We start from the raw sequence: 114,252 nt of genomic DNA, 5'->3' as shown, positions 1-114,252 counted from the left end.
ACCGATGTTGATGCCCATGTAGAAGATGGAGAACCCGGCGTCGCGGCGCTCGTCATCGGCGGCGTACAACGTGCCGACCAGGGAGGAGGCGTTGGCCTTCACACCACCCGAACCGAGCGCGACGAGCACGAGGCCGACCCCGACACCGGCGATGCCTGGGATCAGTGCCAGGCCGACGTGACCGGCGACGACCAGGCAGGCAGAGGCGAAGAGCGTACGCTCCGAGCCGAGCAGGCGGTCGGCGACCCACGCCCCGACGATCGTCGAGAGGTAGACCGCACCGCCGTAGGCGCCGACGATGCCGAGTGCGACCGACTCGCTGATCCCCAGGCCGCCCTGGGACGCGGAGTAGTAGAGGTAGATCGCCAGGATGCCCTGCATGCCATAGAAGCTGAACCGCTCCCACAGCTCGACCCCGAACAGATTGGCCAGTACGCGTGGCTGGCCCAGGAAAGTCCGCTCGCCGGGGTCTCCGGCGGCGCCCTCACTTTTCAGTTGACTCATTGCAACAGGCTCACAAGCGCACGCTCGTTTGCCCAAATCGCGGACAGTGGAGCGCCGCCTGCGGCCGTGATCGCAGCCGCCTTCCCCAACACCAGGGAAGTGCGGCATCACGACAGCGGTCGTGCCCCGATCGGCGATGTGCTGAGCGCGTGACCTTCTTGGAGGAGCCCGTGCCGAGCGTCGGGCAGGAGAGGCTGTACGCCGCGGACGTGGCCGACGACGGCTACGTCTGGGACCTCACCCGGCTGTGGGCACATCTGCCGGAGGCCAAGGAACAGCTGGTGGGGCTGTTCGCGTCCTCCGCCGAGGCAGCAGGCCTGACATCTCGCGACCGAGCCGTGATCGTCATCGCGCAAGCAGCGGCGATCGGCGACTCCTACTGTGCCGTCGCGTGGGGCAGACGCCTGACCGACTGGACCGACCCGCAGACGGCGATCGCAGCACTCACCGGCGACGAGGAGCCGTTCAGCGAACGCGAACGAGCGCTGGCCGACTGGGCCCGCACCGTCGCCCGCTCCCCCGGCAGCACGACACCGGGCGACGTGCAGCGGCTGCGTGATGTCGGGATCAGCGACGCCCAGATCATGGCTCTCACCGTCTTCGCCGGGCTGCGCACGGCCTTCTCCAGCATCAACGACGCCCTCGGAGCCCGGCCGGACCCGGCTCTCACCGACACCCTGGATCCGGCTGTGCGCTCGGCGATCCGGTGGGGGCGTACGCCCGGATGACGTCGGCCCAGGGTCCTCGAACAGGTGGCAGGATTCGATCTCATAATGTCATTCCTGCCACTCCTCCGAAGCGGTGAGCGGCGCGATGCTTGTCCTATGTACTTCGACGACTTCACCGCACAGCAGACCCTGAAGACCAAGGACCCGTGGTCCCTGCACCCCATCAACGCCCCGCGGCCCGCCGCGCACCCGTTCCACGCACTGTGGGGCGGCGTCGGCCGGCTCGTCCGAGGACGCCGGGTGGATCGCGGATCACCGTCATCGCCCGATCAGTGACGCCGCGCGGCCACGGCTCCTTGGAGGATGCGGTCGAGGTCGTCGAGCACGTCGGGCCAGGTCGTCTCGCTCGAGGGGTCGCTGTGGGCGAAGCTGCCGGCGATCTCGAGGGTGATGTAGCCGTGGACGAGGCTGGACATCAGCCGGACGGCGTACGTCTCGCCGGCCTCGGGCACGCCGTAGCTGCGGACCACCCTCAGGGCGATGTCGGCGTTGCGGCGCCCGGCGGTGATCGCTTCGGCCACCGAGCCCGGTGCCACCTCAGGCGCGACGGGGATGCGCTGGCGGGTGGTGGCGTCGTAGCGGCCGGGCGAGCGGCGGGCGAAGTCGCGGATGGCGTCGGCGAACGCGACGAGGAGGTCGCGGCCCTCCCCCGCGGCCGTGGCAGCGCTCGTGGCGTCGGCGAGCTCGTGGAGCACGTGAGCGGTGACGGCGGTGCGGAGATCGGTGGCGCCCGAGACATGGGAGTAGAGGGTCGGCGATCTGACGCCGAGGTGCCGGGCGAGCACGGAGATGGTCACCGCGTCGAAGCCGAGGTCGTCGGCCAGGTCGGCGGCCGCCGCGATCACGGCGGCGCGGTTCAGGCCTGGACGCCCCATCGAACCTCCCGATAACGAATTGCCTAACGGTTGTAGGAAACCTAGCATCGATGGCATGAAGCCGCTGACCGAGACCGACGTACGCTCCAGCTTCGTCAACCTCACCAAGGGTGCGACCAAGCGCCTCAATCTCCCCGCTGACCTGGCCGAACGCCCCTGGGAAGACCTCGACTACCTCGGCTGGCGGGACCCGAAAGCCCCGCAGAACAGCTATCTCGTCACCGAGCACGACGGCAGGCTCTGCGGCGTCGCGCTACGGGCATCGCGCCAGGCGCGCGGAGCACGGAAGACGATGTGCGCGCTGTGTGCGACCGTCGGTGACGTCTCGCTGCTGGTCGCCTCGCGTGCCGGTCGCTCCGGGCAGGACGGCAACTCGGTCGGCACCTACATCTGCACCGACCTCGACTGCTCCCTCAAGGCGCGCGGCAAGCGCAAGGTCGCCGACACCCTGATCCTCCAGGAGACGCTCAGCGTCGAGCAGAAGGTCGACCGCCTGCTCGGCAACCTCGACTCGTTTGTCGCGCGGGTGCTGCGACCTGCCTAGGAACCCGTCGGAGACTCAGCGCGGACCGAAGGGCGCCGACTCACCGAACACCGCATCGGCGAAGCGGGCGGCCATCAGCTCGTGGGTCGCAGCGTCAGGGTGGAGGTTGTCGGGAAGCGGATGGGCGTCGTGGTCGCCGGGACCGTAGAGCTCGAGACCGTCGAGATAGTGCAGGTTGGGGTCTCCGGCCATCCGGCCGCTGACGATCTCGGCGAGCCGGCGGCGGATCACCGCCAGGCTGAGCCGGCCGCCCGCCACCTCGGCGGGGTCGCCGGTCGCGATGAACCGCACCTCCCCCGCCTGCAGCGCCTCCGGGTCGAAGGCTCCCGGGCCAGGGGTGTCTTCGTGGATCGGGCAGTGCACCGGACCGATCACGACCAACGGCTTGTCGGGGTGGCCGTCACGGATGGTGTCGAGGAAGCCGTGCACCGCCGGCCCGAAGGCGCGCTGCCGCATGAGGTCGGCGTTGACCAGGTTGATGCCGATCTTGACGCTGAGGAGGTCGGCGGCGGTGTTGCGCATCGCGCGAGCCGTGTAGGGGTCGAGCATCGCGCTGCCCGCGAACCCGAGGCTGACCAGGTCGAGATCGCCGCTCGCCGCGGCCAGCGCGGTCCAGGTGGTGCTGGGGCTGGCGGCGTTGGAGCCCTGGCTGATCGAGCTGCCGTGGTGCAGCCACACCCGCCGTTCCCCTGACGGCAGCGGCGAGATCGGTGCATCGGTGCGCAGCGCGACCAGCTCGATGCGCTCGTAGTGCGGCAGCCAGATCTCGATGCTCTTCTGGTGCGCGGGCAGATCCTCGAAACGTACGGTGCCGACCGGTCCTGGCTCGAACGACGACGACCCGGTCGCGAGATCGGCGCGCATCACGCCGCCGCCCGTGGTGCTCACGCTCCGCGTGAGCCTGCCGTCGACGCGCAGGTCGACCTTCCCGTCGGGGCGGTCGGGCACCCCGACGATGACGGCGCGGGTGCGCAGCAGGTCGAGCTCGACCGTCGTGGCGCTCGTGCGGAACGCGAGACGTACGCCGGCCGGCTGGGCCTCGGCCGAGAGCAGCTGCGGATCGTCGCACTGCGCGCGGGCGGCGGGCGGCAGCCGGTGCGGAAGCCATCCACGCTCGGTCAGCGTCAGCTCGGCGGCACCGCGGACGATCCCGCCGTCGAGAGCATGCTCACGCATCTGGTCGCCTCCACCGGTCATCGTCGGCCCGCCTCTCGCAGTGAGGCCATGCAATCACGCGGCCGGGAAGGGTCGGGACCCCGGCGTGGTTGCACCTGAGGTGAGGCTCTCGATGCTCGACCGTTCGCGCACCCGGGTGGGCTGTCCCGAGGGTGCCGCGCTGACCCATACGATCGAACGGGCGGTGGCGGCCGAGCGGCTCGGCTATCACCGGTTCTGGGTGGCCGAGCACCATGCGGTGCCCGGCATCGCCTCGGGCGCGCCGCCGGTGCTGATCGGTGCGCTCGGCGCGCACACGTCGACGATCAGGCTCGGGTCGGGTGGGGTGATGCTGCCGCACCACCAGCCGCTGGTCGTGGCCGAGCAGTTCCTGATGCTCGACGCGCTCTACCCCGGCCGGATCGATCTCGGCCTGGGCCGCAGCCTGGGCTTCACCGCTCCGGTACGCCGCGCGCTGCGGCACGAGCGCGACGAGCCCGACACCTTCGCCGACGACATCGGCGAGCTCCGCGACTACCTCGACGGCACCGGGGCCGTCACCGCCCGGCCGGCGACCGAGCGACAGATCCCGATCTTCGTGCTCGCCACCGGCCGAGGGCTCGCGCTCGCGGCGCAGCTGGGCCTGCCGGTCGTCGTGGGCGGTCCGATGCTCGACAGCCCCTCGCTGGGTGAGCTGCTCGAGGCGTATCGCAACGACTTCCGGCCCTCCGCGCGTGCGCCCGAGCCGTCGGTGACGGTCTCCGTCGACGTGCTCGTCGCCGACACCGACGCCGAGGCGCGCGACCTCGCGCTGCCCGAGGCGTGGGCGATGGCGCGGTCGCGGCAGACCGGCGAGTTCGGTGCGCTCGAGCCGGTGGGCACGATCCGGGATCAGGCCTGGCCGAACCAGGTGCGCGAGCGGGTCGAGGCGCATCTCGCGCGCACCACGGCCGGCTCGCCCGCGAGCGTACGCAGCCGTCTCGACCGGCTGGCCGAGAGGACCGGTGCCGAGGAGCTCCTCACCTTCACCTCCACCTTCGACCGCGACGCCCAGCTCGCCTCCGATGCCGCGCTCGCCGGGATCATGACGACGCCGATGACGACGCAGGTCATGACGAGCCGGACGCCGGCCCCGACCCGGAGCTGAGCGTGTGCGCCGCCTCCAGCAGGAGGCGGCCGAGCTCGGCCTGACGCGGTGGCGCGAGGCGAGCCTCGATGCCCGTGATGCTCAACGCTGCGTAGGGCTGCCCGTGGGCGTCGAAGACCGCCGCCCCCAGGCCCCAGCTGCCGACCACGATGAGACCTGGGTTGACCGCGAAACCGAGCTCTCGGGTGGCACTGACACGCTCGCGCAGGGCTGCCGCCGAGTGCTCCTCGCCGTAGCCGGCGGTGAGGTCGACGCGGGCCAGATAGGCCTCGCGCCGAGCCTCCGGCAGGAACGCCAGGATCGCCAGCCCGGCCGAGGCGACGCCCAGCGGGAACCGGATCCCTTCGTGGAGCACGTGCGACCGGATCGGGAAGCTGCCGTCCTCACGCAGCACGCACACCGTCTCGTCACCGCGCCGGATCGAGAAGAACGCACTCTCCCCCGTCTCCTGGGCGATGCGCAGCACCACCGCGCGGGCGGCCGGGGTGATGTCGTGACGCGTCGTCGCGGCCGCGCCGAGCAGGAAGCACTCCGGACCCAGGTGCCACGCACCCGTGCCGTTGTCGCGCTCCACCAGGCCCTCCTCCTGAAGAGCGCTCAGCAGCCGATGGGCCGTCGGGCGCGGGATGGCTGCGGCCGTCGCGAGCCGCGTGGTCATCGCTCCCTCCGGCTCGCGCGCGGCGAGCAGCCTCAGGAGGGTCGCACTGCGGCGGACCACGCTGGGTTGGTTCGCGCCGAGCTGAGTCGCGCCGGGACCGGGTGCCATGCAACGTACGATATGCGACGTCCACTGAGTGGACGCAGTTGCGCCGAAGAGGTCAGTGATCGAAAGATCAAGCGTGAAACCGCGATCATCTATTGACCGATCGGCCGCGTCATTCTTGACTGAACAGCATGGACAAGGTCATCTCCTCAGCCGCCGAGGCGGTCGCGGACATCCCGGACGGAGCGACCCTCACGGTCGGCGGGTTCGGGCTGTGCGGCATCCCCTCGGTGCTCATCAACGCCATCCTCGAGGCCGGCACGACCGACCTCGAGGTGGTCTCCAACAACGCCGGTGTCGACGACTGGGGCCTGGGTCTCCTGCTCGGCGCCGGGCGCCTGCGCCGGGTCGTCGCCTCCTACGTCGGTGAGAACAAGGAGTTCGCGCGCCAGTATCTGGGCGGCGATCTCGAGGTCGAGCTCAACCCGCAGGGCACCCTCGCCGAGCGGATGCGCGCCGGCGGCTCCGGCATCGCCGCCTTCTACACCCGCGCCGGCGTCGGCACGCAGGTCGCGCAGGGCGGGCTGCCGTGGAAGTACGACGACGCGGGCAACGTCATCAAGACCTCCCCGGTGAAGCCGCTGATGACCTTCGAGACGCGTGACGGCGAGCAGGAGTTCGTGCTCGAGGAGGCGATCCTCGCCGACTTCGGCGTGATCCGCGCGTGGAAGGGCGACCGCCACGGCAACCTGGTCTTCAAGGACTCCGCCCGCAACTTCAACCCCCTCGCCGCGATGGCCGGTCAGGTCACGATCGTGGAGGTCGAGGAGCTCGTCGAGCCCGGCGAGCTCGAACCCAACGAGGTGCACCTGCCCGGTGTCTACGTCCACCGCGTGGTGCCGTTGACGCCCGAGCAGGCCGCCGAGAAGCGCATCGAGAAGAGGACGGTCCGCTGATGTCCTGGACACGTGAAGAGATGGCGGCGCGGGCCGCCACCGAGCTCGCCGACGGCGACTACGTCAACCTCGGCATCGGACTGCCGACGCTGGTGCCCAACTACGTCCCCGACGACGTCGAGCTGGTGCTGCAGAGCGAGAACGGCATCCTCGGCACCGGGGCCTACCCGACCGAGGACGCCGTCGACCCCGACCTGATCAACGCCGGCAAGGAGACCGTGACCGTACGCAACGGCGCGAGCTTCTTCGACTCCGCGATGAGCTTCGGGATGATCCGCGGGGGCAAGATCGACTGCGCGATCCTCGGCGCCATGCAGGTGGCCGTCAACGGCGACCTGGCCAACTGGATGATCCCCGGCAAGATGGTCAAGGGCATGGGCGGCGCGATGGACCTCGTCCACGGCGCGAAGAAGGTCGTCATCCTGATGGAGCACGTCGCCCGCGACGGCTCCTACAAGATCGTCGAGGAGTGCTCGCTGCCCTACACCGGCCTCGGCGTCGTGCAGCGGATCATCACCGACCTGTGCGTCCTCGACATCACCCCCGACGGGCTGCGGCTGGTCGAGCTCGCCCCGGGCGTCACCCTCGACGAGGTGAGGGAGAAGACCGAGCCGCCGGTGCTCGACTGACCCCAAGGGCCGAGAAGTCACTCCTGCAGGCCGAGAGGTCACCGGGGTGACCTCTCGGCCTGCAGGAGTGACTTCTCGGCATCTCTGTCAGAATGTCCGGCGTGGAGCTGAGGGTGGTGAGGCCGACGCGCGGGAGCGTGTGGCTCGCGCTGCTCGCGGCGATCGAGATCACCACCGGGTCGAGCCTGGCCCACCTGGCCGGCGGCGGACAGCTGCCGGATGCGTTGTGGCTGGTCGCGACAGGTTTCGCGGTCTTCAGCGTCGGAGTCGTCGTGCTGCAGCGGCGCCTCGGGGTCATCCCGGGCGCCCTCCTCGCCGGAGCGGCGCAGCTCGCGATGCACGAGTCGTTCGAGGCGTACGCGGCCCCGGCCGCCCACGGGCATGCCGGAGGCAGCGGCTCACCGATGCTGGTCGCGCACGCGGCGGCCGCGGTGCTCACCGTGGTCGTGTGGCTGCTGCACCGCCGCGCCTGGCGGGTCGTCGCCCAACGGTTCTCGCTGCCACGACCTGTCATCGCCGCCCGGGCCCTCCCGCACGCGCAGCCGGTCGTGCCGCGCACCGCTCTGTGGACGTACGTCGCTGCTGGACGTGGGCCGCCGGCGCTCGCCTGAGCACCGACCGACCCACACAGCAAGCGCCCCGTCACGATCGGGGCCTCACAGAAAGCACAACCCCATGTCTCGACGCACCCTCGCGCGCCTCGGCGCGCCCGCTGCCGCTGCCGCGGCGATCACCCTGCTCGCCGTCGCTCCGGCCTCCGCCCACGTCACGGTCACCCCGTCGGAGACGGCGGCCGGTGCCTACACCGTGCTGACCTTCAGCGCCGGCCACGGCTGCGAAGGCTCACCCAGCAAGCAGTTCACCATCAAGGTCCCCGAGGGGATCAACGACGTGACGCCCACGCGGCAGCCGTTCTACGACGTCAAGGTGACCACCGAGAAGCTCGACAAGCCGATCGAGGACGCCCACGGCAACAAGCTCACCGAGCGCGACGCCACCGTCGTCTACACCGCGAAGACGCCGCTGCCCGACGGCCAGCGCGACGCCTTCGAGGTCTCCCTGCAGCTGCCCGACGAGGAAGGCACCACTCTCGCCTTCCCGGTCGTCCAGACCTGCGAGAAGGGCGAGACCGCCTGGGTCGAGGAGGCCCCCGAGGGCTCCACGGAGGAGCCCGAGAGCCCTGCACCCGCCTTCGAGATCACCGAGGCCGTCGCCGAGGACGCCCACGGTGCCTCGGCAGCCTCCCACGACGATGCGGAGTCCGCGCCGGCCGCGGAGAAGAAGAGTGACGGCAACCTGTGGGGCGGTGTCGGAGCCGGCGCCGGGATCCTCGGGCTGATCGCGGGCTCGACCGCCCTCGCGCTGGGGCGTCGTAAGGCGTGACTGCTTCCCTGACGCGCCGGCTCGGACCTCCCCTCGTTCGGGTGCCGGGCCGGCGCGCCCTGGGGCGGCTGCTGGTGGTGCTCGCTGCCGCGGCGTACGCCGTCCTGCTCAGCATCTCCCCCGCCCAGGCGCACGCGAGCCTGATCGGCACGAACCCCGAGGAGGGCGCGGTGCTCGAGGCCGCGCCCGACGAGGTCGTCTTCACCTTCGACGAGGGCGTCACGCTGCCGCCCAAGGGCGTCACCGTCTACGACGCCAAGGGCGAGGAGGTGGCTTCCGAGGCGAGCGCCGGCGGCACCGAGATGAAGGTCGCCCTCCCGGAGGCGAGCAGCCTCGGAGACGGCAGCTACGTCGTCGCCTGGCGGGTCGTCTCCAACGACGGCCACCCCATCTCGGGGTCGCTGACCTTCGCCGTAGGCGCGCCGAGCCTCAGCGTCGCGCCGCCCCCGTCGACCGCTCCCTCGACCGCGACCGCGGTGCTCCACGGGGTGCTCCAGTTCGTCCAGTACGCCGCGCTGCTGCTGGTCGCCGGACTGATCTGGTTCCGCGCGCTGATGATCGGTGACCACCGGGTGCCCGACCGCGCCACGGCGCGGGTGCAACGCGTGCAGATCGTCGCCGGCATGGTCGCGGTGGCTGCGCTGGTGCTCCTCGCGCCGGCCAGCGGCGCGCTGCAGAGCGAGAGCGGCCCGGGGGCGATCTTCACCTTCGACGCCTGGTCGCCGGCCACCGTCGGCAAGGAGTGGCTCAGCGCGCTCGTGGGGGTGCTCGGCATCGCGGCCGCGCTCGCGCTGCGTGACCGGCCACGACCGGCCGCGGTCGCCGTGCTGGTCGCGATCTGCTCACCGGCCTTGGTCGGCCACTCCCGTGCCGTCGTGCCGACCTGGCTGGTCACCTCCACCGACATCGTCCACCTGATCGCCGGCGCGCTGTGGCTGGGCGGCCTGGTGGGCCTCGCCCTGACGCTCCCGCTGATCACCAGGCGCGGCGCGGTCTCGGCCGAGATCGTCACCCGGTTCTCCACCCTGGCTGCCGGCTCCCTGGCCGCCCTCGCGGCCTCGGGCGTGCTGATGGGCTGGCGCATCCTCGGCTCGTGGGACAACCTCCTCAACAGCACCTACGGCACCCTGCTGATGACGAAGGTCGCCCTGGTCGTGGCCGTCGCGGTGATGGCGGCCGGCAACCGGCTGCTGGTGCTCCCCCGGGTGCGCGACGCGGCCGGTCACGACGACACCGTCGCCGCCGGCTCCGTGCTGCGCAGGGCCGTCATGATGGAGGCCGGGGTGCTGGTCGTGGTGCTCGCGGTGACCGGCTTCCTGGTCGACAAGCCGCCCCAGGCGGGCGAGGGGTCCACCGGTGCCGGCTCGACCGCGGTCGCGCAGAGCACCACCCGGGCTGCCGAGCTCGGCGACGACCATCGCGTCTATGCCACCCTGACCCCCGGCGGACCGGGGCCCAACGTGCTGCGCCTGCAGATCCAGGACGCCGCCGGCGAACCCGTCGAGGCCAGCGCCATCCCGACCGCCAAGCTGAGGTCGGGCGACGTCGACCTCGGCGACCAGCCCCTCACCTCGGTCGATGCCGGCACCTGGGAGGCGAAGGTCGTGCTGCCGAAGCCGGGCACATGGGAGGCGACGATCGGGCTGCGGCTCGACGAGTTCGAGAGCCCGCTGGGGCTGGTGAAGTTCTCGGTCCGGTAGCGGGAGCCCGAGCGGTCAGCGCCTCAGACGGTGACGGGCAACCGGAGCGTGTGGACCATCCCGTCGACGCGCGCCTGCACGAAGAACACGTAGTCACCCGCCTTCGGCGGCTTCACATGGATGCCGAGGCGGGTGCCGTTCTTCCCGTTCTCCGGACCGCCGAGCGGGTGCAGGTGGATCACCTCACCCGTCTCGCGGCTGAACGCGGTCACGTGCGCGTAGACACCGAGATAGGTGCCGAGGTTGACCGGCTTGCCCGCCGGGTCGCTCAGCAGCACCCCGATCTCCTGGTCGATCCCGGGCTTCGGGGTCTTCTCGAGCGCGGCGATCAAGGTGCCGTCCTCGGAGCCGGGCACCTCCACGTCGGTCTTTCCGGCAACCTTCGCCGTCGCGCCGAGCATCGCCTGCTCGCCCTTGCCGTCGGGCGTCTTGGCCGCGAACTCGGCGACCACCCGGTAGGTGCCACCGGCCGGGAGCATCAGGTCACCGGACCAGGCGCCGTCGTCGCCCTGCGTCGGGTGCACGTGCCGGAAGACCTCCAGGTCGTCGCGTACGACGTAGAGGTGGAGGTCCTTGGTCTGCTCCTCGATGTAGTCGGTGACGCCCTTGCCGTCCTTGGTGATCCGGAAGCTCATCGTGCCGGGCTCGCCGGCCTTCGCGGGCAGGCTGACGTCACTGATGGCGTAGCCGCCGACCGAGGCCGCGGTGCCGTCGGCACCCTTGATCGCGGTCACCACGGTCGCCACCTCCGCCGGCGCGGCGGGCTTGTCGGCCTCCGGCTCGCCACCGCAGGAGATCAAGGTGATGGCCAGACCGAGGCTCACGACCACAGCAGCTATTCCGACGCGCACGGGGCAAGGGTGCCATACGGGTGGGCCCCGGCCATCTGGACCGCCATGCGGCATCTCGACCATCGAACCGATACGCTTCTCCTCGAGGGGAGTACCTCATCAAGCTCTCTCCGGTCAGTACGTCGGTGCCACCACCGACCCGGAGGACGCCTCGGGTTCAGCCAGAGGTGAGGGAGACCTCAGACGTTCGACACGCCTGAGGATCCTGCATGCTCGACACCATCGCCACGCCCACCCTGTGGGCGGTCACCATCGCTGCCGTCACGGCACTGATCGCCCTCGACTTCGTCCTGACCCGGCGCCCTCACGAGGTCTCCATGAAGGAGGCCCTGGGCTGGTCGGCCTTCTACATCGCCCTGCCCCTCGCCTTCGGCGTCTGGGTCTGGACCACCCACGGCAGCCAGACCGGCTTCGAGTACTACACCGGCTACATCGTCGAGAAGTCGCTCAGCGTCGACAACCTGTTCGTCTTCATGCTGCTGCTCGCCGCGTTCGCGGTGCCACGGCAGCTCCAGCAGAAGGTGCTGCTCTTCGGCATCGTCGGTGCGCTGGTGCTGCGCGGCATCTTCATCGCGCTCGGCGCCGCCGCACTGTCGAGGTGGGACTTCGTCTTCCTCCTCTTCGGCGTGATCCTCGTCGCCACCGCCGTGAAGCTCTTCATCGAGGCCGTCCAGGGGCACGAGCAGTCGGTGGACCCCGACGAGATGCTGGCCGTACGCCTGGGCCGCAAGATCGGCCTGAAGCCGATGGCGATCGTGGTGCTGGCCATCTTCGCCGCCGACATCGTCTTCGCCGTCGACTCGGTGCCGGCCGTCTACGGCATCACCGGTGACCCCTACCTCGTCTTCGCCACCAACGCCTTCGCCCTGCTCGGGCTGCGGGCGCTCTACTTCGTGCTGGAGAGCGCCCTGGCCAAGCTGGCCCATCTCTCCTACGGCCTGGCCGGGATCCTCGCCTTCATCGGCGTCAAGCTCGGCCTGCACTGGGCCCACGGCCACTGGGACGGCGTGCCGGTCGTGCCGACCTGGCTCTCGCTGGTGGTCATCGTCGCCATCCTCGCCGTCACCGTCACCACCAGCCTGATCGCCTCCGCGCGCAGGGAGAGCGAGAACGAGGTCCTGGAGAGCTCGGACGCATAGCCGGATGTGTTGGTCTCGACACGCCTCCGCCACCCTCGCTTCGCTCAGGGGCTCCCTCGCTCGGCACAACCGGACGAGCACGCTCGCCGGTCGGCCTCGCTCGGTCGCCTAGCGGCTCCGGCGGCTCGACCGACGGGCACACCCGTCGGTCGAGCCGGACTCGTGAGGAACGAGCGAGTCCGTGTCGAGACCAACACATCGTCCATTCCGTGTCAGTCCAGCGCGAGCCCCTCGGCTGGGCTGACCTTGGTGGCTCGCCTGGAGGGCACGACGCAGGAGACGAGCCCCGCGAGGCCGGCCACCACGACCACACCGATCAGTTGCAGCACCGGCGGGTCGAACTGAGCACCCGTGCTGAGGACCTCGCTGAGCAGCACCTCGCTGCCTCCCCACGCGATGAACACGCCCAGCACGGTGCCGACCACGGCAGCGACCGCGGAGAGCAGCACCGCCTCGGCCGCCAGGGTGCGCCGCAGCTGGCGGCGGGTCAGCCCCAGCGCACGCAGCAGCGCGTGCTCACGGCCACGCTCGAGCACCGAGAGGCCGAGGGTGTTGGCGATGCCGGCCAGCGCGATCAGCACCGAGATCGCCAGCAGGCCCACGACCGACCAGGTCATCACGTCGAGCTGGAGCTCCACCCATGCCCGGTCGGCCTTGCCGTTGGCGAGGTCGGCGTCAGGCAGGGTCGCGCTCAGCGCGCCGCCCAGCTCCTCGGGATCGGCGTTGTCGGTGGCACGCACCCAGATGGCGTACGTCTTGGGGTCCTGGGTCAGCTCGGCGAGTGTCGCCGCGGAGATCCGAGCCGCCCCGTCGACATCCGCGAAAGCCACCTTGACCGTGGTCGAACGACCCTCGAGGGTGAGTCGCACCTTGTCGCCGTCGACGAGCTCGTCGGCGGCCTCGTAGCCGAGGACGATGGTGCCGGGCTCGACGCTCACCTTCTGCAGAGGTACGTCGCTGGCCGGCGGCGCCACCACCGGCAGCGGCATCGGCGCGCTCTCCCCCTTGCCGACGGGCTCGATGCTCGGCATGGCGCCAGGAACGGCGACCGCGTCGGCGACTCCGTCGACCTTCTTGACGTCTCGCAGCGCGTCGGCGGCGATCGGCTCGGCCCCGGACTGCAGCACGGCGTCGATCGGGTGCTGACGCTCCATGTCGTCGGAGACGGCGCCGCGGATGGTGTTCATCCCGGTGAGCACGCCGGTGGTCAGGGTGACCCCGACCAGCAGTGAGGCTGCGGTGGCCGCGGTGCGCTTCGGGTTGCGCCCGGCGTTGGCCGAGGCGAGCTTGGCGGGGGTGCCGACGAGCCTGGCGAGGCCGTGACCGACCAGGCGGACCAGCCCCGGCACCAGCGCGGGGCCGAGCAGCATCACTCCGACGAACGCGATCGAGCCACCGGCCATCACGGCCAGCAGGCCGGCGAAGCCCTCGGCCAGCACCATCGCGAGGAGGATCATCGCGACGCCGACCAGCAGCACCGCTACGCCCAGACCGAGCCTGATCCTGCCGGCTCCGCGCGCCTCGAAACCCTCCTGGGGTCGCAGCGCCGCCAGCGGGCTCAGCCGCATCAGCCGGCGGGTGGGCAGCCAGGAGGCGACCAGCGTCGTCAGGATGCCGATCGCGGCCGCACCGACCAGCCACGGCCACTCGTAGGAGACCTCGCCCAGCGGCGCGTTCTCGGCGAACCGGCTGACGACCGCGACGATCCCCCAGCCCAGGAGCGTGCCGACGACCAGCCCCGCGAGCGAGGCCATCACACCGAGGGCGAGCGCCTCGCGGCGTACGGAGCGGAGCACCTGTCGCTTGGTGGCGCCCATCGCCCGCAGCAGCGCGAAGTCACGCATCCGCTGGGCGAAGAGGATCGTGAAGGTGTTGGTGATGACCAGCACCGAGACGAACAGCGCGATCGCGGCGAAGATCAGCACCATGTAGGCGATCACGTCGATCTCGTTGTTGAGCTGCTTCTGGAGCTCGTCGACCAGCGCGCCCGAGGCCTTCCACCCGTCGTCGGCCGAGCCGGTCGACGCGGTGAGCAGCATGGGGACGTACGCGCCGTTCCACTCCTGCATCTGGGGCCAGGTGACGTAGAGGTTGGAGGACCACATCGACGGTGCGTCGACGAGGCCGACCACGGTGAGCTCGAGCGCCTTCGTGCCCGACCCGACACGGATCGTGTCGCCCACGGAGACCTTCTGGGCCTCGGCGGCGGCCGCATCGGCCACAGCCTCGCCGGGGCCGGTCGGGAAGCGGCCGGACTCCAGGCTCTGCCACTGCCAGCGCTTCTCGGTGGAGACCGTGCCGACCGAGACCTGGTCGCCGACCTGCTTCGTCTCGGTGCGCACCGGCTGGAAGGACGTGGCCATCGGCCAGCCACCCTGCTCGACATAGCTCTCGACGGTCTCGTCGCTGGGGCGCTGGATGCCGCCGGCAGCGTTCTCGAACGGGTCGTCGAGGCCGGCCTGGAGGCCGGACTTGGTGGCTGTGGTGAGCGCGTTGGTCACCACGATCAGGGCGACCGCGGCCACCACCGCGACCACCGCCGCCGCGTAGCGACGGGCGTAGGTCCGCAACGATGCGAACAGCACCGTCCGCATCAGTGCGTCACTCCCTGGATGGTCCCGTCGACCACGGTGACGACCTCGTCGGCGTAGGCAGCAGCAGAGGCCTCGTGGGTCACCATGACCACCGTCTGGCCGAGCTCACGGACACTGCGACGCAGGTGGTCGAGCACCTCGGCCGAGGTCTCGGAGTCGAGGTTGCCGGTCGGCTCGTCGGCGAAGAGGATCGCGGGCTGCGTCACCAGCGCGCGGGCGATCGCGACCCGCTGCTGCTGGCCACCGGAGAGCTCGGACGGCTTGTGGCCCAGCCGCTTCCCGATGCCGAGGGTGTCGGCGATCATCTGCGCCCGCGCACGGGTCTCGTCGGTGACCCGCTTGCCGGCCAGCTCCAGCGGCAGCTGGATGTTCTGCCCCGCGGTGAGCATCGGGAGCAGGTTGAACGCCTGGAAGACGAACCCGACGTTCTCGCGCCGGAAGACGGTCAGCTGGTCATCATCGAGATTCTCGAGCGGCTGCCCGGCGACCATCACCGTGCCACCGGTGGGGCGGTCGAGCCCGGCCAGGCAGTGCATCAGCGTCGACTTGCCCGAACCGCTCGGGCCCATGATCGCGGTGAACGCACCGCGTCGGATCTCCAGATCGACGCCGCGCAGCGCGTGCACCTCGGTGGCACCCTTGCCGTAGGTCTTGGTCAGGCCCACCGCTCTGGCGGCGGCCGTCATCGTGGGAACAGAGGTCTGTGTCATGCTCCGAAGCCTCTCGTCGCAAGGCCTCATCACACATCGGGCTGGGGGCTGATCCCGGCGTACGACCTGGGGTTGATCGGCAAGGGTCGGCTCCGGGTCTTCCCCTAGCTCAGGCGGACCGCGTGGCTGTTCCCGACCTCCGTCAGGTCACCGTGCGGATCATCTTCTTGTTGACGAACTCCTCCATTCCGAAGCGGCCGAGCTCGCGCCCGAAACCTGATCGCTTGATCCCTCCGAAGGGCAGTTCGGCCGCGTCCAGACCTACCCCGTTGACGAAGACCATGCCGGCCTCGATCCGGTCCGCGACCCGCTGGGCCTGGGCCGGGTCAGCAGAGAAGACATAGGAGCCGAGGCCGTACGGGGTGTCGTTCGCGATCCTGACGGCGTCGTCCTCGTCGCTGGCACGGAACACCATCGCGACCGGCCCGAACAGCTCTTGACCGTACGCGGGGTTGTCGGTCGTGATGCCTGACAGCACTCCGCTCGGGTAGAAGGCGCCATCGCGCTCTCCCGCGCTGACCAGGGTCGCCCCGCCCGCAACCGCCTGCTCGACCTGGTCGGTGAGCACGTCGGCCGCCCGGCTCGAGGAGAGGGGCGATCCCGCCGAGGCGGCCAGGAGCTTGTCGGTGAACCGTTGGACGAAGTCGTCGTAGAGGTCATCGACGACGATGAACCGCTTACCGCCGTTGCAGACCTGACCGGCGTTGTCCATGCGTGCGAAGACGGCTGCGTCCACGGTGGCATCGAGGTCGCCGCTGGACAGCACGACGAACGGGTCGGACCCGCCGAGCTCGAGCACAACCTTCTTCAGGTTGCGGCCCGCGATCTCGGCGACCGCCGCACCGGCACGCTCCGAGCCGGTCAGCGAGACGCCCTGAACCCGGGGGTCCGCAATGATGTCGGCAACCTGCTCGTTGGTGGCATAGACGTTGACGTAGGCACCTTCGGGGAAGCCGGCGTCGCGGAAGATCTGCTCCAGGAGCGCCGCTGAGCGCGGGCACTGAGGGGCGTGCTTGAGGACGATGGTGTTCCCGATCGCGAGGTTCGGACCGACGAAGCGGGCGATCTGGTAGGCAGGGAAGTTCCACGGCATGATCCCCAGCAGCACGCCGACCGGCCTCCGCTGGATCACCGCGGTCCCTTCGCCCTCACCGAGGGCGATCTCCTCCTCCGCGAGAAATCGTTCGGCGTTGGCGGCGTAGAACTCGTAGATGGCGGCGGAGAAATCGACCTCCGCCTCGGCGTCCGCGAGCGGCTTGCCCATCTCCTCGACCATCGCCGCGGCCAGCTCGGCTCGGCGCTCCAGGTGCAGATCGGCGGCACGGCGGACGAGACCGGCCCGCGTGGCGGCCGAGGTCGTGCTCCCCCACGAGGCGTACGCGGCAGCGGCTGCGTCGACCCCGGCGGCGATCTCTGCGTCGGTGGCGGTGGGGAACGTCTCGACGAGCTCTCCGGTCGCGGGGTTGCGTACGGCGTAGGTCGTGCTCGTCTCTGTCATGGGGTTGCTCCTTGCTGGGGTAGAGATGGAGGTGTTCAGCGGACGCCCTCGACGTCTGCGGACAGACGTTGAGCGAGCCACACCGGCACGACGGAGAAGGCGATGAGCACCACCGCCACGACGTTGACGACCGGGGCCTGATTGGGCCGGAACATGTTGTTGAGGATCCAGATCGGCAGGGTGTTCGTGCCCCCGCCGGCGGTGAACGTGGTCACGATGATCTCGTCGAAGCTGAGCGCGAACGCGAGCATGCCACCGGCCAGCAGGGCTGACCGGAGCTGCGGCAGCGTGACCAGCCGGAACGTGGTGAACAGGCCGGCTCCGAGATCTGCGGACGCCTCCTCGAAGGTCGTGCCCAGGCGACGCAGCCTGGCCTGGACGTTGTTGAACACCGTGACGATGCAGAACGTCGCGTGCGCGACCACGATCGTCCAGATGGACAGGTCGACCCCGAGGATCCCCCTGAACCCGTTGTTCAACGCGATTCCGGTGACCACGCCCGGCAGGGCGATGGGCAAGATCACCAGCAGGTTGACGGCGTTCTTCCCGAAGAACGAGTAGCGCTGAAGAGCCAGCGCCAGCAAGGTCCCCAGGACGAGGGCGAGCACGGTCGCGATCACGGCGACCTGCAGGCTGGTGACCAGCGCCTCGCGTGCCCCCACACTGTGCCAGGCTCGTTCCCACCACTCGACGGTCACGCCGGCAGGTGGCCAGGTCATCGACTGGCTCGGGTTGAGCGAGTTTGCGACGACGATCAGCAGAGGCAGATAGATCAGCGCCAGTACGCCGAAGGTGATCCCGGCCAAGGCGATACGGGATGAGCGATTCAGGGTCATCGGAAGGCCTCCATCAGAGGTTGTCCAAGGCGCCGGTGCGACGGATGGCGGTCAGCAGCACCACCATGACGATGATCGGGATCATCGCGATCGCTGCGGCGAGCGGCAGGTTGTTCGCTGCGCCGGCGTTGATGTAGATCAGGTTGCCGAGCATCTGGCTGGCACCGCCGACGATGTTGACGGTGATGTAGTCACCCATCGTCAACGAGAAGCTGAAGATCGCCCCCGCCACGATGCCGGGGACCAACAGCGGCAGTACGATGGTGCGTACGACCATCCGGCTCGGTGCCCCCAGGTCGCCGGCTGCCTCGAGCAGCGAGTCCGGGACGCGTTCCAGTGCCGCGAAGACCGGCAGGATCACGTACGGCAACCAGATGTAGGACTGCGCGATGATCACCGCGGCGATGCCGTAACCGGGCGAGCCGATGCCGGTCCAGTCGGCGAGTCCGCCTTCGGAGAGCACCACTCGCCAGGAGAACACCTTCACCAGGTAGCTGGCCCACAGCGGAGTCAGCACGGCCACGACCAGCATCCTGCGCACTCGGGGCGTGGCCACCTTTGCCATGTAGAAGGCGATCGGCAACGCGATCACGACGTCGATGACGGTCACGGCCAGAGCCACGCCGACCGTGCGGACCGCGACGGTGCGGTAGATCTCGTTCTCGACCAAGGTGCGGAAGTTGTCGAGTGTCCACGTGCGGTCGATCTCGCTGGTGAGGCTGTCGACCGACCACAGCGAGGTGATCAGGAGTGCGGCCAGCGCGACGACGTAGACCAGAACCAGCCAGGTGAGCGGCGCGGAGAGCAGGAGAGCCAGCCGGAGCCGGGCCCGCCGGTGCAGCAGCCGGGAGGCCGGCCGGGCCACCGGCCCCCGTGAGGGGTCGGTGGCCCGGCCTCGCCGGGCGTCAGGAACGCTGGACGTGGTGGTCATCTCAGCCCTTGATGCCCGTCCACGCCTCGGTCCACGCGGCGTAGTCGGTGCACTCGACGTCGGTGCGGCCGTCGAGGCACTCCTTGACCGGCGTCCGCCAGAACCACAGCTGCTTGGCGTACTCCTCGTCCCCGGCGTGGAAGGTCTCGCAGTGCTTGGGGTCGGTCGTCTTGGCACAGGCCTCGGGGCTGTTGGGTGCCTCACCGAAGTACTCCGTCGCCTGGGCGTTGGCCTCCGGGCTGAGGATGTGGTCCATCCACAGGTAGGCGCAGTTCGGGTTCTTGGTGTGCGACGACATCATCCAGGTGTCGTTCCACGCGGTGGCGCCCTCGGAGGGCAGGGTCACGTCGACGTCGCCGTTCTTGACGTTGTTCTTGATCACCTGCCAGGTTGTGCCGACCACGGAGTCGCCCGACTCGAAGGCCTGGACCTCCTTGAGGTAGTCAGACCAGTACTCACCGACGTACTGGCGCTGCTCCTTGAGCAGTGCGACGGCGGCGTCGAGCTGCTTCTGGTCAAGCGCGTACGGGTTCTTGATACCCAGGTCGGGCTGGGTCTTCATGAGGTAGAGCGCTGCGTCGGCGATGTAGATCGGTGAGTCGTAGGCGGTGACCTTGCCCTTGTTCTTCTCGAGCGTCTGCTTGTCGAAGACCGCACCCCACGAGGTCGGCTTCTTGGCGAAGTTCTTCTTGTTGTACATGAGCAGGTTGGCGCCGTAGCCGTGCGGGACGCCATAGTTCTTGCCGTCCACCGTGTTCCACTCGGTGTCCTTGAGGAAGTCGTAGACGTTGGCGTAGTTGGGGACGAGATCGGTGTTGATCGCCTGTGCCTCGTCGGAGGCGATCAACCGCAGCGACAGGTCTCCCGATGCGGCGACGACGTCGTACTCGCCGGACTTGGCGAGGTTGAACGCCTCGTCGGAGGTGCCGTACGTCTTGCTGGTGACCTGGCAGCCCGTCTTCTTCTCGAAGTCCGAGACCCAGTCCACCTTGGGATCGTTGGTGCCGTCCTCGACGTAGCCGGGCCAGGCCAGGATCGAGACCTGACCCTCCGCCTTACCGACCTCCTCGGCCGCAGCGGTCTTCTTCTCCTCGCTGCCGCACGCACTGAGCGCGGAGACCGAGAGCAGTGTCAGGCAGGCTGCGACGACGCGGCCTTTCCGGATGGTGTTCTTCATCAACTTCTCCGATTTCTGTTGAGGTTCACTTCGATGGCTGGAGCTGCTCGGCCGCGGGAAGGCCGGTTTCGGCTCGACCCCCATGGCCCAGGCGGACGGCGTCGGTGCGGGCGAACCGGACCGTGACGTGGTCACCTCGGTGTTCAGTGGTCTGGATGGCGCCCGTGGACTGCTCGAACGCGATCAGCTCGACGCCATCGGTGGTGCGTAGATGCACCCGGTTCCCGGCACCGAGGTAGATCGTCTCGGTCACGGTCGCCTCGAGCCTGACCTCATCGTCAGATCCCGATCCGGCGTCGGTCGCGGCGGAGAGCCGCAGTCGCTCCGGTCGCAACGCATGATCGGAGCTCACTCCGAGCAGGCGCTCGGAGGTGGCCGAGTCGAGGAGGTTCGTCGTGCCGACGAATCCAGCGACGTACGCCGAAGCGGGGTGCTCGTAGATCTCGCGAGGCGTCCCGAGCTGTTGGATGCGGCCCGCGTCGAACACGGCGATCCGGTCGCTCAGCGTGAGGGCCTCTTCCTGATCATGGGTGACGAAGACGAAGGTGATGCCGAGGTCACGCTGGAGCTGCTTGAGCTCGACCTGCATCTGCTCGCGCAGCTTGAGGTCAAGTGCGCCGAGCGGCTCGTCCAGCAGCAGGACCTTCGGCTCGAGCACGATCGCCCGGGCCAGCGCGACCCGCTGTCGCTGCCCGCCGGAGAGCTGCCGCGGCCGACGAGTGCCGAGATGCCCCAGTCGGACCCGGTCGAGAGCTGCCTGCGCGCGGTCGCGCCGCTGCTGCTTGCCCATCCCCCGCACGCGAAGCCCGTAGGCGACGTTGTCGAGAACGTTCATGTGCGGGAAGAGGGCGTAGTCCTGGAAGACCGTGTGCACGTCACGCTCGAACGGCGCAGCCCTCGTCACCTCGGTCCCGCCGAGGTGGACCGTTCCGGCCGTCGCCATCTCGAATCCGGCGATGAGACGCAGCATGGTCGTCTTTCCCGACCCCGATGGGCCGAGCATCGAGAAGAACTCTCCGTCGGCGATGTCCAGGTCGACATGGTCGACCGCGACCACCTCGTCGTAGGTCTTGCGCAAGCCTCGGATCGAGATCGACGGGGCGCTGTCAAGGCCGACCTCCGCGGTATCGCCGGTCGAGAGAGCCATGGAATGTGCCTTTCGTCACTAACAGGTAAGCGATAAGATATGATTTCATAGTTCAATGCACAAGGGTCCCCTGCAACAATGTGGACGAGGCCGATGGGCGGCCTCGTCCATCGGGAGGGACAGATGACGTTGTCGTTCTACGGCCGCGCAGCGGCGGCCGTTTTCTCACCTCTCGAATCGATGAGCAGATCCGAGCTCGTCGTGCGACGCCTCACCGATGCGATCGCGCTCGGACTGCTCCCGGACGGCGAGCAGCTGCCAGGCGAGCTCGATCTCGCGAGCATTTTCGGCGTCTCGACCGTGACAGTCCGCGAAGCGTTGTCCGTGCTGCGTTCTGAGGGGCTGATCAAGACCCGCCGTGGTCGCCGCGGTGGCAGCTTCGTGCGTACGCCCGAGGACGGGATCAACGAGCTCGCTCGACGTCGGCTCATCGGTTTCAGCCTCGGCGAGCTGCGCGATCTGGGTGACGTCTACTCCGCCATCTCCGGAACCAGCGCTGCGCTCGCCGCCCGCCGGTCGACCCCTGAGGACATCGATCGGCTGGAACGTGTGTCCAACCTTCTCGACCGTGCGGAGACCCCGGACGCCCGGCGACGGGCAGACGCGCACTTCCACATCGAGATGGCCTCGGCCGCGCAGTCTCCGCGCCTCTACCGCGAGGAGGTCAGACTTCAAGCGGAGTTCGGGACCCTCATGTGGCTCGCGTTCGGAGACGACAGCAGTCACGCCCAGATGGCGCGCAGCTGCCAGCAGATCGTCGCGGCGATCGCGCACGGCGATCCAGCCGCAGCGCGTGCGGCGGCCGAGCAGCGGGTGGCCGACTCCACCGCGCGTCTCATCGACTACCAGCTCAATCTCATCGACTATCAGCTCAGCGAGGTGCACCGATGACATCAGGACCGCTGTCCAGCGACGAAACAGCGCCCGTCCGTGACGTCGTCACGAACCTGGTCAGCCAAGCGTTCGAACGCGTCGACAGGATCGCCACGACCGTCACCGGTACGCTCACCGAGCACACTGCACCTCGGCGGGCGGACCTGTTCGAGGTCGAGCCTGTCGTTCTCCCCATGCTTGGTGAACGCCCGGTGCTGATCCAGGGGGCCGGCTTCGTGGCGGCGCCACGGGTCATCCAGGACGCCGAATGGTGGCTGGAGTGGTTCACGAGCGACGCCGACGGTCGCCCACAACGGCTTCTCACACACTCTGACCCACAGGCGATCGGGTTCTACGACTACGAGCACCTCCCCTGGTTCACCATCCCGCGTGAGACCGGCCGTCGACACGTGACCGGACCGTACGTCGACTACATGTGCACGGAGGAGTACACCCTGACGTTCACCGCGCCTGTGATCGTCCGGGGAACCTTCCTCGGCGTCGCCGGTGCCGACGTGTCGGTCAAGACTGCGGAGCAAGCCATGGTCCCCGCCCTCCGCAAGGCCAGCCGGCGGATGGCGGTGGTCAACAACTTCGGCCGAATCCTCTCCAGCAACAGCGGCAGCCATCTCTGCGGCGACCTGCTTCGGCCGAGCGACCTCGACCGCCGAGCACCGACCCTCCCGATCCCCGATACTCCGTTCGCGGTCGTTCCTGCGGACTAGCGTCAGCCGGGATCTCGTCCCCGCCGAGCCATCGGTTCAGCGCGACGGGAGAAAGGTGACCCCCTCGGCGAGGCGATAGGGGTTGGTCGCGACCAACGCCCCGATGGAGCGGCGCAGCCGGGAGACCTCGGCGCGGACGGTGACGATGTGCTCGGCGTCGCCGAAGACGGCCTCGCTGAGCTGGCGGGCGGTGAGCCCGGCAGGGCCGGCGCGGTGGACGAGGTTGAGGATCTCCACGTGTCGCCTGGTCAGCGTGGTGCGCCAGCGCCCGGACTCCGAGGCGACCTCGAGGGTGCCGGCCTGGTCGAGCCGGGCCTCGAGCGTGCCCGGTTCGGACGAGCTCGGGCGCACCAGCCAACCCCGCTCGCCGACACGCTCGGGAAGGCAGAGCCCCAGCCCTGGGACGGTCAGCATCTTGTCCTGCCGGGGCGCCGCGATCCGGTCGCGTGCGGCCATCCCGGCATGGTGGGCCACCCAGCCGTCGTCGTCGACGACCAGCAGCGGACCGTCGACCCCGGAGACCACGTGGTCGGTCTCGCGACGCAGCCGTTCGAGCCAGTCCTGGTGGCGGCGCCACAGCGACATCTCGGCCACCCGCACCGCGCTCTCGACCAGCGCGCCGATCGCCGGGTGCAGGGTCAGGGCCGGGCCGCTGACGTCGACGACACCGAGCAGATCGCCGGTGCGGGGGTCGTGGATCGGAGCAGCCGTGCAGTACCAGGGATGCTGCGCCTGCTCGAAGTGCTCGGCGGAGAACAGCTCGACCGGCGCCGCCTCGGCCAGCGCGGTGCCGATCGCGTTGGTGCCGACGGCGCGCTCGGTCCACAACGCTCCCTCCACGAAGCCGAGCCGGTCGGCGATCCTGAGCACCCGCGCCGAGCCCTCGCGCCACAGCACCACCCCCTCGGCGTCGGTGACCACCATGAGGTACGTCGCCGCGTCCGCGGCCGAGGTCAGCACCGCTCGCAGGTCGCTGATCACCCTCGCCAACGGCGAGCGGGCCCTCCGGGCCGCGCACTCGGCGGCCGAGGGCGTACGCCTGCCGTTGCTGCTGCCGGGCTCCAGGCCCATGCTCATCACGCGGCGCCAGGAGCGCTCGACCAGGATCCGGGGTGTGCTCGGTGGGCGGCTGCCGGAGAGGACCGCGTCGTGGACGCGGACGAGGTCACGGGCGAGGCGCGGCAGGTCGGCTCCCGCCGGGACTGCTCCGGTCACTGTCATCTGGCGTGCACCTCCGTCTCCGAGGGTAGGTGCTTTCCTGTGACCCGCGCCACATGCAATCCGTTGCAACCCTGTCGCCCGCGCCCGCGCGGCGGTGTGCTGGAGGCATGACGCAGACACTCGACTCCCCTCCCCCGGGCGTGCAGAACGGCCCGGCACAGACCTGGCTCGCCGACTTCGAGGCCGCGCTGAAGGCCCGCGACATCCCCCGGGCGGCCGGCCTGTTCGCCACCAAGAGCTTCTGGCGCGACCTGGTCGCGTTCTCCTGGAACATCACCACCGTCGAGGACCCGACCGGGGTCGCCGACCTGCTCGAGAGCACCCTCGACCGCGTCGACCCCTCCGGCTTCACGCTCGAGGAGCCCGAGGCGACCGACGCCGGTGTGACCACGGCGTGGTTCACGTTCGAGACCGCGATCGGGCGCGGGCGTGGCCTGCTCCGGCTGAAGGTTGAGGACGGCCCAGACGGTGGGCAGAGCCCGAAGGCCTGGACCTTCCTGACCACGCTCTACGAGCTCAAGGGCCACGAGGAGCCCCGCGGCGTACGTCGCCCGAAGGGTGCCGAGCACGGCGTCAACCGCGACCGGGTGACCTGGGCCGAGAAGCGGCAGGCGGAGGCGGAGACGCTGGGCCTGACCGAGCAGCCGTACGTGATGGTCATCGGCGGTGGGCAGGGCGGCATCGCGCTCGGTGCGCGGCTGCGCCAGCTCGGGGTGCCCTCGCTCGTCATCGACCGCTACGAGCGCCCCGGTGACCAGTGGCGCGGCCGCTACAAGTCGCTGTGCCTCCACGACCCGGTCTGGTACGACCACCTGCCCTACCTCAAGTTCCCCGACAACTGGCCGGTCTTCGCGCCCAAGGACAAGATCGGCGACTGGCTGGAGTCCTACGTCAAGGTGATGGAGGTGCCCTACTGGTCCTCGACCACCGCCACGGGTGCCTCCTACGACGAGGCCGCCGGGGAGTGGACGGTCAACGTCACGCGTGGCCGGGAGGAGATCACCCTCCACCCGAAGCAGCTCATCATGGCCACCGGGATGTCCGGCAAGCCGAACATCCCCGAGCTGCCGGGCATGGACATCTTCCAGGGCGAACAGCATCACTCCTCCAAGCACCCGGGGCCGGATGCGTACGAGGGCAAACGGGTCGTGGTGATCGGGTCGAACAACTCGGCCTTCGACATCTGCGGCGCGCTCTTCGAGCACGGCGCCGACGTGACCATGGTGCAGCGCTCCTCGACCCACATCGTGAAGAGCGACACCCTGATGGACATCGGCCTCGGCGACCTCTACTCCGAGCGCGCGCTCGCCTCCGGGATGACCACCGAGAAGGCCGACCTGGTCTTCGCCTCGCTCCCCTACCGGATCATGCACGAGTTCCAGATCCCGCTGTACGAGCAGATGGCCGAGCGCGACGCGGACTTCTACGCGCGGCTGGAGAAGGCCGGGTTCCGGCACGACTGGGGCGACGACGGCTCGGGGCTGTTCCTGAAGTACCTGCGCCGCGGCTCGGGCTACTACATCGACGTGGGCTCGGCCGAGCTGGTCGCCGACGGGGACGTGAAGCTCGCCCACGGACAGGTCTCCCACCTCACCGAGACGTCCGTCGTCCTCGAGGACGGCACCGCGCTCCCCGCCGACCTGGTCGTGTACGCCACCGGCTACGGCTCCATGAACGGCTGGGCAGCCGACCTGATCAGCCAGGAGGTCGCCGATCGCGTCGGCAAGTGCTGGGGGCTCGGCTCGGAGACCACCAAGGACCCCGGCCCGTGGGAGGGCGAGCAGCGCAACATGTGGAAGCCGACCCAGCAGGAGGCGCTCTGGTTCCACGGCGGCAACCTGCACCAGTCGCGCCACTACTCGCTCTATCTGGCGCTGCAGCTCAAGGCCCGTTTCGAGGGGATCGAGACGCCGATCTACAACCTGGCGCCGGTGCATCACCTCTCGTAGCAGGCGAGCATCATCCGATCGGCTATCCGATCGTGGCCCGTTGCCAGATGGCTGCGGGCCGCGATCGGGCGATCGTTGAGGCATGACGAACTCCACGATCTCCACCCAGCCCGTCCGCCTCGCCGCCACGTCCCTGGCCGCCCTCGCCACCGCGGCCGTCCTCGCCGCCTGTGGCACGACCGCCGACGGTGCCACCTCCGGCTCCGAGCAGGCCAGTACGTCCCAGCAGGCCACCGAGTCGGCGCAGACCGCCACCCCGTCCGACGTGCTCGCCTCGACCGCCTGGGAGACCACCGGTGCGGTGGACCAGGACGGCAAGGACGTGCCTCTCGAGGACGAGGGCGTCTCGACCTTCGTCGGCTGGGCCTACTTCGACGCCGACGGCACGTTCACGATGTACAACCTCGACGACACCCCGAAGATGCAGGGCGACTGGACCGTCACCGAGGACGGCAGGACCCGCCACATCGTCGCCAAGGACGAGGCCGGCGAGGTCATGTTCGAGCGCGACTCGGACATCGTCACCCTGACCGAGGACGAGTTCACCTACCGGGTCTTCCCCGCCGAGAACGACAGGTCCGTCTACTTCGACATCGTCCACACGCCGACCGACCACGCCGAGCCCGCCAACTGACCTCGTCGGTCAGGGCGTCAGCGGCCGACCAGGCCGGTCTCGTAGGCCAGCACCACCAGCTGGACGCGGTCACGAGAACCGGTCTTGGCCAGCAGCCGGCCGACATGGGTCTTCACGGTGGCCTCGGCGACCACGAAGGCGTCGGCGATCTCGGTGTTGGACAGGCCGCCGCCCACCAACGTGAGGACTTCGCGCTCACGCTCGGTCAGGTCGGCCAGGCGTTGCCCGGTGGCTGCCGGGGTGGACGCCGGGGCCGCGGCGGCGAAGTGTTCGAGCAGGCGGCGGGTGGTGCTCGGCGCGACGACGGAGTCGCCGGCGTGCACCGTACGGATCGCCGTGAGCAGATCCTCGGGGCGGGCGTCCTTGAGCAGGAAGGCCGCAGCGCCCGCTCTGATGGCGGCGAAGGCGTACTCGTCGAGGTCGAAGGTGGTCAGCACGATCACCCGGGGCGCGGCCTCACGACCGGCGATCAGACCGGTCGCCTCGACACCGTCCATGTGCGGCATGCGTACGTCCATCAGGACGACGTCGGCGTCGGTCCTGTCCAACGCGGCGAGGGCCTCTCGACCGTCGCCGGCCTCGCCGACGACGCTCAGGTCGGCCTGGGAGTCGATCAGCATCCGGAAGCCGGCTCGCACCAGCTCCTGGTCGTCGACGAGAAAGACACGGATCGTCACTGCGCCAGTCCTACCAGAGGGAGCGTGGCGTAGACGCGGAAACCGCCGCCGGAGGCCGGACCCGCCTCGAGTGTCCCGTCGTGGGCGGCGATGCGCTCCCGCATGCCGACCAGCCCGAGCCCGCCGGAGTCTTCGGTGGGGTCGGCGGCGGCGCCCCGGCCGTCGTCGACGACCTCGACCGCGAGGGTGTCGCCGTCGGCCGTCACGGTCACGGTGGCCGCGGCGCCGGGCCCGGCATGCTTGCGTACGTTGCTCAGCGACTCCTGCACGACCCGGAACGCGGTCAGTGCGACTCCCTCCGGCACCACCGCCTCCAGGCCCGGCAGCGTCGCGGTCACCGCGGCGCCACCTGCCTGCGCCTCCTCGACCAGGGTCGCGATGTCGCCCAACCGCGGCTGCGGGCGGGTCAGCGCATCGCCGTCGCGCAGCAGGCCGAGCAGCTGTCGCATCTCCGCCAGCGCCTCCCGTGCCGTCTGCGCGACCGTCTCCAGCGCGGCGGGAGCCAGGGACGGGTCCTGCACGGCCGCGTAGCGCGCACCGTCGGCCTGCACCACGATCACGCTCAGCCCGTGGGCCACCACGTCGTGCATCTCGCGGGCGATCCGGGCGCGCTCCTGAGTCGCGCCCAGCGCGGCACGCTGCTCGGCCTCGCGGTGCAGCTGCTCGTTGCGCTCGATCAGCGAGTCGACGTAGGCCGCCCTGGTGCGCGCCAGCGCACCCAACGCCCACCCCGCGACCGGGAAGCTCGCCACCGCGAGCCCCATGGAGAGGTAGGCGCCGAAGTCAGGAGGATCGACCGACGCCGCGACCTCCGGGGAGTAGTTGAAGGTGACCACCCAGTCGTAGACCGCCAGCCCCGCCCCGAACAGCCCGACGGCGAGGGCGGCGAGGCCCCAGCGTGCGCTGGCGTAGCGGGCCACCGCGTAGACGGCGACCGGGAAGCCGATCTGCGAGCCCAACGGGTTGTCGATGAGGATCACCTGCGCGGCGTGGGCGAGCGACACGATCGTGAAGCCGATCAGCGGGTGGCGCCGGCGCCACAGCAGCGGCACGAGCTGTGCGGCGACGACCAGCACCACGAGCGCGGCGGTCAGCCGGCTCTTGGTGCCGATGACCGACCACTCGCCGCTCACGGCACCGCTGAGATAGAACGCGATGATCACGAAGGCGGTCCCGGCGACGGTGAGGTCGACGAGCACACGCCCGACCCGCCCGAGCCGCCAGGGACGGCGTACCAGCTCCTCCACTCCCCCACCGTAGAGGAGCCGACGGCTGCGCGGCGTCCACCCGGGGACGGATGTGAGCGTGCGTCCCTGGGCGGACCAGTGGCGTGTCGCCGAAGTTCCTGAACGGTTGGCGTCGTCAGGGTGCGTGCATCGCAAGGCGGCGTCCCGTAGTCATACCGGGCGTCTTTCAAGGGGCGCCAACGCGGCGAGGTGCGTGCCATGGCGGAGCGAAGCGCTTAGGAACTTCGGCGACACGCCACTAGGATGCAAAGGCTGGCGATGGATGCCAGATGGCTATCGGTTGGAGGACTCGTGGAGGCAGTGCGATACGTCGCGATCGGTGACTCGTTCACGGAAGGCGTCGGCGACGAGATGCCTGACGGCCACGTGCGCGGCTGGGCCGACCTGGTCGCCCAGGGCTGGGCCGCGTCCGGCACGCGGGTGGAGTATGCCAACCTCGCCATCCGTGGTCGGCTGATCCGCCCGATCATCGAGGAGCAGCTGCCCGCGGCGCTGGCGCTGAAGCCCACCCATCTCTCCTTCAACGGCGGCGGCAACGACATGCTGCGCCCGAAGGCCGACGCCAACGTGATCGCCGCGCAGCTCGACCCGGTGCTCGAGGCGTGCGACGCCCACGGGATCACGCTGATCCTGCTCTCCGGCGCCAACCCGTCGGCCCGGCTCCCGCTCGGCAAGCTCTTCCAGAGGCGCGGCGACGCGCTGTGCGACCTGGTCGAGAAGCGCGTCGCCGATCGTGACGACGTCGTACGTGCCTACAACTGGCCCGACACCACGCTCACCGACGGCCGGTTCTGGTCGGAGGATCGACTCCACATGAACGCCCGCGGCCACCACCGCGTCGCCGCCCGCGTGCTCGACTCGCTCGGCGTCGAGGTGCCCGAAGGCTGGTGGGACCTCGACTTCGCGGGTGCCGAGGGCAAGACGGGGCTCGCCTACTACCGCGAGTTCGTCGGCCCGTGGATCCACCGCCGCCTCACGGGTCGCTCCTCCGGCGACGGCCGCGCCGCGAAGTTCCCCACCTGGACCCCGATCAACAGCTGAGCCCCGGCCGGGTCGACACCGGGCGGGGCCTCAGCGATCGACCCGAGCGATCGACCCCTGGGCCGCAGCGACCAGCGCCTCGGAGCCGTCGGTGCCGACCGTGAAGATCTCGCAGCGGGTCAGCGCGTTGCGGCTGGTGTGGTTGACCACTTCTGCGTACGCACGCAGGTGGTCGCCGTTCGAGGGCCGCAGGAAGTCGACGGAGAAGCCGCGGGTGAGCACGTTGGGCCCCAGGACCGTGCCGGCGGCGAAGGCGAGCGAGTTGTCGGCGGCGTAGGAGAGCACGCCTCCGTGGACGGTGCCGAACTGCTGCAGCAGCTCCTCACGTAGCGGGATCCGTAATGTCGCGTGGCCGTAGCCGACCTCGCCGACCTCGACGCCGATCAGCCTGCTGAAGGGCTGGCTCGCCAGGATCGCCTCGGCCTCGGAGGCCGTCACCGCAGGTGTCTCCGCCATGCCTGCAACCTACCGGGCAACCTGATGGCACGCCCTCAGGCGGCGGTGGCGAACGCCGCCTCCGACTCCGGGTTGCGGGCCACCGAACGACGCGCGAAGGAGAACGCGGCCGCGCCGAGGGTCGAGGTGACCACCATGGTGATCGCCAGCGGCACGGCGGTGTGGTCGCCCGCGACCGCACCGAGCGGTGAGGCGAGCCCGCCGCCGAGGAACATGATCCCGCCCATCAGCGCCGATCCGGCACCGACCGAGGGGCGAGCCTGCTCGATCGCGAGCGCTCCGGTGTTGCCCATGATGAACCCGACGCAGGTCGTGGCCACCACGATCGGCAGCAGGATCAGCACCTTCGGCACGGGCGCGAGCGCGACGACGAGGGCGACCAGCGCCGCCCCGGCGAGCACCGGCTGCGCGGCGCGGATGATCCGGGCCGGGTGCACCTGACGCTTGGCCAGCCGCGCCGAGACGAGCCCGGCGACGGTCAGGAAGCCGGCGTTGATCGCGAACCCGATGCCGTAGACGGCCGCCGACGTGCCGATCACCGACTGGTAGAGGAACGAGGAGGACGAGACGTACGTCATCAGGGTGGCGAAGGTGAGCGACTGCGTCAGGGTGTAGCCGAGGAACGCGGGCTTGGCGAGGAGGCGGCCGAGGTCTGCGTACTCGACCTTGCTGGTGCGTCGTTCGGCCGGGAGCGACTCGCGGATCACCAGGACGACGCAGACGACCTGCGCCACCGCGATCGCGGCCACGATGCCGAGCACTCCGCGCCACGGCACGACCCCGGCGATGGCACCGCCGACCACCGGCGCCAGGATCGGCGCGATCCCGCTGATCGACATCATGATCGACATCGCCCGCGCGGCCGCGAACCCGTGAAGCACGTCGGCCACGATCGCCCGCGCCATCACGATCCCCGCGGCGGCGGCGAGCGCGTGGACGAAACGTGCCGCGATCAGCAGCTCGACGCTGGGCGCCAGCGCCGCCAGCACCCCGGCCAGCGCGGCGACGACCGATCCGATCATCAGCGGCTTGAGCCGCCCGAACCGGTCGGAGACCGGACCCCAGGCGATCTGCCCGAGCGCCAGCCCGATCAGGAAGGCGGTCAGCGTCAGCTGTACGTTGCTCGCCGCCGCCTCGAGATCGGACCCGATCTGCGGGAAGGAGGGTAGGTAGAAGTCAATCGCGAGCGGCGCGGAAGCCGAGAGCAGAGCGAGTGCGAGCAAGAGCCGCGGCGGGACTGACGTCACCGAGGAGACCTCCGGAGGTTGGTTGAAGACGACAACCAACCCAACGGGCCGACCCCGCCGGGCATTCCCTCACCAGAGGGTGATCGACCTCTCGAAGATCCCGGTCAGGTCTTCGGCCGACGGCTCCTTCGGCGCGGTCGCGAGCAGGCGCTGCTGCTTGAGCGCGCCGTCGACCAGGTCGGGGATGTCGGCGGTGGTGTAGCCGACCTCGCCGATGCCGGCGGGGATGCCGATATCGCGCATCAGGTCGGCGAGCACGCGAGGCAGCAGATCGCGCTCCTCACCCGTCTCCTCGACGCCGGGAGCGAGCAGCCGAGCGGCGCGCAGGTGGCGCTCCGGGGCGGCGTCGAAGGTGTAGCGGAACGCCTCCGGCGCCGTCAGCGAGACCGCCATCCCGTGCGGCACCATCGCCTCGTCGGCGGGGTATCCCTGCGGGTGGAAGCCTCGTACCCGGCCGGCGATCGGGTAGGCGTTGGCGTGCGGGATGTGCACCCCGGCGTTGCCGAACCCGAGGCCGGCGAAGGTCGCCGCGAACGCCATGTCCCCGCGCGCGAGGGTGTCCTCACCGTGCGCGACGGCCTGCCGGAACGACCCGGCGAGCAGCGAGAGCGCCTTCTCCGACCACATGTCGGAGATCGGGTTGGCGCCGCAGTAGGGCACCCGCTGCGACGGCTCCTTGCGGGCGTAGGAGGTGTAGGGGCGCGCCGTGTAGCTCTCCAGGGCGTGGCACAGGATGTCCATCCCCGCCGCCGCGGTGACGCCGGCCGGCTGGGTCATCATCAGGTCGGGGTCGACGACGGCCAGGGTGGGCCGCAGGCGCGCGTGCGAGATCCCGGTCTTCACCTTGAGCGAGAGCACGTCGAGCACGCACACGGTCGTCGACTCCGCGCCGGTGCCGGTCGTGGTCGGCACCGCGACCAGCGGCAGCAGCGGGTTGCTCGGCGCCCGGCCGGCACCCACCGGGGCGTTGAGGTAGTCCATCAGGTCACCGTCGTTGGTGGTCAGCAGGTTGACCGCCTTCGCGGTGTCGATGCTCGAGCCGCCACCGACGGCGACGATCGCGTCGAACGGCCCGTTCGCGCGGGCGAACTCGACGGCGGCCCGCATGCTCTCGTCGGTCGGCTCGACATGCACGCCGTCGAAGACGACGGCAGTGACGTCGTACGCCTTCATCTGCTCGCCCACCCGCTGCGGGAGCCCCGTCGCGGAGATGCCGGGGTCGGTGACGACGAGCGCACGCCGAGCGCCCAGCCCGGCGAGGTCGTAGCCGATCTCCGCCGACGCGCCGGTGCCGAACTTGAGCTGCGGGGAACCGTAGGTGAAGACGGTCTCAGGTGTGGCGTGGGTCATGGCTCGCACGATATCGGCCGCCCGGTGTCTGAACGAGGGATGAGACGACCCGACATTAAGTCTTGTATTTCACTAAACTTAAGTCAGATCATGCGAACCGGAACCGCAGAGGAGACCGAGAATGACCATCACCGAAGCCAGTCCCGCCACCGAGCTCACCGTGCACAAGGTCGGCGGCCGGATCGGAGCCCGCATCGACGGCGTGACGCTCTCCGGAGATCTCTCCGCCGAGACGATCGCCGAGATCCGTGCGGCGATCCTGGAGAACAAGGTCGTCTTCTTCCGCAACCAGGGGCACCTCGACGACCGGGCGCAGATCGCCTTCGGCGAGCGTCTCGGCGCCCTCACCACACCCCACCCGACCGTCAACACCGGCAGCGCCAGGGTGCTGACCCTCAAGGCCAACCGCGGCATGGCCGCCAACTCGTGGCACACCGACGTCACCTTCGTCGACCGCCCGCCGGCATTCTCGATCCTTCGCGGCGTGGAGATCCCCGACTACGGCGGCAACACCGTGTGGGCCAACACCGCCACGGCGTACGAGAGGCTCCACCCGCAGCTCAAGGCGCTGGTCGACGACCTGTGGGCGGTGCACTCCAACGACTACGACTACGTACGTCCCGACCAGGCCGACTCCACCGACGACGTGGCCGCGCGCAAGCGCGAGGAGTTCATCGCGACGATCTACCAGACCGAGCACCCTGTGGTCCGGATCCACCCGGAGACCGGTGAGCGCACGCTGGTGCTGGGGCACTTCGTCAAGCACTTCAGCGGCCTGAACCAGAAGGAGAGCGCCACGCTCTTCAACCTGCTCCAGGATCGGGTCACGGCGCTCGAGAACACGGTGCGCTGGCACTGGCAGCAGGGCGACGTCGCGATCTGGGACAACCGCGCCACCCAGCACTACGCCGTCGCCGACTTCGACCAGCAGCCGCGCGAGGTGCGACGCATCACCGTGCAGGGTGATGTGCCCGTGTCGATCGGCGGCGAGCACAGCCGGGTCATCGAAGGCTCCGCCGAGGTCTACAACCGTCTCGACGACCTGATCTCCTGAACAGACTGGTCGCCTGAACAGACTGGTCTCCTGAACAGACTCTCGGCCGCCCCGAACCCGCGCGGGGCGGCCGAGTCAGGCGAGCGTGAAGGTGACCTTCCGGGCCACGACGTCGGCCGACTCGAGCCGCACCTGAACCTCCTCGCCCAGCGGGAGCGGCGACGAGCCGGACACCTTCGCCTCCACGGCAGGTGCCTCGACGGTGATCGAGCCCTGCGTCTCGTCCTTCTCCTCGACCTCGACGACCACCGCGGTGAAGGTGTCGCCGACCCGCTTGGCGAGCACGCCGGCCTCGACGAGGTCGACGGCACCGCGCTCGTAGGCGCCGCTCAGCCGGCCCGAGGCCTGCATCGTCTCCGGCAGCGTGATGAACGCGGAGACCACCCAGTCGGGCACCGGCTCGTCGGCACACAGGGCCAGGCAGACCTCGCCGGCATAGCGGTCGATGAGCCGGCGCAGGGGCGCGGTCACGTGCATGTATTCGCTGGCCAGCGCCGAATGCTCGGTCAGCTCGGGCAGCTCGCCGTTGAACGAGGCATACCCGCTCCCCCTCAGCAGCCGGGTGCAGGCGATCGCCATCGCGGCATGCGTGCCGTTCTTGCCGTCGAGGGTGCGGATGAAGTCGGGATAGAGCATCTCCGCCGGCCACTCCAGCCCGAGCGCCCGCGCCGTACGGTGCAGCCGCTGCACGTCACGAGGGTCGGGCTCGGGGAGGGTGCGCAGCAGACCCACCCGGGCGTAGACCATCAGGTCGGCCGCCGCGAAGCCGGTGAGCAGCGAGAGCTGGGCGTTCCAGTCCTCGACGGGCAGCATGTCGCGGAACTCGAGAGACCACTGGTCGCCCTCCACCGAGATCTCCTGGTCACGCAGCGGCAGGTTCACCCCGCCGCGCTCGGCCTCGAGAGCGATCCGCTTCTCGCCGATCTCCTGGAGCAGGCCGAGCGACTCGGCGTAGTCGCCGTCACCGAAGCCTTCGCCGTCGAACATCGCCTGCACACCGTCGTAGGAGAGCTTCGCCCGCGACCTCACCAGCGCACGCTCGACGATGGTCTCGATGCCCTCGCCGGTGGCGTCGAGCTTGTGGGTCCACAGCAGCGCGGGGCGCACCTGGTCGGGGAGCAGCGAGGCTGCGTCCTCGGAGAGCACCTTGGGGTGCAGCGGGATCTTCGCATCGGCCGCGTAGAGGCTCTCGCCCCGCCTGTTGGCCTCCAGGTCGACCGGGTCACCGGGCGAGACGAACGCGGCGACGTCGGCGATCGCGTAGTGCACCACATAGCCGTCGCCCTCGCGGGCAAGGTGGAGCGCCTGGTCGAGATCCATCGAGGTCTCGGGATCGATGGTGACGAACGGCAGGTCGGTGCGGTCGAGATCCGGCAGCCGCGGTTGCGCCGCGGCGGCCGCGGCCGCTTCCTCCACCTCGGGCGGGAACTCGGCGCTCACCCCCAGCTCCGCCTGGAGCGCGGCGATCCCTTCGCGAAGTGTGGTGGCGGCGACGCCGTCGTCGGCGCTGGCCACCCGGATGATGCGGGCAGATGACATACCAGGCACGATATCGACGTGCTGATCCTGTTGCCGCCGTCCGAAGGTAAAACCGCACCGAGTCGTGGCAGCTCGCTCTCGGTCGACTCGCTCTCGCTCCCCGTGCTCAACCCCGCGCGTACGAAGGTGCTCGACGCGTTGGTCGAGCTCTGCCAGACCCGGCCCGAGGAGGCCGTCGACATCCTCGGCATCCCGAAGACCCAGCCCGAGCTGGTCGCGCTCAACGCCCGGCTGCATGAGGCGCCGACCGCGCGCGCCGACCGGATCTACACCGGCGTCCTCTACGACGCTCTTTCCCCCGCGACCCTCTCGCCCGCGGCCAAGCGGCGCGCGACCAGCCGGGTCATGGTCACCAGCTCGGTCTTCGGGCTCGTCGGCCTGGCCGACCGCATCCCGGCGTACCGGCTCTCGGGTGACACCACCCTGCCCGGCATCGGCGGCATCCAGGCCCACTGGCGCAACCATCTCGAGCCGGGGATGACCGAGGCTCTCGGCGACGGGATGCTGGTGGACCTCCGGTCCGGCACGTACGCCGCATTCTGGCGTCCCGACACGAGCGCCGCCCGCACGGCCACCGTGCGCGTGCTCCACGAGCACAACGGCACCCGCAAGGTCGTCAGCCACTTCAACAAGGCCACCAAGGGCCGCCTCGTCCGCGCCCTCCTCGAGTCCGGCGCCAACCCTCGAAACCCCACCAAGCTCGCCGACGCCTTCCGCGACCTCGGCTGGACCGTCGAGCAAGGCGCCCCGACGAAGAAGGGCACCCAGCTCGACGTGATCGTCACCGAGATCTGATCTGCCCCATCCCCGCCGAGTCGGCTCGTCCTGACCAATTTCCTCGTCGAGTCGGCGCGTCCTGACCGAAATCCTCGCCGAGTCGGCGCGTTAGAACGAGCCGACTCGGCGTGGGGTCAGAAGGTGCCGGCGGCGAAGGGGTCGCGGGCGGCGGGGAGGGCGTTGAACAGGCGCATGGAGGCGCGGTGGTCGGCGAAGTAGGAGACGACGGTGACCGAGGCGGGGGCGAGCTCCATGCTGAACGCGCCGTCGGGCGGGGCGCCGAGGGCGGCGGCGACGAGGAGCTTGATCGGCGAGACGTGGGTCGTCACGACGACCGTCTCTCCGGCGTGCGCGGCAAGCACTCGCGTGAGCGCATCCTGGACGCGTTCATGACAGTCGGCGAGCGACTCGCCACCGGGAGGGGCGACCGCGGAGGAGCCCATCCAGGCCTTCATCTCGTCGGGGAAGCGGGAGACGACCTCCGCGAAGGTCAGCCCGTCCCACTCGCCGAACTCCAGCTCGGCGAAGCCAGGCTCCTCGACGAGCTCGGCGTCGAGGGCGCCGGCGACGATATCACCGGTCTCCACGGTGCGTCGCACCGGCGAGGTGATGACGGTGGAGACCGACGAGGCCAGCGGACGCAGCCACTCGGCACTCAGCCGCACCTGCTCGCGACCCTCCTGGGTCAGCGGCGGGTTGTCGCCGCCGAGCCCGCCCGAGAAGGCCATCGAGGAGGTGTGCTTGGTGACGCCGTGGCGTACGAGAACCAGCGTGGTCGCGGCCGCACCGGCGCTCCAGCCGCGCGAGGTCTTCGCGCTCACAGCCCCGACTCGGCGGTGCGGACCAGGATGCGCGAGCACTCCTCGCAGCGTACGACCTCGTCGGCGGCGAGGCCTCGGATGCGCGCGATCTCGGCAGGGTCGAGCTGGATGTTGCAGCCACCGCAGCGACGCGCGCGCAGCTCGGCGGCGCCGGTGCCGAGCTTCTCGGCGAGCCGGGTGTAGACGGCGAGAAGGTTGTCGGGGATGCCCTCGAGGGCGGGCACCCGCTCCTCGGCGAGACCGGCGAGCTCGGTGTCGATCTTGGCGGTCTCGGCATCGCGCGACTCGAGCGCGACGGTGAGCTTGTCCTCGATCTCGGCGATCTCGGTCTCGAGCCGGGTCACCGTGGCCTGCGCGCCCTCGAGCTGCTCCATCACCTCGAGCTCCTCGTCTTCGAGCACCGAGATGCGACGGTCGAGGGTGGCCAGCTCGTGCTGCATACGCTCGAGGTCCTTGGCGCCGACAGAGCCGGAGTCCATCCGCTCCTGGTCACGCCGGCGACGGGTCTTGACGGACTCGACGTCGGCGTCGGCCTTCTTCTGCACCCGCTCGAGGTCGTCGCGAGAGATCCGCGCATCGCGTAGGGCATCGTCGGTGGTCTTCTTCGAAGCCTGCAGCTCCTCCACGACGGCGGTCTGCGGCAGGTGTGCTCGGCGGTGGCGCAGCTGGAGCGCGCGCGAGTCGAGCTCACAGACGTCGAGCAGCTTCACCTGGGCGAACGGGTCGGCTTTCAGCGGATTCTCCTCAGTTGTTCATGGGCGCGGCAGTCACAGGCGCAAGGTCCACGGATCGGTGACGATCTGCGAGACCCGGGTCTCCACCGTATCGCCCCAGGCCTCGTTCAGCCGCCTCGCCAGGACAGGCAGCCAGGTCCACTCCGCCGCCCAGTGCGGCACGTCGATCAGCGCGCCGCCCTTCTCGAGAAATTCCGAGGCCGGATGGTGACGCAGATCGCTGGTCACATAGACGTCGTACGCCGCCACCTGATCGAGCAGGAAGTCGCCCGCTCCACCGCACAGCGCCACCGAGGAGACCGGTCGGTCGAGGTCGCCGGCGACCCGGATGCCGGCCGCGGTGGCGGGCAGCGCGGCGGCCACCGACTCGGCGAAGGCACCCAGGGTCGTGGGCGCGACCGTGCCGGCCCGCCCGGTGCCGACCTCTGGTGACTCCCCCGGCACCAGGGGCGCCAGCGAGCTCAGGCCGAGCGCCAACGCCATCGACTCCGAGACGCCACCGAGCGCCTGGTCGGCGTTGGTGTGGGCGGTGAGCAGCGCGCAGCCGGCCGAGACCAGCGTCGAGAGCGTCCGCCCCTTCGGTGTGGTCGGGGCGAACCCGTGCACACCCTTGAGGAACAGCGGGTGATGCACGACGACCAGGTCGGCTCCCCACTCGGCCGCCTCCTCGGCGACCGGCTGGGTCGGGTCGACGGCGAGGAGCACCTTCGAGACCTCCTGGGCGGGCTCGCCCCAGACCAGTCCGACGGCGTCCCAGTCGTCGGCGGTGGGGGGCGGATACCACTCGTCCAGGAGCGTCGTGACATCGGTGAGCGTCGGCATGGGAGCAGCCTAGATCCCAGCGCAGCTCGGTCGCGGCGTACGCCCCGATCGCTGCACGCCTCGACGGGGTAGCGGTGGATGCTCACCGAGCTACCTCGGTGAGCATCCACCGGCCGCGAGCCGAAGGCGCGGCTAGTTGACCTTGCGGTCGCGGTCGCCCCAGTAGGGCTCACGGAGCTTGAACTTCTGCAGCTTGCCGGTCGCCGTGCGCGCGAGCGAGTCACGGAACTCGACGACCGTCGGCGCCTTGTATCCCGCCGCGCGCTCCTTGCTCCAGGCGATCAGCTCCTCCTCGGTCGCCGATGCGCCCTCGGCGAGCACGACGAGCGCGAGGATGGTCTCGCCCCACTTCTCGCTGGGGATGCCGATGACGGCGACCTCGGCGACGGAGGGGTGCAGGAAGAGCACGTCCTCCACCTCGGCGGACGCGACGTTCTCACCGCCGGTGATGATGACGTCCTTGATCCGGTCGGAGATGGTCAGGTAGCCGTCGTCGCCGATGCTGCCGCCGTCACCGGTGTGGAACCAGCCGTCGGCGAGCGCCTTCGCGGACTCCTCGGGCTTCTCCCAGTAGCCCTCGAGCACCACGTTGGAGCGAGCCAGCACCTCGTTGCCGTCGGTGACGTCCAGGCTCACGCCGATCGCGGGAGCGCCGGCGCGGGTCAGCTTCGCGGCCTGCTCCATCGGGTCCAGGTCGTCCCACTCTGCGCGCGTGCGGTTGATGGTCAGCAGCGGCGAGGTCTCGGTGAGACCGTAGATCTGGATGAACTCCCACCCGAGCTCCTCCTGCACCCGCACGACCGTCTTCGTCGGCGGCGGGGCGCCCGCCATGATGATGCGCACCTTGTCGCGCCCGGGGATCTCGCCCTCGGTGCGCGTCCATTCCGGGATCGCGTCGAGCACCGCGGCGGCCACCGCCGGGGCGGCGCACATGTAGGTGACCCCGTGGTCGCGTACGCGACGCAGGATCTCCATCCCGTCGACCTTGCGCAGCACCACGTGCTTGATGCCGAGGCCGGTGGCCGCGAACGGCATCCCCCAGCCGTTGGCGTGGAACATCGGCAGCGTGTGCAGGTAGACGTCGCGGTCGCTGCAGCCGGCGTGGAGCGCGAAGGTCATCGCGTTGGTCCAGATGTTGCGGTGGGTGATCTGCACCCCCTTCGGCCGCGCGGTGGTGCCGGAGGTGTAGTTGATCGCCGCCGTCGCGTTCTCGTCGGGCTCCCACGGCGTCGGCTCGGCGCCCTCGGCGGCGTAGAGGTTGGCGTCGTCGCCGAGCACGAAGCGGTGCTTCGCGGTCACCTCCGCGAGCGCCTCGTCGACCTCGGGGTCGACCCACAGCACCGAGGCGCCGGACTGCTCCACGATGTAGGAGACCTCGTCGGGCCGGAGCCGGAAGTTGATGGGCACCAGGATGCGGCCGTAGCCGCTGACGCCGTAGAACGCGGTCAGCAGCCGCGCCGAGTTGTGGGAGACGATCGCGACCCGCTCACCCGCGCCGACGCCGAGCTCGTCGAGCTTTGCGGCCATGCGCTTGGCGAGCGACTTCATCTCGGCGTACGTCACCTCCCCGAGGGATTCCGCCGGCTGGTCGGGCTCGTCGACGACCCCCACCCGCTGGCCGTAGACCGACGCGGCGCGATCGATGAAGTCGTTGACGCTGAACGGGACGAACACTGGCTACCTCCACACATCGAAGTGACCCGAGTCACTGTAATCAAGTTGACCCAGCCCGTCGCCCACCGCTCGACAGGCGGCACCGCTCGAGCGACGAGCGGTCCACGACCCGGCTGAACGGCCCGCCTGAACGGCCGACCTGAGCAGCCCCGCTGATGAGAGCTCTCTCATCGAGCCCCGCTCCGGGCGCATCGTCAGGCACTATCTGAGAGTCATGTCGCGCACCCTCAGATATCTCCTGCTCCCCCTGGCCGTCCTGCTGGCCGTGGCCGTCTACCTGGTGGTCTCCCTCGCCGGAGCCTCTGAGGACGAGCCACCCTCGCGTGAGCCCGTCGTGCTGCCCTCGAGCACCACCTCGCCGTCCGGGTCGACGAGCCCGGGAACCTCGCCGAGCACGGACCCTTCCGGCGTCCCGGTCGTCACCCCCGACCCCATCGACGATGATGATGACGACGATGACGACCGTCACGACGACGACCGCAACGACGACCGGCATGACGACGACTGAACCCGAGCCACCGCAGACCACCCAGCCCACGCAGCCCCCGCGTCGCCGGGGGCTTTCCGTGCGCGCCCGGATCACCGCCTCGGTCGCGCTCCTGGTCACGCTCGCGCTCGCCGGGGCCGGGCTGATCGTCTACGCCGTCGAGCTCGGCAGGGTCGACGCCGCGACGACCCGGGAGATGGAGCAGGAGCTCGACGAGTTCGCCCGGCTGCGCCAGGAGGGCATCAACCCCGAGACCCGGGCGCCCTACGACGTGGAGAGCCTGCTGCTCACGTTCCTGCGCCGCAACGTGCCCGACGACGACGAGCTGCTCGTCGCCTGGGTCGACGGCCGCCCGCGCGCGCACTTCCCCGAGGACCCGCTGGTCAGCACGCCACGCTTCCGCAGCGCCGTCGCCGGGCTGGTCCGCGACGGCGGCACCACCTACCTCGACACGGCCGACGGCGAGGTGCGCATCACCGGCCAGCCGGTGCGTCAGGACAGCGCCACCGGCACGACCGAGGGCGCTCTTCTGGTCGTCTCCTACCTCGAGGAGGACCGTGCCGAGCTGGGCAGCACGATGCGGACGTACGCCATCGTCGCCGGCCTCTCCGCACTGCTCGTCACGCTGGTCGCGGCCTGGCAGTCGGGTCGGCTGCTGGCGCCGCTGACCCGGCTGCGTCAGGCGACCGGGGCGGTCAGCGCGACCGATCTCTCGGCCCGGCTGCCCGAGTCGGGCAACGACGACATCTCTGCGCTGACCAGCAACTTCAACGACATGCTGGCTCGTCTCGAGCAGGCCTTCAGCGACCAGCGCCAGTTCCTCGACGACGCCGGCCACGAGCTGCGTACGCCGCTGACGATCATCGGTGGCCACCTCGAGCTGCTCGACGAGTCGGACCCCGCCGACGTCGAGCAGACCCGACGGCTCGCCCTCGACGAGGTCGACCGGATGAGCCGTCTGGTCGGCGACCTGATCCTGCTGGCCAAGCACGACCGGCCCGACTTCCTCACCCTCGAGGAGGTCGACGTCGACACGCTCACCGAGGACATCCTCGCCAAGGCCAGCGCGCTCGCCGACCGCGACTGGCACCTCGACGAGGCAACCGCCCGCACCTGGCGGCTGGACCCGCAACGCATCACCCAGGCGATGCTGCAGCTGTGCGACAACGCAGCCGGGCACACCGAGCCGGGCGACCGTATCGCCGTCGGCTCGGCCACCGTCGACGGCGCGCTCAGGCTCTGGGTGCGCGACACCGGTCCGGGCGTGCCCGCCGAGGACCGGGAGCGGATCTTCGAGCGGTTCGCGCGAGGTGTCGACCCCGGCTCCGGTGACCGGCCGGGTCTCGGCCTCGGTCTGGCCATCGTCGCCGCCATCGCCGGCGCTCACGGCGGCACCGTCGGCGTCGACGACCCCGGCGCCTCCGGTCTCGAAGACCCCGGCGGCGCCCGCTTCACGATCACGCTGCCCGCACGCGAGGAAGGACCGACATGGCCCGCATCCTGATCGTCGAGGACGAGGACCGCATCGCGGCCTTCCTCGCCAAGGGCCTCAGCGCCGACGGACACCAGGTCAGCACCGTCGCCGACGGCCTGGAGGGGCTCGAGGAGGCTCTCAGCGGCGCCTTCGACCTGATGGTGCTCGACATCGGGCTGCCCACCATCGACGGCTTCGAGGTGCTCGACCAGCTGCGAGCCCAGGGCTCTCGGATGCCGGTGGTGGTGCTGACCGCCCGCGACTCCGTGCAGGACACCGTCTCCGCGCTCGAAGGCGGAGCCGACGACTACCTGGCCAAACCGTTCCGCTTCGCCGAGCTGCGAGCCAGGATCCACGTACGCCTGCGGCAGCAGGACCGCACCGACGCCGAGACGGGCGAGCTCCGCTCCGGCTCGGTGGCCCTCGACCTGCGTACGCGCCGGCTGCAGGTCGACGGGCGCGAGAGCGACCTCTCCGCGCGCGAGTTCGCGCTGGCGGAGGTGCTGCTGCGCCATCCGGGGCAGGTGCTCTCCCGCGCGCAGCTGCTCGACATGGCCTGGGGCATGGACTTCGACCCGGGCTCCAACGTCGTCGACGTCTATGTCGGCTATCTGCGCAAGAAGCTCGGCGCCGCCCGGGTCGAGACCGTGCGCGGGATGGGCTACCGCTTCCGCTCCTGATCCCGGCTCCACCTGAAACGGCTGAGGGCCCGACGATCGTCGGGCCCTCAGCCGCGGGGGATGGAGAAGGGTCAGTGGATCCGCAGGCCTCCGAGGGAGGCGCGCGGGAGCCGCTCCAGCGCGGGAGCGACCATCTCGGAGACCTCGGCGGGCTCCGGCCGGTCGCCGGGGTCCGGCGCCAGGCACGCCTCGATGACCTTGACGACCTCCGGCGGCGTACGTGGCGGCAGGGGGTAGGGCCGCTCGACGAGCTGCGGGTAGCGCTCGGATCGATCGGCGGAGGACGGGTCGCCGCGGTCGAAGGGGCGCTCGCCGCTGACCGCGTGGAAGAGCGTCGCCCCCAGACCCCATACGTCGCTGGCGGGGCCGACCTCGCCGCGCTCCCCGGGCAGGCACTGCTCGGGAGCCATGTAGGCGTCGGTGCCGATCTCGTGGCGGAGTGCGGCGGCCGCTTCGGTGGGCCTGGCGACCGAGAGGTCGATCAGCCGGGCCGGCGAGCCCATGATCAGGTTGCTCGGCTTGATGTCGAGGTGCACCCAGCCGGCGCGGCCCAGGTAGTGCAGCACCGAGGCGAGGTCGAGGGCCAGCGGCAGATACTGCTGCTCCGGAAGCCGACCGTGCCGGCGGATCAGCGTCGAGAGCCGAGGGCCCTCGACGTGCTCCATCACGACGTACGGCCGCTCGCCGTCGAGATCCTCGCGCAGCGCACGCACGAGCACCGGGTGTCTCAACGAGGTCAGCGCCTCCGTCTCGCGGCGCATCGCGACACGGCTCGACTCGCTCGCGACCCGGTCCGGACGCAGCACCTTCGCCACGACCGGACCGTAGGTGATCTCGTCGAAAGCCAGGAACGCCTCGTACGACGAACCGCCCCCGAGCAGCCGCATCGCGGTCAGCTCGGGGGTGATCGCGTCACCCTGGCGCAGGCCCCAGGTGTCGGTCACTGTCGACTCAGTCCTTCGTCCGGTCGCCGGTGTCGTCGCCGCGGGTGTTGTCGCGGGTGTCGCGGGTGTTGTCGCGGGTGTCGCGGGTGTTGTCGCGGGTGTCGCGGGTGTTGTCCTTCGTGTTGTCCTTCGTGTTGTCCTTGGTCGCACGCGTCACGCCGGTGCCGTCGGTCGCGGTGTCGTTCCCGTCGTCGTCGCGCGTGACGTCGTCGTTGTCGTCGGCGTCGTCGTCATCGACCGTGGTCACCTGGGTGCTGGACTTCTCCTCACGCTTGGCGAATCCGTCGTCATCGACCGCGGCTGCGCTCTGGTAGGTGATCACACCGGCGGCGACCGCGCCGACCAGAGCCGTCACCGCGAACATCAGGATCTTCTTCATAGCTCGTCCTCTCGAGGTTGTGCCCCGGGTGTTCCCGGCGCCATGCAAGAACCATCTCGACCAGCCGTGAGGTGACCGTGAGACGACCATGAGAGCTCTCTCATCCGCGGGCAGGTTCGAATCCCGCCCTCGGTGGTGGTAGGAACGTGCCCGTGCAGAGCAGCGAGTGGCGTGAGATCGCGGTCAAGGTCGGAGTGCTGCTCGTGGTCGGGGTGCTGATCTCGGTGGCCGGCTACGGATACTCGAAGTCGCGCGTGCGTGAGCACACCTCCGCGCAGGCCGAGGCCGCCGCCGGTGATTTCGCGAAGGCGACGAGCTGGACCGAGATCGACGCGACCCCACAGCTCGTCGAGCAGTGGGAGCGGTCGTGCCCGGCGGTCCAGGTCAAGCCCGATCACGAAACCGCCGATGCGCGCGGCCACCTGGAGAAGGTGCGTGTCACCTCGACCGAACCCACCGAGTCCGGCGCTGTGGTGACGATGACCCCCGACGGCGGCCGCTCGGTGTTCACCCTCGAGGTCACCCGCTCCGGGTCGGGCAAGAAGGAGGAGTGGCGCGTCACCGAGGTCAGCTGCGGCTGAGCCGCTGCGGGCCCGTCTGCGGGATCATCTGCGCCAGGCGGTGATCCGGTCCGGTGCGGTGTCGGGAGACTCGGTGGCCGCCCAGACCTTGCGCCATTCGGCGACCTGCTCACCGGCCGGGTCGGGCGTGCTGCCGTCGGCGGCGCGCCGCATCGAGGCGTACCAGTCGGTGGAGTCCTCGTCGAGCAGCCGGGCGACCGCCGCCCTGATCCTGGGCCCGAGCTCGCGCACCGTCTCGCCCTCGCGCGGGTGGAGCGGCTCGCCGAAGCGTACGGTCAGCTGGCGTCGGCCGTTGTCGCGGTCCTTGCCAGGCCAGCTCACACCGCGCGGCATCGCGGCGTAGGTGCCGCGGTGGGCGATCGGCACGACGGGCACGCCGTACTCGGTGGCCAGATAGGCGGCGCCCGAGCGGAACCGGCCCACGGTGCCGTCCTTGGAGCGGGTGCCCTCCGGGAAGACCACCAGCGACCAGCCCTCGGCGAGCACCTCGCCCGGCTGGGTCGAGAGCGCTCCCCCGCGCCGGTCGATCGGCAGCGTGTTGAAGACCAGCGACGACCCCACCGCCCGCCACCAGGTGTCGAAGAAGTAGTCGGCCGCAGCCGCCACCGCCGTACGCCGCCGCCACTCGTCGGGCAACGACAGCAGGATCAGCGGGGTGTCGAGGTGCGAGGCGTGGTTGGCCACGAAGATCACCGGCCCGTCGAGACGCTCGAGCACGTCGAGCCCCTCGACCTGGGTCTTCACCTGCGACCGGAAGACCGCCTCCAGACCCGCCTGAGCGACCTCCCTGACCGCCCGCGCGGCCGGCTTGCGCGACCACTCGTTGTCGAAGACCGTCGACGCCGCCGGCGGCACGAACGGCTCCGCCGACCGCGGCACCTGCGCCCGGTGGCCCCACCGCCAGCCCCGCTTCATGAGGCGTACGTCGCGAGCCGTGTCCTTCCAGAAGCTCATCGCGCCGCCTCCTCGCGGTGTAACACGTCGTTCGTAGGACTACTCGCCCTATCGCAACGACCGGATAGTCCTACGAACAGCGTGTTACAGCTGTCCCGCGACGCGCTGACCCGCCTCATCGGACGTCCGCCAAGAGGTGCGGCGGATTCCTCAGGTACGTGATCGACGGGCTCGGACCGACCGTCGAGCTGGCCATCTCGAGCGCGTCCCGCAGGGACGATGCCGACCGGAAGCCCATCCGGGCCGCCGCCTTGGGGTTCCCGCCGACCCAGATCACGTCGCCGAGGTGGTCGAGGGCATGCGCGATCCAGTACCACATGTAGAAGGGGTGGACGCCGTGGTAGGCGTTCGAGGTGCGGTAGAGGTGGACGTACCAGGGATCGGTGGCGAACTGCTCCTCGAACTTCGGCCCGATCAGGGCGGGATCGGTCGTGTCGGCCAGCACCTCCTCGTAGAAGTCGACGTAGGAGGGGTGGGTGAGGGTGTTGAACCCCTCGTCGAGCGGGTGGTAGAGGATCGCGACGCCGCCCTCGCGCACGACCGGCTGCCGCAGATAGGAGTTGAAGTAGTAGCCCAGGCCCATGCAGGCGGCCAGGATCGGGTTCATGGTCGAGTTGACGTTGTAGGGGCCCAGGTAGGGCACGCCCATCACCATCACGTCCGACTGGCCCTCGACCTTGACCCGCTGCTGCTGGTGGACGCGCTGCACGGTCAGCTCGTGGACCGGCTCGACGGCGCCCGCGGTGACGCCGGTCAGACCGTAGTTGGAGCGCAGGTCGTGGAACATCTTGTGGCGCATCTTCTGCGGCGCGACCGCCAGCCCGCGGCGCAGGCCGAGGACGGTGGCCTGGTCGCGCAGCGACCACTCCCACTCGCGCTTGAGCAGCGTGTCGTACGGCTTCCCGAACACCTCGTTGTCGAGCGTCGTCTCGATCTGGAAGACCTTGACGTGCTCGCCGATCAACCGGCCCATCCGCCACGCCGAGGAGTGCATCTCGGAGTGCTTGTGGTCCATGAACGAGCGCGAGTGGACCATCGTCTTGGCGTTGTGGTGGTGCTTGATCGACTTGTAGGAGGCCAGCCCGATGCCGACCGACTTGTGGCCGCCGTCCATCGCGACGAGGTTGACGTTGACGTAGACGAGCAGGTCGGAGGTGGCCGCCCGCTTGTTGATCTCGACGTCCTCGCCCTTGTCGGTCATCCCCATGTGCTCGAGGTTGGAACGGTCCTCGGCGTCGTGGTTGTAGAGCAGCCCCTGCGGCGCGAAGGAGCGGAAGACCCGCTCCCCCACGATGTGCTTCATCTCGGCGTCGGTCATCCGCCGGTGGAGGGCGAGCGCGGCGATGATCTCGACGTCGTCGACACCCTTCTCGGCGGCGATGGTGAGCACCTGCTCGATGATCCGGCCGCGGATGTCGGGCGCCTTCATGGTCGGCAGCGGCAGCGAGAGGTCGTCGAACGCGATCGTCAGCCGCATCCCCGGGAACATCAGCTCGCGCAGCGGCTCGGAGTCGACCGGGTTGTCCAGCGCCTCCCGGATCGCCTCGTCGACATCGGGCACCGTCGGCAGCGACTCCGGCGGGTAGACCACCCGGGTGCCCTGCGGGAACTCCTCCAGACGGAACCCGAGCCCCTCGTGGACGAGCAGAGGCGGCGTACGGTCGTCGACCTCGAGCACAAAGCCTGGCCGTGTCATCGTGTCACTCCTTCTGGAAGGGCTTCAGTTCGTCCGGCGGGGGTCGAAGGCCACCTTGACGGTGCCGAGCCGGCCGGCTGATTGGGCATGGTCGAGGGCCTCGCGCCAGCGGTGGAGCGGGTAGGGCGCGACGGTCTTGGCGAGGCGGCACATCCCGTCGTGGCCGACGAGGTCGAGCGCGGTGGCGAAGTCGCCCGACCCCCGGGAGGAGGCGTACGTCCCCACTACCTCGAGCTCGCGGAACCAGGCCGCGGAGAGATCGGCGGTGGCTGGCATTCCGGAGAGCACCACGCGACCACCGGCGCGGGTCGCGTGCAGGCAGGTCTGCAGCGACTCCTTCGAGCCGACCGCGTCGAGCGCGACGTCCACGCCACCCAGGAGATAGGGCGAAGCCATCATCTCGGGCTCGAGCATGAACGCACTGGTCGCACGGCGGATCCGGCGCAGCGTCTCGCTCGGCGCCACGACCTCGGTGGCGCCGAACTCGAGCGCCAGCTCGCGCTGGTGGGCGTGCTTGGCGACGACCACGATCTCGCCGGCGTCGGTCAGCTCGCGCAGGGCGAGCGTGGCGAGCAGCCCGACGGCTCCGGCTCCGGAGACGAGCACGCGATCGCCGGGCTCGACCGCGGCCCGGCGCGCGGTGTGGACGGCGCAGGCGACCGGCTCGACGAGCAGCGCCTGCTCGTCGGAGTAGCCGTCGGGCACGGCATGGAGCTGGGAGCGGTGCACCGAGAGCTGCTGCGACCAGCCGCCGCCGGTGTCGTGGCAGAAGCCGGTCTGCAGCCCCGCGGAGATGTCGCCCACGGTGATCCGCGAGCACCGGTTGGTCTCACCGCGGGCACACGCCTCGCACGCCTCCAGCCCGCGCGCGGCGCAGGTCAGCACCGGGTCGACGACCACCCGGGTGCCGGCGTCCAGGTCGCCGCACGGGTCGAGCAGCTCGCCCACGATCTCGTGGCCGGGCACGAACGGCAGGCTCACCAGCGGCTGGAAGTAGAGGGAGGTCTTCCCCGACAGCATCCCCAGGTCGGACCCGCAGATCCCGGACAGCGACACCTTCAGCCGCGCCCACCCGTCGTGCTCCACCTTCGGCGGATCCAGCGTCACCATCCGCAGCGGCGCCGCCGCCCCGGTCAGCAGCAGCGGCATCCGCCCACCGGCCACCTTGCCGAGCGCCGTCTTGGCCACACTGCGATACATCTCCAGCGCGAGCATCAGCAGCCCTCCCCATGCCGAGTCGGCTCGTCCTGACAGGATTTCACGCCGAGTCGGCTCGTTATGACGAGCCGACTCGGCGGCGAATTGCGTGAGAACGAGCCGACTCGGCGTTCGGGGGTCATCGGGAGGTCCTTCCGGCTGGGTCGAGGGTGCGGCTCGAGTGTCCGGGAGAGTCCCAGTCGACGATCGTCCAGTGCGACTTCTTGGCATGCCGGAAGAGAGGTACGTCGGGGCGCACCGCTACCGGGTGGCCGACCGCGGCGAGGAGTGGGAGGTCGGAGTGGGAGTCGGCGTAGGCGAAGCAGTCGGACGGCGAGATGCCCTCGCGGCGCGACCACTCCCGCACGAAGGAGCCGCGCGACTCCCCCACCAGCGGCGAGGAGGCCAGGTGGCCCGTGCAGATCCCGCGGGAGTCGACGGCGAGGTCGGCCGCCTCGATGTGGTCGAAGAGCGGCAGCAGCGGTCTGGTCAGCGGCCGGATCGCGCCGGTGACCAGCACCGTCACGTGCCCCGCGGCCCGGTGCTCACGGATCCGCCGCACCGCGTCGGGCGCCAACCGACCGAGGATGTGCGTGGTCAGCCGCTCGTCGACGATCTCGTCGAGCTCGGACAAGCGCGCACCGGCGTACTCCTTGTAGACCGTACGCAGCAGCGAGCTGCGCTCGCTGCGATCCGCCCACACGTAGCCGGGCACCTTGCCCGCCATCCGCGCGATCTCTCCCGCCTTCTTGGTTCCCGAGAGCTCACCGAGCCGCAGCCACAGATAGGTCTCGATGACGTTGGACGACATCAGGGTGCCGTCGAGGTCGAAGAAGGCCGCGACCCGCTCCTCCTTGACCCGCGGCAGGCGCCCTGGCGCCGGCTTCTTGCGCAGCTTGCGCAGCTCGTCGAGCTCGCGCACCGGCTTGGTGACCGACGGCACGTGGATGTCGTGCAGATACTCGTGCCAGTCGATCACCGCGGTGTCGAAGGCGAACGTCTCCCGGTCGGCCGGCGACAGCGATCGGTAGAGCGCGAGGGTGTTGGCGTCGACGAAACGAAGGTCGGCCTGGGCGTACTCCTTGTAGAGGTCCAGGTAGCGGCGCAGGAACCGCAGCCGCCGCCCCTGCCGGTCGAGATCGCGTGCCCATCCACGGGTGCGGTCGCCGCGCGGAGCGAGACCGAGCAGGGTGTCGGCGACCTTGTGCACCTTCTCGCCCGTCGACAGCATCCGCTCGACCGACGCGCCACCGGGGAAGGTCCATTCGGGCAGCCGGACGGCCCCCCGGTCACCCGCCGCGAACGGCTCCTCCGAGAAGTACTCACGCACGCTCTCGTAGAGCATCTCGAACGTCACCGGGTTGCGGTCGCCGGAGGCGAGGTGGAAGTAGGCCGGGTCGCCGTGCACCGGCGGGTGCGCCAGACAGGCGACGATCGAGGCGACCACGTGGTCGACCGGCACGATGTCGATCGCGGTGTCAGCAGCGGCCGGGAAGAGCGGCAGCTCGCCGCGGCCGTAGGCGAGGATCAGCGGCTCGGCCATCTTGAAGCCCTCGATCCAGCCCGGGTGCGGACGGGAGAGCGCCGACTCGATGATCGCCGGGCGGAAGATCGTCGCCCGGTTGCCCTGGGCGGCGTGAGCCTCGACGACCCGCTCCCCCAGCGCCTTGGTGAACGTGTAGGCGTCGGTCCAGCCCAGCGAGCGAGCGCGCTCGCTGCCGAGGCGCACGAGCTCGTCCTTCACCCACTTCTTCCGCGCCTCCTCGGCGGCAGCGGCGGCCGTCATCAGACCCGCCCGACCATGCTCGCGCTCGGCCTGCTTGCGCAGCCTGGAGATCACCTCGACGCCGCGTGAGCGCTCCTCGACCGCGGCCCGTTGAGCAAGGCCCCAGGCGAGCTCGGCCTCCGGGTCGACGGAGTGGTCGACCGGCCCCTCGGGAATGTGACCGCGGCGGCGACCCGAGACATAGGCGGTCGAGACATGGAGGTAGTGGACGTCTCGACCCGTCTCGCAGATGCGTCGCAGCAGCCCGCGCACACCGACGACGTTGGTGGTGAAGCCCTCGTCGACCGGCGGGTCGAAGGAGACGTCACCCGCCGAGTGCACGACCGCGTCGAGGTCGTCCGGCAGCGGCGGCGGGTCGGAGAGGTCGCCCTCGACCACGTCGACCGTGGCGTCGGAGACCGCCTCGAAGATGGGTTTGGCCAGCAGCTTCGCGATCCGGTCGGCACCCGAGATCGAGCCCTTGGGCCGCACGAGAACACTGAGGCGTACGTCGGGCACCTCGGTCAGCAACAGATGCAGCAGCGCCTCCCCGACGAACCCCGTCACCCCGGTGAGCAGGACGTGCTGCCCCGCGAGCCGCTCCCGGATGGAGGCCCGAGGATCGTCGTCATGGTCGTTTCCCTGCGCCAGGTCAGAGGTCACGGATGCGATTGTGCCCGGTCCGGGCAACCCCCGTGGCTCCTTTTCCGTGCTCGACCTGAGAAACTGCAGGCAGGCCCACGAACCCCGAGGAGACGTACGTGTCGAGGAAGCTGCTCAGCGTCGTAGCCGTCCTCTCCGCGACCGCTCTCGCAGGTTGTCTCACAGGCTGCGGTGCCGGGGAGCCCAGCGGCAGCAGCCCTGGGCCCAGCCCCTCGACACCCACCTCCACGCCCGTCGCGGCCTCCGGTCCGTGCCTCTTCGAGCCCGGCCAGGTCGCCAGCGCCATCCCCGGCAGCTGGACGCACACCGCCGACGACGACGTGTGCACCTACACCAGCGACCGGGGCGCGATCTTCGTGACGACCCTCGTCGACACCTCCGTTGACGCCGGGCTCGCCGCGAGCCGGGACGACTGCATCGCATCTCCCGAACCCGTCGAGATCGCCGACCGCGCCTTCGTCTGCGTCGAGAAACACGACGACGGCGACCTCGTGGTCGGCAACGTGGCCGTCGGCAGCCGTTTGTGGAGCCTGATCATCGTCCCCGACGGCGGGATCCATGACGCCGAGCTCGGCGCGATGGGCAAGCTGGTCGACATGGTCGCCGACTGAGAGACCGCGTCGACGGTCAGGTCAGTCAGCGAACGGAACGGCCTTCGCGGCGTCGGTGTGCCAGTTGGTGCCGATGGGCTGGTCGACCTCTGCGGTGCTCGGCAGCTTCAGCGACACGGGGCTCATGTCGCCCTTGTGCGCCCCGACGATGATCTCCTCGAACTGCACCCCGCCGTCCTGCGCTCCGCTGTGCGGGTTCACCCCTGCGTACGCCTTGGTGGACCCGGACATCGTGATCGACTCGCCCTCGGCCTGCTCGCTCGGTGCCACATCGCCGGACGGGTCCGAACCGAAGCCGGCCGAGATCGTCTGGCCGACGAGGATGCAGGTCGCTCCCGGCTTGGCGGTCGCCGTGATCAGGTAGTAGCCACCCGCCTGGGACTCCTCCGAGACGGTGAAGGAAAGGTCCTCTGCGGCGCACACCTCGATAACTGGGTAAGGGTCCTCGGTCGACGCGGCGGACTCGGCCGAGTCCGCCGAGGGGCTGGGGTCGGCCTTCTCACCTGCACCCTCGGCGGTCCCGGAACCGCACGCCGACGCGGCGAGCGCGATGACGGTTGCGGCGAGCAAGATCGGCGCGACACGGCGCTGGATGCTGATGGTCATCGGCTCACTTGTCATGGTCGGACGAACGGCTCCACGAGAAGGTCCGTGGCACTGGCATTCATACCGCGACAAGTAAAATGAGCATCCCCCACCCAGTATCCCGTCTGGTCGCCGAACGGGCGGTCACGGCAGGTCGAGGAAGGCGTACTGGGCGACCTTGTGCGGGAGCTCGACGACCGGACCGCGCTGGAAGCCGTAGGCATCCAGGCGGGCGAGGGAGGCCTCGTTGGCGGCGTCGGGCTCGACGACGACCCGCGTGACTCCAGCGGCGGCGATCACCGACTCGACGAAGAACCCGATGACGGCCTCGGTCCTTCCCTCCCGTGCTGGCGAGTCGGCCAGGAACAGGTGCATCCCGAGGTCGCCGGGTCGGCGGTCGTAGAAGGTGCCGAGCTCGTCGACCTCGGGATCCCAGGTCTGGAACAGGGCGACCGGGTCGCCGTCGAGCTCGACGATGTACGCCGCAAGATGAGGTTGCTCCTGCAGCCAGGTGTAGATCTCCTCGATCTCCTCACGCGGCTTCTCGGCCATCCCCCAGAACCGGGCTCGGTCGGTCTGCAGCCAGCCGCACAGCAGGTCGAGGTCGGCCGACGGGTCCAGGTCGCGGATCGTCAGGGCGGGGTCAGTCAGGGCTGGGTCGGTCAGGGGCATGTCTTCTCCTCGGTGAGCAGCGACCAGTCGGTGACGACGGCCACGGCGCCGCCGTCGGCCCAGGCGTCGTGCTGGTCGGTGTGGTGGGGGCTGTCGGGGTCGCCGCTGGCGCCCAGCGGTACGACCCAGCGGCTGTTGTCGCGGTGGGCGAGGTCCCAGGCGTAGCGGGCCACCGAGCCTCGCACCGTCACGGTGGTGCCCGGGATCCAGGCGTTGCAGCGGACCGTGTCGGTGTCGCCCGGCAGCGGGGTGGCGGGGGCGGTGCGGGTGTGGGGCAGCTCGAACTGCTCCAGCGCGTGCAGCGGCCAGAAGCGGTGGTCCTCCGGCCAGGGTGCCGGATCGCCGGCCTCGTGAACCGCCCTCGCTGCCTCGGCCACCAGCGCTCGCGGGTCCAGCCCGAAGGGCTTCTGGGCGGCCAGGATGATGTGCAGCGCGCCGGCCACCCGGGCGGGCAGGCTGAACCACGGCGCGTAGAGCGGTCCGTGCGGAGACGGCTCCCGCAGCGGCGCGAGCGAGGGCGCCGCACAGATCCGGTCGACCACCTCGGCGCGCAGCGCGGCATACCAGGCTGCGCCCGGTGAACCGTCCATCGCGCCGTGCCACTCGGCCGGCGCCGCGGGAAGCAGCTCGGCCGGCACCAGAGCCAGCAGCGGCTCGCCCGCGGTCTGGGCGGTGTCGGCGAGCACCGCCACCGCATGCTCGGCGTCGAGAGGACCCGCCTCGTCGAGCAGATGGGTGATCCGCTTCGCGCGAAACGGCGGCGCGAAGGCGGAGGCGAGCGCCCCGAACTCCGGCATGCAGCGGTCGTTGGCGGTCACCACGGCCCCGCCCGCCGAGGCCGTACGCCGCGGCAGCGGATCGACCCAGCCGACCCACTCCCCGGCGTCGTCGCGCCGCGGCACCCGGCCGCCGACCGTGTGCACGACGTCGCCGGTCACGTCGGCGATCACCCAGTTGTTGACCGGCTCGACCCAGTGCGCCACGGCAGACTCCACGTCGGCGGCCGAACGTGACCGCAGCAGCGGGAGGAGCGCACCGAAGCCGAGGTCGTCGAGATCGTGGCCGGGCGTACGCAGCGCCTGGCCCCAGCCCTCCTCCGGATCGTCGAGCACCACCGGCCCGCGCTCGGTCTCGAGCACCTCGACCTCCACCGGCTCCTGGTCACGCACGAGCACCGTCTCCACGCTGCGCCGCACCACGTCACCGCCCGGGCGCAGGTCGACCCGGTAGAGATCCTGGTAGTCGCCCATCGCGTTGGTGATCCCCCAGGCAACCCGGCCGGCGTGGGCAAAGTGCTGCACGCCCGGCACCCCGGGAAAGGTCATCCCGACCACGTCGAAGGTGTCGTCGGGGTCGGTGCACGCCAGCCGCACCTGGAGGTAGACGTTGGGCGCTTCGAAGAGCCGGTGCGGGTCGCCGGCCACGATCGGCGCACCGGAGGCGGTGCGGCCGCCGCCGACACCGTAGGCGTTGGAGCCGCCGGAGAGACCCTCGGTGCGGAACAGCGCGGCCTCGGCTCCCAGCACCATCGCGGCCCGGGCACCGAAGAGCTTCGAGGGGAACGAGCCGAAGAGGATCTGCTGGACCCAGAAGACCGCCAGCGGCGTCCAGGGCTGCCAGGCGCCCGGCGCCGCCCCGAGGCCCTCGAGCTCAGGACAGGAAGCACCCTCCAGGCCGGAGCGGACCCCCTCGACGTACGCCGTCAGGAACTCCTGCGTCTCCTCGTCGAGCCCGGCGTAGGCAGCGCGCGCCACCGCCGCGACCCGGGCGCGGCGGGCGAAGGTGTCCCACTCCAGCCCGGCCGGACCGAGCAGCTCGGCGGTGCGGCCCTCGCCGCGCAGCCGCTCGATCTCGAGCTGCCAGGCACGGTCACGAGCGGTGACCCAGCCCTGCATCCGGGCCACCTCGGCCGGCGAGGCACCCCGCACGTGCGGGATGCCCCACTCGTCTCGAAACAAACTCATGCGACCGGGTTTGCCAACGTACCCGCGAACATCAGCGACTCGGCCTGGTCGGTGATGTCGACCATCTGCAGCGTGTTGCGCAGCTGGAGCCGGTTGAGGCACGAGTGCCGGAAGCGCGGTCGCAGGAAGTCGTAGCGCGCGGCCGCGTCGGCCAGCTCGGGGTGGTCGGCGGCATGGTCGACGATGCACGCCCGGGCCTGGGCCCAGAACTCGGTCTCCGGCAGCACCCCGTCATCATCGAGGATCGCGGCGACGTAGCGCAGCACCCCGTCGAAGATGTCGGTGTGCACGGCCAGCGCCTTGACGTCGTCGGGGAACTCGCCGCGGATCCGGGCGACCTCCTCGGGCAGCGGCAGGTCACCCATCACCGCCACCTCCTCGCCGATGTCCTTCATGAACATCCGCACCGGCACGTGATCCTGCAGCACCATCACCAGGTTCTCCCCGTGCGGCATGAACGCCAGGTCGTAGGCCATCAGGCAGTGCACCAGCGGTCGTAGATAGGCGTCCAGATAGGCGCGCACCCACTCCCGGGCGGGCAGCCCGGAGGCACGGACCAGCTCGGCGGCGTAGGAGGCCCCCGAGGCGTCGCGGTGGAGCAGCGCCGCCATCGTCGCGCACCGCTCACCCTCGGCCAGCCGTGGCACCGGCGACTCCCGCCACAGCGCGGCGATCATCTTCCGGTAGGGCGAGGGGTCCGGCAGGGCGTGGAAGACATCGCCGGTCCAGCCGACCGAGGCCAGCTCGCGGAGCACGCCGAAGCCGCGCTCCTTCAGCTCCGCATCTCCCTCGACCAGGTCGGCGACCCAGTCGTTGATGACCGGGGTCGCGGCCATGTAGGCCGGCGAGAGGCCGCGCATGAAGCCCATGTTCTGGATCGACAGCGCGGTCTTGACGTAGTGCCGCTCGGGCCGCGAGGTGTTGAAGTAGGTGCGGATCGACTGCTGCGGGCGGTGGGCGTCCTCGCCCTCGCCGACCAGCACGATCCGGCGCGCGGCGACGTCGGTCGCGAAGGTGACCGCCAGCTTGTGGCGCCACTGCCACGGGTGCACGGGCACGTAGCGGAATCCGTCCGGGTCGAGCTCGAGGCTGCGCAGCTTCGCCGCGAACCGGGCCAGCGTCGCCTCGCCGAGCTCGGCCGCATAGAGCCGCTGCTCGTCCTCGCCACGGCCCAGCGCGAGGTGCGACTGCTCCCGGGCGACCGCGACCCACAGCAGGCTCAGGTCGTTGCTCGTCTCCGGCGCCCAGCGGGCGTGGTCGTCGATGTCGAAGCCGATCCGGCCGTTGTTGGCGACGAAGGCCGGGTGGCCCTCGCTCATCGCGCCCTCGACGCTCTGGTGGTCGGCCTCGACCAGGTCGGCCGCAGTCAGCGCCTGGTGCTCCAGCTTCCAGCACGACGAGGCGATCGTCGCCGCCAGCTCCTCCAGATACGTCGGGAGCAGCGTCGCCGGGATGCCCAGCGCCGGCGCGAACTCGGCCACGAACGCCTGCGCGTCGACCTCGGCCTCCTCACCCTCCTCGCCGCGCCGCACGATCGAGGCCGGGTCGACCACCCAGTGATCGAGCATGAAGCGGCGAGCGGTGAAGACGTACGTCGTCGACGGCCCCTGCAGCTCCCAGGCGTCGTCGGCGCCACCGTCGACGGCGACCGGCGCGATCATCCGCTCGTGGCTGAACTCCGCGATCGCCTTCGCGACCAGGTGCCGGTGGGCGATCCGCAGGTTCTCGGGGCGTAGGTGGGCGGCGGCGAACATCTCCCGCGTGCAGACCGAGAGCATCGCCGTCTTCTCGCCGAGGTCGACCTCGCGCAGCTCGACGAAGCCGGCGTCGGTGTTCTTGCGGCGGATCGGCAGGTTGCGTACGTCGGGCTCGACCACCACACGGCGCACACCGGGATCCGCGAAGCAGTGCCGCATCACCGCGCGGAAGATACGCGTCGTGAACCCGGTCGTGGGCTCGCCGGCGGCCGGTGCGACCAGCACGTGCATGCCCAGGTCGCCGGGTGCCAGCTCGGGCAGACCGACGATCCCACCGAGCTCACTGCGGGCGGGGTCGTAGGTCTCGACCAGGAACGCGGGCTCGCCGTCGACCCGGCCCAGCCAGGCGTCGTGGTGTGGATGACGGGCGATCCGGGCGTGCTCCTCGGCCACGTCGTCGACCGAGGCGTCCAGCATCATCCAGTAGGCCGAGCGCGGGTGGGTCACCCAGGCGTGCACCGTGTCGAGGTGCGCCTCGATCTCGAGGGGTTCGATCGTGATCTTCATCGGCTCTCCTCCGTCGGCTCGGTCTGGCTGTGATCGGACATGACTCTGAAGCGGTCGGGCACCCCGAACTCCTGGAAGGCGACCCGCTTCTCGATCGGATAGGGCTCCCGGCCGAGCACGGCGGCGAGGATCACCGAGCTGCGATAGGCGCCCATGCCCAGGTCGGGGGCGACGAAGCCGTGGGTGTGCTCCTCGCCGTTCTGCACCCAGATCTCGCGGTCGCCGTGGTCGACGGAGAAGGTCGGGCCGGCGGCGTACCGGCCCTGCTCGTCGAAGCGGATCCGGTCGCGGACGGGCTCGAGGAAGGCCGGGACGCCGGCGCGGTAGCCGGTGGCGAGCACGAGCCCCTCGGTCGACATCTCGTAGTCCTCCTCCTGCTCCACGTGGTGCAGCGCGAGGTGGTAGCCGGTCTCGGTGCGGGTCACTCCGCGCAGCTCGGTGTTGGTGAGCATCGTGGTCTCGGCGGCTCCGCTGACCGAGCGGGTGTAGAGCGCCTCGTGGATCGCGTCGATGGTGTCGCCCGAGATGCCCTTGTAGAGGCTCTGCTGCGACCTCAGCAGGTCACTGCGCTTCTCGGCCGGCAGCGACTGGAAGTAGGCGGAGTACTCCGGCGAGGTCAGCTCGAGGGTGAGCTTGGTGTATTCCATCGAGAAGAACCGCGGGCTGCGGGTCAGCCACGCCAGCTGGTAGTCGTGGTCGGGCTGGGCGGTCAGCAGATCGAGGTAGATCTCGGCGGCCGACTGCCCGCTGCCGACCACGGTGATGCTGCTGCGGCCGACGAGCTCGTCCTTGCGAGCCAGATAGTCGGCGCTGTGGATCGCCGGCCCCTCGGCCGCCACCGCCTCGCGGGCAGGCTCGGGCACGTGCGGCGCCGTGCCGGTGCCGAGCACCAGCCGCCTGGCCCGATGGGTCTGTGCTTGATCGCCCTGGTCGGAGGCGGTCGTGATGACGTACGCCTCGCCGTCGTGCTCCACGGAGACGACCTGCTGCCCGAACCTGACGGAGTCGAGCTGTTCGGCGACCCACTGGCAGTAGTGGTTGTACTCGCGCCGGTGGGGCAGGAAGTTCTCCCGGATGTAGAACGGGTAGATCCGGCCGGTCTGCTTGAGGAAGTTGAGGAAGCTGTAGCGCGACGTCGGGTCGGCCATCGTCACCAGGTCGGCGAGGAACGGCACCTGCAGGGTGGCGTCGTCGAGCAGCATCCCCGGGTGCCAGTCGAACCGGTCACGGGCCTCGAGGAAGAGGCAGTCGAGCTCGCTGATCGGGTCGGCGAGAGCCGCCAGGCCGAGGTTGAACGGGCCGAGCCCGATGCCCACGAGGTCGTGGACAGGGGGTGCGGTCTCCACGCCGGAATCGGTGTCTGAATCGGCGTCGGTGAACACGGTGCGGGGCTTGGTCATCGGGCGACCTCCGGGACGGCACGGCCCAAGGTGAGCCCCAGCGTACGGACCTGCTCGATGATGTCGAGGATGTCCTGGAGCGAGGCCTTGGGGTTGAGCAGGGTGAGCTTGAGGAACTGACGGCCGTCGACCTTGGTCGCGGCGACGACGCTACGGCCACCGCTCCACATCTCCGCGCGGATACGACGGTTGAGCTCGCAGACGGCGGCGTCGTCGAGCCCGGTGGAGCCCAGGTGCGGGTCGGCGTAACGGAAGACGACCGTGGAGAGCTGCGAGGGCGTGACGAGCTCGATGTCGGGCTGCAGGCTGAGCACGTCGTAGACCTCCCGCGCCAGGTCGATCACCGACTCGAGGTAGGCACCGATCTGGTCGGCCCCCATCGTGCGCAGCGTCAGCCACAGCTTGAGCGCGTCGAAGCGGCGGGTGGTCTGCAGCGACTTGTCGACCTGGTTGGGGTTCTCCGACTCGCGGGGGTTGAGGTAGTCGGCGTACCAGGAGGCGTGCTGCAGGCTCGCCCGGTCCCTGACCAGGAGCGCGCTGGAGGAGACCGGTTGGAACCAGGTCTTGTGGTAGTCGACGGTGACGGAGTCGGAGCGCTCGATACCGTCGAGCAGGTGGCGATATCTCGGCGAGACCAGGAGCCCGCCACCGTACGCCGCGTCGACGTGGAACCAGACGTTGAAGTCCTGGCACGCCTCGGCGATCGCGTGCAGCGGGTCGATCACCCCGAAGTCGGTGGTGCCGGCGGTGGCCACGACCGCGGCCGGCACGAGGCCGTCGACGACGCAGTCGTCGAGCGCCTTGCGCAGGGCCGCGACGTCCATCCGGTGGTCGGCGTCGGTCGGCACCGAGATCGCGGCGTCCTCCCCCATGCCGAGCAGGCGCGCCGACTTGGCGATGGAGAAGTGGCTGTCGGCGGAGGTGAGGAAGCGCAGCCGGTCGACGGGCACGCCGCGCCGCTCGGCCTCGCCACGGGCCAGCAGCAGCGCCTGCAGGTTGGACTGGCTGCCGCCGCTGGTGAAGATGCCGTCGCGCGTGGGCTCGGGGTAGCCCGCACGGGCGGCGGTCCAGTCGACGAGACGGCGCTCCATGAAGGTGGCGCCGACCGACTGGTCGAAGGTGTCCATCGAGGTGTTGACCGCCGACATCAGCAGCTCGCCCACGAGGGCGGGGATGACGACGGGGCAGTTCAGGTGCGCGGCGTAGGACGGGTCGTGGAACCAGACCGCGTCGTCGAGCCACAGCCGGCTGACCTCGGCGAGCGCGGCGGCGCCGTCGGTGAGCGGGGTGTCCAGGTCGACCTCGTCGACCGGCTTCGCGGCCACCTCGGGAGAGAGGCCGGTGGTGGGTCCGTCGAGTGTGTCGAGCTTGTCGACGAGCAGATCGAGTGCCTCCGAGATTCCGCGGGTGTAGTCACGAGCATTGTCTGGGTGGAACAGATGCCCCAGGTGCGGTGCGCTCACTGGTCTCCTTCGACGCGAGAGGGGGGATTAGGTTAGGCAAGCCTAAGTGAGCGTACCCTAATCATGCGGCCGTCAGAGAGGCGGCCGGAGAGAGGACGATCACACCCGTGCCCCACTCCCCCACGCAGGCCCGCCGCGTGCTCGTCGGCTTCGCCTTCGCCTCCCTCGGCAACGGCCTCACCCTGCCTTTCCTCTACGTCTACATGGCCCAGGTGCGCGACCTCGGATCCTCGACGGCGGGCTGGATGTTCGCCTGGATGGGCCTGGTCGGACTGGCTGCCGCTCCCGGGGTCGGAGCACTCCTCGACCGCGTCGGGCCGCGGCCCGTGCTGATGGGCGCGCTCGCGCTCGAGGCCGTCTCGATCGGGTCGCTCGGCTTCGTCGACGGGCTCGTGCCGGTGATGATCGTGCTCGCCGGCGTCGTCGTCGGCGCCTCGCCGCTGTGGCCCGGCACGACGACCCTGCTCGCCGGGATGGTGCCCGCACACGGCCGCGAGCGGGCCTACGGGTTCGCCTTCCTGGGCCTGAACGCGGGCATCGGCGTAGGTGGCCTCGTCAGCGCGTTCCTGGTCGACGTCGGGCGTCCGGAGTCCTTCCAGGTGCTCTACCTGTGCGATGCGCTCGCCTATCTGGCCTACGCCGTCGTGCTGGCGATCCTCGTCCGCTCCCCCGGGCCGAGCAGCTCGGACGAGACCGCGACCGCGGCGGCCGGCAGCTGGGGCGAGGTGCTGCGCGACCGCCGCGCGGTGGCCCTGTTCGGCTGTGGCGTGCTCGCGGTGACCTTCGGCTACGGGCAGCTCGAGGCCGGTGCGACGGCCTACGCCGTCGACGTCGCCGAGGTGCCGGCGACCGCCCTCGGCTGGGCCTTCGCCGCCAACGCCGCGGTGATCGTCTGCGGGCAGGTGGCGCTGCTGCGGCTCACCTCCCGGTGGCGGCGTACGACGGCGCTGGCCTGTGCGGTGCTGACCTGGTCGCTGGCCTGGACCGTGCTGGCGACCGCCGACCTGATGCCCACCGCCGGCGCCGTGGCCGCGATCGTGGTCGGTCTCGCGGTCTTCGGCCTCGGCGAGACGCTGTGGGCTCCGGTGGTGACCGGCCTGGCCAACACCATCGCCCCCGACCGCCTGCGCGGCCGCTACAACGCCTGCCTCGGACTCACCCTGACCCTCGGTCAGATCCTCGGCCCGGCGATCGCCGGCTCGCTCATCGGCAGCGGCCTCGGTCACCTGTGGGCGTTCGTCGTGATCGGCGGAACGCTCGCCACCGGCCTGGTGCTGACCCGGCTTCGCGCGCTGCTCAGCGTGGAAGAGGACTCCGCGGCGACTCCGGAGCCGGTCGCCGATAGCCAAGCCGCCCCCGTGTAGCCACGATGGTGACCAGCGCGCCGAGCGTGGCCGCGACCAGCAGCGCGGCCTGGAAGTGGTCGTGGCCGACCCCGGGGAAGAGCTCGCCCGAGGCCACCGAGGCGTAGTTGTTGACGCTGGTGTGCAACAGCATCGCCAGCAGCAGACTCTGGCCGGTGCGGTTGAAGACCCAGGTCATGATCACACCGAAGGTGAGGCAGAACCCGGCGAAGACGAGCGGGCGATACCAGGGCGCGTCCGGCCAGCCGCCCCACTCGGTCAGGAAGAGCGGCATGTGCCACAGCGCCCAGATCGGCCCGAGCACGAACGCCGACCCGAGCGGACCGACCTTGCGCTGCAGGCGAGGGAGGGCGAAGTCGCGCCAGCCCGGCTCCTCGGCGAGACCGGTGGTGATCATCTGCAGGATCAGGCCCGGCACGTACGCCGCCAGCACGAGCAGCCACGTCTGCGACGGCTGCGACATCTGGCCGCCGGTGAGCTGGGTCGCGAGGATCATCGCGGCCGGTGCGCCGATCAGGATCCCGGCGTACCAGCGCCAGCTCGCCCGCCAGCGAACCAGCCGCCTGCCCCAGTCGCGCAGGCCCGCGCGTCCACTGGCGAGAGCGGTGACGAGCACGGCGCTGCCGATCGGGCCGAGGTAGGCGCCGGGCAGCATCCCGAGCACCTGACCACCGATGACGCCGCCGGGGAAGGTGAACCCCCAGACGCCCAGCCCGTTCCCGGAGAGCACGTAGGGGGTCCAGGCCAGCCAGCTGGCGGCGAGGGCGAGCACGAAAAACGTCGAGAGCTCGTGGCGGCGTACGAAGGCCCGCAGGCCCGCCTCCGGCTCGACGACCGAGAGTGTGGTCGGAGGGGTCGTGGTCATGATCTGTTCCTTTCGGCCCGGCGCTTCCGGGCTGGCCCCAACCTAGGAAGCGGCGATCGCCCGCCGCGCCGGGCAAAAGGGCGAACCCTCGCACTTGCATCGAAAGATGCTGGCAACCGGCCACGGTTGCGGAAAGGATGATGGCGTGATGCGCGACGTGACGATCCGGATGCCGCTGCGGCTGCTCCCACCTGTGGTCCCACCCCTGGTGGCCTGGGCGGTGGCGGTGGCGATGCTGGTCGTCTCCCCCGGCCTCGATGCCGCCGACTCCGAGGTCGCCGGGATCCCCAGGCTCGGTGCCGCCGGCTGGTGGTTCGCGCTGCTCGTGCTGACCGCCCAGGCCGTCGTGCTCCTGGGCCGACGCGCTCGGCCGCTGACCGTGCTGCTGGCCGTGGCCGCCGGCTCGGTCGTGATGGCGCTCGGCGGTGCCGGCGACGCGACGAGCCTGACCTCGGCCGCGGTGCTGGTGGCCGTGTGGTCGGCGGCGACCGGCGCCGACCTCCCACGCAGGCGGTGGCAGCTGCTCGGCGCGCTCCTCGGCGCCGGCCTGCTCGTCGCTCTCGGCGGGCTCCTGAGCCAGGTCGACATCGGCCTGCCGACCGGCAGCGCGGTCCTCGCCGGTCTCGTCCAGGGCGTGGGTGTGATCCTCGCGCCCGCGCTGCTGGCCGTCGTGGTGCGGGCGCGGCGCGAGGCTCGGGAGGCGCGCTCCGACCTCGCCGTGGCCGTCGACCGCGAGCAGTCCGCGCAGGTCGCCGCCGCGATCGCCGAGGAGCGCACGGCGATGGCCCGCGAGCTCCACGACATCGCCGCCCACCACCTGACCGGCATCGCCGTGATGACCGGGGCGGTCGAGCGACAGATCGACACCGACCCGGCCGGCGCGAAGGAGGCCGTGCGCCAGGTGCGCACCCAGAGCACGGCGATGCTGCGCGAGCTGCGGGGTCTGGTCACGCTCCTACGCGCCCCCGATGACCCCGCGGAAGCCGGAGAGCAGGAGCGCCTCTCCCATCTTCCCGACCTCGTCGCCGGCGCCCGGCGCACCGGCCTCGACGTCGACCTGGAGATCCTCGGCTCCGAGGCGGCCGCCCGCACGGGCGTCGGACCGCTCGCCCAGCTCTCCGCCTACCGCACCGTGCAGGAGTCTCTCGCCAACGCCGCCCGGCACGCGCCGGGTGCCCGCTGCCAGGTGGTTCTCGACGCCAGCGACCCTGCCTCGATCGTGCTGACGGTGCGCAACGGACCCGCCACCGGACCCGCCTCCGGGGCCGCGCCGTCCCCGGCGCGGCGTGGGCTGGGCCTGGTGGGCATGCGGGAGCGAGCCGACCTGACCGACTCCACCCTCGAGGCCGGCCCGACCGCCGACGGCGGCTGGCAGACCCGGTTGCGGATGCCGGCGACCGTGACCGCGGCCGAGGAGGTGGCCGGATGATCCGGGTCGTGGTCGCCGACGACCAGCCGCTGGTGCGTGCCGGGCTGCGTACGCTGCTGCAGACCGAGCCCGACATCGAGGTCGTCGCTGTCGCCGAGGACGGGGCCGCCGCGGTCGAGCAGGCCCTCGCCCTGCGACCGGACCTGGTCTGCATGGACATCCGGATGCCCGGCCGTGACGGCATCAGCGCCACCCGCGAGCTGTGCGGCCCCGAGGTGACCGACCCGATCCCGGTGCTCGTCCTGACCACCTTCGACATCGACGACTACGTCTTCGGCGCCCTCGAGGCCGGCGCCTCCGGCTTCCTCCTCAAGGACGCCGAGCCCGACGCGATCGTCGCCGCGGTGCGCTCGGTCGCCGCCGGCCACGGCACCCTCGACACCTCCCTGACCCGACGGGTGCTGCGCGAGGTCGTCACCCGGCGGCGTACGCAGCCGGTCACCGCGGCGCGCGCCAGCGAGCTCCTCACCACCCGTGAGCTCGACATCCTGCTCCACCTCGCCGAGGGCATGTCCAACGAGGAGATCGCCCGCGCGCTCGTGCTGGAGGTCTCCACCGTCAAGTCCCACCTGGCCCGGATGATGCCCAAGCTGGGCGTCAAGTCGCGTCTGCAGGCCGCCGTGTGGGCCTACCAGTCAGGCGTGATCGAGCGCTGATCTCCCGGAGCGCCTCAGATCAGGCCGGTCTCCTGGGCGACATGGATGGCGCGGGAGCGGCTGTCGACGTCGAGCTTGGTGAAGATGTGGGCGAGGTGGCTCTTCACGGTGGCCTCGGTGACGAAGAGGGCGCGGGCGATCTCCTTGTTGGTCGAGCCGCGCGCGAGCAGCCGCAGCACCTCGACCTCCCGCTCGGTGAGTCGCGGGAGCGGGCTGCGCATGCCCTTGAGCACCCTGGCGGCCAGATCCGGAGCGAGCACCATGTCGCCGGCGGCCGCACGACGGATGCCGTCGACGATCACCGCAGGGTCGACGTCCTTGAGGAGGTAGCCGGCGGCGCCCGCCTCGATCGCGCCGAGGATCTCGGCGTCACGGTCGAAGGTGGTCAGGATGAGCACCGCCGGGGCCGGGTCGAGCCCGCGCAGCGCCCGGGTGGTGCGGATGCCGTCGATCCCGTGGCCGAGGCGCAGGTCGCAGAGCACTACGTCGGGACGGAGATGACAGGCCAGGGTGATCGCCTCCTCGCCGGTGGCGGCCTCCCCGACGACCTGCACGGCGTCAGCGTCGTCGTCGAGCACAGAACCGTTACCGTCGAGCACAGCACGCAGGCCGCTGCGTACGACCGGGTGGTCGTCGACCAGGAGCACGGTCGTCATGGTGTCTCCTCCTTCGCAGGCGTCTGTGGCCGGCTCGAGTCGGTGTGGATCGGCAGGTGTGCGGAGACCGCGGTGCCTTCGCCGGGCGTGCTCTCGATGTCGAGGCCGCCGCCGAGCTCGCGCAGGCGCGCACGCATGAACCGCAGACCGTAGCTGGAGGATCCGGCCCCGGCCTCCTGCTCCCAGGCCGCGATGTCGAACCCGGCGCCGTCGTCGCTGATGTCCATCCGCACCGAGTCCTGGTCGTCGATCAGCGAGATGACGACCCGGGACGCCCCGGCATGCAGACGTACGTTGGCCAGCGCCGACTGCGCGGTGCGCAGCAGCGCGACCTCGATCTCGGTGCTCAGCAGCGGAAGCGTGTCGTCGACGCGCAGGTCGACCTGCAGACCGACCTCCTCCTGCGCGCGGTCGAGCATGCGCCGCAGGGCCGACGCGAGGGCGTCGTCCTCGAGCTGGGCGGGCGCGAGGGCGGCCACGATCCGGCGTACGTCGGCGAGGCTGTCGCCCGCGAGCGTCTCGACCTGCCGGAACGTGCGCGCCGACTCGGCCTCCTCGGTGCGGCTCCCGGCGTGGGCCAGGAGCCGGATCGAGGAGAGCGCCTGCGCGATGGTGTCGTGGATGTCTCGCGAGATCCGGGTGCGCTCGGCGATCGCGCCGGAGTGACGCTGCGCGAGCGCGAGCTCGTCCTGCAGCTCGGCCATCTCCTGCTGCGCCCGGGTCAGCGAGGTGACCAGACGCTCGCGCTCGGCGGCATCGCGGAGCAGCTGCAGGTAGCCGCGGGAGATGCCGAACGCGAAGATGCCTCCGATGAGCGGCCCGAGCACGTCGGCGTAGCTGGTCTCTCCGGCATGCAGGATCGGGGCGACGATCACGACCACGAGGATCGCTGCCGAGAAGACCAGGCCCCAGCGCAGCGGCAGCAGATGCCCGGCGAGCAGCCACAGCAGGAACGCCAGCCAGACGAACTCCGCCGAGACCGCCACGGCGGCGATCCAGATCACCGCGAGCCCGAGCAGCCACCACACCGGCACCCGGCGCGAGACCGTTCGCGATCTCATCCGCGCCGGCAGGATCGCGCCGGCGGTGTGCCAGCCGAGCACGGCGACACCGGCGAGGATCGCGAGCGGCATGGCGACGCCGTCGCCGACCGCCCGGCTGACCCCGATCGCGGTCAGCACGACGGCGATCACGTGCTGGCCGATCTCCATCGCCCGCGCCGTCGCGGCGGCGGGAGCCGGGCCCGAGGGCCCGGTGCTCCCCAGCGGTATGTGCACGACGCTCATCTTCTCAGCTCTCATCGGCTCCCTGCAGTCTTCTCGGCCACCAGACCCGGTCGCCGACCAGGCTGAAGATCGCGGGCACGATCACCGTACGCACAACCAGCGTGTCGACGAGCACACCGACACCCACGATCAGGCCGAGCTGCCCGAGCACGACGAGCGGAAGCACCCCGAGCGCGGCGAACACGGCGGCGAGCACGATGCCCGCGCTGGTGATGACGCTGCCGGTGTGGGTGACCGCCTCGACCATGCCTGCCCGCGTGCCCATCGTGGTGGCCTCGGCGCGGGCACGGTGCACGAGGAAGATCGTGTAGTCGATGCCGAGCGCGACCAGGAAGAGGAAGGCGAGGATCGGCACCTGCACGTCGAGCGCGTGCTGGTCGAAGAGCGTACGGCTCAGCCACGCGCCCGCGCCGATCGCGGCGATCGCGCTGGTGAGGTTGACCAGGAGCAGCAGCACCGGTGCGACCAGCGAGCGCAGCAGCACCAGGAGCACCAGGAAGCTCACCGCGAGCACCAACGGCGCGACCAGCAGCAGGTCGTGCTCGTTGCCGTCGCGCGCGTCGAGCTCCGTGGCGACCGCACCGCCGACGAGGGCGTCGGCGTCGTCGCTCGGGTGCACGGCCTCGCGCAGCTGCGTGATCTGGTCGAGGCTGCGCTCGGTGCCGGGCGAGTAGTCGCTGGTGACCACGATCTTCGTCGAGGAGCCGTCGGCGGTGGTGCCTGCCGGATGGGCTCGCACGACGCCCTCGACCCGGCCGGCCGCCGAGACCACCCGGTCGGTCGCCGCGCTGTCGGTGACGACATAGATCGGCTGCGCCTCACCTGGCGGGAAGTGTGCGGCGAGCGTCTCCAGACCGGCCGCCGACTCCGACTGCACCCGGAACTTCTCCAGCTGGTCGAGCCCGACCGTGGTGCCGAGCAGGCCCGTGGTCATCACCGCGAGCAGCGCGAGCCCGGCCAGCAGGCTCGCCACCGGGCGCTTCGCGACCCGCGAGGCGACCGTACGCCACATCCGGCCCTGCGTACGGGCGCTGCCCGGTCGCGGCACGAACGGCCAGAACACCCGCCGGCCGCACACGGCCAGGAGCGGCGGCAGCACCAGCAGCACCGCGGCCAGCGCGATCGCCAGACCGATGGCCGCCGGCACCCCGAGGCCGCGCGTCATCGGGATCGAGGCGAAGGTCAGGGTCAGCAGGGCGAGCACGACGGTCACGTTCGAGGCGAGCACCGCCGGGACCGTCTTGCGCCAGGCGCGGCTCAGTGCCCCCCGGTCGTCGTCGCTGGCCTGCAGCTCTTCCCGGTAGCGGGAGATCAGCAGGAGGGCGTAGTTGGCGCCCGCGCCGAAGACGAGCACGCTGACGATGCCGGCGTCGAACTCGAAGCCCCACAGGGAGCCTGCCGCAGCGGTGACCCGCCCGGCGAGCCCGTCGGCGAGCGCCACCACCACGAGCGGCACCAGCCACAGCACCGGCGAGCGATAGGTGATGATCAGCAGGAGCGCCACGATCACGATCGTCACCAGCAGCAGCGTGAAGTCGGCCCCGTCGAAGGCGGAGGCGACGTCGGCGCCGAACGCCGGCCCGCCGGTCACCTGCAGCGTGACCCCGTCGGGGGCGTTGGCCGCGACCTGCGTACGCAGCGCCTTGACGGCATCGGCGTTCTTGCCGTTGTCGGCACCCACCTCGATCGGCACGGGCAGCACCGCGGCCTCACGATCCTCGCTGAGGATCGGCTCGGCGGGGTCGGCCTGGGCGGCCTGCTTCGCGGTGTCCTGGGCTCCCACCGCCAGGCTCGCACCGAGCTTCTCGAGGTCACCCACGTCGGCCGCCGTGAGCTCTCCCCCGCGCGAGGGCGTGGCGACGATCAGCACCGACTGGCGGTCCGCGTCGGGGAACTTCTTCAGCAACGTGTCGACCTGCGCCGACTCCGACTCGACCGGCGCCTGCCCGGAGCGCGCCGGAGCCTCCGCGCCGCCGAAGACCCCGAAGAGCACCCCCATCACGACCACGGCCGCAGCGAGTGCGACCCACGCTCCGCGACGTGAGGTCAACCTGTCTGAGAACCGCGGAGAAATGCCAGAACTTTCCATGGCATCAACTTCACCGGAATCGGCGGCGCCGATCATCGCGTGCAAGGTTGAACCGGGTATCAGCCAAAAGGTTGACACCCGGGGCGCAGCGGCGACCGGCCGAAGGTATTACCGATCGGTGACGGATGCGCAGAGTGCTGTCACCCGGCGTCGTGCGCTGGCACAGTGAGCCTCATGGTGAACAGTGGAGCGGCGCGCCGTGCCGAGGTCGGCGTCATCGGCGGGACCGGGTTGTACGAGTTCTTGAGCGACGCCGAGGAGGTCGTGGTCGAGACGCCCTACGGCCCGCCGTCGGCGCCGGTCACCGTGGGCACGGTTGCCGGCCGGTCGGTGGCGTTCGTGCCCCGGCACGGCCGCTCCCACGAGTATCCGCCGCATGCCATCCCCTACCGCGCCAACCTGTGGGCGCTGCGCGCGCTCGGCGTCACCCAGGTGCTCTCGCCGAGCGCGGTCGGCGGGCTGCGGCCCGAGGCCGTCGCCCCCGGCGACCTGGTCACGCCCGACCAGCTGGTCGACCGCACCTGGCGCCGCATCCCCAGCTTCGTGGAGTCCGGCGCGACCCACGTGCCGCTGGCCGACCCCTACTGCGCACGCGTCGCCAAGGCGTACGTCGCCTCCGACCCGTCCGTGAAGACCGGTGGCACGCTGATCGTCATCGAGGGCCCCCGGTTCTCGACCCGGGCCGAGTCGGTCCACCATGCCGCCCAGGGCTGGACGCTGGTCGGCATGACCGGTGCCCCGGAAGCCGCGCTCGCCCGCGAGCTGCGGATGTGCTACGCCCCGTTGTGCCTGGTCACCGACATGGACGCGGGTGCTGCCGAGGGCGAGGGCGTCGACGAGGACGACGTCTACGCGCTCTTCGCCGCCAACCTGGAGCGGATGCGCACCGTGCTCACCGACACGATCGGCGGCCTCCCCCACCCTGCGGGGTGCTCGTGCTCGGCCTGGGCCGAGGGCAAGAGCCTCGCTTACGACATCCCATGAGGGTCCTGCTCACCGGCTCCGCCGGCTTCATCGGCACGGCGATCGGCCGGGTCTTGGAGGAGGCGGGCCACGAGGTCGTACGCCTCGACATGCTGCTCCCGATGGCCCACGGCGATGCCGCCGAGCCACCGCCTGGGACCCGTCGTCTCGACGTACGCGACGCCGACGCGTGGGGCGACCTGCTGGAGGGCGTCGACGCGGTCTGCCACCAGGCCGCGGTCGTCGGGGCCGGCGTGACCGTCGCCGACCTGCCGCTCTACGCCTCCCACAACGACCTCGGCACGGCCGCGCTGCTGGCCGCGATGAGTGCCCACGACGTCACCCGGCTGGTGCTGGCCTCCTCGATGGTCGTCTACGGCGAGGGCCGCTACGTCTGCGCGACCCACGGCGACCGCACTCCCCCGCCGCGCTCCCGCACCGCCCTCGACGGCGGCGACTTCGAGAACCACTGCGACCTGTGCGGCGAGACCCTGACCTGGGCCGAGGTGGACGAGGCGGCACGGCTCGACCCCCGCAGCTCCTACGCCGCGAGCAAGGTCGCCCAGGAGCACTACGCCTCCGCGTGGGCCCGTCAGGCCGACGCGACGGCGATCGCGCTGCGCTACCACAACGTCTACGGCCCGCACATGCCCGCCGACACCCCCTACTCCGGTGTCGCCGCCATCTTCCGATCCTCGCTCGAGCGGGGCGAGGCACCGCAGGTCTTCGAGGACGGGGGCCAGCAGCGTGACTTCGTCCATGTCGACGACGTGGCCAGGGCCAACCTGGCAGCGCTCGAGGCGACCGCCGAGCGGCCGCGCGGCGGGCTCGGGGCCTACAACGTCGCCTCAGGTCGTCCCGTCACGATCGGCGAGGTGGCCTCGCTGGTCGCGCGCGGTGTCGACGGGCGCGAGGTGACGCCCGTGGTCACCGGTCGCTACCGGATCGGGGACGTGCGCCATGTGGTCGCCTCGCCGCGGCTGGCGGAGAAGGAGCTGGGGTTCCGCGCCGGCGTGCTGCCCGAGGAGGGGCTGCCCGAGTTCGCCACCGTGCCGTTGCGGACCTAGGTCACCAGCTCGTGTAGAGCAGGTGCTGGACCAGCAGCGCCGTGGCCAGCTGCAGGGCCAGCCCGGGGCGCCGCCAGCTCTCGGGCAGGAGGGCGCAGCCGAGGGTGAGCCAGGGCATGAACGGGAGCCAGATGCGTTCCACCTCGGAGCGGCTCATCTGCGAGGCGTCGGCGAGGGCGACGATGACCACCGCCGCCGCGACCAGCACGACCAGCACCCGGTGGTGCTGGTCGCGACGGGACGCCCAGACCACGCCGAGACCGGCGCCGACGAGCGGCCCGGCGCTGATCGCGAGGGCGGCCAGGTTGCCCCAGATCCAGTACGCGCCGGGGCGCTCGGAGGCGATCCCGTCCCAGTAGCGCTCGGTCAGCACCGGATACGCCTCCCACCAGGCGAACCCACCGGCCGCGAAGGCGAGCACCACGACGAGCGCCGAGGCCGCCGCGACCGGCAGCGCCCACCAGCCGCGGCCGAGCCAGAGCACGGCGAGCGCGAGCACGCCGGTGAGCGGGAGCCCGTAGGACATCATCACGGCGCCGCCGAGCAGCAGACCGGCGAGCACCGCCCACGGCCAGGAGCGCCGGGCACCGGAGCGCGCCGCGGCGGTGGCCGCCAGTGCCAGGCAGCACATCCCCCAGGCGACGGTCGCTGCCATCACCGCGTCGGCCGAGACCGCCAGGAGGACCGCGCTCGGGGTCAGCACCAGGAAGGGCGCCGCGGACCGGGCCCCTTCCTCGTGCCCCAGGACACGGACGGTGGTCATCACCACCAGCGGGATGGTGGCCGCGATGAGCACGACGACCAGCCCGGCGGCCAGGTCACCACCGAGCCCGAGCTTCACCAGCACGACGAAGAAGAGCACCATCCCGGGTGGGTGCCCGGCGATGTGGACCGGCCAGTTTCCGGCCGGGGCGTCGAACGGGATGCGGGAGACGTAGGACTCCAGCAGCGCCCGTAGGTCACCGACGGATCTAGCGGTCTCGAGATACTCGGTCGGGTTGCCGAGCACCCGCGAGATCCCGGCGGTGCCGTCGACCAGGGCCAGCGAGAGCAGCCACACCAGGCCCACGACGTAGCTGACCAGGAGCAGACGCCTCCAGCTCAGCGCCGCGGCCACCGGCACCGCCCAGCGCACCGATGCCAGCGCGAGCAGCATCGCGGGGAGGGTGCCGACCCCCACCTTGGCCTCCGGATACCCGTGGAGCGGGGGGAACGTCCCGTCCTCGGGGTGCACGCGTGTCCACACCTGCCAGCCGACGAGTGGCGGGACCAGCACGGCCAGCGCGACCAGGACGAGCGTGAGGACGAGTCCTGTCGAAGGAGCGGTCCGGGCTGATGGGTTCACGACAGCGACCCTAGGCGCGGCAGAGCTCCGTGACGGGCTCCGGAGCACGCCCGTCATCGGACCGTAAGATCTGGCGGCCCTATCCGGGGCGGCGCGTTCCTAGAGTCGATGCCATGACCCAGATCCACCCCGCGGCAGACCTCGTGCTGCCCTGTCGCGACGAGGCGGCGGCCCTGCGCGAGCTGCTTCCGCGCGTGCCCACTTCTCTCTCGGTGATCGTCGTCGACAACGGCTCGACCGACGGCACCGCCGACGTCGCCCGCACGCAGGGGGCGCGGGTGGTGTCGGAGGCACGGCCGGGCTACGGCGCGGCGGTGCACGCCGGCTTGCTGGCCGCCACGGCGCCCGTCGTCGTGGTGATGGACGGCGACGGTTCGTTCGACCCCGCGGCGGCGCTGCCGCTGGTGGAGAAGGTGCGACGCGACGAGGCCGACCTGGCCCTGGGTCGCCGCCGGCCGGTCGTACGCGGCGCCCAGCCGTGGCACGCCCGGGTCGGCAACCGGCTGGTCCTGACAGCTCTGCGCCGCCGCACCGGGCTCCGGGTGCGCGACATCGCGCCGATGCGGGCCGCCCGTCGCGAGGCGCTGCTCGCTCTCGGGGTCGAGGACCGACGCTCCGGCTACCCGGTCGAGCTGCTCGACCGGGCAGCCCGGGCCGGCTGGCGGGTCCACGAGGAGCCCGTCGACTACCACCCGCGCGCCGCCGGCACCCGCTCGAAGGTGTCCGGCTCGGTGCGGGGCAGTCTCACCGCGGCGTACGACTTCTGGCGGGTGCTCGGATGATGCCGACGCTTCTCGTGGTCGCCAAGGCGCCGGTGCCCGGAGTGGCCAAGACACGGCTCGCCGCCGACATCGGCGACCTGCTCGCCGCGGAGGTCGCGGCCGCCTCGATGCTCGACACGATCGATGCGTGCTCGATGGCCGTCGGCCCGGAGCGATGCGTGCTGGCGCTCGCCGGCGACCTCGCCGACGGCTGCCGCGCCGAAGAGATCCGCACCGCGCTCTCCGGGTGGTCGGTCGTCCCGCAACGCGGGAGCAGCCTCGGCGAGCGTCTCGCCCACGCTCACGCCGAGGTCGACGGACCGGTCGTGCAGATCGGCATGGACACGCCGCAGGTGACCGCCCAGCGGCTGCTCGCCGTGGCCGGCGGCCTGGACTCGGCCGATGCCGTGCTCGCGCCGGCCGAGGACGGCGGCTGGTGGGTCCTGGCCCTGCGGGAACCGTCCGCCGCGGTCGCCCTGCATGCCGTCCCGATGTCCACTCCGGAGACGTACGCCGCGACCCGCTCAGCCCTGGAGCGAGGCGGCCTGAGCGTCGGTGCCGGCGAGCGGCTGCGCGACGTCGACCATCTCGAGGACGTCGCCGCGGTGGCCGCGAGCGCGCCGGGCACCCGGTTCGCCACGGTCGCCGCCCGAGTGGCCGAGGTGGCCCGATGACCGCGGTCGCACCCGAGTCCGCCTTCGCCCACGCCTTCGCCAGCGAGCGCTGCCGGGTGGTCACCATCGGCGGCATACCGTCCCGTCTCCCCGTGGAGGACTGGACCCGCACGGCCGACGCCGCCGACCTGGCCCTGCTCGCGTACTGCGCCGGGCCGACGATCGACCTCGGCTGCGGCCCCGGCCGGATGAGCGCCGCGCTCACAGAGCGCGGCCTCCCCTCCCTCGGGGTCGACGTGCTGCCGGAGGCGGTCGCCGAGGCCGAGGCCAGGGGCGCTCGGGCCGTGTGCCGCGACCTCTTCGACCGGCTTCCCGGCGAGGGCTGGTGGGCGACGGCGCTGCTGGCCGACGGCAATCTCGGGATCGGGGGAGACCCCCTCGCCCTCCTCACCCGCGTACGCCGCCTGCTCGTGCCCGGCGGCCGTGTGGTCGCCGAGGTGCACCCACCCGGCACTCCGAGCGGTCCGCTGTTCGCCCGCCTGACCTGCGACTGCGGGGGCTCCGGTGAGTTCCCGTGGGCAGTGGTCGCTGCCGACGTGGTCGGCTCGATCGCGGCCGAGGCCGGCTTCACCGTCAGACGCCTCGCGCCGCTCCCCCGGCTCGGATGGCACGAACCGACGATCCAGGCCCTCACCCCGTCCGGGGAGCGGTGGGTCGCCGTTCTCGAGGAGAGCTGATGATCATTCCGTCCGAAGACTCCTTCACCTCCCGGCTGCGCAGCGCGGCGGTCGCCGCCCGGGTCGGGCTCTGGCTGGGGATCTGTTTCCTGGTGGCGCTGGTGACCGGCCTGATCAGCCACTACGCCCAGGTCGACCATCAACCGATCCCGCTGCCGACGCGCCCGTCGTGGGGCTATCAGGTGACCCAGGGTCTGCACGTGGCCGCCGGCACCGCGGCGATCCCGCTGCTGCTGGTCAAGCTGTGGGTCGTCTTCCCCAAGCTGTTCCAGCCGATGCCGCGACGTGTCCGTGAGGCGCTGCCGACCGCGCTGGAGCGTGGCTCGATCGCGGTCCTGGTCAGCACGTCGATCATCCAGCTCGCCACCGGCCTGATCAACGTCTCGCAGTGGTACGTGTGGGGATTCAGCTTCCGCTCGACCCACTATGCCCTGGCCTTCGTCGCCGTCGGCGCCCTGGTCGTGCACATCGCGGTGAAGCTGCCCATCATCCGCGACGCCCTGACCGGCGGCATCGAGGACACCACCCACGACCGGCCCAACGCACGCCGGCCGGGCCCGGTCAGCCGGCGCGGCGTGCTCGCGCTGGGTGGAGCCTCCGCGCTCGCCGCCGCCGCGATCTACGCCGCCGGCACCCTGCCGGGGATCGGCCGCGTCGCGGTCCTCTCACCCCGGTCGCGGGCGCAGGGCATCCCGATCAACCGCACCGCACACTCCGCCGGTGTGATCGCGCAGGCCGGCAGCACCGACTACCGGCTCCACCTCACCCACGGCGATCAGACCCGGTCGCTGACCCGAGAGGACCTCGCCGCCATGACACAGCGAACCCATACCCTGCCCATCGCCTGCGTCGAGGGATGGAGCGTCTCCGGCGAGTGGACGGGCGTACGCCTGCGCGACCTCCTCGACCTGGTCGACGCTCCGCGCGGGCACGAGGTGAGGATCCGCTCGATCCAGACCTTCAGCGCCTCTTCCGACACCGTGCTGCCCCCGAACTTCGCCGACGACGACCGCACCCTGATGGCCCTGGCGCTGGACGGGGACACGCTCTCGATGGACCACGGCTACCCCGTGCGGCTCATCGCGCCCAACCGGCCAGGCGTGATGCAGACCAAGTGGGTCGACCGGATCGAGGTGCTCTGATGAGTCGGGCCCGAGGTCTGCTGATCCTCGTCGGCGCGGTCGGGATCGCGTACGGCGCGTGGTTGCTGGTGAGCCGCCAGCGGCTCGACCAGATCGTCGAGGTCGGGATCTGGCTGGCTGCGGCCGTCGTGATCCATGACGGGATCCTGGCACCGGTCGTGGTCGGGCTGGGATGGCTCGGTGGGCGGCTGCTGCCACGACCGGTCGCCCGCGGTGCGGTGACGACCCTCGTGCTGCTCGGGCCGGCGGTGCTGGTCGCGATCCCGGTGGTCGGCCGGTTCGGGGAGATCGCCGACAACCCGACGCTGCTGGACCGCGACTACACCGGTGGCCTGGTGCTCTTCGCGATCCTCTGCGTGTGCGCCGGTGTCGCGGTCGGAGTGGGCGGACTACGCTCACCTCAGCGCACCGACAAGGAGGAGTAGATGGCCCGGGTGCTCGTGGTCGACGACGACCTCACGGTGCGTGAGGTGCTGGCGTCCTACCTGCGAGCCGGCGGGCACGACGTCGTCGAGACCGGCGACGGCGAGCAGGCTCTGCGGGAGATGCGTGCCGCGCCCGCAGACATCGTCGTCCTCGATCTGATGCTGCCCGGCATCGACGGTCTGGAGGTGTGCCGGCGGCTCCGGCAGGCGAGCGACGTCCCGATCATCATGCTCACAGCGCTCGGCAGCGAGGCCGACCGCATCGTCGGGCTCGAGCTCGGCGCCGACGACTACGTCGGCAAGCCGTTCAGCCCCCGAGAGCTGGTGCTGCGCATCGACTCGGTGCTCCGACGCACCGGGCACTCGGGTCCCGTGGAGCAGGGGGTGGTCTCCGACGGCTCCCTGGTCGTCGACGCCGACCGGCGGGTGGCGACCAGGTCAGGGGTCGAGCTCGCCCTGACCACCCGCGAGTTCGACCTGCTCCACTACCTGGTCGCGCACCCGGGCAAGGCGTTCACCCGCGAGGACCTGCTCGAGCACGTGTGGGGCTGGACGATCGGCGACCGGTCGACGGTCACCGTCCACGTACGCCGGCTGCGGGAGAAGGTCGAGCACGACCCGACCCGGCCCGAGCGCCTGGTCACGGTCTGGGGCGTCGGCTACCGCTGGGATCCTGCGGGAGTGCTGACATGAGGGCGACACGATGAGGGCCGTCGACGCGATCCTGATCGCCCTGGTGGCCGCCGGGGCCGGTCTCGGCGTCGGCCTGGTCGGGCTGCTCGTCGCCTGGTTGACCCGGCGCTGGTCGATCCGCTGGCAGCTCACGCTGGTCGCGACCGTCGCCGTGCTGACCGTCTTCGGGGGCGTGCTCGCGATCGCCTGGCTGATGTTCCTCTCCGGCCACGACCTGCAGGTCATCACCGTGGTCACCTCGATCGCCGTGGTCGTGGCCATCCTGGTCGCGCTCACCATCGGCTCCGCCGTGGTCCGCTGGTCGGGGGCGGTGCAGCTGCAGGTGCGCGAGATGGCCCACGGAGGTCATCGGGAGCCGTCGGAGAGCGGCCCGCGAGAGCTCCGGGCGCTGTCCGTCGAGCTCGCCGAGACCCAGCGCCGCCTCGAGGAGGCCGGCGCACGAGAGGCCCGCCTGGAGGAGTCGCGGCGCGAGCTCATCTCCTGGGTCGCCCACGACCTGCGTACGCCGCTCGCCGGGCTGCGCGCGATGGCCGAGGCTCTCGAGGACGGCATCGCCGCCGACCCGCACCGCTACCACACCCGGATCCGCACCGAGGTGGAGCGGCTGGCCCGCCTCGTCGACGACCTCTTCGAGCTCTCCCGGATCCAGGCGGGCGCCCTCACGCTCGCGCAGGAGCCGGTGCTGCTGGGCGACCTGGTCAGCGAGGCCATCGCCGGCGCCGACCCGGTGGCCCGCGAACGCCAGGTCCACCTCGGCGGGCAGGTCGAGGCCGGACTGGAGATCACCGCCGACCCGGCGAGCCTCTCCCGTGTCGTCGCCAACCTGCTGATGAACGCCATCCGCCACACCCCCGCCGACGGCACGGTCGAGGTGCACTGCCGGCCGGCCCCCGGCGACGTACGCAGCGTCGACCTCAGCGTCAGCGACGGCTGCGGCGGTCTCGACCCCGGCGACATGGAACGCGTCTTCGACCTCGGTTGGCAGGGCAGCGCGGCACGCACCCCGGCCGCTCCCGAGGGCACCCACGGCGCCGACAGCCAGGGTGCGGGCTTCGGCCTCGCGATCGTCAAGGGCCTCGTCGAGGCCCATCGCGGCATGGTGTGGGTGGAGAACCTGCCGGCCGCGACCGGCTGCCGGTTCCACGTACGTCTGCCGGCGTGAGCCTGCGGGACGTCCCGCCCCGAGCCCGAGCCCGGTCAAGGCGGCGGATACCTCAGCGAGCCTTCTTCAGCGCCGCTTCGGCGGCGTGGAAGCCGCCCATGCCATGGACCCCGCCACCCGGCGGCGTCGCGGAGGAGCACAGGTAGACGCCAGGCACCCCGAGCGCATACGGGTCGAGGCTCGGTCGCGGGCGCAGCACGATCTGGCGCGCGGTGTTGGCGCCGGCGCTGATGTCGCCACCGACCCAGTTGGGGTTGTAGGCCTCGAGGTCGGCCGGCGAGCGGGTCGAGACCGCGACGATGCGGTCGCGGAACCCCGGGGCGAAGCGCTCGATCTGGCCGATGACCGCCTCGGTGGCGTCGCCGGCATAGCCGTGCGGCACGTGGGCATAGGCGTAGATCGGGTTGACCGGCCCCTTCGAGCGCGCCGGGTCGATGAGGTATTGCTGCCCGAGGAGCACGAAGGGACGATCGGCCATCGCACCCCCGACCGTGGCCTTCTCGACCGCGGCGATCTCGGTCGCGGTGCCACCGAGGTGCAGCGTGCCCGCACGCCGGCAGTCGTCGTTGGTCCACGGGATGTCGCCGTCGACGGCGATGTCGACCTTGAACGCGGCAGGCCCGTATCGATACCTGCCGAGGGCTCTGCGCACGTGAGCGGGCAGGGCGTCGCCGGCGATCTCCAGCGCTCCGGTGGGCGAGGTGTCGAGCAGCACGACGTCGGGGCGTTCGCCGATCAGGTCGCGCAACTGGTCGAGCGAGGTGACCCGCACGCCGGTGACGACCCTGCCGCCCAGCGCGGCCAGCTCGGCCAGCAGCGCCCGGGTGATGGCCTCGGTGCCTCCTTCGGCGACCGGCCAGCCCACGGCGTGAGCGGCGCCGGCCAGCATCAGCCCGACCGAGCTGCTGACCGGGGTGTCGAGCCGGCCGAACGCGTGCGCGGCGGCCCCCATGAACAGCGCTGCGGCCGGATCGTCCTCGAACCGGCCGGCCGTCCACGTGGCCGGCGGCAGCGCCCGCACCCCGAACCTCCCGAGCACGACGGGGTGGCGCGGCACGTGCACGACCGGGCCGAGCAGCTCGCCGAGGAGCGCGTCGAAGTCGCCGGTCACGCCGCCGAACAGCCGGTCCCACCGCTCGGCGTCGACGCCGAGCGAGCGCCGGGTCAGCTCACGGTCGCGCGCCGCGACACCGGCCCGACCGTCGTCGAGCGGATGGGCGAGGTCGATCTCCGGCCACAGCCAGCGCAGCCCGTGCCGCTCCAGCCCCAGGGAGGCGAAGAACGGCGAGGCGACACCGGTCGGGTGGAACGCCGCACAGTCGTCGTGAAGCACACCAGGCACGGTGCGCTCGCTGCTCCGCGTGCCACCACCGGCCCGCTCGTACGCCTCGACGACCGTGACCTCGAGGCCAGCCTGCGCGAGCCGGATCGCACCGGCGATCCCGTTGGGCCCGCTACCGACCACGACCGCCGCGCTCATCGATCTGCTCCGTGTCGCTCGAGGATGCTCGCCCCAGCGTACGCCGCCGGGACCCGAAAAACAGGGGCGAAGCGTTGGTGGACGCAGAGGGACTCGAACCCCCGACATCCTCCTTGTAAGGGAGGCGCTCTACCAGCTGAGCTATGCGTCCGAAAGCGACCCAAGAGTATGCGATCAGGCGCCACGGAGACCAAACGGTGCGTAAATGGAAGTTGAGCCGCCGACGTCTCGGGTCGTCAGCGGCTCAACATCTATAGATTAGATCCCCCGCCGGGCACCTTCCAAGAGGTGTCACCAGTCTGTTAACGGAGTTTAGATGCTCCGTAAACTACCTGGTCAGACCGCCGCGTGGAGGTGGTGCAGGTGCTCGTCGAGGTCGCGACCGTCGGCGTTGGCGTTGTGCACGGCCCAACGGACCACGCCCTCCTTGTCGACGATGTAGGAGGAGCGACGCGGGGCGCCGTTGGTGTCGTTGAAGACGTCGAAGGCCTTCGCCACCTCGCCGTGCGGCCAGAAGTCGGAGAGCACGGGGAAGTTGAGCCGATCGGTATCGGCGAACTGCCGCATCGCGAACATCGGGTCGCATGAGATGGCCAGCACCTCGGTGTCGAAGGTGACGAACTCGTCGAGGCGGTCGCGCAGCCCGCTCATCTCACCGGTGCACACACCGGAGAAGGCGAACGGGAAGAAGAAGATCGCCACCGCCTTCTTGCCCCGGAAGTCCGACAGCGTCACGTCGGCGCCGAACTGGTCGCGAAGGGTGAAGTCCGGGGCAGGCCCGCCGATCTGAAGTCCGCTCACTGCTCAAGCATCCTCTCGCGGCTCGCTCTGGTCGAATCCGCTCGCCGAGTCGGCCTTCCAGCCGGCCAGCTCGCGGCGGAGCACCTTGCCGGTCGCGTTGCGGGGCAGGTCGTCGATCACGACGATCTCGCGGGGCACCTTGAACCGGGCGAGGTTGTCCTTGACCCAGTCCTTCAGCGTCTGCTCGTCGGCGTCGGCCCCCGAGACCAGCACGACGAAGCCACGCAGACGCTTGCCGAAGTCGGCGTCGTCGACGCCGACGCAGGCCGCGTCGGAGACCTGCGGGTGGCGCATCAGACAGTCCTCGACCTCCTGCGGGAAGACGTTCTCGCCGCCGGAGACGATCATGTCGTCGTCACGGCCCTCGATGTAGAGCCGGCCGTCGGGGCCGAAACGCCCGATGTCGCCGGTGGCCATCAGGCCGTCGACGACCTCCTTGCCGCCGCCGCTGGTGTAGCCCTCGAAGAGCAGCCCGTTGCCGACGAAGATGCGGCCGGCCTCGCCGTCGGACAGCGCTGCGCCGTCACCGTCGAGGATCTTCATCTGGGTGCCCCACGGCGGCTTGCCGGCCGAGGTCGGCGCCTCCCGCAGGTCGACCGGGCCGGCGATCGAGGCGTAGGAGACCTCGGTCGAGCCGTAGATGTTGTAGAGCGTGTCGCCGAACCGGTCCATCCACTCCAGCGCCAGGTCGCCCGGCAGCGCGGACCCGGACGAGGCCACGGCCTTCAGCCGCGAAGAGATGCCCGCCAGGTCGTACGCCGCAAGCTTCTCCTCCGGCAGCGAGAGGATGCGCTGCATCATGACGGGGATGACCACGAACGAGTCGGCCTCGTGGGCCTCCAGTGTGGCCAGCGCGTCCTCGGGGTCGAACCGCCGCCGCAGGATCATCGTGGTGCCGAGCAGCTCGGAGAAGAGCAGGTGGGCGATCCCCCAGGTGTGGAAGAGCGGCGCCGCGATGTGACAGCGCCAGCCGTCCTTCATCGGCATCCGCGACATCAGCGCGATCGCCGCGTCGATGCCGGCCTCCTGGCGCGGAGCCGACTTCGGCGCACCCGTCGTGCCGGAGGTCAGGATGACGATCCGGCCGTGCCGCTTCGGTGGCGTGACCGGCCGCGAGTCACCGGAGACCAGCGACTCGAGCGTCTCCCCCGGGTCTTCGGAGTCGACCCAGGCGACCAGCCGCTCAGCGGCCGAGGTCGAGGCGAGCAGCCCGGTGAACTCCTCGTCGTGGATGACCAGGGCGGGCTTGTCGCGCTCCAGCACGCTGACGAGCTGCGGTCCGGCGAAGGCGGTGTTGAGATACAGCGCATCGGCGCCGAGCTTCGCGACCGCCAAGGTGGCGTCGATGAAACCGCGGTGGTTGCGGCACATGATCGCGACGCCGTCACCCTCTCCGATCCCGCGGGCGGCCAGCGCCCGGGCGATCGCGTTGGAGCGACGCTCGAGATCGGCGTAGGTCAACGAGCCGAGCTCGTCGATCACCGCGGTGCGGTGCGGGTAGCGATGCGCCAGCCCGACGAACCCGCCCGCGGGGCCGGTGCCCCACCGAGCGAGCGCGAGGCCCGTGCGTACGAGACCTACCGGATTGACCGGACGGACGATGCCGGAGCCGGCCAGGATCCGGGCGGCAGAGCCAACGTTGCGCGCCTTGGCAGCGGTAGTCGAGAACACCGTCGGGAGTCTAGTGGGACGCACCCGACGACACCTGGATGTGTCCAGCGGTGCCGAGACCCGACGCCATCAGGCAGGGGTCTTCGGTGCCAGCAGACGCGTCGCGGCCCAGTCCTTGCTCACAGTCGCGGTGGTTGTCTGGGACAGTCCGGCGACCGGGGCGGCTTCGGCGACGTCAGCCGGGTCGACCGCACCGGGGCGACCCACCTTCGGCGTCAACAGCCAGATCACGCCGCCACCGACGAGGTCGGTCAGCGCGTCGACGAGACCGTCGACGAGATCGCCGTCGTCATCGCGCCACCACAGCAGCACGGCGTCGACCACGTTGCCGTAGTCACCGTCGACCAGATCTGCGTCGACGGCGTCTTCGATGGCGACTCGAAGGTCGTCATCAGTGTCGTTGTCCCAGCCCATTTCCTGGATGACCATGCCGGACTTGAGGCCCAGCCGGTCCGCAGGCCCTGTGGCTGCGGTCGAGCTCACGTTCTGTTTCCTCCAAAGCGTTGCATCCACGCCGCTTGCGTGAACTTGGATGGTGGTAGTCCAGCGGAGAACGCTGGTCGACGCAACCCCGACCGCCTGTCGTACGCTAGATATCGGCGTGTCGGAAGGGTGTTACGCGCGCGGATCGAGCAGATGAAGCATCACATTTCGATCCTTGGCCGACCCTCCTCCGGGGTGTTCATCCAAGGGCACCTTGGGGCCCTGCCAGTCGTTGGCGGACAGCTCGCGAGACAGCGAAGCCAGATGGCGTACGTCGTCGATCGCGCCGCTCCAGCGCGCCGGGCCCGCGTGATCGAGCATGGTGGTCGCGATCGTGAGCACATCGCCGTCGGAGAGCAGCTCGACCACCCTCCCCTGCTGGGGCCAGTCGACCAGCGACGGAGCCGTGACCTCCCACCAGGATCCGCGCGGCCTGACCGCCGTGCGATGCGTGTGGCCGTTGAGCCAGAGCACCGCGCTCTCGTGTCGTGAGACGGTCTGCTCGATCTCGTCGCCGAGCACGCGCCGACCGCCGCCGGCACCGTTCATGTCGTTGACCAGCGAGGCCACGTCGTGGTGGCTGGCGATCACGGTGAGCCGCTCGTCGCGGTCGGTGGAGGCAAGCTCTGCGTCGAGCCACTCGAGCTGCTCCTCGTCGAGCGAGCCGTCGAAACCGCCTGCCGGGTTGACCGTGTCGAGCACGACGAACGTGACCTGGTCGTTGGCGTCGTGGCGGTAGTAGGGCTTGCCACCGGCGCTGAAGCCGTGCCCGGCAGGCTTCGCCTCGTCGTGCACGTGGTAGTCGATGAACTCCTGCAGCGTGGTCTGCCGGCGACGCTTGTCGGGGGTCACCTCGTGGGGGTCGAGCTCGGACAGCATCGTGAGCGCCTCGGGGTCACCGGCGACCAGCCCGGCGACGAGCTTCACCTTGGCCTCGTCGGTCCAGTGCTCGGGCATCGCGATGGCCTTCAGAGCGCCGACCGCGACCTCGGCGATGGTCTCGTTGGTGGGGATGGTGCCCTGCAGCAGCGCGTCGTGGTTGCCGTTGACCGCCAGCCACGGCACCTCCAGCCCGGGCGAGTCGATCGCCCGGCGCATCGCCTTCAGCAACCCCGGCACGAGCGGGAATCCGCCATAGCCGCGCGGCCTGTCGTAGGCCCCGCCCTCGGGGTGCCAGAAGCGTTCGTCGGGCAGGCCGTCGACGCCCTCGTAGTGCAGCATGTCGCCGGAGTCGGGCGTCAGGCGACCGCCGTCGAGCAGCGTCAGATACCAGTCGAGCTCGTTGAGCTGGCCGTTGTCGGTGCTGTCGCCGGTGGTGATCGCCAGGTCGAGCGGGCCACCACCGACCGGGCCCTCGCTGATCTCGTTGACCGCCTCGACCATCGCCGCCCCGACCTGCGCGGTCAGCAGCTCCTGGGCCCGGTAGGTGCCGACCTGGTCGATCAGCTCGGCGGTGGCCGTGTCAGGGTCCTTGAGCCGGTCGAGCACCTCTGCCCGCGCCGGTGACTGGTGGTCGCAGACGTGCAGGTCGGAGAGGTGCGCGACGGTCAGGATCGGGTCGCCGAGGTCGTCGGGGCGCTGAGCCAGGTCGGTGCGCGAGACGTGGCGCTCCTGAGAACCTTCGGCCAGCCGTACGTACGTCCCCTTGCGACCGCCGGCGACGATCCGCCCGTCCTCGCTGGTGACACCCACTACGCCCTCTTCTCCTCCGCCGGTCTCCGCTGGTCCCCGCGGTCCGGGCGCGAACGATACTCCCCAAGCCAGGCGATCGGCTCATGAGGATTGATCTCGGCGACAGGCAGCCCGATCTGCCCGGGCGAGGGCTCGGCCGGCCGGAGTGCCCGCTTCCGGCCAAGCGGGCAGCATCGACGGGATCGGCGACTCGGCGATGTGCCTCAGCCCGTGTAGAGGGTCGCCTTCCCGTAGAGCTTGCGGGTGACCTCGGAGAGATACCCGCTCGCGTCAGCAGAGCCCAGGTTGTAGGTGTTGAACACCCCGTACCCCTCAGAGACGGTTTGGGAGGCAAGGCTGACGGCGGTGGAGGACGGGGTGCCCTGGATGTCGATCGCCGCAGGGGCGAGCTCGGCCTTGCCGAGGCCGGGTACGTCCGGGACGCCCCAGGTGCCGTAGTACGGGTTCCAGGAGTGGTCGAGCAGGTCACCGGCGTTGACCCCACCGTAGGAGAGCCGTGAGGCGGTCGGGCCGATGTAGTAGAGCGTGATCAGCTTGTCCGGAATCCGCTCGCGCAGCGCCTGGACCAGATAGACGAAGGAGAAGTCGTTGGGCTGGCCGGTTCCGTTGGCGCCGTAGTCCGCCCACTCGTCGTCGAAGTCGATCCCGTCCAGGCCGTAGCGGTTCACCACGTCGGCGAGCTGGTCGGCGAACGCCTCGGCCGCCGCACGGTCGGGGAAGTTGGCGAAGCCGGCGCCTTGATGGTTGCCGAGCACCGAGAGCAGGATCTTGATGCCCTTGGCCTGGGCCGGACGGATGTGGGTGTCGGCGCCGTCGAGCTGCGCCTGCACCTGGGGGTTGTTGTAGAGATAGGCCTGCTGGCCGTCGTAGTTGATGTTGGCGGCGAAGATCAGGCCGATGTCGAAGACGTTGCCGCCTCCGTCCAGCTCGTACTTGGCGACGTTGCCGACGCTGTGGCTGTTGACCTCGACATATCCGGTCATCAGCGTCGGCGAGGCCTGTGGGCGCGCCGCGAGGGCCGAGGAGGCCAGGCCGACGCCGGTGGCCGCGAGGCCTGCGGCACCGGCGCCGGCGCCGGCGCCGAGGAGCATGCGTCTGCGTGAGATGTGGGGAACTGACATGGTCGATCTCTCCTTTAGTTGCGGTGGAACCTCAGGGTGCGGACCTCGAACGCCCCGAGACTGAGCGCGACGACACCGCCGTCGGCGCTCACCTCAGCGATCGGATCCTCCACGAGCGAGATCTCCTCGACCCGCTCGAAGCTCTCGGCGACGCGCAGCTCCCCCTGCGTACGCGCACCGGTGGACTCGTAGACACGTACGACCAGGTCGCCGGAGCGGTCGGCGGCGAGCTTCACGCTCGAGACCACCAGGCCTTCGCCGGAGACGGTCACCAGCGGCTCGACAGCCTCAGCGCCGGCGATCTGGCGAGGCGGCGTGTTGAGTGCCGCCCCCGCGTCCGTCGCGGCCGCGACGTCAGCGCCGATGACCAGCCCGTAGCGATGTGTCTGCACACCCTGGTCGGTCTCCGGGTCGGGGAAACGCGGCGCCCGCAGCAGCGAGAGCCGCACCTCCGTGGTCAGCGCCGAAGGACGAGTGACGTCGAAGCCGTACGTCGAGTCGTTGACCAGCGCGACCCCGAACCCAGGCTCGGATGCCAGCACCCAGCGGTGCATCGAGGTCTCGAACTTCGCCGCCTCCCAGGAGGTGTTGGTGTGGGTCGGGCGGCGGTGGTAGCCGAACTGGGTCTCGGCGAGCGTCTGCTCGGCCTTCACGTCGAGCGGGAAGGCGACCTTGAGGAACTTCTCGGTCTCGTGCCACTCGGTGCTCTGGGCGATCTCGAGCACCCGCGATCCGGGCGCGAGCGACAGCGTCTGCGTGGTGGTCGACTCCGGCGAGATCGGCCGCTCGACGACCAGCCCGTCCTCGGTGATCTTGATCGAGGTGACCTCGCGCAGGTCGGTGACCCGGTTGCGGTAGAAGCGGTCCACGTCCCAGGCGTCCCACATGTTCGGGAAGTCCTGGTGGAGCTGGAGCAGGTTGGCCTCGGCCCCGGCCGGGATCGCGTCGCGCCCCGTCGCCAGGTCGACCGCCGAGGTGATCAGGCCCTCGGCGGAGACGGTGACCTCGACGAGGTCGTTCCCCAAGACGTACGTCTCGTCCTGCTCGACCACGGAGACCGCCGCCACGGGCTCGGCCGCCAGGACGGACCCGGCGCGACCGTCGGCACGCAGCGCGACGGTTCCCTCGCCGGCGAGCGCGGTGACCGCCTTGGCGATGAGAGCCTCGGCAGCCTCGGCGACCCGGGCGTAGTGAGCGGCCGCCTCGCGGTGGACCCAGGCGATGGACGTGCCGGGCAGGATGTCGTGGAACTGCTGCAGCAGGATCTGCTGCCACAGCGCGTCCAGCTCGTCGTAGGGGTAGTCGAGCAGGCCACGAACAGACGCGGTCGCCGACCACAGCTCGGCCTCGACCAGCAGGTGCTCGCAGCGCCGGTTGCCCTGCTTGGTGAGGTGCTGGGAGGTGAGGGTGGCGCGGTGGAGCTCGAGGTAGAGCTCACCGACCCACACCGGCGGCTCTGGCAGCTCCGCGCGCGCCTTCTCGAAGAACTCGTCGGGGTGGCGCCACGACACCTGCGCCGAGCCCTCCAGATCGGCCAGTCGACGGGCCTTGCCGGCCATCTCGCGGGTCGTACCGCCACCCCCGTCGCCCCAGCCGACCGGCGCGATCGACCCGGTGGCCAACCGGTTCTCGCGGAACTGCCGCGACGCCTTGGCGACCTCCTCGCCGGAGAGCCGGGAGTTGTAGGTGTCCATCGGCGGGAAGTGGCTCAGGATGCGCGATCCGTCGATGCCCTCCCACTCGAAGGTGTGGTGCGGGAACTTGTTGACCTGGTTCCAGGAGATCTTCTGGGTGAAGAACCACTCGAACCCGGCTCGCTTCATCAGCTGCGGCAGGGCGGGCGAATAGCCGAAGGAGTCGGGCAGCCACACGCCCTGGCAACGGATCCCGAACTCGCTCTCGAAGAACCGCTGGCCGTAGAGGAACTGCCGCACCAGCGACTCCCCCGACGGCATCGTGGTGTCGGACTCGACCCACATGCCGCCCAACGGGATGAACCGGCCCTCGGCCACAGCGGCCTTGACGCCCGCATAGACCTCGGGGCGATGCTCCTTGACCCAGGCGTACTGCTGGGCCGACGACATCCCGTAGCGGAAGTCGGGGTCCTCGCCGAGCAGCTCGGTCATCGAGGAGGTGGTGCGCGCGACCTTGCGGATCGTCTCGCGCACCGGCCACAGCCAGGCGGAGTCGATGTGGGCATGGCCGATCGCGGAGATCTGGTGGGCGGAGTCGTGGGCGGTCGCCTCGAGCACCTCGGTCAGCGCCTCCCGAGCCGAAACAGCCGTCTCCGCGATCCGCTGCAGGTCGACCCGGTCGAGTGCGTCGTCGATCGCCTGCAGGATCCGTGACTTCCGCGGCCCCTCGGGCAGCTCGACCTGCAGCTCGTGGAGCGTCTCCAGGTCGAGGCAGAGCTCGAAGACGTCCTTCTCGAAGACGGCGAGCTCGATCCTGCGGGTCGTGTAGAGCTTCTTCTTCGAGGAGGTCTCGATGTCGCCCTCCTGGGTGGGGAGGAAGGGGTGGTAGTCGAGCAGCACCGGGTTGGCCGCGGCCTCCAGGAAGAGCTCGATCCGCTCGCCGCCCTCGGCCTCATCGGCGACCAGCACCCACTGGTTGCGCGGGTTGAGGCTCTTGATCGGCTCGCCGTCAGGCGTGTAGACCAGCCCCTCGCACTGGAAGCCGGGCATGTTGACGTCGAAGCCGAGGTCGCAGACCAGCTCCACCCGCCTGCCGGCCCACTCCGCCGGCACCGACCCGGTGATCCGGAACCAGGCGGTCCCCCAGGCCGGGCCCCAGTCGCTGCCGACCTCGAAGGGCTCGTACGTCAGCGCCAGCCCTTCGGTCGGAGCGATCGGCTCCCCGGGCAGCTCGTGCCACTCGACGCTCACGGGCGCCGAGGCGGTGTGGACCGCCGGCCACAGGCGCTCCTTGAGCACCCGGCTCACTCGCCCCTCGGTGAGGTGTACGTCATCGTGCATCAGTGCTCGTCCTGCCTAACTCGGTTGTCTCGGTCGTCTTCGATGACTTCCAGCTGCGTGAGCACGCAGGCGGTCACCGCGGTGAACCGTACGGCGCTCGCCGTGACCGGCTCCCCGCGCCGGACCCGGAAGACCCGGGTCTGACCAGCCCAGACGTACGTCTCGCCGGCCCGTTCCTCGCGGGCCACCGTCGCTCCGGTGGCGTCGAGGTAGTCCACCTCCCAGCCGATCCGGCCGTCGCAGGCGGCGGTGACCGTGTAGAGAGACAGCCTCCGCTCACCGGCGAGCGGCACCTCGACCTGCTCCCCCGGGCCCAGGATCACCGCTGTCTCGCCGGTGTCGTCGGTCAGCGTGCCCGGGACCGTCACGGTCACGTCGGCGACCGGCAACCCCGGCGTGACCCGCGAGGCCGACGGCGGCCGGGAGCCCTTCGCCCAGCCGCACGGCACCTCGGAGAGCTCGATGACCAGGTGCGCCCCGGCGGCCAGGCGCGCGTGCGGGATCGAGATCTCCTCCCACGGCTCCCCGTCCAACGTCACCGCCCGGATGTAGTCACCCTCCCCGTCCGTCTCGATCACGATCTCCTTGCCGCCGACGGGACGCAGCACCGTGCGTCGCACCGACGGCGGGACCACGACGTAGGAGGCGGATCCCGGCACCAGCGGATAGAGCCCGATGGAGGCGAGGACGTACCAGGCCGACATCTCGCCGTTGTCCTCGTCGCCGGGATAGCCCTGGCCGAGGTCGGAGCCCACGAACAGGCGCGAGACGCACTCCCGCACGATCCGGTGGGCGTCGTCGTGGCGCCCGGCGAACATGTACATGAACGGGATGTGGTGTGCCGGCTGGTTGGAGAGACCGAGCATCCCCAGACGTACGTCACGGGCCTCGGTCATCTCGTGGATCGCGAACCCGTAGTGACCGCTCAGCGACGCTGCACCGGTCTCGGGACGCGAGAAGAACTCGTCCAGCTTCGCCCCGAGGGCAGCCTCGCCGCCGTGCAGCTCGGCCAGCCCGGCCCCGTCGTGGGGCGCGGTGAAGGCGGTCCCCCACGCGTTGGTCTCGGTGTAGTCGTGCCCCCACTCGTCCGGGTCGAAGCGGTCACGCCAGGCACCGGAAGGCGTCCGCCCGATGAAGAACCCCCGATCGGGATCGAAGACGTTCCGATACCCCAGTGCCCGCCGCGAGAAGTACTCCTCCTCGGCTGCCAGGTCCTCGTCCGCCCTGTTCTGGCCCAGGGTGTGGGCGAGCCGGGAGATGCCCCAGTCGTTGATCGCGTTGTCGAGGGTCCACGACAGGCCTTCGTGGGTCTCGGTGTCCACATGTCCGCGGAAGATCGCCTTCCGCAGGCCCTTGCGTCCGACCCGGGTGTCGTCCGGCGGCACCGTCGCGTTCCTCAGGGCCGAGGCGTAGGCGGTCTCCAGGTCGATCCCGGGCACGTCCCGCAGCGCCAGGTCACCCAGCACCGTGTCGAAGGTGGTGCCGGTCATGCAGTCCTCGGCCGCCGGAGCACTCCAGCGCGGCGTCCAGCCACGGTCGCGGAAGTGCTCGACGAAGCCTTCGGCCAGCTCTCCGGCACCGGCAGGGTCGAGCAGCGCGAGCAGCGGCCAGGCGGTGCGGTAGGTGTCCCAGAAACCGTGGGTGACCGTCATCGGAGCATGTCGCACCGTGGTCAGGTCGTAGGGCGAGACATGTGTGTGCGAGGGACCCTCGCCGAAGCGGCCAGGGTAGAGGAAGAGCCGGTAGAGCCCGGACCGGATCGAGACCAGCTGGTCGTCGCTCGCCCCCTCGACCTCGACGGTCGCCAGCGCCCGCTCCCACTCCGCGCGAGCCCGTGCAGCCATCTCGTCGAACGACCCGGCATCTGCCAGGTTGGCCGCCGCCTGCTCGTCGCTGACGGTCGAGACCCCGAGGCGTACGTCGACCTCCCCTGCCCCGCTCAGCGCGATGTGGCCACGGAGCCGGCCCTCGCCCAGGCGCAGCTGGGAGGTCCCGTCGACACGGAGGTGGACGTGCTGCGCAGGCTTGCCCTCGCGGTCGTCGAGGAGGGCACGGACGACGAGACCCTCGCTGTCGTGAGAGCAGGTCAGCGACCGGATCTCGCCATGATGGTCGAGCACCAGCGAGCGGGCTCCGGTGAACCGCATGCCGAGCGCGAAGTCGCCGGGGACGAGCTCTGCGGTGAGGTCACCGTCGAGGGTGACCGCGTAGCGGTGCGGCCCGGGTTCCTCGTCGTCGTGGTCGAACCCCAGCGCTCGTTCCCGGCGACCCTCGACCGGCTCGGCCAGCGGGCTCGGCATCACCTGGAAGACCCCGTGGTCGCCCATCCACGGGCTCGGGATGTGCGAGGTCGCGAACGCCTCGATCGTCGGCCGGTTCGGCCCGCCGGCGGTCTCGCGGTTGTGCGCCTGCCAGGCGTAGGGCCAGCCGCTCACCGCGGCATCGGTCATCGGCAGACCGAAGACGCCGCCGTGCGGGAGACCGATCAGCGGCGCGTTGTTGCCGCGCGAGAACCGGTCGCTGGAATGGGTCCCGCGACGGATGTCGACCTGGTCGAGAGCTCTCGCGGGGAACGGCCGAGCGGGACGTACGTCCACCTCGTCGCCCCACACCCGCAGCGGCACCTCGCCGGCCCTGGCCACGACCAGGATCCGCTCGATCCGGCGCCCGCCCAGGCCGGTCAGGGCAACCCGGCGCAGGTTCCACTGGTCCACCCAGGCCCTCTTGCCATCTCCCTGGGCTTCGGGGGTGAGCGCCTGGCCGTACTGGTCGACGAGCCCCATCCCGCTGAGCCGGCGGCCGTCGTCGAGGACCGCGTCGAGGCAGACGTACGTGGAGTCCCATCGCCGCTGGCCCTCGGCTGCCGACTCGGGGAACACGACGAACCTCAGCTCGTCGCCGTCGGCCACCTCGATCGGTGCCGTCAGCGGGAGATCTGCCGTGACCTCACCGCTGTCCGGCTGCACCTCGAGGCACCAGGCGTCCTGCGACGAGTAGCCGACACCCGCACGGGCGGCGACGGGATCCCGAGGGCCTGTCACGACCGGCCCCTCCTGCCGGCCGAGGCGGCGCCGGCGAAGCTGGCACCGGCGGGCAGCAACGGCAGGATCACCGTCTGATAGGCGTGGTAGATGTCCGGTTTGCCCGGCCAGACCCTGGCCGAGGGCCGGTTGCCCGCGTCGAGCTCGTGGTGCCACGAGCCGTTCTCACGGTCGACCAGATGCTCCTCGCAGTAGGCACACCAGCGGCGTACGTCCGCCAGGGCCTCCGCCGACCCGGTGTCGCGAAAGAGCGTCCATGCGGCGCCGACCGCCTCGGCGGCGACCCAGTGCATCCGCTCACGCACCACCGGCCGGTCCTCGAAGTCGGTGGTGTAGACGAAACCGTCCGAACCGTCGACCGCCCAGCCGCGCTCGGTCGCCGCGGCGAACAGCGAGCGAGCATCCTTGAGCAGCCACGAAGGTGCCTGCGGACCGAGCAGGGTGCGAGCGTGCAGCGCCAGCCGGGACCACTCGAAGAGGTGCCCGATCGTGACACCGTACGGCCGGAACGGGTGCCCCGGCTCGTCGATGTTGTAGTCCAGCTCGACCGACCAGGACGAGGAGAAGTGTTCGGGAAGCCGCCAGTCGTGCTCGCGCGCGAAGCCGTGCACGACCCGCTCGAGGATCCGCACGGCGCGATCGAGCCAGACCCCGCGGCCGGTCACCTCCGCGGCCGCCAGGAACGCCTCGACGGCGTGCATGTTGGTGTTGACCCCGCGATAGCCGTCCAACGAGGCCCAGTCGGCGCTCCACACGTCGAGGATCAGCCCGTCGTCCTCGCGCCAGAACTGCTCCTCCATCACGCCCAGCGCGTCATCGAGCAGCGCCTCCGCGCCGGGGTGGCCGGCGGCGTACGCGGTGGTGGCGGCGAGCATCACGAAGGCATGGGCGTAGCCCTCCTTCACGGTGCTGATCACCTCGCCGGTCTCCGGGGAGACCGCGGAGTGCCAGCCGCCGTTGACGTCGTCGTGGAGCAGCCCGGTCAGCGCGGCCACCCCGTGGTCGACGTACGCAGCGGCCGACGCGTCGCCGCGCAGCTGCGCGAGCCCGAAGACGTGCGTCATCCGGCAGGTGATCCAGGTCTCGACCGGCCGCTCGGGGTCCAAGGCGCCGTTCTCGTCGAGCCACCCGAAGCCACCGCCCTCGTGGCGGGACCCCCGCGCGAAGGACAGCAACCGGGCCGACTCCTCCTCGAAGCGGGCGATCTCGGCGGCGGTCAGTTGCAGGTCGGTCATCCCTTGATCGCCCCTTCCTCGACCCCGCGGAAGAAGTAGCGCTGCAGGACGGCGAAGACGATCACGATCGGGACGAACGAGATCATCGTGCCTGCCGCGATCAGGCGGGGATTGTTGGTGAACGTGCCCGAGAGGTACTGCAGACCGACGGTCAGCGTCAGGTTCTCCGGGTCGGTCAAGACGATCAGCGGCCACAGGAAGTCGTCCCAGGCTCCGATGAACGCGAAGATGCAGATCACGCTGAGCATGCCGCGTACGCCGGGGAGGTTGACGTGGATGAGCCGCTGCCAGGCGTTGGCGCCGTCGACCTTGGCCGCCATCTCCAGCTCGTCGGGGATCGCGGTGAACGCCGCCCGCATCAGCAGGACGTTGATCATCCCGATCATGCCCGGCAGCGCGACGCCCAGCAGGGTGTCGGTGAGCCCGAGCGAGCGGACCGTGACGTACTGGGCGATGATCGTCGCCTCGCCCGGCAGGATCAGCGTGGCCAGCAGCGCGCCGAGCACCAGCGTGCTGCCGCGGAAGCGCAGCTTCGCCAGGGCGTAGCCCGCCAACGTGGCCCCGATGATGTTTCCGCCCACGACCAGGATCGCCACGATGACCGAGTTCATCGCGTAGTCGACCACCGGAACGACCTCGGCGACCTTGGTGTAGTTGGCGAAGGTCGGGTCCTCCGGGATGAACCGCGGGGTGGCCGTGTAGATGTTCTCGTCGATCCCCTTCAGCGACGTCGACAGCTGCCAGACGAAGGGCAGGATCGTGATCACGAGCACGAGCGCGAGCAGTGCGTAGCGCACGATCACCTCGCCCGCGGACATCCGGTGGAAGGCGTACGACCTCTGCTTCGCTGCCACCTTCATCTGCGGCGCCGACATCAGGCGTCCTTCCTGTTGAGGCGGGCCAGGAGCACCATCGGCACCAGCGTGAGCGCGAAGAGCAGCAGGCTCAGTGCGGAGGCATAGCCGAGGTGACCGGTGAAGCCCGTGGAGTACATCTGGATCAGCATGACCACCGAGCTGACCCGCCCTCCGGGCCCGCCGGTGCCACCGGTCATCACGAAGAGCTCGGAGAAGATCCGCAGCGAGGAGACGGTGATCAGGATCGTGATCAGCAGCATCGTGCCGCGTACGCCGGGCACGGTGATGCTCCAGAACCGGCGCACCGGGCCGGCCCCGTCCACAGCCGCGGCCTCGTGCAGCTCCTTGCCGACGTTCCCGAGCGCGGAGAGGTAGATGATCATGTAGTAGCCCAGGCCCTTCCAGACCGTCAGGCTGATCGCGCTGAACAGCAGCAGCCAGCGGTCGGTGAGGAACGGCAGCGGCTCCTGGACCACCTTCAGCGCCTGCAGGATCGCGTTGATGGCGCCGCGGTCGTCGAGCATCCAGTTCCAGATCAGCGCGACGACCACGGCCGAGGCGACGACCGGCGTGTAGAAGGCGACCCGGAAGAAGGTCAGGCCGGGCAGCTTCTTCTCCACCAGCACCGCGAGCAGCAGCGGCAGCATGGTGAGCAGGGGTACGCAGACCAGCATGTAGAGGATCGAGTTGGTGAGCGCGTAGACGAGCTGGTCGTCGTCGAGCATCCGCTCGAAGTTTGCGAGCCCGACGAGCTCTCCTCCGCCGAGCGGCTTCTTGTTGGTGAAGGCCATGTAGACCGTGTTCAGCGCCGGGTAGAGGTTGAACACGCACAGCCACAGGGTCGCGGGCGCGACGAGCAACCAGGGCGTGAACCACTTGTGCTCACGCACCCGGCTGCTCATCATCTTGGTGTCGGTCACTGCGCCAGGAGCTTGTTGCACTCCTCGACGGCCTTGTCGAGGGCTTCCTGCGGCGTGGCATCACCGCTGATGGCGAGGGCGATCTGCTGGTCGATGATGGTCGACATCGCCGGCGACACCTTCGGGTTGTTCGGGATGGCGGTCGTCAACGTCTTCAGGCCGGTGACCTTCGCCTCGGCGGCGACGGAGCCGTCGTCCTCGGTGAAGTAGGGGTCCTCCTGCGAGGCGATCGTGCTCGGGTAGACGCCCGGGGCCAGCTTGGCGAACTCACGCTGGTTGTCGGGGTTGGTCACGAACTGGGCCAGCGCGTTCGCGGCGGCGAGATTCTTGCTGTTGGCGTTGACCGAGAGGCCCTGGACGTACAGCGGGCCGTCGCCGAAGGCGGCCGAGATCTCGGTGCCCTTGGCGAGAGCCGGGTTGGCCTCCTCGAGGCCGGAGATGTTGGAGCTGCCCGTCGTCCAGGCCGCCTTCTCCTGGTTGTAGAGCTCCGCGTTGCCCTGGAAGCTGTCGGTGAGGATGTCCTTGGGCAGCAGGTTGTCCGCGTACGCGTCGGCGTACTTCTGCACGAGCTCGACGGCCTCGGGGGTGTTGAAGGTCAGCTCGGTGCCCTCATCGTTGAAGATCGGGACGTCGGCCTGCTGCAGATCGTTGAGCCCGGGCTTGCGGGTCATCAGGTAGGCCTTGCCGCCGGACTTCTCCTTCAGCGTCGTGGCCTGTGCGATCAGCGAGTCGAGGTCGGTCGGCAGGTTCTCCGGGTCGAGGCCGTTCTTGGCGAGCATGTCCTTGTTCCAGTAGTTCACGTCGGTGCCGAGGTACCACGGGTAGCCGTAGGTGCCGTCGATCCCGTCGTACCGGTAGCCCTGCAGGCCGCCCTCGACGAACGTCTCCTCCAGGTCGACGTCGGTCTTCTCGAGGTCGAGGAGCTGCTCCTGCTCAGCGAGCGGGAGAGCGAAGTCCGGGGGCAGGTTGGTGACATCGGGAAGGTCGCCGGAGGACGCCTGGGTGAGCACCTTCTGGTCGTAGCCGTCGCCGGGCTGGTCGAGCCAGGTCACCTCTACGTCGGGGTGCTCCTTCTCGAAGGCGGCGATGACACCCTCGACGTAGTCGGTGAACTTCGGCTTCAGCGCCCAGGTCTGGATCGAGACCTTGCCCTCGACCTTGCCGTCCAGGTCACTCGCGGACGGCTCGTCGCCGGCCCCGCAACCCGTCAACGCGGTGACGCCCATGGCCAGCCCCGCGGCGACTCCTGCCAACCGACGTGCGCTCATCTTCCACTCCCTGTTGATAACCTGAATAAAGCGGTTAAGTTGTGCCCGTACTATTCACCGAACCAGGTTCGCCGTCAAGGCATCCTTGTGAGGGACGCCACATCTTGCTCATCGACAGGATGTTCCTGATCTACGCCGAGGAAGGACTACGGATGACACGACCCACGATCGCCGACATCGCACAGCGATCCGGCGTCTCCAAGGGCGCCGTCTCGTTCGCGCTCAACGGACGGCCGGGGGTCAGCGAGGAGACCCGGCGTCGCATCCTCGCCGTAGCCGACGAGATGAACTGGCGCCCCCATCGCGCGGCGAGGTCGCTCGGCAAGTCCCGGGCCGGAGCGGTCGGCCTGATCCTGTCCCGCCCTGCACTGACGCTGGGGGTCGAGCCGTTCTTCGGGCAGGTCGTGTCCGGCCTGCAGGCCGGCCTGGCCGAGGACGGCACCGCCCTCCAGCTGCTCGTGGTCGGGGACACGGAGTCCGAGATGGATGCTTACCGCACCTGGTCCGCGGAGCAGCGGGTCGATGGTTTCGTGCTGCTCGACCCACTCGCCGAGGATCCCCGGATCCCTGAGCTCGAACGACTCGGCGTTCCCGTGATGGTGATGGGCGGGCCGCTGGAGAACACGTCACTGAGCTTCACCTGGGCCGACGACCGCGAGGCCATGCACGAGGCGGTCGACTATCTCGCCGCCCTCGGCCACCGTCGCGTCGTCCACGTCGCCGGCATGCCCCAGTTCCTGCACACCCAGCGCCGGATGAAGGTGCTCGCCGAGGCCAAGGCACGCCATGAGCTGGCCGAGGTCACCTCGATCCCGACCGACTACAGCGACTCGGAGGGTGCCGTGATCACCCGTCGCGTCCTGTCCAGGCGCGAGCGTCCGACCGCGATCGTCTACGACAGCGACGTGATGGCCGTCGCCGGCCTGGGCGTGGCCCTGGAGATGGGCGTGCGGGTGCCACAGGACCTCTCGATCCTCTCCTTCGACGACTCCCTCCTGGCCCGACTGACGCACCCCGCGCTCACCGCTCTGACACGCGACACCCAGGGCTGGGCCGCCGAGGCCGCCCGCGAGCTGATCCGCCTGATCGCCGACCCGACGTTGACGCTGCGCCACAAGTCGAGCACCCCGGTGCTCGTGCCCCGGGAGAGCACCCACCCGCCCGCCGACCGCTGAGCTCCGATCATCGATTGCCAGTTTTACTGAAACGGTTTAGATTGCGCGGGTGCCCGCCTTCCCCACGCCTTCGACCACCGCCCAGGCGCCGTTGCGCTTCGGCGCCAACCACGTGCCCTCGTCGGGCTGGTTCTACTCCTGGCTCGACTTCGACGCCGACGAGGTCGCCCGCGACTTCGACGACCTGGCCGGGCTCGGTCTCGACCATGTACGCATCTTCCCGGTCTGGCCGTGGATCCAGCCCAACCGCACGCTGATCCGCTCGGCCGCGGTCGACGACGTGCTGACCACCATCGACCTGGCCGCCGCCCGTGGGCTCGAGGTCTGTGTCGATCTGGTCCAGGGCCACCTGTCGAGCTTCGACTTCCTGCCCTCGTGGGTGCTCACCCACCATCAGCGCTCGCTCTTCACCGACCCGAAGGTGCGTGAGGGTCTGCGCACCTACGTCCACACCCTCGCCACAGCGGTCGCCACCCGTGACAACGTCTTCGCGCTGACCCTCGGCAACGAGGTCAACAACCTGTGGCCCTCCAACCCGACCACGATCGCCGACTCCCGCTCCTGGGCCGAGGAGCTCCTCGAGACCGCTCGCGAGGCGGCCCCCGGCCTGCACTGCCTCCACTCGCTCTTCGACGACGCCTTCTACGCGCCCGACCATCCCTTCGGGCCCGCCGACGTCACCACGCTCGGCGATCTCTCGACCGTGCACTCCTGGGTCTTCAACGGCGTCGGCGCGATCGACGCGCCGCTCGGGCCGGCCACGCTGACCCATGCCGACTACCTGGTCGAGCTGGCCGCTGCGTACGCCGCCGCGCCGGGGCGCGGGGTCTGGCTGCAGGAGATCGGGGCGCCCCTGCCCGAGGTCGGCCTGGAGAGCGTGCGTGAGTTCGTCACCGGCACCATCGACCACGTCGCCCAGAACCCGGCGCTGTTCGGCATCACCTGGTGGTGCTCCCACGACCTGGACCGCTCGCTGGCCGACTTCCCCGAGCGGGAGTACGACCTCGGCCTCTTCACGGTCGACCATCAGCGCAAGCCCGTCGCCGAGGCGCTCGCGGAGGCTGTCCGTCGTCATCGGGGCGCCCGCCCCGCACCGGTCGCACGGCAACGGCTGGAGTGCCCGGTCGACATCGCCCGTGCACCCGAGCGGCGTGCCGAGATCGCCCCCGGCAGCAGCTTCCACCGAGCGTGGGTGCAGGCACGCGCCCGCGGGCCGGTCGAGATCGTGCCGCCCGGGCGGTCGTGAGGCCTCAGCCCGCTGCGTACGCCGCCGGGCGGGCTGACGCCTGGGCACGCTTCCAGGATCGGAAGGCGTCTTCGCTGTTGCCTCGGCGCCAGTAGCCGGAGATCGACAGGTCACCGCGAGGCATCCCGCGCTCGCGCAGGAGGTAGGGGCGGATGCGACGCATCGTCATACCGGCCTCGCCGTGCACGAACGCATGCACCCGGCCCAGCAGCCACGGCAGCTCGCGCACCACATCGTCCAACGGCGGGTCGAAGATGGCATCGACCCAGCGCACCTCGACCCCGGCCGGCGCCGCCAGCGGCTGCCGGTGATCGTCGGAGCGCACCTCGATCACCGCATGTCCACGCGCGTCGGCCGGCAGCGCGGCCAAGGCCGCCCGGATCGCCGGCAGCCCGGACTCGTCGCCGACGAGCAGGTGCCAGTCGGCGGTCGGGTCGGGAGCGTACGTCCCGCCGGGGCCGCGCACCGTGAGCGCCTCCCCGGGCTCCGTCGACGCCGCCCAGCAGCCCGCTGCTCCTGCGTCGCCGTGGAGCACGAAGTCGATCGCGAAGGTGCCCTCGGTGATCGAGGGATCGAGCGCCGTGTAGGTGCGCACCACCGTCGAGCCGTCGGCCAGCGGGATCTCCAGGCGCAGGAAGCGGTCGGTGCACACGCTGCCGACGAAGGCGGAGAGGTCGTCGGCGCGGAAGTGGACACGGGTCATCCCAGGGCTGAGGCGCTGGGTCGAGGTCACCTCGACCCGCGTCTCCGGCTTGGTCTCCGGCTTCACCGCGCGAAACATGAAGGGGAGCCTAACCTAATTACCAAGAAACCCTGTGGTGGCCACGCGCGCTCCCCTAGGGTTACCGGGTGCTCTACTCCGCCGGGCTCGAGTTCGAGTATGCCCTGGTGACCCTGCCCTCCCCCGGTGGCACGGACACCTCTCACGCCACCGCCACCTTCCACGACTTCGCCGATCTCGACTTCGAGACCCTGCAGCAGGCGCTCGCCGACGGCCCGGGCGCCGCCGACCCGGAGCTCGTGCGCGGCGACCTCGGCATCAAGGGCGGCTACTGGTATCTCGAAGGAGACGAGCGGTTCGACCCCGAAGGCACCTTCACCTCCATGCTGGTCAAGGGCCTGGAGATCCGCACCCCGATCTGCTCGAGCACGACCGAGGCCACCGACCGGCTGATCGAGCTGCAGGCCGAGGTCTCCGGGCGCCTGGCGCCGCTGGGCCTGCGACTGGGCATCGTCGGCTTCAACCCGGTCCGCGAGGCGTACGTCATGGACCCACCGCTCAACGAGTGGGAGCAGGCGATGCGGGCCGAGCATCGTGAGTACGACCACGCCGAGGTCTCCAACCTGAGCTACGGGCCCGACATCAACCTCTCCTTCCCCGGGCTCGGCGCCGACCAGGTCGTCGGCCTGGCCCGGAGGCTGACGCACTACAGCCCGTTCATGGTGCCGTTCAGCTTCAGCTCGCCCTTCCACGCCGGCCACCGGTGGCGCGGCCCGAGCAAGCGCACCTACGAGCGCACCTGGCGGCGGGTGGCGACGCGGTGCTTCGTCTCCTCGCCTCCCGCCGGCGCCGACCCGCTCCTCGTGCACCCACCACGGGTGCCTCGCGAAGAAGGACGCATCGAGTTCAAGGCCTATGACGCCTTCCTCTCCCGCGATCTCCTGCTGGCCGGCACTGCCCTGGCGCTCGGCGTCTGCCTCGCCGACGACCTTCCGGGCCTCGCCGACGCGCCCAGCCGCGACCTGCACCAGCGCTCAGCCACCGCCGCCTTCGCCGACCCGGAGATCGCCGCCGGCGCCCGCGACGTGCTGACCGCCGCCCGGCGTGCGCTCGCGGGGCGGCCCGAGGCCGGTCACCTCGATGTCCTCGACCCGTTGCTCAGCGCGAGGCGTACGCCTGCCGATACCCTGCTGGACGCATATTCGCGCACAGGCCTGATGTTCCACCCGGAAGGACTTCGTTGACCGACCTGCCCGCCGACCTGCCCACCGATCTCCCCACAGATCTCCCCACCGAGGCGGACGTGGTGATCTGCGGGGGCGGCCCGATCGGCGCCTCGACGGCCCACTTCCTGGCTCGCACCGCACCGCAGCTGCGGGTCGTGGTGATCGACGACGCTCCCGCCGACGACACCTCGCACGTGACCACCTACCGCTACTCGGGTGGCAGCGTCCGGTGGACCTGGAGCGACCCGGTCAAGCGCGAGATGACCGCCGAGACCGCTGATCTCGTGCGCTCGCTTCTCGCCGACGGCGTCGACCTGGCGGCGATCGAGAACAGCTACCACCTGCTCCACACCGGCGAGCACATCCCGGCGCTCAACATCTCGGCTGCCAAGCTCGTCGCCCACCTGCTCGAGCAGGCTCGTGGCGCCGGAGTGCAGGTCTACTCCGACACGGTCGTCGACGGCGTACGCCCCGAGGGCTCGGGCCACCTGGTCGAGACCTCGCGCGGCACGATCCGCGCCGCCCGCGTGCTGGTCGCCCTGGGCGCCGCCAACAAGCGGCTCTTCCCGCACGGCGGTGTCGACCTCGAGAAGCGCCAGCTCTTCGTGCTCGACGCCCCGGTGCCGCCCGAACGCGAGGGGATGCCGCACACGATCGTGCCGGTCGGCGACGGCTTCGGGTACGTGTTCGTGAAGTCGGTCGAGGGGCGGCTGCGGGTCCTAGTCGGCCAGGAGGACATCGTCGAGGACGACGACACCTCCGGCGCGGTCGACTACTGGGCGACACTGCTGGACCGCGGGCTCGCGACCGCGCTGCCCTGGCTCCGTGAGGCCAAGACGGAGCAGATCCTGTGGGGCGTCGACATCGCCCAGAAGAAGCTCGTGCTCGACGAGCCCGAGCCGGGTCTGCTGGTGGCCGGGTGCGGCAGCGCCGTCCGCTCCTCGGCGTGGCTGGGGCGTACGCTCGCCGAGCGGCTCTCCGAACCGCTCGCAGGCTAGGGCAGCTCGGCGCGGGTCGGCGGGTTGGCGCCCGCCCGCGAGACGGTGATCGCCGCGGCCTTGACGCCGTGGGCGAGCACCTCGGCGGGGTCACGACCGAAGTCGTCCCACAACGCGTCGACCAGGCCTGCCGAGAACGTGTCGCCGGCGCCGATGGTGTCCACGACGGTCACCGGCTCGGCACCGACGTCGACGCGGCCCTCGGCGGTGAACCAGCTGGCTCCCTCGCCGCCGCGGGTCACCGCGACCGCGCCGGCACCGAAGCCGAGCAGCCGCGCCGCGGCCTCGTCGAGGTCGACTCCCGGGTAGAGCGTGTCGAGATCCTCGTCGCTCGCCTTGACCACGTCGGCGTAGGTCACGGCCCGCTCGATGCTGGCCACGACGTCGGCACCGGTGCCGGTCAGCGAGGGCCGCATGTTGATGTCGTAGAGCACGCGGGTCTGCTCGGGGAGCCCGTCGAGGAGCGCGAAGACGCTCTCGGCTCCGGGCGAGAGCACCGGCGCGAGCGACCCGATGTGCACGAACCGAGGAGCGCCCACCGCGATCTCGCCCAGGCGCCACTCGAGGTCGAAGACGTAGGTCGCCGAGCCGTCGGACCCGATCGTGGCCTGCGCCGTGGAGGTGCGGGCCAGCACGTGCGGGTCGCAGGCCATCCGCACCCCGGAGTCGTCGAGGTGCGCGGCGAGCGCCTGCCCCCGGGCGTCGTCGGCGAAGGAGGCGACATACCGCACCGGGCGACCCAGTCGCCCCAGTGCCACAGCGACGTTGGCGCCGCTCCCACCGGGGTGCTCCTGGGTCTCCCCATCAGCGGTGGTGACCACGTCCACCAGCGCCTCACCGACCACCAGGACATCATCGACACCATTGCCATCGAGACCAGTCACGCGCGCACATTAGCAGCGCGGCGTACGGGTGATTCTTACGGGATGACCTGGGCAAACCGTTACTCGTGGGTAACCGACCGCGGTTGCCCCAGGCCCTGGAACCGCGTGCGAACATTGAGTACGTGACCGAAGAATCCACCGAGACGCCTGGTGGTCCGCAGGGCCCTACCCCCGCCCAGCCGACCGTTATCCACGAGGGTCTACCGACCCAGCTTCCGGACATCGATCCTGAAGAGACAAGCGAGTGGCTCGGCTCGTTCGACGCGATGCTCGAGTCGAGCGGGCGCGATCGTGCCCGCTACGTCATGCTGCGCCTGCTGGAGCGCGCCCGCGAGCAGTCCGTCGGCGTGCCGGCGCTGCGCAGCACCGACTACATCAACACCATCCCCTCCGACCGCGAGCCGTGGTTCCCGGGCGATGAGGACACCGAGCGACGCATCCGCGCCTTCATCCGCTGGAACGCCGCCGTCATGGTCTCCTCCGCGAACCGCAAGGGCCTCGAGGTGGGCGGCCACATCGCCACCTACCAGTCCTCGGCGAGCCTCTACGAGGTCGGCTTCAACCACTTCTTCCGTGGCCGCGACGCTCCCGGCGGCGGCGACCAGATCTTCATCCAGGGCCACGCCTCCCCCGGCATCTACGCCCGCGCCTTCCTCGAGGGCCGCCTCAGCGAGGAGCAGCTGTTCCGCTTCCGCCAGGAGGTGCAGCACGGCGTCGGCCAGGGCCTCTCCTCCTACCCGCACCCTCGTCTGATGCCCGACTTCTGGGAGTTCCCCACGGTCTCGATGGGTCTGACCGGGATCAACTCGATCTACCAGGCGCGGTTCAACCGCTATCTGCAGAACCGCGGCGTCAAGGACACCTCCGACCAGCGGGTGTGGGCCTTCCTCGGCGACGGCGAGATGGGTGAGCCCGAGTCGCTCGGCGCCATCCGTGTGGCCGCCCGCGAGGAGCTCGACAACCTGGTCTGGGTGATCAACTGCAACCTGCAGCAGCTCGACGGCCCGGTGACCGGCAACGGCAAGGTCATCCAGGAGCTGGAGTCCAACTTCCGTGGCGCCGGCTGGAACGTCATCAAGGTCATCTGGGGCCGCGAGTGGGACCAGCTCCTCGCCAAGGACGTCGACGGCACCCTCGTCAACAAGATGAACTCCACCCCCGACGGCCAGTTCCAGACCTACTCGGTCGAGACCGGTGCGTACGTCCGGGAGAACTTCTTCGGCTCCGACCCGCGCCTGCGCAAGATGGTCGAGCAGATGAGCGACGAGCAGATCCGCAAGCTCCCCCGCGGTGGCCACGACTACCGCAAGGTCTACGCCGCCTTCGACGCGGCCACGAAGACCGTCGGTCAGCCGACCGTCATCCTGGCCCACACGATCAAGGGCTGGACGATCGATGCACTGGAGGGCAAGAACGCCACCCACCAGATGAAGAAGCTGACGATGCCGGACCTGAAGAAGTTCCGCGACCGTCTGCTGCTGCCGATCTCCGACAAGGAGCTCGAGGCGACCTACGAGCAGACCGGCGCGGCCCCGTTCTTCAACCCGGGTCCGGAGTCGGCCGAGATCGAATACATGATGGAGCGCCGCAAGCAGCTCGGTGGTCCGCTCCCCCAGCGCCGGGTCGACTTCAAGCCGCTCACGCTGCCGGGCGACAAGGTCTACTCCGAGCTCAAGCAGGGCTCCGGGAAGAACAAGATCGCCTCCACGATGGCGACCGTGCGGCTGCTCAAGGACTGGATGCGTGACCCGGAGATCGGCAAGCGCATCGTCCCGATCGCGCCCGACGAGTACCGCACCTTCGGCATGGACGCGATGTTCCCGAGCGCAAAGGTCTACAACCCGGGCGGCCAGCAGTACGAGTCCGTCGACCGGAAGTTGTTGCTCTCCTACAAGGAGTCCACGCAGGGCCAGCTGCTCCACGAGGGCATCTCCGAGGCAGGCGCGATGGCTTCGGCGACCGCCGCCGGCACGGCCTACTCCACCCACGGCGAGCCGATGATCCCGTTCTACATCTTCTACTCGATGTTCGGCTTCCAGCGTACGGGCGACTCGATCTGGGCGATGGCCGACATGATGGGCCGCGGCTTCCTGATCGGTGCCACCGCCGGTCGCACCACGCTGACCGGTGAGGGTCTCCAGCACGCCGACGGTCACTCCCCGCTGCTGGCGGCGACCAACCCGGCGGTCGTGCACTACGACCCGGCGTTCGCCTACGAGGTCTCCCACATCATGCAGAGCGGCCTCGAGCGGATGTACGGCACCTCCGAGGAGCACCCGCACGGCGAGAACGTGATCTTCTACCTGACCGTCTACAACGAGCCGGTCAGCCAGCCCAAGGAGCCCGCGGCCGTCGACGTCGAGGGCATCCTGAAGGGCATCCACCAGGTCTCGACCGCCGAGGGCGAGGGTCCGCGGGTGCGCCTGCTGGCCTCCGGCGTCGGCTTCCCGTGGGTCGAGGAGGCGGCGCGTCTCCTCAAGGACGACTGGGGCGTCAACGCCGACACCTGGTCGGTCACCTCGTGGAACGAGCTGGCCCGCGACGCCGTCGACGCCGAGCAGTGGAGCCTCAACCACCCGGGCGAGACGCCGCGCACCCCGTACGTCACCGGGAAGCTCTCGCCGTCCAACGGCCCCGTCATCGCGGTCTCCGACTACATGCGGGCCGTCCCGCTGCAGATCGCCCGATGGGTGCCCGACGACTACCGGGTCCTCGGGGCCGACGGCTTCGGCTTCGCCGACACCCGTCCGGCCGCGCGTCGCTTCTTCCAGATCGACGCCGAGTCGGTCGTCGTCCAGGCCCTCCAGGCTCTGGCCGAGGCCGGCGAGATCGACGCCTCCGTGGTGAAGAAGGCCTTCGACGCCTACCGCATCGACGACCCGACCGCCACCAAGGGCATCGTGCAGGAGGGTGGCGACGCCTGAGCTCGTGGCGCCGAGTCGGCGCATCTGACCCCGTGTCTGGCGAAGCGAAGCGAGCCAGAGGGGTCGGATGCGCCGACTCGGCATGTCATCAGATGCACCAAGCGCAAGAATGGACGACGTGACCGCAGCGATCCCTCCCACACGCCAGCGCACCGCGCAGGCGCTACGTCGCGCGACCGGCCGACTGGCGACCGCGGCGACGTCGCGGATGGACGACGCGATGCCGTGGTTCAAGGATCTCTCCGCGAAGAACCGGTCGCTGGTCGGCATGATCGTGCAGGCCGGCATCAAGGAGTTCGTCGGCTGGTACGCCGGTGGCGCGGCCGCCGACACCGCCAAGCCCGACCTGGCCGCATCGATGTTCGGCGTCGCGCCGCGCGCACTGACCGGCCTCATCACGCTCCAGCAGACCGTCGATCTGGTGCGTCTCTCGATCGAGGTGGTCGAGTCCAACATCGACCACCTGCTCGGACCCGAGGACGCGGCCGACGTCCACGAGGCGATCGGCCGCTATGCCCGCGAGGTCGCCTTCGCCACCGCCGAGGTCTACGCGCGGGCGGCCGAGCAGCGTGGCGCCTGGGACGCGCGACTCGAGGCGCTCGTCGTCGACGCCGTCCTGCGCGCCGAGACCGACGAGGTCGTCCTCTCCCGGGCCAGCGCACTCGGCTGGGACGCTGATCTACAGCTGTGCGCGGTGCTCGGCCACGCCCCCGACGGCGTCGGTCTCGATGCCGCCATGGAGGAGGTGCGCCGCCGCGCGCGTGCCCACGATCTGCACACCTTGTGCGCGGTGCAGGGAGACCGGCTCGTGGCCCTGCTCGGCGGGATCGACGACCCGTTGGAGGCCGCCGGCCGCTTCGCCGACCTCTTCGCCGACGGCCCCGTCGTGGTCGGCCCGATGGCCGCCGGGCTGGCGACCGCTGCCGAGTCCGCCCGGGCAGCGCTCTCGGCCTACCGGGCCGCGCCGGGCTGGCCCGACGCGCCCCGCCCCGCCCGGAGCCAGTCGTTCCTGCCCGAGCGCGCGCTGGCCGGCGACGTCTGGGCGCATCGCTACCTGATCGAGCATCTCTACCAACCGCTGGTGGAGGCTCGCAGCACCCTGATCGAGACGCTGGCTGCCTACTTCGCCGCCGGCGGTGGGCTCGAGGCGACCGGCCGAGCCCTGTTCGTCCACCCCAACACCGTGCGCTACCGCCTCAAGCAGGTCGCCGAGCTCACCGGGTTCGTGCCGACCGACTCCCGCGACGCCCTCGCCCTGCAGGTCGCCCTCATCCTGGGACGCCAGCAGGACCACTAGCCAAGCGAAGGAGCGAGGGCGCCCAGCGCGCAGACCCGGCAGGGGCATCGTTTGTAGGACTTCTACAAGAATGCCTGACAGATATTCGTTGCCGAAAACGCTGCTGCAGAGGCCCTCCTCACGGCACCATCGTTCCCGTGCTCATCATTGTCGCCCCAGGACAAGGTGCTCAGACACCAGGCTTCCTCACCCCGTGGTTGGAAGACCCCGCATTTGCCGCTCGGATGGAGTGGCTCTCGACCGTCGCAGGCATCGACCTGATCGACTACGGCACCAACGCCGACGCGGACACGATCCGCGCCACCGAGATCGCCCAGCCCCTGCTGGTCGCCACCGGATTGGTCGCAGCGCTGGAGCTCTTCCCACAGCCGGCCGACGCGTTCTCGAAGATCGGCGCCGTCGCCGGACACAGCGTCGGTGAGATCACCGCCGCCGCGGGCGCCCGCGCGATCAGCGCCGAGCAGGCGATGGTGCTCGTGCGTGAGCGCGGCAAGGCGATGGCCGAGGCCGCCGCCAAGACACCGACAGGCATGACCGCGATCCTCGGCGGCTCCCGCGAGGAGGTGCTCGCCTCTCTCGAGAAGCACGGGCTCACCGCTGCCAACGACAACGGCCCCGGCCAGATCGTCGCCGCAGGCACGCTCGAGCAGCTCGAGGCCTTCGCCGCCGACCCGCCGGCGAAGGCCCGGCTGATGCCGCTCAGCGTCGCCGGCGCCTTCCACACCCAACACATGGAGCCCGCCGTGGGCCACCTCGCCCGGCTGGCTCGGAGCGTGTCGACCCACGATCCGCGTACGCGCCTGATCAGCAACAAGGACGGCCAGATCGTCCACGACGGCGCCAAGGCGCTCGCCCGGATCGTCGGCCAGATCGCCAACCCGGTGCGCTGGGACCTGTGTCTGGAGACCATGTCCGACATCGGTGTCACCGGCATCTTGGAGATGCCTCCAGCCGGCACCCTCACCGGCATCGCGAAGCGCGCACTGAAGGGCGTGGAGACCTTCGCCCTCAAGACGCCCGACCAGCTCGACGACGCCCGCGCGTTCGTCGAGAAGCACGGCGAGGCCAACCCGATCGAGACCACACCGACCTGGCGCATGGTCGTCTCCCCCGCCAAAGGCACCTTCAAGCTCTCCGAGGCCGTCGCCGGGCTCGAGGTGCTCAGCGCCGGCACCGAGATCGGCGGCGTGGCCAGCCTTCGCGACACCATCGCGATCACCGCAGCCCACGGCGGAGAGATCATCGAATGGCTCGTCGAGGACGGCGACCTCGTCTCCCCGGGGCAGCCACTGTTGCGCCTGCACCCCCAGGGAGCGCAGCACTCGTGATCACTCCTCCCACCGGCTCACCGCACGCTCGCATCCTCGGTGTCGGCGGCTACCGCCCGCGCAGAGTGGTGCCCAACAGCGAGATCGTCGACCTCATCGACTCCTCGGACGAGTGGATCCGCACCCGCTCCGGCATCAGCGAGCGCCGGCGCGCGAGCGAGGACGAGACCGTCCAGATGATGTCGGTCGCAGCCAGCCGGAAGGCGCTCGAGCACGCCGGCATCGGCATCGACCAGGTCGACTGCATCATCGTCGCCACCGTGAGCCACATGCGCCAGACCCCTGCGGTCGCCGCGCTGATCGCCGACGAGCTCGGAGCCGACCACCCGGCCGCCTTCGACATCTCGGCGGCCTGCGCAGGCTTCTGCCACGGCGTCACCATGGCCAACGACCTCATCCGCGGCGGCAGCGCCCACCATGTCCTCGTCATCGGCGTCGAGCGTCTCCTCGACATCACCGACCCGCACGACCGCGGCACGGCGTTCATCTTCGCCGACGGCGCGGGCGCGGCCGTGGTCGGGCCGAGCGAGGAGCCCGGTATCGGCCCGGTCGTGTGGGGTTCCTCGGGCGACAAGGCCGACCACATCCAGACGGCCGACTGGTTCGACGCGATCGAGGCCAAGGAGACCCCTTGGCTGAGGATGCAGGGCAACCCGGTCTTCCGTTGGGCCGCCTACTCGATGGCCAAGGTCGGCAACGAGGCGCTCGAGAAGGCCGGCATCACCGCAGACGAGCTCGACTGCTTCGTGCCTCACCAGGCCAACATGCGCATCGTCGACGCTCTCGCCCGCTCCATGAAGCTCCCGGAGTCGGTCAAGATCGCCCGTGACATCGCGACGATGGGCAACACCTCGGCCGCCTCGGTCCCGCTCGCCCTCGAGCGGATGATCGACGAGGGGCAGGCGAAGTCCGGCGAGACCGCACTGCTCATCGCCTTCGGCGCCGGCCTGGTCTACGCGGCCCAGGTCGTCGTCGTCCCCTAGTTCCCGAGCACCACCAGTTTCATCACACAGAAATCCGAGAGGAAGCACCACATGGCCACCACCGAAGAGATCCGCTCCGACCTCGCCGACATCGTCAACGAGGTCGCCGGCATCGACGCCGCCGACGTACAGCTCGACAAGTCTTTCGTCGACGATCTCGACGTCGACTCGCTGTCGATGGTTGAGGTCGTCGTCGCCGCCGAGGAGAAGTTCGGCGTATCCATCCCTGACGACCAGGTCAAGAACCTCAAGACCGTCGGTGACGCAGTGAGCTTCATCGAGAAGGCGTCCGCGAACGCCTGATGTGCCCCCGGCGGCTCGGCCAACCCTCCCAGGTCGGGCCGCCGGACCTGCTTGACCTCATCCACCGGCCCCAACAGCGCACCAACCCACCCCACACGGAGACCACATGAGCAGCCGCACCCGAGTCGTCGTCACCGGACTGGGCACCATCAACCCGGTCGGCGCAGACGTCCCCGCCACCTGGGATGCCCTGATCGCCGGTCGCTCCGGCATCCGCGAGCTCACCGATGAGTGGGCCGCCGATCTTCCCGTACGCATCGCCGGCCGTGCCGCCGTCGATCCGTCCGAGATCCTGGAGCGGGTCAAGGCCCGGCGCCTGGACCGCTCCGCCCAGTTCGCCGTCATCTCGGCCGCCGAGGCCTGGAAAGACGCCGGCTTCGAGGGCACCGCCACCGACGCCGGACTCGACGGCGAGCGTCTCGGAGTCGCGCTGGCCACCGGCATCGGCGGCATCACGACCCTGCTCGACAACTACGCCACGCTCCTGCAGAAGGGGCCCCGACGCGTCAGCCCGCTGGCCGTCCCGATGCTGATGGCCAACGCCTCGGCCGCCAACATCTCCTTGGCCTATGGCGCACGCGCAGGCGCCCAGACTCCCGTCTCGGCCTGCGCCTCGGGATCCGAGGCGATCGCCCTGGCCGCCGACCAGATCCGCCTGGGCCGTGCCGACGTGATGCTGGCCGGTGGCACCGAGGCGGCGATCCACCCGCTGCCGATCGCCGCGTTCGCCAACATGATGGCTCTGTCCAAGACCGCCTCCGGCGCCGACGGCGGTGACCCCACCACGGTCAGCCGCCCGTGGGACACCGACCGCGACGGCTTCGTCCTCGGCGAGGGCGCCGGGGTTCTCGTGCTGGAGAAGCTCGAGCACGCCCAGGCCCGCGGCGCGCGGATCTACGCCGAGGTGCTCGGCGCCGCCGTCACCGCCGACGCCCACGACATCGCTCAGCCCGACCCCGAGGGCCGTGGCGGCAGCCGCGCGATCAAGCGTGCTCTCGAGGACGGCGACGTCGACCCGAGCTCGATCGTGCACGTCAACGCGCACGCGACCTCGACCCCGCAGGGCGACATCGCCGAAGGCCTGATGCTCCATGCCACCCTCGGCGCCCACGTCTCCGACGTCGTGGTCACCTCGACGAAGTCGATGACCGGCCACCTCCTGGGTGGCGCCGGCGCTCTCGAGTCGGTCGCGACCGTGCTGGCGATCCAGCACCGCCAGTCGCCCCCGACCATCAACCTCGACAACCTCGACCCCGCGGTCGAGCTCGACATCGCCACCAAGGCACGCGACCTGCCCTCCGGTGACATCGCGGCCCTCAACAACTCCTTCGGCTTCGGTGGCGCCAACGTCGCCGTCGCCTTCGGGAGCTTCTGATGACCGTCACCACCACCCCCGCACCTACCCCCGCGAAGAAGCAGAAGCTTCCCCGCGACCAGGATCCTCGCAACCCCGTCACGCGTCTGAAGGCACTCTTCGACGACGGCACCGTCGAGCTGATCTCCCCCGACGACGACTCTGGCATGCTGGCGGCCGTCGGCGAGGTGAACGGCACCCGAGCGGTCGCGTTCTGCTCCGACGCCACCGTCATGGGCGGCGCGATGGGCGACCTCGGCTGCCGCGTGGTCGTCGATGCCTATCACCGTGCGATGACCGACGGCATCCCGATCATCGGCCTGTGGCACTCCGGCGGCGCCCGGCTCGCGGAGGGCGTGCTCTCCCTGCACGCCGTCGGCCGCATCTTCCACGTGATGACCCAGGCGAGCGGCAAGATCCCGCAGATCTCCGTGGTCCTGGGGCCGGCCGCCGGAGGCGCGGCCTACGGCCCCGCGCTCACCGACGTCGTCATCCTCGGGCCCGAGGGCCGCATCTTCGTCACCGGCCCCGACGTCGTACGCTCCGTGACCGGCGAAGACGTCGACATGCTGCGTCTGGGCGGCCCTGAGCCGCACGGCCGCCGCTCCGGCGTCGTGCACATCCTGACCAAGTCCGAGCGTGAAGCGCTCGACAAGGCCCGCACCGTCGCCTCGCTCCTCGGCTCCCAGGGCGGCCTCGACGTCTCCGCTGTCGACGACAGGGATCTTGCCGAGCAGCTCCCCGAGTCGAAGAAGCGCGCCTACGACGTGCACCCGCTCGTCGAGAGCGTGCTCGACGAGGGCACCACCCAGGAGCTGCACGCACGCTGGGCACCCAACATCGTCACGGCCCTGGGCCGCTTCGGCGGCCGCACCGTCGGCGTCGTCGCCAACAACCCGCTGCGTCTCGGTGGATGTCTCGACTCGCTCTCCGCCGAGAAGGCGTCCCGCTTCGTACGCCTCTGCGACTCCCTCGGAGTTCCGCTGATCGTGCTCGTCGACGTGCCCGGCTACCTCCCGGGCGTCGGCCAGGAGTGGGACGGCGTCGTACGCCGCGGAGCAAAACTGTTGCACGCCTTCGGCGAGTGCGTCGTCCCGCGGGTCACGCTGGTGACCAGAAAGACCTACGGCGGCGCCTACATCGCGATGAACGCCCGCTCGCTCGGTGCGACCAAGGTGTTCGCGTGGCCGGGCGCGGAGGTCGCCGTGATGGGGCCTGTCGCTGCCATTCGCATCCTGCACCGTCGCAAGCTGGCCGAGGTCGCCCCCGATCTCCGTCCCCAGGTCGAGGCCGAGCTGGCCGCCGAGCACGAGCGGCTCGCCGGCGGCGTCGACAGGGCCGTCGAGATCGGTGTCGTCGACGAGGTGATCGAACCCTCCGCCACCCGCAGCGCGATCGCTGCCGCTTTCGAGGACGCGATCCAGACCGTCGGCGTACGCCGCGGCAACCACGGCAACATCCCCCTCTGACCGAAAACAACGCCGAGTCGGCGCGTTATAACGCGCCGACTCGGCGTTGTCTGTGACGGCCGTGCTCTGCGGCCGACAGGGTCTCGCTCAGACGACCTGGTGCAGCCAGCGGACGGGCGCACCCTCACCCGCGTGCCGGAAGGTCTCGAGCTCGTCGTCCCAGGGCTTGCCGACGAGCTTGTCCACCTCGAGCTCGAGCGTGGTGTCGCCGTTCGCAGCCTTCACGACGGCGGCCTTGAGACGATCCTCGGGGATCATGATGTCGCCGTGGAGCCCGGTCACGGCGTGAAAGACACCGAGGTCGGGGGTGAACGAGTAACGGCCGCCCTCGGAGGTCGGCGTGCCGTCCTCGGTCACCTCGAAGCGCAGGTGGGTCCACCCCTTCAGCGCCGAGGCGATCGCCGCCGCCGAACCGACCGCGCCCGACCAGAAGAGCTCGGCACGGTAGGTGCCGGCCTGCGCGGGCTGCGGTGTCCAGTCCAGGCTCACCGGCACGCCAAGAACCCCCGCGACGGCCCACTCGATGTGGGGGCAGAGCGCGGAGGGAGCTGAGTGCACGAACACAACGCCTCGGGCGTTATCACGCGAGGCGCTCGGGTCCTTGATCTGAGTGGTCACCGAATATCTCCTTCGTTGCGGCGCGAGCTACGCCTTCCCCAGCGGGCTCGATGATGCGTGAAGGAAACTCTTCGGTGGATCACATGAATCCGGTTTGCTGTGTAGTTGTTACACACCATTCTTACCTACGCGAGCCCGGATCTCCAGTATCGAGGCAAAACGGCCAGTGGCGACCGACGATGTCGGTCGCCACTGGGTCGACAGGTGAGTCCGTAGGACGGGGCTGTCAGTCCCTCTCGACCGTCTTCTCGAGAGTCTCCGCGCGCACAGCGGCGTCGGTGAGCTCGTCGGAGTCGATCGCGTAGGTGCGGTGGAACCAGGTCAGGGCGTCCTTGTCCCGGCCGGCTTCCTGCAGCGTGTCGGCGTAGGCGTAGCGCAGACGCACAACCCAGGGCTCGCGGCTCTTGTTGTTCAGCGGGGAGAGCTCGAGGATCCGCAGGGCAGCGTCGAACTGTCCCATGTCGCGACGGGCACCGGCCTCGACAAGCGTCATCTCGGCCTTGGCCGGAGCCTCGAAGTTCACCACCGACGGGCTGTGCGCCAGCTTGATCGCCTGCTCCGGCTGACCCAGCGCACGGTGGCAGTCGGCCATGATCGGCAGGTAGGCCGTGGCGCCGTTCATGCGCTTCGCAGCACGCAGCTCGGCGAGCGCCTCGGAGTAGTGACCAGCGGCGTAGGCGGCCTCGCCCAGCGCCTCGCGAATCACAGCGATCCGCTGCGTACGCGACTTGGCGGCCTTGGCGTGCTGGTAGGCGAGCTCCGGGTCGGACTCGATGTACATGTCGGCCGCCACCAGGTGGCGGGCGATCCGAGCAGCGAGCTTCTCGGGCAGACCGCGCAACTGGGCCGAGATCGCTCGATCCAGCTCCTTGCCGGTCACGTCTTCAGGGAGCACCGGACCGTCGTAGGCGCGCTGGTCAGCCGTACGCTCCTCGCGCGGCTCGTCGAAGCGTCGCTGCTGCGGCTTACCGCCGCGGTCCTTGGAGTAACCACCCTTGCGGTCGCTGCCGCCACCGCGCTTCGGCCCGTCGGTACGGCCACCCGCGCGGGGGCCGCCACGGCCGTTCGACGGCTTGCCGTCGCGGCGCTGGTCGCCTCCGCGACCGCCTTCACCACGCTGGTCACCTCCGCGGCCACTGCCGTCACGGCGGTCGTTGCTGCGACCTGACGCAGGTCGACCGCCACGGCCGCCGGCGGATGAACCTGAGCTCTTCGGACGCCCGGGGCGTCCGGCGGGCTTGCCGCCTCTGTTGCTACGGCGCTCGTCAGCCATAGCCCCCATCCTCACTGCTGCTGTTGCAGCCGACTTCGATCGATCCCAAGATCATATCGCCTGTAAATGCAGTAGAGGCCGCCCATACGGGCGGCCTCTACCTGAAATTTTGTCCGGCGGCGTCCTACTCTCCCACAGCCTCTCGGTTGCAGTACCATCGGCGCTGAAGGGCTTGACTTCCGGGTTCGGGATGGGACCGGGTATTTCCCCTTCGCTATGGCCGCCGTAACTCTATCGACACACCCCTACTCGCTTGCCGGCGCTACTGCTGCCAGGCAATCTGCTTGGGGTGGCCAAGCCATTGTTTAGTTCTAACATCTTGCTGATGTTGGTTCGTGGACGCGAACAGTGTTCGAAGTGGTCTTCGATTTGTTGTTTTTGTTGAGGGTTTATGAAAGATAAGCCCTCGGCCTATTAGTACCGGTCGGCTAGGCATCTCTGCTGTACACCTCCGGCCTATCAACCCCATAGTCTGTAGGGGGCCTTAACCCATAAAGGGTGGGAAACCTCATCTTGAAACGTGCTTCCCGCTTAGATGCGTTCAGCGGTTATCACTTCCGAACGTAGCCAACCAGCCATGCACCTGGCGGTACAACTGGCACACCAGAGGTTCGTCCATCCCGGTCCTCTCGTACTAGGGACAGGTTTTCTCAAGTTTCCTACGCGCGCGGCGGATAGGGACCGAACTGTCTCACGACGTTCTAAACCCAGCTCGCGTGCCGCTTTAATGGGCGAACAGCCCAACCCTTGGGACCTACTCCAGCCCCAGGATGCGACGAGCCGACATCGAGGTGCCAAACCATCCCGTCGATATGGACTCTTGGGGAAGATCAGCCTGTTATCCCCGGGGTACCTTTTATCCGTTGAGTGACCACGCTTCCACATGCCGTGGCCAGATCACTAGTTCCGACTTTCGTCCCTGCTCGACATGTCTGTCTCACAGTCAAGCTCCCTTGTGCACTTACACTCGCCACCTGATTGCCAACCAGGCTGAGGGAACCTTTGAGCGCCTCCGTTACACTTTAGGAGGCAACCGCCCCAGTTAAACTACCCATCAGGCACTGTCCCTGAACCAGATCATGGTCCGAAGTTAGACATCTAGTACGACCAGAGTGGTATTTCAACGTTGACTCCACACACACTGGCGTGTGCGCTTCACAGTCTCCCACCTATCCTACACAAGCCGAACCAAACACCAATACCAAACTATAGTAAAGGTCCCGGGGTCTTTCCGTCCTGCCGCGCGTAACGAGCATCTTTACTCGTAGTGCAATTTCGCCGAGTCCACGGTTGAGACAGCGCCCAAGTCGTTACTCCATTCGTGCAGGTCGGAACTTACCCGACAAGGAATTTCGCTACCTTAGGATGGTTATAGTTACCACCGCCGTTTACTGGGGCTTAAATTCTGAGCTTCGCACAAGTGCTAACCCGTCCTCTTAACCTTCCAGCACCGGGCAGGAGTCAGTCCGTATACATCGTCTTACAACTTCGCACGGACCTGTGTTTTTAGTAAACAGTCGCTTGGGCCTGGTCTCTGCGGCCATCACCGCTTCCCCACGCTAGGTGGTTCACGGATCCGGCCCCCCTTCTCCCGAAGTTACGGGGGCATTTTGCCGAGTTCCTTAACCATGGTTTGCTCGATCGCCTTGGTATTCTCTACCTGATCACCTGAGTCGGTTTGGGGTACGGGCGGCTCATGACTCGCTAGAGGTTTTTCTCGACAGCATAGGATCATCGACTTCACCAAACGGCTCCCCATCACATCTCAGACATACAGAGCCCGGATTTGCCTAGACTCAGTCCTACATGCTTGGCCGGCGACTACCAT

The 114,252-nt window shown here is 70.2% G+C and carries 101 protein-coding genes, 1 tRNA gene and 2 rRNA genes (2 of these 104 running past the window's edge); 45 read left to right on the top strand and 59 right to left on the bottom strand.

The genetic code is table 11. The features are described 5' to 3' along the window. Positions 1-504, bottom strand: partial view of a peptide MFS transporter gene (locus tag FB381_RS08890; RefSeq protein ID WP_141779952.1) — the 5' portion only. The gene continues 966 nt to the left of window position 1, outside the view; only the first 504 of its 1,470 coding nucleotides appear in the window; the start codon lies at positions 502-504; the stop codon falls past the left edge of the window. Between the two features lie 149 nt (positions 505-653). Here FB381_RS08890 and FB381_RS08885 point away from each other — a divergent pair, with 149 nt between their 5' ends. Both FB381_RS08885 and FB381_RS08880 read left to right on the top strand, forming a co-directional pair. Continuing rightward, complete coding sequence (locus FB381_RS08885) at positions 654-1,232, top strand: carboxymuconolactone decarboxylase family protein (protein WP_141779951.1); 579 nt, start codon at positions 654-656, stop codon at positions 1,230-1,232. Between the two features lie 96 nt (positions 1,233-1,328). Beyond that, positions 1,329-1,508, top strand: a complete 180-nt coding sequence (locus FB381_RS08880; protein ID WP_141779950.1) for a hypothetical protein — start codon at positions 1,329-1,331, stop codon at positions 1,506-1,508. On the opposite strand, the gene FB381_RS08875 is transcribed toward FB381_RS08880, so the two are convergent. Beyond that, positions 1,502-2,107 (bottom strand): TetR-like C-terminal domain-containing protein, encoded by a 606-nt coding sequence (locus FB381_RS08875; protein WP_141779949.1) that lies wholly within the window; start codon positions 2,105-2,107, stop codon positions 1,502-1,504. The genes FB381_RS08880 and FB381_RS08875 overlap by 7 nt on opposite strands. A gap of 55 nt (positions 2,108-2,162) precedes the next feature. On the opposite strand from FB381_RS08875, the gene FB381_RS08870 reads away from it, so the two are divergent. Beyond that, complete coding sequence (locus FB381_RS08870; RefSeq protein ID WP_141779948.1) at positions 2,163-2,651, top strand: FBP domain-containing protein; 489 nt, start codon at positions 2,163-2,165, stop codon at positions 2,649-2,651. 15 nt (positions 2,652-2,666) lie between these two features. Here FB381_RS08870 and FB381_RS08865 read toward each other — a convergent pair whose 3' ends face one another. Continuing rightward, positions 2,667-3,827: an SGNH/GDSL hydrolase family protein gene (locus FB381_RS08865; RefSeq protein WP_141779947.1), complete on the bottom strand. Its 1,161-nt coding sequence runs from the start codon at positions 3,825-3,827 to the stop codon at positions 2,667-2,669. Between the two features lie 85 nt (positions 3,828-3,912). Here FB381_RS08865 and FB381_RS08860 point away from each other — a divergent pair, with 85 nt between their 5' ends. Then, positions 3,913-4,953, top strand: coding sequence for an LLM class flavin-dependent oxidoreductase (locus tag FB381_RS08860; protein WP_246088028.1), 1,041 nt, complete (start codon positions 3,913-3,915; stop codon positions 4,951-4,953). On the opposite strand, the gene FB381_RS08855 is transcribed toward FB381_RS08860, so the two are convergent. Then, positions 4,916-5,719: an IclR family transcriptional regulator gene (locus tag FB381_RS08855; protein WP_141779946.1), complete on the bottom strand. Its 804-nt coding sequence runs from the start codon at positions 5,717-5,719 to the stop codon at positions 4,916-4,918. The two genes, FB381_RS08860 and FB381_RS08855, sit on opposite strands and share 38 nt — an antisense overlap. Before the next feature lie 128 nt (positions 5,720-5,847). Here FB381_RS08855 and FB381_RS08850 point away from each other — a divergent pair, with 128 nt between their 5' ends. The 5 genes from FB381_RS08850 to FB381_RS08830 all read left to right on the top strand — a co-directional run bounded on the left by FB381_RS08850 (position 5,848) and on the right by FB381_RS08830 (position 10,324). Beyond that, positions 5,848-6,612 (top strand): CoA transferase subunit A, encoded by a 765-nt coding sequence (locus tag FB381_RS08850; RefSeq protein WP_141779945.1) that lies wholly within the window; start codon positions 5,848-5,850, stop codon positions 6,610-6,612. Next, on the top strand, positions 6,612-7,241 hold the full coding sequence (locus FB381_RS08845; protein WP_141779944.1) for a CoA transferase subunit B: 630 nt from the start codon (positions 6,612-6,614) through the stop codon (positions 7,239-7,241). Before FB381_RS08850 ends, FB381_RS08845 begins: the two co-directional genes overlap by 1 nt. A gap of 92 nt (positions 7,242-7,333) precedes the next feature. Further along, positions 7,334-7,852, top strand: a complete 519-nt coding sequence (locus FB381_RS08840; RefSeq protein ID WP_246088027.1) for a cell division protein FtsQ — start codon at positions 7,334-7,336, stop codon at positions 7,850-7,852. A 64-nt stretch (positions 7,853-7,916) separates the two neighbouring features. Beyond that, the gene (locus tag FB381_RS08835; protein WP_141779942.1) at positions 7,917-8,624 is read left to right on the top strand and encodes a YcnI family copper-binding membrane protein; all 708 of its coding nucleotides are present in this window, start codon (positions 7,917-7,919) and stop codon (positions 8,622-8,624) included. A 41-nt stretch (positions 8,625-8,665) separates the two neighbouring features. Then, positions 8,666-10,324, top strand: a complete 1,659-nt coding sequence (locus tag FB381_RS08830) for a copper resistance CopC/CopD family protein (protein WP_170225099.1) — start codon at positions 8,666-8,668, stop codon at positions 10,322-10,324. A 23-nt stretch (positions 10,325-10,347) separates the two neighbouring features. Here the strand turns inward: FB381_RS08830 and FB381_RS08825 are convergent, their stop codons facing one another. Further along, on the bottom strand, positions 10,348-11,175 hold the full coding sequence (locus FB381_RS08825) for a hypothetical protein (RefSeq protein WP_141779940.1): 828 nt from the start codon (positions 11,173-11,175) through the stop codon (positions 10,348-10,350). Positions 11,176-11,384: 209 nt separating this feature from the next. On the opposite strand from FB381_RS08825, the gene FB381_RS08820 reads away from it, so the two are divergent. Then, a complete protein-coding gene (locus tag FB381_RS08820; protein ID WP_141779939.1) occupies positions 11,385-12,314 on the top strand; it encodes a TerC family protein in 930 nt (309 codons plus the stop codon). A gap of 212 nt (positions 12,315-12,526) precedes the next feature. Here the strand turns inward: FB381_RS08820 and FB381_RS08815 are convergent, their stop codons facing one another. The 7 genes from FB381_RS08815 to FB381_RS08785 all read right to left on the bottom strand — a co-directional run bounded on the left by FB381_RS08815 (position 12,527) and on the right by FB381_RS08785 (position 21,207). Further along, complete coding sequence (locus tag FB381_RS08815) at positions 12,527-14,908, bottom strand: ABC transporter permease (RefSeq protein WP_141779938.1); 2,382 nt, start codon at positions 14,906-14,908, stop codon at positions 12,527-12,529. Then, positions 14,908-15,618, bottom strand: coding sequence for an ABC transporter ATP-binding protein (locus tag FB381_RS08810; protein ID WP_141779937.1), 711 nt, complete (start codon positions 15,616-15,618; stop codon positions 14,908-14,910). The genes FB381_RS08815 and FB381_RS08810 overlap by 1 nt, the downstream gene beginning before the upstream one ends. 142 nt (positions 15,619-15,760) lie before the next feature. Beyond that, positions 15,761-17,116 carry an NAD-dependent succinate-semialdehyde dehydrogenase gene (locus tag FB381_RS08805; RefSeq protein WP_141779936.1) on the bottom strand — a complete coding sequence of 452 codons (1,356 nt, stop codon included), beginning with the start codon at positions 17,114-17,116 and terminating at the stop codon, positions 15,761-15,763. Between the two features lie 35 nt (positions 17,117-17,151). Beyond that, positions 17,152-17,952: an ABC transporter permease gene (locus FB381_RS08800; RefSeq protein WP_141779935.1), complete on the bottom strand. Its 801-nt coding sequence runs from the start codon at positions 17,950-17,952 to the stop codon at positions 17,152-17,154. A 13-nt stretch (positions 17,953-17,965) separates the two neighbouring features. Next, complete coding sequence (locus FB381_RS08795; protein WP_141779934.1) at positions 17,966-18,883, bottom strand: ABC transporter permease; 918 nt, start codon at positions 18,881-18,883, stop codon at positions 17,966-17,968. 1 nt (position 18,884) lies between these two features. Then, positions 18,885-20,060, bottom strand: coding sequence for an extracellular solute-binding protein (locus FB381_RS08790; protein ID WP_141779933.1), 1,176 nt, complete (start codon positions 20,058-20,060; stop codon positions 18,885-18,887). Positions 20,061-20,085: 25 nt separating this feature from the next. After that, positions 20,086-21,207 carry an ABC transporter ATP-binding protein gene (locus FB381_RS08785; protein WP_141779932.1) on the bottom strand — a complete coding sequence of 374 codons (1,122 nt, stop codon included), beginning with the start codon at positions 21,205-21,207 and terminating at the stop codon, positions 20,086-20,088. A gap of 180 nt (positions 21,208-21,387) precedes the next feature. Here FB381_RS08785 and FB381_RS08780 point away from each other — a divergent pair, with 180 nt between their 5' ends. Both FB381_RS08780 and FB381_RS08775 read left to right on the top strand, forming a co-directional pair. Further along, a complete protein-coding gene (locus FB381_RS08780; RefSeq protein ID WP_211352370.1) occupies positions 21,388-22,098 on the top strand; it encodes a FadR/GntR family transcriptional regulator in 711 nt (236 codons plus the stop codon). After that, on the top strand, positions 22,095-22,805 hold the full coding sequence (locus FB381_RS08775; protein ID WP_141779930.1) for a cache domain-containing protein: 711 nt from the start codon (positions 22,095-22,097) through the stop codon (positions 22,803-22,805). Before FB381_RS08780 ends, FB381_RS08775 begins: the two co-directional genes overlap by 4 nt. 36 nt (positions 22,806-22,841) lie before the next feature. On the opposite strand, the gene FB381_RS08770 is transcribed toward FB381_RS08775, so the two are convergent. Further along, positions 22,842-24,026 (bottom strand): sigma-54-dependent transcriptional regulator family protein, encoded by a 1,185-nt coding sequence (locus FB381_RS08770; RefSeq protein WP_141779929.1) that lies wholly within the window; start codon positions 24,024-24,026, stop codon positions 22,842-22,844. Between the two features lie 107 nt (positions 24,027-24,133). On the opposite strand from FB381_RS08770, the gene FB381_RS08765 reads away from it, so the two are divergent. Both FB381_RS08765 and FB381_RS08760 read left to right on the top strand, forming a co-directional pair. Then, positions 24,134-25,975, top strand: a complete 1,842-nt coding sequence (locus tag FB381_RS08765; protein WP_141779928.1) for a flavin-containing monooxygenase — start codon at positions 24,134-24,136, stop codon at positions 25,973-25,975. A gap of 82 nt (positions 25,976-26,057) precedes the next feature. After that, complete coding sequence (locus tag FB381_RS08760) at positions 26,058-26,609, top strand: DUF4822 domain-containing protein (protein ID WP_141779927.1); 552 nt, start codon at positions 26,058-26,060, stop codon at positions 26,607-26,609. A gap of 17 nt (positions 26,610-26,626) precedes the next feature. On the opposite strand, the gene FB381_RS08755 is transcribed toward FB381_RS08760, so the two are convergent. Next, complete coding sequence (locus tag FB381_RS08755; RefSeq protein ID WP_141779926.1) at positions 26,627-27,286, bottom strand: response regulator transcription factor; 660 nt, start codon at positions 27,284-27,286, stop codon at positions 26,627-26,629. Then, positions 27,283-28,533 carry a sensor histidine kinase gene (locus FB381_RS08750; protein ID WP_141779925.1) on the bottom strand — a complete coding sequence of 417 codons (1,251 nt, stop codon included), beginning with the start codon at positions 28,531-28,533 and terminating at the stop codon, positions 27,283-27,285. The genes FB381_RS08755 and FB381_RS08750 overlap by 4 nt, the downstream gene beginning before the upstream one ends. 291 nt (positions 28,534-28,824) lie before the next feature. Between FB381_RS08750 and FB381_RS08745 the strand changes: the two genes are divergently transcribed. After that, on the top strand, positions 28,825-29,574 hold the full coding sequence (locus tag FB381_RS08745; protein WP_211352369.1) for an SGNH/GDSL hydrolase family protein: 750 nt from the start codon (positions 28,825-28,827) through the stop codon (positions 29,572-29,574). Positions 29,575-29,604: 30 nt separating this feature from the next. On the opposite strand, the gene FB381_RS08740 is transcribed toward FB381_RS08745, so the two are convergent. From FB381_RS08740 to FB381_RS08730, 3 genes are all read right to left on the bottom strand, one after another. Then, positions 29,605-30,030, bottom strand: a complete 426-nt coding sequence (locus FB381_RS08740) for a PaaI family thioesterase (RefSeq protein WP_141779924.1) — start codon at positions 30,028-30,030, stop codon at positions 29,605-29,607. Positions 30,031-30,065: 35 nt separating this feature from the next. Next, positions 30,066-31,277 (bottom strand): Bcr/CflA family efflux MFS transporter, encoded by a 1,212-nt coding sequence (locus FB381_RS08735; protein ID WP_141779923.1) that lies wholly within the window; start codon positions 31,275-31,277, stop codon positions 30,066-30,068. A 69-nt stretch (positions 31,278-31,346) separates the two neighbouring features. Beyond that, positions 31,347-32,627: a hydroxyacid-oxoacid transhydrogenase gene (locus FB381_RS08730; protein WP_141779922.1), complete on the bottom strand. Its 1,281-nt coding sequence runs from the start codon at positions 32,625-32,627 to the stop codon at positions 31,347-31,349. Positions 32,628-32,748: 121 nt separating this feature from the next. Here FB381_RS08730 and FB381_RS08725 point away from each other — a divergent pair, with 121 nt between their 5' ends. Beyond that, positions 32,749-33,681, top strand: a complete 933-nt coding sequence (locus tag FB381_RS08725) for a TauD/TfdA dioxygenase family protein (protein WP_141779921.1) — start codon at positions 32,749-32,751, stop codon at positions 33,679-33,681. 75 nt (positions 33,682-33,756) lie between these two features. Here the strand turns inward: FB381_RS08725 and FB381_RS08720 are convergent, their stop codons facing one another. Then, the gene (locus tag FB381_RS08720) at positions 33,757-35,220 is read right to left on the bottom strand and encodes an RNB domain-containing ribonuclease (protein WP_141779920.1); all 1,464 of its coding nucleotides are present in this window, start codon (positions 35,218-35,220) and stop codon (positions 33,757-33,759) included. 18 nt (positions 35,221-35,238) lie between these two features. Between FB381_RS08720 and yaaA the strand changes: the two genes are divergently transcribed. Continuing rightward, positions 35,239-36,015 carry a peroxide stress protein YaaA gene (yaaA, locus tag FB381_RS08715; protein WP_141779919.1) on the top strand — a complete coding sequence of 259 codons (777 nt, stop codon included), beginning with the start codon at positions 35,239-35,241 and terminating at the stop codon, positions 36,013-36,015. A gap of 116 nt (positions 36,016-36,131) precedes the next feature. On the opposite strand, the gene FB381_RS08710 is transcribed toward yaaA, so the two are convergent. From FB381_RS08710 to FB381_RS08695, 4 genes are all read right to left on the bottom strand, one after another. Further along, positions 36,132-36,818 (bottom strand): histidine phosphatase family protein, encoded by a 687-nt coding sequence (locus FB381_RS08710; RefSeq protein WP_141779918.1) that lies wholly within the window; start codon positions 36,816-36,818, stop codon positions 36,132-36,134. Further along, positions 36,815-37,528 carry a zinc ribbon domain-containing protein gene (locus tag FB381_RS08705; RefSeq protein ID WP_141779917.1) on the bottom strand — a complete coding sequence of 238 codons (714 nt, stop codon included), beginning with the start codon at positions 37,526-37,528 and terminating at the stop codon, positions 36,815-36,817. Before FB381_RS08705 ends, FB381_RS08710 begins: the two co-directional genes overlap by 4 nt. Positions 37,529-37,585: 57 nt before the next feature. Beyond that, positions 37,586-38,374 (bottom strand): Nif3-like dinuclear metal center hexameric protein, encoded by a 789-nt coding sequence (locus FB381_RS08700; protein WP_141779916.1) that lies wholly within the window; start codon positions 38,372-38,374, stop codon positions 37,586-37,588. Between the two features lie 132 nt (positions 38,375-38,506). Further along, complete coding sequence (locus FB381_RS08695) at positions 38,507-40,048, bottom strand: AMP-binding protein (protein ID WP_141779915.1); 1,542 nt, start codon at positions 40,046-40,048, stop codon at positions 38,507-38,509. 214 nt (positions 40,049-40,262) lie between these two features. Between FB381_RS08695 and FB381_RS08690 the strand changes: the two genes are divergently transcribed. From FB381_RS08690 to FB381_RS08680, 3 genes are read left to right on the top strand one after another with little or no spacing between them, the layout of a single operon-like run. Next, a complete protein-coding gene (locus FB381_RS08690) occupies positions 40,263-40,556 on the top strand; it encodes a hypothetical protein (RefSeq protein ID WP_141779914.1) in 294 nt (97 codons plus the stop codon). Beyond that, positions 40,543-42,039: a sensor histidine kinase gene (locus FB381_RS08685; protein ID WP_246088026.1), complete on the top strand. Its 1,497-nt coding sequence runs from the start codon at positions 40,543-40,545 to the stop codon at positions 42,037-42,039. The genes FB381_RS08690 and FB381_RS08685 overlap by 14 nt, the downstream gene beginning before the upstream one ends. Then, entirely contained in the window at positions 42,024-42,689 is a 666-nt protein-coding gene (locus tag FB381_RS08680; protein WP_141779912.1) for a response regulator transcription factor, read from the top strand. Before FB381_RS08685 ends, FB381_RS08680 begins: the two co-directional genes overlap by 16 nt. Positions 42,690-42,760: 71 nt before the next feature. Here the strand turns inward: FB381_RS08680 and FB381_RS08675 are convergent, their stop codons facing one another. Both FB381_RS08675 and FB381_RS08670 read right to left on the bottom strand, forming a co-directional pair. After that, positions 42,761-43,633: a serine/threonine-protein kinase gene (locus tag FB381_RS08675; RefSeq protein ID WP_141779911.1), complete on the bottom strand. Its 873-nt coding sequence runs from the start codon at positions 43,631-43,633 to the stop codon at positions 42,761-42,763. Between the two features lie 7 nt (positions 43,634-43,640). Next, a complete protein-coding gene (locus tag FB381_RS08670; protein ID WP_141779910.1) occupies positions 43,641-44,012 on the bottom strand; it encodes a hypothetical protein in 372 nt (123 codons plus the stop codon). 152 nt (positions 44,013-44,164) lie between these two features. On the opposite strand from FB381_RS08670, the gene FB381_RS08665 reads away from it, so the two are divergent. Beyond that, on the top strand, positions 44,165-44,593 hold the full coding sequence (locus tag FB381_RS08665; protein ID WP_141779909.1) for a hypothetical protein: 429 nt from the start codon (positions 44,165-44,167) through the stop codon (positions 44,591-44,593). Positions 44,594-44,617: 24 nt separating this feature from the next. Here the strand turns inward: FB381_RS08665 and FB381_RS08660 are convergent, their stop codons facing one another. The 4 genes from FB381_RS08660 to FB381_RS08645 all read right to left on the bottom strand — a co-directional run bounded on the left by FB381_RS08660 (position 44,618) and on the right by FB381_RS08645 (position 50,868). Next, a complete protein-coding gene (locus FB381_RS08660; protein WP_141779908.1) occupies positions 44,618-45,547 on the bottom strand; it encodes a lysophospholipid acyltransferase family protein in 930 nt (309 codons plus the stop codon). Positions 45,548-45,662: 115 nt separating this feature from the next. Next, positions 45,663-47,243 carry an NPN-dependent hydroxyacid isomerase, LarAH14/15/16 family gene (gene larAH / locus FB381_RS08655; protein WP_141779907.1) on the bottom strand — a complete coding sequence of 527 codons (1,581 nt, stop codon included), beginning with the start codon at positions 47,241-47,243 and terminating at the stop codon, positions 45,663-45,665. Positions 47,244-47,267: 24 nt separating this feature from the next. Then, positions 47,268-48,458 (bottom strand): zinc-dependent alcohol dehydrogenase, encoded by a 1,191-nt coding sequence (locus tag FB381_RS08650; RefSeq protein WP_211352368.1) that lies wholly within the window; start codon positions 48,456-48,458, stop codon positions 47,268-47,270. A gap of 121 nt (positions 48,459-48,579) precedes the next feature. Further along, complete coding sequence (locus FB381_RS08645; protein WP_246088025.1) at positions 48,580-50,868, bottom strand: HAD-IB family hydrolase; 2,289 nt, start codon at positions 50,866-50,868, stop codon at positions 48,580-48,582. A gap of 98 nt (positions 50,869-50,966) precedes the next feature. Here FB381_RS08645 and FB381_RS08640 point away from each other — a divergent pair, with 98 nt between their 5' ends. Next, complete coding sequence (locus tag FB381_RS08640; RefSeq protein WP_141779906.1) at positions 50,967-51,479, top strand: hypothetical protein; 513 nt, start codon at positions 50,967-50,969, stop codon at positions 51,477-51,479. Positions 51,480-51,500: 21 nt separating this feature from the next. On the opposite strand, the gene FB381_RS08635 is transcribed toward FB381_RS08640, so the two are convergent. The 6 genes from FB381_RS08635 to FB381_RS08610 all read right to left on the bottom strand — a co-directional run bounded on the left by FB381_RS08635 (position 51,501) and on the right by FB381_RS08610 (position 59,827). Beyond that, entirely contained in the window at positions 51,501-52,085 is a 585-nt protein-coding gene (locus FB381_RS08635; RefSeq protein ID WP_170225098.1) for a DUF4232 domain-containing protein, read from the bottom strand. Between the two features lie 123 nt (positions 52,086-52,208). Next, positions 52,209-52,736, bottom strand: coding sequence for a GNAT family N-acetyltransferase (locus FB381_RS08630; RefSeq protein WP_141779904.1), 528 nt, complete (start codon positions 52,734-52,736; stop codon positions 52,209-52,211). Beyond that, positions 52,727-54,700 carry a penicillin acylase family protein gene (locus tag FB381_RS08625; RefSeq protein WP_141779903.1) on the bottom strand — a complete coding sequence of 658 codons (1,974 nt, stop codon included), beginning with the start codon at positions 54,698-54,700 and terminating at the stop codon, positions 52,727-52,729. Before FB381_RS08625 ends, FB381_RS08630 begins: the two co-directional genes overlap by 10 nt. Further along, positions 54,697-56,964 (bottom strand): GNAT family N-acetyltransferase, encoded by a 2,268-nt coding sequence (locus FB381_RS08620; RefSeq protein ID WP_141779902.1) that lies wholly within the window; start codon positions 56,962-56,964, stop codon positions 54,697-54,699. Before FB381_RS08620 ends, FB381_RS08625 begins: the two co-directional genes overlap by 4 nt. After that, positions 56,961-58,364, bottom strand: coding sequence for a lysine N(6)-hydroxylase/L-ornithine N(5)-oxygenase family protein (locus FB381_RS08615; RefSeq protein WP_141779901.1), 1,404 nt, complete (start codon positions 58,362-58,364; stop codon positions 56,961-56,963). The genes FB381_RS08620 and FB381_RS08615 overlap by 4 nt, the downstream gene beginning before the upstream one ends. Further along, on the bottom strand, positions 58,361-59,827 hold the full coding sequence (locus tag FB381_RS08610; RefSeq protein WP_141779900.1) for a pyridoxal phosphate-dependent decarboxylase family protein: 1,467 nt from the start codon (positions 59,825-59,827) through the stop codon (positions 58,361-58,363). The genes FB381_RS08615 and FB381_RS08610 overlap by 4 nt, the downstream gene beginning before the upstream one ends. Positions 59,828-59,934: 107 nt before the next feature. On the opposite strand from FB381_RS08610, the gene FB381_RS08605 reads away from it, so the two are divergent. Beyond that, positions 59,935-61,191 carry an MFS transporter gene (locus tag FB381_RS08605; protein ID WP_141779899.1) on the top strand — a complete coding sequence of 419 codons (1,257 nt, stop codon included), beginning with the start codon at positions 59,935-59,937 and terminating at the stop codon, positions 61,189-61,191. Here the strand turns inward: FB381_RS08605 and FB381_RS08600 are convergent. Beyond that, positions 61,124-62,056, bottom strand: a complete 933-nt coding sequence (locus FB381_RS08600; RefSeq protein WP_141779898.1) for a type II CAAX endopeptidase family protein — start codon at positions 62,054-62,056, stop codon at positions 61,124-61,126. The two genes, FB381_RS08605 and FB381_RS08600, sit on opposite strands and share 68 nt — an antisense overlap. Before the next feature lie 148 nt (positions 62,057-62,204). Between FB381_RS08600 and FB381_RS08595 the strand changes: the two genes are divergently transcribed. Further along, complete coding sequence (locus FB381_RS08595) at positions 62,205-63,485, top strand: sensor histidine kinase (RefSeq protein WP_170225097.1); 1,281 nt, start codon at positions 62,205-62,207, stop codon at positions 63,483-63,485. Then, positions 63,482-64,141: a response regulator gene (locus FB381_RS08590; protein WP_141779896.1), complete on the top strand. Its 660-nt coding sequence runs from the start codon at positions 63,482-63,484 to the stop codon at positions 64,139-64,141. Before FB381_RS08595 ends, FB381_RS08590 begins: the two co-directional genes overlap by 4 nt. 14 nt (positions 64,142-64,155) lie before the next feature. On the opposite strand, the gene FB381_RS08585 is transcribed toward FB381_RS08590, so the two are convergent. Genes FB381_RS08585 through FB381_RS08575 form a run of 3 tightly spaced genes read right to left on the bottom strand, consistent with a single transcriptional unit; the run spans position 64,156 to position 68,133 of the window. Next, on the bottom strand, positions 64,156-64,797 hold the full coding sequence (locus tag FB381_RS08585) for a response regulator (protein WP_141779895.1): 642 nt from the start codon (positions 64,795-64,797) through the stop codon (positions 64,156-64,158). After that, the gene (locus FB381_RS08580) at positions 64,794-66,098 is read right to left on the bottom strand and encodes a sensor histidine kinase (protein ID WP_246088024.1); all 1,305 of its coding nucleotides are present in this window, start codon (positions 66,096-66,098) and stop codon (positions 64,794-64,796) included. Before FB381_RS08580 ends, FB381_RS08585 begins: the two co-directional genes overlap by 4 nt. After that, the gene (locus tag FB381_RS08575; protein WP_211352367.1) at positions 66,088-68,133 is read right to left on the bottom strand and encodes an MMPL family transporter; all 2,046 of its coding nucleotides are present in this window, start codon (positions 68,131-68,133) and stop codon (positions 66,088-66,090) included. The genes FB381_RS08580 and FB381_RS08575 overlap by 11 nt, the downstream gene beginning before the upstream one ends. Positions 68,134-68,346: 213 nt before the next feature. On the opposite strand from FB381_RS08575, the gene FB381_RS08570 reads away from it, so the two are divergent. Both FB381_RS08570 and FB381_RS08565 read left to right on the top strand, forming a co-directional pair. Then, positions 68,347-69,156, top strand: a complete 810-nt coding sequence (locus tag FB381_RS08570; protein WP_141779893.1) for an S-methyl-5'-thioadenosine phosphorylase — start codon at positions 68,347-68,349, stop codon at positions 69,154-69,156. Next, entirely contained in the window at positions 69,153-70,202 is a 1,050-nt protein-coding gene (locus FB381_RS08565) for an NAD-dependent epimerase/dehydratase family protein (RefSeq protein ID WP_141779892.1), read from the top strand. Before FB381_RS08570 ends, FB381_RS08565 begins: the two co-directional genes overlap by 4 nt. Position 70,203: 1 nt before the next feature. Here the strand turns inward: FB381_RS08565 and FB381_RS08560 are convergent, their stop codons facing one another. Beyond that, positions 70,204-71,547 (bottom strand): hypothetical protein, encoded by a 1,344-nt coding sequence (locus FB381_RS08560; RefSeq protein WP_141779891.1) that lies wholly within the window; start codon positions 71,545-71,547, stop codon positions 70,204-70,206. A 113-nt stretch (positions 71,548-71,660) separates the two neighbouring features. Here FB381_RS08560 and FB381_RS08555 point away from each other — a divergent pair, with 113 nt between their 5' ends. From FB381_RS08555 to FB381_RS08525, 7 genes are read left to right on the top strand one after another with little or no spacing between them, the layout of a single operon-like run. Next, positions 71,661-72,329 carry a glycosyltransferase family 2 protein gene (locus tag FB381_RS08555; RefSeq protein WP_141779890.1) on the top strand — a complete coding sequence of 223 codons (669 nt, stop codon included), beginning with the start codon at positions 71,661-71,663 and terminating at the stop codon, positions 72,327-72,329. Beyond that, positions 72,329-72,982 carry a TIGR04282 family arsenosugar biosynthesis glycosyltransferase gene (locus tag FB381_RS08550; RefSeq protein ID WP_211352366.1) on the top strand — a complete coding sequence of 218 codons (654 nt, stop codon included), beginning with the start codon at positions 72,329-72,331 and terminating at the stop codon, positions 72,980-72,982. The genes FB381_RS08555 and FB381_RS08550 overlap by 1 nt, the downstream gene beginning before the upstream one ends. Then, positions 72,979-73,659, top strand: a complete 681-nt coding sequence (locus tag FB381_RS08545) for a methyltransferase domain-containing protein (protein ID WP_141779888.1) — start codon at positions 72,979-72,981, stop codon at positions 73,657-73,659. The genes FB381_RS08550 and FB381_RS08545 overlap by 4 nt, the downstream gene beginning before the upstream one ends. Then, entirely contained in the window at positions 73,659-74,801 is a 1,143-nt protein-coding gene (locus tag FB381_RS08540; protein ID WP_141779887.1) for a molybdopterin-dependent oxidoreductase, read from the top strand. The genes FB381_RS08545 and FB381_RS08540 overlap by 1 nt, the downstream gene beginning before the upstream one ends. Further along, on the top strand, positions 74,801-75,226 hold the full coding sequence (locus FB381_RS08535; RefSeq protein ID WP_141779886.1) for a hypothetical protein: 426 nt from the start codon (positions 74,801-74,803) through the stop codon (positions 75,224-75,226). The genes FB381_RS08540 and FB381_RS08535 overlap by 1 nt, the downstream gene beginning before the upstream one ends. Then, positions 75,227-75,919: a response regulator transcription factor gene (locus tag FB381_RS08530; protein ID WP_141779885.1), complete on the top strand. Its 693-nt coding sequence runs from the start codon at positions 75,227-75,229 to the stop codon at positions 75,917-75,919. Between the two features lie 10 nt (positions 75,920-75,929). After that, positions 75,930-77,081, top strand: coding sequence for a sensor histidine kinase (locus FB381_RS08525; RefSeq protein ID WP_141779884.1), 1,152 nt, complete (start codon positions 75,930-75,932; stop codon positions 77,079-77,081). A 52-nt stretch (positions 77,082-77,133) separates the two neighbouring features. On the opposite strand, the gene FB381_RS08520 is transcribed toward FB381_RS08525, so the two are convergent. The 13 genes from FB381_RS08520 to FB381_RS08460 form a co-directional block, all read right to left on the bottom strand. Beyond that, complete coding sequence (locus FB381_RS08520; RefSeq protein WP_141779883.1) at positions 77,134-78,561, bottom strand: phytoene desaturase family protein; 1,428 nt, start codon at positions 78,559-78,561, stop codon at positions 77,134-77,136. 75 nt (positions 78,562-78,636) lie between these two features. Next, positions 78,637-78,712: transfer RNA gene (locus FB381_RS08515), tRNA-Val, on the bottom strand. A gap of 185 nt (positions 78,713-78,897) precedes the next feature. Continuing rightward, a complete protein-coding gene (locus FB381_RS08510; RefSeq protein ID WP_141779882.1) occupies positions 78,898-79,362 on the bottom strand; it encodes a peroxiredoxin in 465 nt (154 codons plus the stop codon). Between the two features lie 3 nt (positions 79,363-79,365). Continuing rightward, positions 79,366-81,033: an AMP-binding protein gene (locus tag FB381_RS08505; RefSeq protein ID WP_141779881.1), complete on the bottom strand. Its 1,668-nt coding sequence runs from the start codon at positions 81,031-81,033 to the stop codon at positions 79,366-79,368. 69 nt (positions 81,034-81,102) lie between these two features. Then, the gene (locus tag FB381_RS08500) at positions 81,103-81,516 is read right to left on the bottom strand and encodes a DUF3052 domain-containing protein (RefSeq protein ID WP_141779880.1); all 414 of its coding nucleotides are present in this window, start codon (positions 81,514-81,516) and stop codon (positions 81,103-81,105) included. 132 nt (positions 81,517-81,648) lie between these two features. Beyond that, positions 81,649-83,208, bottom strand: coding sequence for a TIGR03767 family metallophosphoesterase (locus tag FB381_RS08495; protein ID WP_170225096.1), 1,560 nt, complete (start codon positions 83,206-83,208; stop codon positions 81,649-81,651). Positions 83,209-83,411: 203 nt separating this feature from the next. Beyond that, the gene (locus FB381_RS08490; protein WP_141779878.1) at positions 83,412-84,329 is read right to left on the bottom strand and encodes an endo-beta-N-acetylglucosaminidase H; all 918 of its coding nucleotides are present in this window, start codon (positions 84,327-84,329) and stop codon (positions 83,412-83,414) included. A 14-nt stretch (positions 84,330-84,343) separates the two neighbouring features. Beyond that, positions 84,344-87,304, bottom strand: a complete 2,961-nt coding sequence (locus FB381_RS08485) for an alpha-mannosidase (RefSeq protein WP_141779877.1) — start codon at positions 87,302-87,304, stop codon at positions 84,344-84,346. After that, complete coding sequence (locus tag FB381_RS08480) at positions 87,304-90,345, bottom strand: GH92 family glycosyl hydrolase (protein WP_211352365.1); 3,042 nt, start codon at positions 90,343-90,345, stop codon at positions 87,304-87,306. The genes FB381_RS08485 and FB381_RS08480 overlap by 1 nt, the downstream gene beginning before the upstream one ends. Further along, entirely contained in the window at positions 90,342-91,580 is a 1,239-nt protein-coding gene (locus FB381_RS08475; RefSeq protein WP_141779876.1) for an AGE family epimerase/isomerase, read from the bottom strand. Before FB381_RS08475 ends, FB381_RS08480 begins: the two co-directional genes overlap by 4 nt. Further along, positions 91,577-92,455 (bottom strand): carbohydrate ABC transporter permease, encoded by an 879-nt coding sequence (locus FB381_RS08470; protein ID WP_211352364.1) that lies wholly within the window; start codon positions 92,453-92,455, stop codon positions 91,577-91,579. The genes FB381_RS08475 and FB381_RS08470 overlap by 4 nt, the downstream gene beginning before the upstream one ends. Further along, complete coding sequence (locus FB381_RS08465) at positions 92,455-93,357, bottom strand: carbohydrate ABC transporter permease (RefSeq protein ID WP_246088023.1); 903 nt, start codon at positions 93,355-93,357, stop codon at positions 92,455-92,457. Before FB381_RS08465 ends, FB381_RS08470 begins: the two co-directional genes overlap by 1 nt. Then, positions 93,354-94,625 (bottom strand): ABC transporter substrate-binding protein, encoded by a 1,272-nt coding sequence (locus tag FB381_RS08460; protein ID WP_141779875.1) that lies wholly within the window; start codon positions 94,623-94,625, stop codon positions 93,354-93,356. The genes FB381_RS08465 and FB381_RS08460 overlap by 4 nt, the downstream gene beginning before the upstream one ends. 152 nt (positions 94,626-94,777) lie before the next feature. Between FB381_RS08460 and FB381_RS08455 the strand changes: the two genes are divergently transcribed. Together FB381_RS08455 and FB381_RS08450 are read left to right on the top strand one after the other, a co-directional pair. Continuing rightward, on the top strand, positions 94,778-95,800 hold the full coding sequence (locus tag FB381_RS08455; protein WP_141779874.1) for a LacI family DNA-binding transcriptional regulator: 1,023 nt from the start codon (positions 94,778-94,780) through the stop codon (positions 95,798-95,800). A 49-nt stretch (positions 95,801-95,849) separates the two neighbouring features. Then, positions 95,850-97,046, top strand: coding sequence for a glycoside hydrolase 5 family protein (locus FB381_RS08450; protein ID WP_141779873.1), 1,197 nt, complete (start codon positions 95,850-95,852; stop codon positions 97,044-97,046). 4 nt (positions 97,047-97,050) lie between these two features. Here the strand turns inward: FB381_RS08450 and FB381_RS08445 are convergent, their stop codons facing one another. Further along, the gene (locus tag FB381_RS08445) at positions 97,051-97,827 is read right to left on the bottom strand and encodes a siderophore-interacting protein (RefSeq protein ID WP_141779872.1); all 777 of its coding nucleotides are present in this window, start codon (positions 97,825-97,827) and stop codon (positions 97,051-97,053) included. 68 nt (positions 97,828-97,895) lie between these two features. On the opposite strand from FB381_RS08445, the gene FB381_RS08440 reads away from it, so the two are divergent. Together FB381_RS08440 and FB381_RS08435 are read left to right on the top strand one after the other, a co-directional pair. Beyond that, positions 97,896-99,011: a glutamate-cysteine ligase family protein gene (locus FB381_RS08440; RefSeq protein WP_141779871.1), complete on the top strand. Its 1,116-nt coding sequence runs from the start codon at positions 97,896-97,898 to the stop codon at positions 99,009-99,011. Further along, positions 99,008-99,991 (top strand): NAD(P)/FAD-dependent oxidoreductase, encoded by a 984-nt coding sequence (locus tag FB381_RS08435; protein ID WP_141779870.1) that lies wholly within the window; start codon positions 99,008-99,010, stop codon positions 99,989-99,991. Before FB381_RS08440 ends, FB381_RS08435 begins: the two co-directional genes overlap by 4 nt. Here the strand turns inward: FB381_RS08435 and FB381_RS08430 are convergent. Then, positions 99,988-100,875, bottom strand: coding sequence for a carbohydrate kinase family protein (locus FB381_RS08430; RefSeq protein WP_141779869.1), 888 nt, complete (start codon positions 100,873-100,875; stop codon positions 99,988-99,990). The genes FB381_RS08435 and FB381_RS08430 overlap by 4 nt on opposite strands. Before the next feature lie 188 nt (positions 100,876-101,063). Between FB381_RS08430 and aceE the strand changes: the two genes are divergently transcribed. The 7 genes from aceE (at position 101,064) to FB381_RS08390 (ending at position 110,533) form a co-directional block, all read left to right on the top strand. After that, on the top strand, positions 101,064-103,799 hold the full coding sequence (gene aceE, locus FB381_RS08425; RefSeq protein ID WP_246088307.1) for a pyruvate dehydrogenase (acetyl-transferring), homodimeric type: 2,736 nt from the start codon (positions 101,064-101,066) through the stop codon (positions 103,797-103,799). Positions 103,800-103,908: 109 nt separating this feature from the next. Continuing rightward, positions 103,909-105,096 carry a PucR family transcriptional regulator gene (locus FB381_RS08420; RefSeq protein WP_141779867.1) on the top strand — a complete coding sequence of 396 codons (1,188 nt, stop codon included), beginning with the start codon at positions 103,909-103,911 and terminating at the stop codon, positions 105,094-105,096. A gap of 137 nt (positions 105,097-105,233) precedes the next feature. Continuing rightward, entirely contained in the window at positions 105,234-106,424 is a 1,191-nt protein-coding gene (locus tag FB381_RS08415) for an acyltransferase domain-containing protein (protein ID WP_141779866.1), read from the top strand. After that, positions 106,421-107,407, top strand: coding sequence for a beta-ketoacyl-ACP synthase III (locus tag FB381_RS08410; protein WP_246088022.1), 987 nt, complete (start codon positions 106,421-106,423; stop codon positions 107,405-107,407). The genes FB381_RS08415 and FB381_RS08410 overlap by 4 nt, the downstream gene beginning before the upstream one ends. A 51-nt stretch (positions 107,408-107,458) precedes the next feature. Further along, on the top strand, positions 107,459-107,710 hold the full coding sequence (locus FB381_RS08400) for an acyl carrier protein (RefSeq protein ID WP_141779864.1): 252 nt from the start codon (positions 107,459-107,461) through the stop codon (positions 107,708-107,710). Positions 107,711-107,816: 106 nt separating this feature from the next. Then, on the top strand, positions 107,817-109,085 hold the full coding sequence (locus FB381_RS08395; RefSeq protein WP_141779863.1) for a beta-ketoacyl-[acyl-carrier-protein] synthase family protein: 1,269 nt from the start codon (positions 107,817-107,819) through the stop codon (positions 109,083-109,085). Then, on the top strand, positions 109,085-110,533 hold the full coding sequence (locus FB381_RS08390; protein ID WP_141779862.1) for an acyl-CoA carboxylase subunit beta: 1,449 nt from the start codon (positions 109,085-109,087) through the stop codon (positions 110,531-110,533). Before FB381_RS08395 ends, FB381_RS08390 begins: the two co-directional genes overlap by 1 nt. Before the next feature lie 87 nt (positions 110,534-110,620). Here the strand turns inward: FB381_RS08390 and FB381_RS08385 are convergent, their stop codons facing one another. From FB381_RS08385 to FB381_RS08370, 4 genes are all read right to left on the bottom strand, one after another. Beyond that, complete coding sequence (locus FB381_RS08385) at positions 110,621-111,151, bottom strand: DUF3145 domain-containing protein (protein WP_141779861.1); 531 nt, start codon at positions 111,149-111,151, stop codon at positions 110,621-110,623. A 226-nt stretch (positions 111,152-111,377) separates the two neighbouring features. After that, the gene (locus tag FB381_RS08380) at positions 111,378-112,424 is read right to left on the bottom strand and encodes a tetratricopeptide repeat protein (protein WP_141779860.1); all 1,047 of its coding nucleotides are present in this window, start codon (positions 112,422-112,424) and stop codon (positions 111,378-111,380) included. A 111-nt stretch (positions 112,425-112,535) separates the two neighbouring features. Then, a 5S ribosomal RNA gene (gene rrf / locus FB381_RS08375) occupies positions 112,536-112,652 on the bottom strand. A 166-nt stretch (positions 112,653-112,818) separates the two neighbouring features. Continuing rightward, a 23S ribosomal RNA gene (locus FB381_RS08370) occupies positions 112,819-114,252 on the bottom strand (it continues 1,657 nt past the right edge of the window).

This window comes from Nocardioides albertanoniae (assembly GCF_006716315.1).
Taxonomy (GTDB): domain Bacteria; phylum Actinomycetota; class Actinomycetes; order Propionibacteriales; family Nocardioidaceae; genus Nocardioides; species Nocardioides albertanoniae.
The sequence above is the reverse complement of the archived record's forward strand: the minus strand, read 5'-3'. Positions and strand labels throughout refer to the sequence as shown.

What these genes read in the sequence shown, in the direction of transcription:
- FB381_RS08740 (WP_141779924.1), bottom strand. Translation starts at nt 30,030, where the DNA reads ATGGCGGAGACACCTGCGGTGACGGCCTCCGAGGCCGAGGCGATCCTG.
- FB381_RS08615 (WP_141779901.1), bottom strand. Translation starts at nt 58,364, where the DNA reads ATGACCAAGCCCCGCACCGTGTTCACCGACGCCGATTCAGACACCGAT.
- FB381_RS08380 (WP_141779860.1), bottom strand. Translation starts at nt 112,424, where the DNA reads ATGGCTGACGAGCGCCGTAGCAACAGAGGCGGCAAGCCCGCCGGACGC.
- FB381_RS08725 (WP_141779921.1), top strand. Translation starts at nt 32,749, where the DNA reads ATGACCATCACCGAAGCCAGTCCCGCCACCGAGCTCACCGTGCACAAG.
- FB381_RS08820 (WP_141779939.1), top strand. Translation starts at nt 11,385, where the DNA reads ATGCTCGACACCATCGCCACGCCCACCCTGTGGGCGGTCACCATCGCT.
- FB381_RS08845 (WP_141779944.1), top strand. Translation starts at nt 6,612, where the DNA reads ATGTCCTGGACACGTGAAGAGATGGCGGCGCGGGCCGCCACCGAGCTC.
- FB381_RS08730 (WP_141779922.1), bottom strand. Translation starts at nt 32,627, where the DNA reads ATGACCCACGCCACACCTGAGACCGTCTTCACCTACGGTTCCCCGCAG.
- FB381_RS08595 (WP_170225097.1), top strand. Translation starts at nt 62,205, where the DNA reads ATGCGCGACGTGACGATCCGGATGCCGCTGCGGCTGCTCCCACCTGTG.
- FB381_RS08565 (WP_141779892.1), top strand. Translation starts at nt 69,153, where the DNA reads ATGAGGGTCCTGCTCACCGGCTCCGCCGGCTTCATCGGCACGGCGATC.
- FB381_RS08600 (WP_141779898.1), bottom strand. Translation starts at nt 62,056, where the DNA reads ATGACCACGACCCCTCCGACCACACTCTCGGTCGTCGAGCCGGAGGCG.
- FB381_RS08870 (WP_141779948.1), top strand. Translation starts at nt 2,163, where the DNA reads ATGAAGCCGCTGACCGAGACCGACGTACGCTCCAGCTTCGTCAACCTC.
- FB381_RS08815 (WP_141779938.1), bottom strand. Translation starts at nt 14,908, where the DNA reads ATGCGGACGGTGCTGTTCGCATCGTTGCGGACCTACGCCCGTCGCTAC.
- FB381_RS08785 (WP_141779932.1), bottom strand. Translation starts at nt 21,207, where the DNA reads ATGGCTCTCTCGACCGGCGATACCGCGGAGGTCGGCCTTGACAGCGCC.
- FB381_RS08390 (WP_141779862.1), top strand. Translation starts at nt 109,085, where the DNA reads ATGACCGTCACCACCACCCCCGCACCTACCCCCGCGAAGAAGCAGAAG.
- FB381_RS08865 (WP_141779947.1), bottom strand. Translation starts at nt 3,827, where the DNA reads ATGCGTGAGCATGCTCTCGACGGCGGGATCGTCCGCGGTGCCGCCGAG.
- FB381_RS08700 (WP_141779916.1), bottom strand. Translation starts at nt 38,374, where the DNA reads ATGCCGACGCTCACCGATGTCACGACGCTCCTGGACGAGTGGTATCCG.
- FB381_RS08805 (WP_141779936.1), bottom strand. Translation starts at nt 17,116, where the DNA reads ATGACAGAGACGAGCACGACCTACGCCGTACGCAACCCCGCGACCGGA.
- FB381_RS08780 (WP_211352370.1), top strand. Translation starts at nt 21,388, where the DNA reads ATGAGCAGATCCGAGCTCGTCGTGCGACGCCTCACCGATGCGATCGCG.
- FB381_RS08580 (WP_246088024.1), bottom strand. Translation starts at nt 66,098, where the DNA reads ATGAGAGCTGAGAAGATGAGCGTCGTGCACATACCGCTGGGGAGCACC.
- FB381_RS08590 (WP_141779896.1), top strand. Translation starts at nt 63,482, where the DNA reads ATGATCCGGGTCGTGGTCGCCGACGACCAGCCGCTGGTGCGTGCCGGG.
- FB381_RS08840 (WP_246088027.1), top strand. Translation starts at nt 7,334, where the DNA reads ATGTCCGGCGTGGAGCTGAGGGTGGTGAGGCCGACGCGCGGGAGCGTG.
- FB381_RS08790 (WP_141779933.1), bottom strand. Translation starts at nt 20,060, where the DNA reads ATGAAGAACACCATCCGGAAAGGCCGCGTCGTCGCAGCCTGCCTGACA.
- FB381_RS08460 (WP_141779875.1), bottom strand. Translation starts at nt 94,625, where the DNA reads ATGAGCGCACGTCGGTTGGCAGGAGTCGCCGCGGGGCTGGCCATGGGC.
- FB381_RS08635 (WP_170225098.1), bottom strand. Translation starts at nt 52,085, where the DNA reads ATGACCATCAGCATCCAGCGCCGTGTCGCGCCGATCTTGCTCGCCGCA.
- FB381_RS08875 (WP_141779949.1), bottom strand. Translation starts at nt 2,107, where the DNA reads ATGGGGCGTCCAGGCCTGAACCGCGCCGCCGTGATCGCGGCGGCCGCC.
- FB381_RS08445 (WP_141779872.1), bottom strand. Translation starts at nt 97,827, where the DNA reads ATGTTTCGCGCGGTGAAGCCGGAGACCAAGCCGGAGACGCGGGTCGAG.
- FB381_RS08540 (WP_141779887.1), top strand. Translation starts at nt 73,659, where the DNA reads ATGATCATTCCGTCCGAAGACTCCTTCACCTCCCGGCTGCGCAGCGCG.
- FB381_RS08455 (WP_141779874.1), top strand. Translation starts at nt 94,778, where the DNA reads ATGACACGACCCACGATCGCCGACATCGCACAGCGATCCGGCGTCTCC.
- FB381_RS08535 (WP_141779886.1), top strand. Translation starts at nt 74,801, where the DNA reads ATGAGTCGGGCCCGAGGTCTGCTGATCCTCGTCGGCGCGGTCGGGATC.
- FB381_RS08620 (WP_141779902.1), bottom strand. Translation starts at nt 56,964, where the DNA reads ATGAAGATCACGATCGAACCCCTCGAGATCGAGGCGCACCTCGACACG.
- FB381_RS08775 (WP_141779930.1), top strand. Translation starts at nt 22,095, where the DNA reads ATGACATCAGGACCGCTGTCCAGCGACGAAACAGCGCCCGTCCGTGAC.
- FB381_RS08850 (WP_141779945.1), top strand. Translation starts at nt 5,848, where the DNA reads ATGGACAAGGTCATCTCCTCAGCCGCCGAGGCGGTCGCGGACATCCCG.
- FB381_RS08525 (WP_141779884.1), top strand. Translation starts at nt 75,930, where the DNA reads ATGAGGGCCGTCGACGCGATCCTGATCGCCCTGGTGGCCGCCGGGGCC.
- FB381_RS08770 (WP_141779929.1), bottom strand. Translation starts at nt 24,026, where the DNA reads ATGACAGTGACCGGAGCAGTCCCGGCGGGAGCCGACCTGCCGCGCCTC.
- FB381_RS08685 (WP_246088026.1), top strand. Translation starts at nt 40,543, where the DNA reads ATGACGACGACTGAACCCGAGCCACCGCAGACCACCCAGCCCACGCAG.
- FB381_RS08650 (WP_211352368.1), bottom strand. Translation starts at nt 48,458, where the DNA reads ATGCTCGCGCTGGAGATGTATCGCAGTGTGGCCAAGACGGCGCTCGGC.
- FB381_RS08490 (WP_141779878.1), bottom strand. Translation starts at nt 84,329, where the DNA reads ATGTCAGTTCCCCACATCTCACGCAGACGCATGCTCCTCGGCGCCGGC.
- FB381_RS08630 (WP_141779904.1), bottom strand. Translation starts at nt 52,736, where the DNA reads ATGCCCCTGACCGACCCAGCCCTGACTGACCCCGCCCTGACGATCCGC.
- FB381_RS08400 (WP_141779864.1), top strand. Translation starts at nt 107,459, where the DNA reads ATGGCCACCACCGAAGAGATCCGCTCCGACCTCGCCGACATCGTCAAC.
- FB381_RS08795 (WP_141779934.1), bottom strand. Translation starts at nt 18,883, where the DNA reads ATGACCACCACGTCCAGCGTTCCTGACGCCCGGCGAGGCCGGGCCACC.
- FB381_RS08880 (WP_141779950.1), top strand. Translation starts at nt 1,329, where the DNA reads ATGTACTTCGACGACTTCACCGCACAGCAGACCCTGAAGACCAAGGAC.
- FB381_RS08660 (WP_141779908.1), bottom strand. Translation starts at nt 45,547, where the DNA reads ATGAGCTTCTGGAAGGACACGGCTCGCGACGTACGCCTCATGAAGCGG.
- FB381_RS08680 (WP_141779912.1), top strand. Translation starts at nt 42,024, where the DNA reads ATGGCCCGCATCCTGATCGTCGAGGACGAGGACCGCATCGCGGCCTTC.
- FB381_RS08800 (WP_141779935.1), bottom strand. Translation starts at nt 17,952, where the DNA reads ATGACCCTGAATCGCTCATCCCGTATCGCCTTGGCCGGGATCACCTTC.
- FB381_RS08765 (WP_141779928.1), top strand. Translation starts at nt 24,134, where the DNA reads ATGACGCAGACACTCGACTCCCCTCCCCCGGGCGTGCAGAACGGCCCG.
- FB381_RS08585 (WP_141779895.1), bottom strand. Translation starts at nt 64,797, where the DNA reads ATGACGACCGTGCTCCTGGTCGACGACCACCCGGTCGTACGCAGCGGC.
- FB381_RS08485 (WP_141779877.1), bottom strand. Translation starts at nt 87,304, where the DNA reads ATGCACGATGACGTACACCTCACCGAGGGGCGAGTGAGCCGGGTGCTC.
- larAH (WP_141779907.1), bottom strand. Translation starts at nt 47,243, where the DNA reads ATGACACGGCCAGGCTTTGTGCTCGAGGTCGACGACCGTACGCCGCCT.
- FB381_RS08420 (WP_141779867.1), top strand. Translation starts at nt 103,909, where the DNA reads ATGGACGACGTGACCGCAGCGATCCCTCCCACACGCCAGCGCACCGCG.
- FB381_RS08835 (WP_141779942.1), top strand. Translation starts at nt 7,917, where the DNA reads ATGTCTCGACGCACCCTCGCGCGCCTCGGCGCGCCCGCTGCCGCTGCC.
- FB381_RS08760 (WP_141779927.1), top strand. Translation starts at nt 26,058, where the DNA reads ATGACGAACTCCACGATCTCCACCCAGCCCGTCCGCCTCGCCGCCACG.
- FB381_RS08670 (WP_141779910.1), bottom strand. Translation starts at nt 44,012, where the DNA reads ATGAAGAAGATCCTGATGTTCGCGGTGACGGCTCTGGTCGGCGCGGTC.
- FB381_RS08395 (WP_141779863.1), top strand. Translation starts at nt 107,817, where the DNA reads ATGAGCAGCCGCACCCGAGTCGTCGTCACCGGACTGGGCACCATCAAC.
- FB381_RS08720 (WP_141779920.1), bottom strand. Translation starts at nt 35,220, where the DNA reads ATGTCATCTGCCCGCATCATCCGGGTGGCCAGCGCCGACGACGGCGTC.
- FB381_RS08625 (WP_141779903.1), bottom strand. Translation starts at nt 54,700, where the DNA reads ATGAGTTTGTTTCGAGACGAGTGGGGCATCCCGCACGTGCGGGGTGCC.
- FB381_RS08810 (WP_141779937.1), bottom strand. Translation starts at nt 15,618, where the DNA reads ATGACACAGACCTCTGTTCCCACGATGACGGCCGCCGCCAGAGCGGTG.
- FB381_RS08855 (WP_141779946.1), bottom strand. Translation starts at nt 5,719, where the DNA reads ATGGCACCCGGTCCCGGCGCGACTCAGCTCGGCGCGAACCAACCCAGC.
- FB381_RS08550 (WP_211352366.1), top strand. Translation starts at nt 72,329, where the DNA reads ATGCCGACGCTTCTCGTGGTCGCCAAGGCGCCGGTGCCCGGAGTGGCC.
- FB381_RS08555 (WP_141779890.1), top strand. Translation starts at nt 71,661, where the DNA reads ATGACCCAGATCCACCCCGCGGCAGACCTCGTGCTGCCCTGTCGCGAC.
- FB381_RS08520 (WP_141779883.1), bottom strand. Translation starts at nt 78,561, where the DNA reads ATGAGCGCGGCGGTCGTGGTCGGTAGCGGGCCCAACGGGATCGCCGGT.
- FB381_RS08570 (WP_141779893.1), top strand. Translation starts at nt 68,347, where the DNA reads ATGGTGAACAGTGGAGCGGCGCGCCGTGCCGAGGTCGGCGTCATCGGC.
- FB381_RS08470 (WP_211352364.1), bottom strand. Translation starts at nt 92,455, where the DNA reads ATGTCGGCGCCGCAGATGAAGGTGGCAGCGAAGCAGAGGTCGTACGCC.
- FB381_RS08690 (WP_141779914.1), top strand. Translation starts at nt 40,263, where the DNA reads ATGTCGCGCACCCTCAGATATCTCCTGCTCCCCCTGGCCGTCCTGCTG.
- FB381_RS08475 (WP_141779876.1), bottom strand. Translation starts at nt 91,580, where the DNA reads ATGACCGACCTGCAACTGACCGCCGCCGAGATCGCCCGCTTCGAGGAG.
- FB381_RS08545 (WP_141779888.1), top strand. Translation starts at nt 72,979, where the DNA reads ATGACCGCGGTCGCACCCGAGTCCGCCTTCGCCCACGCCTTCGCCAGC.
- FB381_RS08530 (WP_141779885.1), top strand. Translation starts at nt 75,227, where the DNA reads ATGGCCCGGGTGCTCGTGGTCGACGACGACCTCACGGTGCGTGAGGTG.